Here is a 115,084-nt window from a genome sequence, read left to right as displayed (position 1 = left end):
CGCGTAACGGGGGGACGTGCCGACCGCGGCTGGTCTGCAACAAAATTGACGGACATTTTCTTCGAAGCTCCAATTGGATCGATATGTGCCCGTCATGCCCGCCCGCCTGTAGGCAAAACGATGTTGCCGCATGCCTGTTCCGGCCCTGGCCGCCAGGCACTGACTTGTGATTGCAAGCACTGTCACGGAGCCGGCGGATGCGAGCGCCGGCGGCGGCCGGTTGCTGAAGGCACGCCGTTTACCTTCCGCTCAGCAGCGCTTTGCCCGGCAAGCGCCAGCGCGACGGCGGGGTTCATGCTGTCGACCATCGCGGACGGCATGAGGATGGTGACGCCGCGCTCCTTTGTCGTCTCGTAGATGATATTCATGGCCCGCAGTTGCAGGGCGGCAGGGTGATCGGCGTAGGTCTCGGCAGCCGCCACGAATTTGCCGGCAACCGCCGCCTCGGCCGAACCGAGGATCACCCGCGCCTGCTTCTCGCGCTCGGCTTGCGCCTGCCGCGACATGGCGTCCTGCAACGCCACGGGAATGGCGACATCGCGGATCTCGACCGACTTCACCGATATTCCCCAGTCCACGATCTTGCGGCTGATCTCGTTGCGCAACGTCTCGTCGGCCATCTTGCGTTCGGACAAAAGCGCCGACAGCATTGACGAGCCGATCATCTCGCGCAGCGAGGTCTGGGCCACGCGGTCGATCGCCTCGCGGAAATTGGTGATGTTGAGCGCTGCCTTTTGCGCGTCATGCACGAACCAGAAGATGATGGCGTCCACATTGACGGGCACCGTATCTCTGGTCAGCGCCTGTTCGGCGCTGAAGGCCGTGGTCTGGATGCGCTGGTCGATCACGGCGGCGACATTGTCGACAACGGGAATGATGAGAAACAGGCCCGGCCCTTTCACCGCCCACAGTTTGCCGGCGCGCAGCACCACGAAACGTTGCCAGACATTGGCCATCTTCAGTGAACTTGCAATGATTGCCGCCAGCACCACAAAGAAGATGCCCCAGTAAAGGTGGTTTGCTGTGCCGAAGGCGACACCAATGCCTATGCACACGATCGCCAGGAACAGAGTGATCGGATTCATGGTTCTTACTCCCGACCCGAAAAGAATTTCCGATGCGCGAATATTGGGCGCGGGGCGATGCGCTGACTGAGCAATATTGCTCACTTTTGCGCTCCGTTCGGCCGACCTGTCATGGGCGCGTCGACGGAAGGTCTACACGCGGCCGCACGCAATCGTGTTGAGCGCGTGAACCCCGCGGCAACATTGCCCACGCCGGCAAGGCAAAAAAATACTATATTAATAAGAGCTTCGCTGAGACCGCTGGATCGAGGCACCGCATCATGGCGAGCAAACGCCGAATAATGTTCGACCCGCGCTCCTTCCTGGCCAGGGTTGCCGAGGGGCGCATGGTGGTGCGCTACCACAAGGGACAGGCCATCTTTTCCCAGGGCGACCCCGCCGACTCCATTTTTTACATCGAGGAGGGACAAGCCAAGGTCGCGGTCGTGTCCGAACAGGGCAAGGAAGCCGTGGTCGCGATCCTCGGCGCCGGCGAATTCTTCGGCGAAGCGTGCCTTGCCGGGCAGCACCAGCGCATGGAAACGGTGACTGCCCTGCAGGACACCGCCGTGCTGCGGCTTGAGCGTTCCGCCATTATCCGCCTGATCCACAATGATCCGGCCTTCTCCGAAATGTTCATCGCCCACCTGGTGGAGCGCACCATTCGCGTGGAGGCCGACCTGATCGACCACATCTTCAATTCGAGTGAAAAGCGGCTTGCCCGGCTGCTCCTGCTGCTGGCGCATTTCGGCAAGGATGACAGCGCCGAACCGATCATCGCCCGGATCAGTCAGGAGACACTGGCCGAAATGGTGGGTACAACACGCTCACGCGTCAGCTTCTTCATGAACAAGTTCCGCAGGCTCGGTTTCATCGAATACAATGGCAGCATCAGGGTGCACAGCTCGCTGCTCAACGTCGTCCTGCATGAAGGCGACAAGACCGGAAGATAACATGACTGGAACGGGCAGATTTTTTTGCCACTGTTCAATTTTGCACAGTTCCCGTTTTGGCCCGGATGTAGCATCACCGTCGTGGAATTGCGCAATCAGCAGCGAAAATCGCATGGAGTTGCAACATTCTCGCCGGCAGCGCTTCCACGCAGGTTTGGAGGCATGAACATGACAATGACAGTGCAAAGTCTCATCACCATAGTGGTCCTCGGCCTCATCCTCGGATGGGTGGCCGATCAGATCGTGCAAGGCGCCAGGTTCGGCCTGGTCGGTGACCTCATCATCGGTATTGTCGGCGCTTTCCTGGGCTTCTGGCTGCTCCCGATGGCCGGCGTTCATATCGGCATGGGTCTCGTGACCGTTGCCATCAACGCAATCATCGGCGCGATCGTGCTGCTTGTGATCGGCAGGATCGTCCATGATGCCGGCGCCTGGCAGCGTGAACATTGGGGCAAGCATTCATAACCCGCCCTGTTGCGGCGCCGCCACGTTCACAGGTGGCGGCACCGCCTGCGGCCCCGCGGGCAGGCCACCGGAGAACGGCCCGAAAGCGTGGGCCTCGCGTGGGAAGGCCGGAAAGACCGGTGTGCCTGCCCGGCCAGCATACAGAGCATACAAGGCGCGCGTCCGAAGGATCGGGCGCGCCTTTTCATGTCATGCATCCGCGGCAGCCTTTCCAGGCTCTTCGAACGATCCCGCGATGCGCCGGTTTCGGGGAGAATGATTTTCCATCTTTTCGCAAAATGAGATTCCAATTCTCGTCGGCATGGTCGATGTTGCGCTATATGCTCTGACAAACTTGAAGCAATTCTGGAATCGGGAGCTCTTGGAATGACCGGCACGAACGCCCCGGCGGGCACTTTTGTAAGGAAAAGCAGCCCTCGCGGGCTGCGCGCTTTTGCAACCACGGCGGCATTCGCGACCGCCATTTCGCTCAGCTTCGCGGCCCATGCCGCCGACAGCTACGATCCGGACGCCATCATCAATGTCGGCTCGCTCTACGAGCCGCAGAACCTCGACAATATCGCCGGTGCCGGACAGGGCATCAACGAAGCCTTCAACAGCAATGTCTATGAAGGGCTGTTCCGGCTGACGGATGCCGGCAACGTCGAGCAGGTCCTGGCCACCGACTATAAGGTCAGCGATGACGGCCTGACCTACACCTTTACCCTGAAGCCCGACGTAAAATTCCATTCGGGCGACCCGCTCACCGCGCAGGACGTGAAATACTCCATCGAGCGCGTCACCGGCCCCGACTCCAAGAGCTCGCGCAAGAGCAGCCTCGCGCCGATCAGCGCCATCGAGGCGCCGGACGACCACACCGTCGTGGTCAGGCTTTCGTCGCGCTCCATCTCCCTGCCCTACAACCTCACCTATGTCTGGATCGTCAACGACGCCGCCCAGAACCTGACGGCGGGCGAGGACGGCACCGGTCCCTATAAGCTGGAAAACTGGCGGCGCGGCTCCACGCTGTCGCTCAAGCGCTTCGACGGCTACTGGGGAGAAAAGCCGACCAATGGCGAGGTGATCTTCAATTACTTCACCGATGCGACCGCGCTCGACAACGCGCTGCTGACCGGCGCGGTCGACGTCATCACCGGCATCCAGAGCCCGGATGCGCTGGCCCAGTTCAAGGACAATCCCGAATTTACCGTGAGCGAGGGCAAGTCCACCACCAAGGAGCTTCTGGCCTTCAACGATCGGGTCGAACCCTTCACCAACGTCAAGGTTCGCAAGGCCATCAGCCGCGCCATCGACAAGAAGAAGCTGCTGAACTCGATCTGGGGTGAATATGGCACGCTGATCGGCTCCTTCGTGCCGCCGACGGATCCGTGGTATGTCGACCTCAACGCCGTCGATCCTTATAATCCCGACAGCGCCAGGGCGCTGCTGGCCGAGGCAGGCTTCGCAGACGGCTTCAGCTTCACGCTCGACACGCCGAACTACGACCCCCATCCCATCGTGGCGCAGTTCATCAAGAGCGAACTGGCCAAGGTCGGCATCACGGTCAACATCAATGTGATCACCGCCAACGAGTGGTACAACAAGATCTACAAGGCGCATGATTTCCAGGCGACGCTTCAGGAACACGTCAACCACCGCGACATCGTGTTCTACGGCAATCCGGACTTCTACTGGGGCTACGACAACCCCAAGGTGATCGATCTCATCAAGTCGTCCGAGACGGCGAAAACGGAGGAGGAGCAGGTCGCCAAGCTGACCGAAGCCAACCGCATCATCGCCGACGACGCCGCCAGCGTCTGGCTTTATCTCTATCCGCAAATCGTGATATCGAAGGCCAATGTCAGCGGCTATCCGGTCAACGGACTGAACTCGCAGTTCTTCGCCTACGGCATCAAGAAGAGCGACTGATCCGGCACGGTAGCCACGCCGTTATCCGCGCAAACAATGGTCCCGCGCCCGGAACCGGCCGCGGGATCGGGCTTTTGAAGGGACACGGCCCACGGAAAACGCCGCGGGCCAGGGGATGAAAGGAAACCGCTCATTCTCGCCTATGTGCTTCGCCGACTGGCCATTCTGGTGCTGTCGCTGTTCATCGCATCGCTGGTTCTTTTCGTGTTGCTGAGGCTTCTGCCGGGCGACCCGGCGAACGCGTTGCTGTCGGTTGGTGCGGATCCACAGCAGATCGAGGCGGCGCGCGAGCAAGTCGGCTCCAACCTGCCGCTCAGCGAGCAGTTTCTGCGCTTCCTCGGCAATCTCCTCCGGTTCGATCTCGGCACGTCCTTCATCAGTGGCGCGCCGGTCGGGGCCGAGATCGCCGCGCGGCTGGCTGTCACGCTGCCGCTCACCTTCCTGGCATTCGCGCTGGCGCTCATCATCGCCGTGCCGCTCGGCATCGTCTCCGCGGTGAAAGCCGACCGCTGGTATGGCGCGCTGATCTCCACGGTTTCACAGTTCGGCATCGCCATTCCCGTGTTCTGGGTCGGCATTCTGCTGGTGCTGGTCTTCGCCATCAACATCCGGCTGTTCCCGTCCGGCGGCTTTCCTTCGCGCGGCTGGCATGCGCCGCTGGAAGCCTTGCGGGCACTGGCGCTGCCGGTGCTGACCATTGCGATCGTCATGTCGGCCTCGCTGCTGCGCTATGTGCGCGCATCGACGCTCGACGTTCTGGGCAGCGACTATCTGCGCACCGCCCGCGCGCTCGGCGCCGGTTTCACCGAAGCATTTGTCCGGCACGGCATCCGCAACGGCGCGGTGCCGGTGATTTCCATTCTCGGCATCGAGCTTGCCTCCGCCTTTCTCGGCGCGGTGGTGGTGGAGCGCGTCTTCACCCTGCCAGGCCTCGGTTCAATGCTGCTGCTCGGCATTCAGCAGCGCGATTATCCCAATGTGCAGGGCGTGCTTTTCGTCTCGACGCTGCTGGTGCTGCTGGTCGGTTTCGCGGCAGATCTCACCCAGAGGCTGATCGATCCGCGCCTGCGTGACAAAGCGAGAGTGGCGTCATGAGCGCACTCGACGAAACGCCCCCCGTCGCTCCGGCAGCCACGCGCAAATCGCGCTGGTCGCTGACGCTCACCATCGGCCTGATCCTCGTCGGCATTCATGTCGCCGTGGCGCTGCTGACGCTGTTCTGGACCCCCTACGATCCATCTGCCACGGCCGGCGGCAGGCTGGAGCCGCCATCGCTCTCGCATTGGGTCGGCACCGACAGGCTTGGGCGCGACTTCTTCACGCTGATCATGATCGGTTCGCGCATCGCGCTCGTGGTCGGCATCGGCGCCGTTGCCATCGGCGCTGCCATCGGCGTCACCATCGGCCTGTTGTCGGCCTTCGCCACGCGCTTCCTCGATGATGCGCTGGCTGCCACGCTGGACATACTGATCGCCTTCCCGGTGCTGTTGCTTGCCATGCTGGTGGTGGCCGCAAGCGATGGCGCAAGCCTGTGGTCGGCCATCCTGGCGCTGGGCATCGCCATGTCGGCCATCGTGGCGCGGCTGACGCGCATCCTCGCCAAGCGCGTGCTGCAAAACGACTATATCATCGCGTCGCGCACCTCCGGCACCTCATGGCCGGGGGTGGTGGTGCGGCATGTTCTGCCTAATATCTGGCCGACTCTGACGGTGAATTTCGCGCTGCAATTCGGCATCGCGGTGATTGCGGAGGCCTCGCTTTCCTATCTCGGGCTCGGCGCGCCGCCACCCAACGCCTCATGGGGCCGTTTGCTGCAGGAAGCACAGGGCACGGTCTATACCGCGCCGATCGGTGCGATCGCGCCAGGCATTGCGCTGGTGACACTGGTGATCGGCGTGAACATGCTGGCCGACGGCCTGCGCGACATCGGCGACCCGACGCGGAGGGTTTCGCGATGACGGCGTTGCTTACCGTGGACGGCCTCACATTGAGGACAGGCGACCAGGCACTGGTTTCCGACCTCTCGTTTTCGCTGGGAGCCGGCGAACGCATGGGGCTGATAGGCGAATCCGGCTCGGGCAAGTCGCTCACAGCCATGGCCGTCACCGGGCTGCTGCCAAAATCCATCCGGCCGGGCGGCTCGGTGGTGCTCGACGGTCAACAGGTCATCGACACATCCGACCGCGCGCTGAACCGGTTGCGCGGCTCATCGGTAGCGGTGGTGTTCCAGGAGCCGCTTACTGCGCTCGACCCGCTGATGAAGATCGGCAGACAGGTTGCCGGGCCGCTCGCCCGGCGGCTGGCGCGGGAAGGCAAATCCCCCGCGGGCCGCGACGTCGAACGAGAAGTGCTGCAATTCCTCGACCATGTCGCGCTCCCGCAGCCGGAACGCATCGCCAACTCCTATCCGCACGAGATTTCCGGCGGCCAGCGCCAGCGCGTGGCCATTGCCATGGCGCTCGCCTGCCGGCCGAAGCTGCTGATCGCCGACGAGCCGACCACCGCGCTCGACGTGACCACGCAGGCGGAAATCCTGAAGTTGCTCGACAGCCTGGTGCGCGAACTCGACATGGCTCTGCTGTTCATCAGCCACGACCTGCCTGTCGTCGCCACGGTGGTGGACCGCGTGCTGGTGCTGCGCAACGGCCGCGCGGTGGAGGAAGGTCCGGTAAAAACCGTTTTCAACCAGCCGCGCCACGATTACACGAAGACGCTCGTCACTGCGGCACGGACCTTCGACAACGCGCTCGAGGGAACGGCATGACCCTGATCGACATGCGCGATGTGAGCTTCGGCTACAGCCGCCAGCGCAAGGTGCTGCATGGCGTCTCGCTCTCGGTGAGGCAAGGCGTGAGCGTCGGGCTGGTGGGTGAATCCGGCTCGGGCAAGACGACGATCCTGCGGCTGCTGCTCGGCCTCGCACGGCCGACCGGCGGCAGCATCACCTTCGACGGCTCCAGTCTCGACCCGTCCAGCCGAACCTTCATGCGCGACTATCGCCGCTCCGTGCAAGCAGTGTTCCAGGACCCGTATTCCTCGCTCGACCCACGCCAGAAGGTGCACGACATCATTTCCGAGCCGCTGCAATCGCTGCGCATCCCCGGTTCGCATCCCGATGCGGTTGCGGCCGCGCTCGACGCGGTCGGCCTGCCGGCCGATGCCATCAACCGCTATCCGCACGAATTCTCGGGCGGCCAGCGCCAGCGCATCGCGATTGCCCGCGCCATCGTCGCCCGGCCGCAACTTGTGCTCGCCGACGAGGCGGTCAGCGCGCTCGACCTGTCGACGCGCATCCGCATCGTCGATCTCTTCAAGCGGCTTGCCCAAAGCATGACGCTGGTGTTCGTCTCGCACGACCTTGGCGTCGTCGCCTCGCTCTGCGAGGAAATCATCATTCTGGAGCGCGGCCATATCGTGGAAAGCGGCAGGACCCGCGCCATCCTGGACAATCCGCAACACCCCTACACGCAAAAGCTCCTGCAGAGCGTTCCGCGCATGCCCGGACAGGGCAGAACCAGAGGCAAGCAATGACCATCGATCCCGACTACATCAGCAGCATCGAAAGCTGGCGCGCGAAGCGGCTGGCCAACCTCAAGGCGGAGGATGGCTGGCTCAACATCATCGGCCGCTGGTGGCTGGAGGACGGCTCGGTAACTCTCGGCTCTGCCGAGGACAACGATGTGGTGCTGTCGGCCGGCCCGGCGCATGTGGGAACCTTGACACAGAGCGAAGACGGCGGCGTCACGTTCATGCCTGCGGATGGCTCGGACCCCATCGCGCTGAAGCTCGACAAGAAGAACCCGCCGCGCTTCAGGGTCGGCCAGTTGCTGCTGGAAGTGACAACGCTGAACGGCGAGAACGCGCTGCGCATTCGCGATACGCAGTCGCCCGAGCCCGCGCGGTTTGCCGGTATCCGGAATTTTCCAATCGACCCGGGCTGGCGCATCGTCGCCGATTGGATGCCGCTGGAGGAACCGGTCACGATGACCGTCGACACGGTGATCGGCATCCCCACGGAGGTGACGATCACCCACAAGGCGATCTTCACCCGCGATGGCGTAAGCTATGATTTGCTGCCCACGCATGGCACCCCGCAGATGCCGCAATTCGTGCTCCGCGATCTCACCTCGCGCGACGAGACCTACCCGGCCTCGCGCTTCCTCTATGGCGAGGACATCACGGACAAGACCATCGTTCTGGACTTCAACAAGGCGATCAATCCGCCCTGTGCGTTCACCGACCATGCCGTCTGCCCGCTGCCGCCGGCCGAAAACATCATGCCGATCCGCGTCGAGGCCGGCGAATTGAAAATGCACGGCTAAAATACCGGCACGTCAACCGAACGATGGTGCGATCCTTCAGCGGAGTGCGCCATCTTGCGGTTTCTTCAGAGTTTTTTGTTTTTAAATCGCTTCATCCGTTGCTTTAATCTGACGGGGCCTTCCTGATCGCCATCAGGCTCATCTATCTGTTCGAGCATGGTCTTTTCCGAAAGCCGGTTTCCGCTTTTGGAATCATGCTCTGACAAGCCGGTTGCGGATCGCGTCGCGGTCGAAAGCCAGACTGCGCGGCGCAATCACCCTTTCGTCCAGCCAGTGCAGCGCAGCGTCGATATTCGAAAACGTGCCGGCCGGAATGCCGAACAGCTTTTCGGCGTCCATGCGGCTCATCTGTTCATAAGCGGTCTGCGGCACGATCGTGACCATGCCCAGCACCTGCTCGCGGATACGCCCGGCATTCTGCTGGAACCACGCCTTGGTCTCGCGCGCGCCACCTTCAGGATGTTCCAATGCCTCATTGTCCACGAAGCGGCGGATGGACACGAAAGGCTCCCCACGATCCAACCATCCGTTCCAGGCAGCGAAGAACGCCCTTAGTTCATCGAGCGACGCCCGGCCGCTGCAGGTGGTGACGCGACAAAAGGCCACTGATCGAGATTGTGCTGCATCGCACTTCCTTCCTGTGCAATTCCGCATGTCGCCACAGCCATGACTGACTGCCGGTCATTTCAAAGGGATGTTTTGCACGGAAACATGATAGTTTCAATCATATTTTTGCTGCGCAGCGGCCGCGCATGCCACCGCCGACTTTCGCAACAGTCAAGCAGGGGCCGGGCTGTGCCAGGCAATCAGACAAGCGCGCAGACAGAAGAAGACCGGCAAAGGCCAGCAGCCGCAAGACATTCCTGCTCAGGATCGAAGCGGATATTGCGGGGCAAACCTTGAAAACAAACGGAACGGTGTCGAGTTTCGACACCGCTCCGGCCTTCTTCCCCTCTTATTCCGGGCGGGTGGAAACGGCCCGCATCACTTGGCTGCCGCTTCGGCCTCCTTGACCCAGCCGTCGACTTCGGCCTTGTGCTTCTCCAGCCATTCGGCTGCCTGCTGTTCGAGATCGGCCGGCTTGTCCTTGCCCTGATACATGAGCGCGTTCTGGGCGAAGATATCCTCCAGCGGAATGCTCATCACCTCGAACAGCTTCCTGGCCGCCGGGTTGTCTTCCAGGAACTTGTCATTGGCCACGACCTGAATGTCGTTGGCCGGCCAGCCGAGCTTGCACGGGTCGTCCGCGCAGCCCTTCACGCCCGGTATGGAGGTCTGGTCCTCCATCTCCTTCTGGTCGTCCGGCAGCTCAGCCTTGTTCACCTGAAGCCATACGACATCCTCGCCCGGCTTCAGCATGCCGACCGTCCAGTTCGGCGTCCAGGTGTAGAAGAAGATCGGCTTGCCCTGCTCGTATTTGCTGATCGCATCGGCCATCGATGCCGCATAGGCCGCCTGCAGCGGCTCGACCGTATCGGCCAGGCCATAGGCCTTCATCTGGTGGTTGATGGTGAGCTCGCAGCCCCAGCCGGGCGGGCAGGCGACCATTTCCGCCTTGCCGTCGCCATTGCTGTCGAACAGCTTGGCGACCTCGGGCTTCTGGAAATCCTCGATGGTCTTGATGTTGTTGGCTTCGGCCGTCTTCTTGTCGATCAGATAGCCCTGCAACGCACCGCCCTTGGCGACATAGCCCACCGTACTGGCCTTGCCTTCCAGCTCCTTCATGTAGGTGCTGTGCAGCGGAAACCAGCCGCTCGCCCAGAAGTCCAGATCGCCCTGCCCGACTGCCTGGTAGAAGGGCGGATTGTCCAGCGTCGTCGGCGCCTCGACCGTGTAGCCCAGCTTTTCCAGAACCTTCCTGTAGATCTGCGCCTGGAACCATTCGGTGTCCCATGTCGGCTGGGCCATCTTCACCGTCTTGCCCTCGCCGGGCAGGCTTTGCGCCGCGGCAAGGCCCATGCTCATGGCCATCGTCGCGACCGCGACGCCTGCGCCCAAAAGAAGCTTGTAGTTCATCCCGTTTTCTCCCTTCCCCTGTTTTCGCCCACCCCTGCGGGCGCGTTCGTTAAACGGATTTGAGTGTTGTCTCGGCCTTCCCGGCATCCGCCGCGCCGCTCTTTCGCTTCTCGGCCGCAGCGGCGGGTTTCCTGCGACGGCTGCTGACAAATCCCTTTTCGCCGAGCGCCTGCGTGACGCGATCGAGGATGATGGCCATCAGCACGATGCCGAGGCCGCCGACGGCCGCGTAACCGACATTGAGGCGTCCAAGGCCCGTATAGACGGTCAGGCCCAGACCGCCGGCGCCGATCAGCGCGCCGATGACGGCCATGGACAGGGCGAGCATCAGCGTCTGGTTGACGCCTGCCATGATGGTGCGCATGGCCAGCGGAAGCTGGATTTCCCATAGAATCTGGCGCGGCGTGGAACCGAACGCCCTGCCCGCCTCGACCAGGTCGCCCTGCACCTGCCTGATGCCCAGATTGGTCAGGCGGATGAGCGGCGGCAGGGCGAAGATGATCGTGGCGATCACCGCCGGCACCATGCCCACGCCGAACAGCATGACGATCGGCACCAGATAGACGAAGGACGGAATGGTCTGCATGATGTCGAGGACGGGCCGCAGCACGGCGGCGGTCCTCTCACTGCGCGCGGCGGCGATGCCGAGCGGTATGCCCAGCACAATGCAGAACACCACGGAGGTGACGATCATAGCCAGCGTCACCATGGTCTCGTTCCACACGCCGATCCAGTCGAGCAGGAACAGCGAGACGATGGTGAACAGCGCGACCCCACGCCCGGCGGCGCGCCATGCCCCCAGACCGGCCAGCACCAGGACGACGATGAACGGCACGCTCAGAAACAGCGCCTGCAAGCCGCTCAGCACCTGTTCGATCGGCCATTGCAGCGTGCGGAAGAACGGGCGGAACAGCGGCACCAGCCAGCCCTTGACCGCACTTTCGATCCAGGCGTCCAGCGGCAGGTAGCCGAAATGCGAAGGTCGCAGGTAATCCGCGATCTGCATTATGCGTGATACGTCTTCCGAAGCCATCTCAAGCCCTCCCCTCGGAAGCGGAACTTCCGCCGATCGCCGACATGACGGAAAGCGCGTCGATCAGCCCGATGGCGCGGCCGGACTTGTCCAGCACGACCGCCGGCAGCGGCTCCTTCATGCGCTGGCAGAGCGAAAACAGGCTGCTTGCGGCCTCGACCGCCACGAAGTCGCGCCGCATGTGGTTTTCAACCGGCATGTCGCCGGGGCTGTCCTGAATATCCCCGCGCGTTGCAAGGCCAAGCGGCCGGCCATCGGCATCCACCACGACGATGGCCTGCCCTTCCGTTGCCTTGAGCGTCTGGTGCGCGAATGCCACGCTCGTTCCCGCTTTCGCGGTCGCTGCGGCGGTGACGGATGCGCTGCTGACCGGCAGCACGCGCCCCCTGTCGATGTCGCGGATGAAGTTCGCGACATAGTCGTCGGCCGGCGCCGAGACGATCTGCGCCGGACGTCCCACCTGCACGAAGCGCCCGTCCTTCATGACGGCGACGCGGTCGCCCAGCGTCAGCGCCTCGTTGAGATCGTGTGTGATGAAGATAATCGTGGTGCGATAGCGCCGCTGCAGTTCCAGGAGCTCCTGCTGCATGTCGCGGCGGATCAACGGATCGAGCGCGCTGAACGGCTCGTCCATCAGCAGAATTTCCGGATCGAGCGCCAGCGCCCGCGCCAGCCCCACGCGTTGCTGCATACCGCCGCTGAGCGCCGAGGGCAGTTGATCCGCCCAGGCCGCGAGGCCGACGCTCTTGAGGACGTCCAGCGCCTTGCGGCGGCGCTCCGTCTTGTCCAGACCCCGCATCTTCAAGCCGTATTCGACGTTTTCCGCGACGGTGCGATGCGGCAGCAGCGCGAAATGCTGGAACACCATGGCGACCTTGTTCAGCCGCAGCGCACGCAGGCTTTCCTCGTCGGCGCCGACAATGTCTTCGCCATCGATTTCGATGCTGCCGGCAGACGGCTCGTGCAGTCGGTTGAGACAGCGCACCAGCGTCGATTTTCCGGAACCGGACAGCCCCACCACCACGAAAATCTCGCCCTGCTCCACCGAGAAGGAGACATCGTGAACGGCGACGACGACATTTGCCTTGTCCAGGATTTCCGCCCGGCTCGCGCCCTGGCTGGCAAGCGCCAATGCCTCTTCGGCACCGCTGCCGAATATCTTGGTGAGGCCGCGCACCTCGATGCGTTTCGGCGACCCTTTTGCGGGCCCGGCAGCCGGAACCGAAAGCTGCGTCATTCCAATCGCCCCTCCTCCCTTGCGTCCCGGAACCGACCCTCCCTCGGTTGCCGGGACTAGCTGGTATAACAGCACGGAATGAACGTCGTCGCCAACCCCTGCCTTGTTCGCGGTCGCTCCGGCGTCCTCGACGAGCATCTCGACCTTTGCGAATGATCAGTCCCGACAAGGCGATGCTGTCCAGCCTGCTCACACCGTTCCACGCATGATTTCAGCCCGGAAGCATGGCTGTAAACTGCACTGTGAAACATGTGATGCATAATGAGAGGTAATGTCAGACGACGCTCTCCAATTCTTTTGGAGCGTCCATCCTTTCAGGAATATGCCTCGACAGTTTTCGCCGAGCGCTTCATTATCCCTACAACTTTAAGGAGGGATTCTATCAATGGGCGTTGAAAGTCTTATCGTGTTCCTGATCGTGGGCGCGATTGCCGGCTGGCTGGCCGGCCTGATCGTCAAGGGCTACGGTTTCGGCCTCCTCGGCAACATCGTCGTCGGCATTATCGGCGCCTTGATCGCCGGTTGGCTGTTGCCGCAACTGGGCTTCAGCCTGGGAACGGGAATCATGTCCGCCATCGTCAATTCGGTGATCGGCGCGGTTATATTGCTGGTCGTCATCAAGCTGGTGAAACAGGCCTGAACCTTCCACAAGGCAAGTGCACCGCCATCATCCGGCCGCACTGCCCATGCAGACGGGCAACAAGGGGCTATCCAAGGAGAGGATTGAAATCATGAAAAGATTCGGAGTCGCCGCTGTTGTGGCAACGCTGGCAGCATCGCTGCTTGCTGGTTGTGCGTCGAGCGAACAGCAGCAGCGTGCGGGCACTGGTGCCCTGCTGGGCGCCGGTGCCGGCGCACTGGTTGGCCAGGCTGCGGGACGCAACACCAAGAGCACTGTTGTCGGCGCCGCCGCCGGCGCGCTGCTGGGCGCAGCCGTCGGCACCGCCACCACGCCGCAGCGTCGCGGCGAGGAAATGTGCCGTTACCGCGCACCCGACGGGCGCATCTACACCGCACCCTGCGACGAGCGCTATTACAACGGCAACTATTGATCACCGCCCGGCCCGGCGGGTTCACTCGCCGGGCCTTACCTGCCATATCGGCCGGCAGGTCAGCACCGGATATTTTCCCACGCTGAACCGTTTCGCGACGGGAACGTTTCGAAAGAATCTGCATTGAATAGAAGCAGCTTTCGAGGAAACGGTTTTTCATGTCCGCCACCCGAGCATTCCAGTTCTGCGGCACTGCGGTGGCACTGATGCTGTCGGTGCAAACCGCCTATGCGCGGCCGGACACCCGCGCCATGAGCTGCCAGCAGACCAGGAACCTCATAGAACGCAGCGGCGCCATCGTGCTGTCCACCGGCACCTACACTTATGACAGATATGTCTCGCCGCGTGGCTATTTCTGCGCCTCGAACGAGGTGCCGAACCTTGTGGCGGTGCCGACCCGCGACACGCCGGACTGCACGGTCTATCGCTGTGAGCCGTTCGAGCCGCTTTTCAACTTCGAAGATAGGTGAACCGGCGCCGAAGCGCCGGTCCACGGGCGCGCGCGCCTACGCGGTCAACGAACGCACGCGCATCTTGATGTGTTTGGATTCACGGAATGCCCCCAAACCTTCCGGCCCAAGCTCGCGGCCCATGCCGCTCATCTTCCAGCCGCCAAACGGCGCCTGAAGTTCGGTCGTGTCATTGACGTTCACGCCAATGGCTCCGGCCTCGATCCTGTCGGCAAGCGCCCAGGCGCGTTCCAGGTCGCGCGAATAGACATAAGCCGCGAGACCGAAAGGCAGCGCATTGGCGACCCGCAGCGCCTCGGCGTCGTCGGCGACCTGGCGGATGGCGGCGAGCGGGCCGAAGGTTTCCTCCGTCAGCGCGAGCGCATTGTCGGGCGCGTTGTCGATCAGCGCCGGCTCATAAAAGAAGCCCTTGGCATATTCCTCGCCGGCCGGGATCTTTCCGCCAACGAGCAGCTTGCCGCCCTTGGCGACCGCGTCCTCGATGTGGCTTGTCACGCGCTGGCGAACGCCCTCATGCAGCATCGGGCCATAGAGCACGCCGGGCAGGCTGCCATTGCCGAGCTTGATCTTCTGCGTTTCGGCCACCAGCGCCTCGACGAACTCCTTGTGGATGCCCTTCGAGACGAGGATGCGGTTCACCGCGATGCAGATCTGCCCCATATTGGAGAAGGAGCGGCGCGCGGCGGCAGCCGCCGCCTCGACCGGGTCGGCATCGTCCAGAACCACGAACGGGCTCTGGCCGCCAAGCTCCAGCGACAGCCGCTTCAGATTGCCGGCGGCGGCGCGCATGATCGACTGCCCGGCCGGAACCGAGGCGGTCGCCGTGATCATGCGGATATCGGGATGCTCGGCCAATGCCGCGCCCACTTCCGGACCGGTGCCGGGAATGTCGTTGACCACGCCTTCCGGCACGCCGGCCTCGATGAAGCACTGCACCACCATTGCAATCGCCATCGGCGTCTCGTGCGGCGGCTTGGCCACCAGCGTGCAGCCGGCCGCCAGCACCGGCGCGATCTTCCAGCAATAGAGATCGACCGGATAGTTCCACGGCACGATGGCGCCGACGACGCCGACCGGCGCGGTCGTCACCATGCTCTTGATGTCGGAGCGCGACGAGGGGCGCAGCGAGCCGCCGAGGCGGCGGCCCTCCTCGGCGTAGTAGCGGATCACCTCGATGCCGAAGGCGATTTCCTTGCGCGAATCCGGCACAGGCTTGCCCTGCTCGCGCGTCAACATCGCGGCGATCGCGTCGATGCGTTCGCTGATCAGGTCGGCCGCGCGGTGCAGGATTCTTGCCCGCTGGTCGGCATGGGTGCCTGCCCAGCCCGGCAGGGCGCGGGTTGCGGCGGCAACCGCCAGATCGACATCCGCACGCGTCGCCAGAGCGCTGGAGCCGACCAGCTCGCCGGTCGCCGGATCGCGGATTTCGAGGCGGTCGCCATTGCTGGCTTCGCGCCACGTGCCGCCGATGAAAAGACCTCTCTCCATCATGCTCACCGCGACTTCAGCCTGCGCCACAGTTCCTCATAGTTGAGGTCGTTCTGCTTGTTGGCTTCTTCCTTGCTGGTCGTGTTTGGATTGACCATCACGAAGGGCTTGACACCCTGCTGCACCAGCTTCTCGGCCGTCGTCGCAACGATTGCGTGCGCGATGGCGATGGTGACGCTGGTCGAATTAGCGCCGACCGGATGCTCCAGCCCGTCGATCTTCAGCGCGGCGTCGGCCTTCGGGATGCCGGTGTCGATGACCACGTCGGCCACCTCGAACAGGCGCTTGCCCGACGAGTGGCGCGAGGGCGTGACGCTGGAATGCGGCAGCGAGGTCACGCCGATCACCTTCAGGCCGCGCTCCTTGCATTCGAGCGCGATGTCCAGGATCACGGCGTTGATGCCGGAGTGCGAGAACAGCACCATCGTGTCCTGCGGGTCGATCTGGTGCGAGTTGAGGATCGCCTTGCCGTAGCCTTCAACGGCGTGGATGAAGCGGTACTGTCGCGCGCCCATGTCGCCCAGCACGCGGTGGAAGGAGATCATCGTGCTTTCCACGATCGGGCGGAAGCCGGCGATGGTGCCGGTGCGCGGGAAACTTTCCAGCGCGGGCAGCGCGCCGTGGCCGGTACCGAAGGTGAAGGCCAGCTTGTCGGCGGCGATGCTCCTGGCGCACAGCTCGGCGGCCTGATCGATTGCGGCGGCCTGCGTGGCGCGGACCTTTTCGAGCCGTTCGGCCAGATTGTTGAAATAACGGTCGACCATCGACGTCATTGCGTCACCTCATTCTTCTTCGTTGCAAATTCAGCGATCGAATCCAGCGCGACGTCGAACAGTTCGCGCTCGGCCACTGCCATCGCGGCGTCATCGATCTTGGTCTGGGTAAAGGCATCGACGGTGGCGATGCAGAGCGTGGAGGCGCTGGCGCCCAGCACGCGCGCAGCCACCAGCAGCGCCGAGGTTTCCATATCCGTGCCGATCAGGCCCATGCGCTGGATGTCCTGCTTGAGCGTGTCGATCATCGCCCGGCGCTCGCCGGAAAGACCGAACATCTCGGTGTAGAAGCCGTCATAGGTGCCGTAGACGCCGGCGTGCCACTTGCGCGCGGAAGCGGCGAGCCGCTGGCGCAGGACCGCGTTGAGGTCGAAATCGGCCATTGCCGGGAAGCCGAGCGGCGCATAGGTGCCGGAGGTGCCTTCGGCGCGCAGCGCGCCATCGGCGAGCACGAAATCGCCGAGCTTTGCCGGCGGCACCGCCATGGCCGTGCCGATGCGCAGGAAGCTGCGAACGCCAAGTGCGAACAACTCATGCATGACGATCGTGGCGATCGGCGCGCCCATGCCGAAGGCGCTGACGGTGATGCGCTGGCCGTTGCGCGTGCCGGTGACAGTGCGCAGGCCGCGGTTTTCCGGCAGGAATTCGACGTCCGTCATATGTTCCGCGATACGGTCGATGCGGGCCGGATCCCCGACGAGAATGGCGCCGCTGCCAACCTGATCGCGTTTTGCGCCGATATACCAGGCGGTGTTGGTCTTTTCGTCTTGCTTGGTCATTCTCTCAATGCACTTTCATTTTCGGAAATCTGGCGCGCCAGAAGCAGGCGCCGTGCCGCGGCATGGCCGCTGCGCACGATGGCCTCGGGACCGGTCTCGCCCATGGCGAGCGCGGCCAGCACGCCGCCGGCAAAGCTGTCGCCCGCACCGGTGGGATCGGTGACGGAAATCGGTTCGGCGGAAATCTCGGTGGATTGCCCGTCGCGCGTGATGGCCGCGCCCTGACGGCCACGCGTTTCGATGAGGATGCGGCCCGGCCGCGCCTGTCCGGCCTCGGCGAGTGCCGCCTGAACGAAGGCGCTTTCGGCGTGGCTGAAGCAGATGAGGTCGGCGCGCGCGGCAAAGCGTGCGGCCTGCGCCGCCGACATGGCGCGCGGATCATGCTTTGCCACCCAGGCAAGGCGCGTGGCCTCGCCGATGGTGTCGAGTACCGCGTCATTGACCGCCGAGGGCCCGATGGTGACACAGACCCAGTCTGCCTTTGCGAGCAAATCCCTTTGCGCGGGCGACAATGTCAGACCCGCCGGCATACCGGGGTCGTAAAGGCAGATGCAACCGCCATCGGGCTCATAGGCCAGAACCGAGACGGGCGTGCGCGCGCCGGCGATCGCCTCCAGCCCCTCGCCCGAAACGTTTTTGGCCGTGAGCTGGTCGCGATAGGTCTGGCCGGCCGCATCGTCGCCGATCCAGCTCACCGGAACGGCACTTTCGATACCCGCCGCCGTCAACGCCATGGCGACGAAGGCGGGCCCGCCGCCAAGGCGCGGCCAGCCGTCCTGCGGACGTTGCAGGATGGTCGTCGTCCGCCCGGCCTGCGGCGTCCCGTCAAGGACCGCCACATGGTCGAGGCTGGCGTAGCCGGTGATCGCAATGGTCGTCATGCCAGCATTCCGAGCGCGTCCCCGAGCGGCACGACGCGGCCCATATAGCGGTCGATGTCCTCAAGGGATGCTTCGGCCAGATGCGGCCGGTTCGAGTTCGTCGCCTCGCGCGGCACCACGGGCTCGAAGCCGCTGGCGAAGGCATCCTGCGCGGTGGCGCGGATGCAGACATTGGTCTTGACGCCCGCAATCACCACGCGCGTCACCTTCTGCTCATGCAGGAACAATGCGAGGTCGGTGGCGAAAAAAGCACTGAAACGGCGCTTGAAAATGATCGTTTCGCGCGGTCCTTCGGGCCGAAAATCATCAAAAAAGGCGGCGTCATGCGCATTTTCCAGGTGGTGAATCGGCAGTTTTCGCCATTCGAAATCGTGGAATTCGGGCCGGTGCTTTTCCACCGCATGCACGACGATGGTTCCCGACTCGCGGGCGGTCTTGAGCAGCGCGCGCATCGGCTCCAGCACGTTTTCGACGCCGGCATAGTAGTTGGGCTGGCCGGGCTCGAAGAACGAGTTGATGACATCCACGAGGATGAGCGCGGTCTTTTCTTTTTCGACCATGTCAGGCTCCTTTGTTCCGCGCGCGTTTGACTGTGATGGCGACCAGCGTGAGGATCACGATGACCATGACGTAGGGCAGGGTCTGCACCAGTTCCGCCGGCAGGCCCCTGCCCTGCAGCCGGATCTGGACCGCGTCGAAGAGGCCGAAGAGCAGCGCGCCGAGCGCGGTCGCCCACGGCCGGTTGCGGCCGAAATAGAAGGCGGCGAGCGCGAGGAAGCCGCGTCCGGCGGTGATGCCTTCATTGAAGATGCCGACCACGCCGATGCACAGATAAGCGCCCGCCAGTCCCGCCATCATGCCGGCAAAGACGGTGGAGGCATCGCGCAGGTTGAGCGGGTTGAGGCCGAGCGCCCGCGCGGCTTGCGGGGCCGCACCTGCCGCGCGCAGGCGCAAGCCCAGCCGCGTGCGCGCCAGGAACCACGCCGTCACCGGCACTAGCAGCCACGCCGCCCAGGTAAGCGGGTCGTGACCCGACAGGATCGCGCCCAGCACCGGAATGTCGGCCACCACCGGAATGTGGATGCGTGGCAGCATCGCCACCTCCGGCAGGCTAAGCGTGCCCGAAGTGCCGTACCAGCTCTTCAGGAAGAAGCGCACCAGCCCGGCAACCGCGATGTTGAAGCCAAGGCCGACGATGATTTCATTGGCCTCCAGCCGGGTGACGGTGAGCGACATCAAGAGGCCAAGGAAGCCGCCGACGAAAGCGGCAGCGATCAGCGCCGCCGGCCAGCTTCCGGTCTGGGAGGCGACGATCAGCCCGAGGAGCGCCCCCGCCAGCATCATGGAATCGAGACCGATATTGACCAGCCCCGCGATGCGGTTGACCAGCCCGCCAAGTGCCGCGAGCAGGATCGGCGTCGTCATGACGAACGCCGCATGGATGACGTTGTCGATCATTTGCCGCTCCGCCGGTTTTTCAGGAGCCAGCCGAAACGGGCGACCGCGAAGATCATCACCGTGCCCTGCAGGATGTTGACGATCTCGATCGGTACGTCGCTGAAGAGCTGGATGGTCGCGCCAGACGTCGCCAGGGCGCCGAACAGCAGGGCAGCCAGCAGGATGCCGATGGCCGAGCCGCGCCCCAGCAGCGCCACCGCGATGCCGGTGAAACCGTAGCCCGGCGAGAAGCCCACGACGAAGCGGTTGACCGTGCCCAGCGCCTGGATGCCGCCGGCAAGACCGCCAATGGCGCCCGAAAGCAGCATCATCTTCACGATCAGCATCGGCACATTGATGCCCGAGGCGATGGCAAAGCGCGGGTTGAGGCCGGCGAGCCGGGTTTCGAGGCCGAGCGCGGTGCCACGCCCCCACAGCCAGTAGAGCACCAGCAGCGCCATTGCGATGAGGAAGCCGGCATTGAGCGTGGAAGGCGGCATGAGCCTCGGCAGGCGCGCGGCCTCGACCACCATGGGCGTGGCCGAATTGGCCGAGCCGGGCGCCAGCAGCGGGCCGTTGACCAGCCAGGCTGTGAGGCCGATGGCGATGAAATTGAGCATCAGTGTCGTCACCACCTCGTCCACGTCGAGACGGGCCTTAAGCACTGCCGGCACCAGCATCCACAGCGTGCCGGCAACAACGGCAGCGCCCAGCGCCAGCGGCAGCAACAGGGCGGCGGGCAGGTCGACATAGGTGAAACCGACAAAGGCAGCGGCCAGCCCGCCGACGAGCACGCAGCCCTCGACGCCGACATTGAACACGCCTGTGCGGAAGGCCACCGCCGTCGCAAGACCGGTGAGGATCAGCGGCGTGGAGGCGGCGACGGTCGCGGCGATGCGCTTCACGCCGCCAAAGGATTCCTGCAGCAGCAGCCAATAGACTTCGAGCGGATTGTGCCCGGCGCTTCCGAGCACGACAGCGGCGACGATCAGCGCAAGAACCAGCGGCGCGACAGCCAGCGCGACATCGCGCCAGCCGATGCCGGACACCGGGCGAGCGGAAGAAGCAACGGTGCTCATGCGGCGACCTCCTCACGGGTTTCGCCCAGCATCATGCGGCCCAGTTCCTCGATCTCTGCCGAGCCGCGCGCGACCTCGCCGGTGACGCGGCCGTCATAGAGAACGACGATGCGGTCCGAGAGCGCGATGAGTTCTTCCAGCTCTTCCGAAATCACAAGCACCGCCCCGCCTGCCTCGCGATAGTCGAGCAGGCACTGATGGATGAAGGCGATGCCGCGAATATCGACGCCGCGCGTCGGCTGGCAGGCGAGCAGCAGCTTCGGGCCGCCATCGAGTTCACGCGCCATGGCGACCCGCTGCTGGTTGCCGCCCGACAGGCTGCCGATCGGCAGGGAAGCCGAGGCGCGCTTGACGGAGAAGCGGTCGAGCAGCGTCTCGACATGGCTCTTGATGGTGCCCTGCTGCAGCAGGCCGCATTTGCACAGCCCAGGCGAGCGATGCCGGCCGGCAACGAGATTTTCCGAGATCGGCGCAGTCAGGCACAGCCCTTCCGCCGCGCGGTCGGGGCTGAGATAGCTCAGGCCGCGTTCACGCCGGGCGCGCAGGTCGAGCCTGGTGACATCCTTGCCATCGAGCCTGATCTGACCCCGCTCGATGCGACCAAGACCGGTCACGGCGGCGATCAACTCGTCCTGTCCGTTGCCCGCCACGCCGGCAATGCCGACGATCTCGCCAGCTCGAATATCGAGGTTGAGTTCCTTCAGGCGCAGGGTGCGTCGTGCATCGCGCGCTGCAAGGCCACGGATTTCCAGCACCGGCTGGCCCACGGCGGTCGGGCGGGCGTCCGGCTTGCTGAGGATTTCGCCGATCATCATTTCGGCAAGGTCGGCCTTGGTCGTGTCGGCGGTCGTGATGGTCGCGATGACCTGCCCGGCGCGGATCACGGTGATCTCGTCGGCCAGCGCCATCACCTCGTCCAGCTTGTGACTGATGAAGAGGATCGTACGGCCCTCGGCGCGAAGCTTGCGCAGGAGAACGATGAGTTCCTGCACCTGCGCCGGCGCCAGCACGGCCGTCGGCTCGTCCAGAATAAGCACGTCCGCGCCGCGATAGAGCAGCCGCAGGATTTCGACGATCTGGCGCACATGCACCGGCGCGTCGTCCACCGGCATGTCCCAGTCGAGCGTGACCCCGGCTTCCCGCTCCAGCTTGCGCGCGGCTTCCAGGGCCGCCTTGCGGTCGATGCGGCCGAGCCCCTCGGTGGGCTCGTGCGCCAGCACGAGATTTTCCAGAAGCGTCAGCCCCGGCACCAGCATGAACTCCTGATGCACCATGCCGATGCCCCGCGAGAACGCATCGGCCGGCCCGAGGAACACGGTGGGCACGCCATCGACAACGACGACGCCGTCGTCGGGGCGGTCCATGCCCTGCAGGATGCGCATGAGCGTGGACTTGCCCGCACCGTTGCCGCCGACAATGGCATGGATGGTTCCACGCGTTGCCCGGAAGGTGATGCGGTCGTTGGCGACGAGCGAGCCGAACCTCCGGGTAACGCCCTGCGCGCCCAGACGGATCGACACGTCCGGCAAAGTTTCAGCCGTAGACATGGACTGCTCTTGAAAAGTTGCGGGTGCTTATTTCATGAAGTCCGGGTAGCCCTGGTCGACCACATTCCAGACCTTGACCTTGCCCGACAGGATATCCTGCTTCGCGGCCTCGACCTTTTCGAGGGTCGCGGCCGGGATCAGGTCCCTGGTGTATTTCATCTCGGACAGCCCGACGCCGTTTTCCCTGAGCCCGAGCGACAGGGTCTGTCCACCGGGGAATTTGTCAGCGGCATAGTCCTTCATCACCGTTTCCACGGCGACGTCGGTGTATTTGACCATGCTGGTCAGCACATTGCCGGGCGCGATGCCGTCCTGATCGGTATCGACGCCGATGGCATAGACGCCGGCTTCCCTGGCCGCCTGGATGACGCCCATGCCGGTGCCGCCGGCAACGTGATAGATGATATCGGCACCTTCCTCGATCATGGCTTTGGCCATTTGCAGGCCGACCGCCGGATCACCGAAATTGTTCGAATAGGCGACCTTTACCACGATATCGGGATTGGATGCCCTGGCGCCCTGGATGTAGCCGGCGATGAACTTGTCGATGCCTGCTGACTTGGTGCCGCCGATAACGCCGATGACCGGCTTGTCGTTGATGCCCTTGATGGAAGTGTCGGTCGTGACCAGAGCGGCGAGCGTACCGGCAAGGTATGAGCCTTCCTGCTCCTGGAACAGAACGGAGGCAATGTTGGCCCCCTCCCGCACCTGGTTCAGGATCACATATTTCGTGTCGGGATAGTCCCTGGCGACTTCCAGCATCGGCTCGCCATGAGCGTATTCGAGATCGACGATCAGGCCGAAATCGGCATCCGAGGCACGGCGCAGGATTTCGGTCGCCTGCGACACCACTTCCTTGGATTCGACCGGCTTGCCGGCCAGCCCGGTCTCCTTCAGCGCGCGCTGGAAGCCGGCATGGCCAAGGTCGTTATAGGACTGGTCGCCAAGGCCGCCCTGCGAAACGATGAGGGCAACCGGCTTGTCTTCGGCGCGGGCGCTAGCCGTGCCAAGGACCGAGGCGAGGACCATCGTGGCCGCGAGCGCCATCGAACTGGTTTTCATTGTGTGTCTCCGTGTTGGATCCGTTGTTTCGCGGCTGCCTGACGAGCGTGGCCTCATAGGAGTAGCGGCGCGCGTCATAGATGGCATCGACGGCATCGAGCAGCGTGCCGTCGGCGGCGAAGGAATGGCGGGTGACGGCGACGACGACAGCGTCGCCTCCGAGATTGAGCAGCTTGCGATCTTCCGGCGCGGCCGCACGCGCCACCAGCCGCTCGGTTGCACTGCGAACCGAAAAGCTGTGCTCCTCGAAAAAGCGATAGAGCGAGAAGGACGGCAGTGACGCGACTTCGCGCGTCAGGCCGGTCAGCCGGGCAAGCTCGGCCGAGATCACTGAACGATGACGGGCCACGGCCTTGCCATCGACGAGGCGCAGGCGGTCGAGATGGATGAGCGCGGCGTTTTCGGGATATGGCAGGTCGGGCTGCCACGAAGCCTCCTCGAATGCCAGAAGTTGATGAGTTGCCGTGTGGCCGGCAGCTTCCACGGCTTCGGTGAAGCTCAGCAGATAGCCAGGCTGGCGCCGCAACGGTGCTGCCGCCACGAAGGAACCGCTGCCTTGCCGGCGCGTGATGAGCCCCTCGTCGACGAGTTGCTCAACGGCCTTGGCCACCGTGAAGCGGCTGACCCCCCAATCGCGCGCGAGCTGCGGCTCGCTTGGGATACGGGCGCCCTCACCGAGTGCGGCGATGTCCTCGCGCAACCGGTCCGCGATCTGCAGATAGAGCGGTCCTTCTCGATCGCGCGCACCGGCGGCCATCGGTCATCTCCAAACTTGTCCAGTCAACTGTACAGCCTGAATCCCGGAAAACAAGACGGAGTCGATCGTTTGCCGCAGAAAAATTTCCGGGCTTACGACATGCAAATAAAATCAAAGTCTTGATTGATTTTTCTCAGCGAGAAAAGCAGGCTGACGTGACGTCAGAAGCACCAGCCTCCGGAGGGAATCCGGCGAGGCTATGACCAGCCGGGCGGTGTCGTGGGCGCGCGTGGGGCGTTTGACTCGCGCCAGGCCGCGAGCAGGGAATACCAGTGCCGAGAGCGCGCTGCCGGCGGCGCGAAGGGACGCCGCCGGCAGCGCAATCATCAGGCGATGATGACGTCCGTCCTGGCGAATTTCGTCACGTCGATCAGGCCCATGTCGGAAATGCGCAGTTCAGGGATGACCACCAGCGCCAGCAGCGAGTGCTGCATATAGGCGTTGTTGAGTTCGCAGCCGCATTCGCGCATGGCTTCAACCAGCCGGCCCGCCTTGACCGCCACAACTTCCGCGCGCTCGTCCGACATCAGTCCCGCGACCGGCAGTTCGACCAGCGCCAGCTCCCTGCCCCCGGAGATCATGACGATGCCGCCGCCGACCTCCTGCAGGCGGTTGGCGGCCTGCGCCATGTCGGCCTTGTTGGTGCCCACCACGATCATGTGGTGGCTGTCATGGGCCACGGTGGAGGCCATGGCGCAGTCCTTCGTGTGGCCGAAGCCGGAGACGAAGGCGTTGACCACCTCGCCGGTGGCGCGATGGCGCTCGACCAGCGCGATCTGGCAGACGTCATTGGCGCGGTCCATCTGCACCAGCCCGTTCGCGACCTGCAGCTTGCGCTCCAGCGCCCTGGTCGGCGCCTGGTTCTCGACCACACCGATCACGCGCACATTCACCTCGGATGCGCCCGGAGCGGCAATGTCGAAATCGGTGGCGGTCAGCTTCTTGCCGAGCTTCACCGTGTTCTTGGCGCTATCCGGATAGTCATAGGCCGGAATGTCGGCGGCAAGCTTGCCGCCCTCGGCGAGCAGTTCACCGCGCGCGAACACCATTTCGACCGGCAGTTCTGCGAGGTCCGACGTGATGATGAGATCGGCGCGGCGGCCCGGCGCGATCGAACCCAGCTCGCGTTCGAGCCCGAAATGCTGAGCGGTGTTCAGCGTTGCCATCTGGATCGCGGTGATCGGCTTCAGCCCCTGCGCGATGGCATGGCGCACCACGCGGTTCATATGACCGTCATTGACCAGCGTGCCGGAATGGCTGTCGTCGGTGCAAAGCACGAAATTGCGGGAGTCGACGCCGCGTTCGGTGATCGCTTTCACCTGCGCGGCGACGTCATACCAGGCCGAGCCGAGGCGCAGCATGGCGCGCATGCCCTGCCGCACGCGGGCGATGGCGTCGTCGACCGTGGTGCCCTCGTGGTCGTCGGCAGGACCACCGGCAGCATAGGCATGGAAGGCGCGGCCGAGGTCCGGCGAGGCATAGTGCCCGCCCACCGTCAGGCGCGCGGATTGCGTGGCCGCAATCTCGGCCACCATCTTGGCATCGTTGGCGGCGACGCCGGGAAAATTCATCATCTCGCCGAGGCCGATGACGTTGGGCCAGCCCAGCGCCTGCCGCACGTCATCAGCGCTGAGTTCGGCGCCCGCGCGCTCCAGCCCCGGCGCGCTCGGCACGCAGCTCGGCACCTGTACGAGAATGTTGATGGGCAGGCTCTGTGCCTCGTCGTTCATCAGCTTCACGCCGGCAAGGCCGAGCACGTTGGCGATTTCGTGCGGGTCGATGAACATGGTGGTGGTGCCGTGCGGAATGACGGCGCGGGCGAACTCCGTCACCGTCACCAGGCCGCTTTCGACATGCATGTGGGCGTCGCACAGACCCGGCACGAGATAGCGCCCGGCCGCATCGACCACCTTGGTGCCCTCGCCGATCGTGTGGCTGGCATCAGGCCCGACATAGGCGAAGCGGCCGGCGCAAACGGCAATGTCCGTGTTGGGCACGATCTCGCCGGAATAGACGTTGACCCAGCGGCCATTGCGGATCACCAGATCGGCCGGCGTGCGCCCCATCGCCACGTCGACCAGTCGCGGGGCGGTTTCAAACCATGGCTGCAGCATGTCCTGCATGTCCTTTCAAGTCGCGGATGGAATAAGGGCGGGCTTCGCAACGCGAGCCCGCCCTTCGTGTTCAGTATTGGACCTGCATCACCAGGATGGCGGCAAGCACGGCCACGAACCACATGACCGGCCTCACCTCGCGCGCCTTGCCGGCCACCAGCTTCAGCACGACGAAGCCGATGATGGCGAGCGACAGGCCGAGCGTGATGGAGAAGGTGAGCGGGATCAGCACGATCGCCAGGAAGGCGGGGATGGCGTCCTCGATGCTCGACCAGTTGATGCGGCCCATGGGCTCGGACATGAACAGGCCGGTCAGGATCAGCACCGGCGCGGTGGCGATCGCCGGCACCAGCGAGAGCAGCGGCGACAGGAACAGGAAGGGCAGGAACAGAAGGCCGGAGACGAGAGCCACGAGACCCGTGCGTCCACCCTGCTGGATGCCCGCGCCCGATTCCAGATAGACAGTTGCCGGACTGGTGCCGAGAGGAGCGGAAATAAGTGCTGCAACGGCATCGACATGCATCGATTCCTTCACGTTACGCGGCATGCCGTCCTCATCCTTCAGGTTCGCGGCTTCCGCAAGCCCGAGGAAGGTCGACAGCGCCTCGACGAAATTCGTGAACAGGAACACGAAGATGAACGGTGCATAGGCAACCTGCAACGCGCCCATCACGTCGATCTTGCCGACGAAGCTGAAGTCCGGCGCGGCGAAGAGCCCGTCCCAGTTGACCAGCGTGTGCAGGTCGGGCGTATCCGGCCAGAAGGCGCTGCCGTCGCCCCACCAGCGGCCGATGGGAATGGCAAGGAGCGTGGTGATGATCATGCCCGCCATCATCGCGCCGGGCACGCGGCGCACCACCAGCGCAACGGTGACGATGAAGCCGGCGATGAAGGTCAGCGTGACGGGGTTGAAACTCGTCAGGCCCACGATGGTGTCGGGGTTGGCGACGATGAACTTCGCGTTCTCCAGCCCGATCAGCGCGATGAAAAGACCGATGCCGCAGGCTATGCCATAGCGCAAATCGGCTGGGATTGCCTCGATAACCGCCGTGCGCAGGTTGAGGACGGCGAGGATGGTGAACAGGACGCCGGCCCAGAGCACGCAACCCAGCGCGATCTCCAGCGGCACCTTGGCGCCGATCACCATCGTGTAGGCGAACAGCGCGTTGATGCCCATGCCGGGCGCAACGAGGATCGGGCTTCGCGCATAGAGGCCCATGGCGCAACTGCCGATGAAGCTCACCAGCACGGTCGCGGTGACGCCCGCCGAAAACGGAATTCCGGCGTGCTGCAGGATCGAGGGATTGACGACGATGACATAGGACGCCGCCAGAAATGTCGTCAGGCCGGCGATGATCTCGGTACGGACCGTCGATCCGTAGCGGCTGATCTCAAAAAAACGGTCGAGAAAACCATGAAGCCAGGATTTTTCCTGGCTTCCGGCGCTCGCCGCGACGTTCGATTGATAGTTCATTTCTCCTCCCCTTTATTGAACTTCATCGAGCCGCACAATGATCCCCTTACTCCGCCGCGATCGGCCTGGCCGATGCGCCGGCTTCCGGCAGAAGCGGCGAGATGACCTCGAGATTGACGCAATCGACCACGCCGAGATCGGTGATCGCATAATCCGGGATCGCGGTGATCTGCAGCACGAACATGTACATGAACGGCCATGGCAGATCGCAGCCCAGCGCACGCGCCGCGTCGTCCAGCCGGGTTTCGAGCGCGGCCATTTCCTGCGGGTCGATGTCGGAGACGATGCCGCCGATGGGCAGATGCAGGAACTCGATGACCTTGCCGTCCTTCACCACCACCTGGCCGCCATTGTTGGCGATGAGGTGGTTGATGGCGACGGCCATGTCCTCGGGATTGGCGCCGATGCAGATGATGTTGTTGTCGTCCGGCGCGGTTGAACTGGCGATAGCGCCCGTCTTCAGGTTGAAGCCGCTCGTGAAGGCGACCGGGCGGTTCTGCGTCTTGCCATAGCGTTCAACGACCGTGACGTACTGGACGTTCTGGTCGAGATCGGCCAGCACCTTGCCATCCCTGACCGGCAGCTTCACGTCGCGGCGCGTTCGCACAAAGATCTTCTCCGGCGTCACGGCGATGGCCAGCACGTCGGCGGCGTCGCCGCTGCCCGCGTAAGGCAGGGCGATTTCGTCGGCGGTGACCGGCTTGACCTTCACCGACTTCAGCAGCGCCTCGCTACGCACCGGCGGAGTCAGTTCAACTGCCATCCTGCCGTTGCGCGCAGCTACCGCACCATTGGCGATGACGGCTTCGACGCCGAAATTGCGCAGGTCGTCGACGATCAGGATGTCGGCGATGCGGCCGGGCGAGATCGAACCCACCTTGTGGTCGATGCGCAGCGCCTCGGCGCCGTTGATGGTCGCCATCTGGATCGCCGCCATCGGCGAAATGCCCATGGCGATCGCCATACGCACCATGTTGTCGAGATGGCCACGCGAAAGGATGTCGCTTGCCACCACGTCGTCGGTGCAGAAGCTGATGCGGCGCAGGGCCTTCACGCCCATCTCGGTGACGATGCGCAGATTGTCGTTGAGGAAGTGCGAGATGGAGGATTCGCGCACCACGACATGCATGCCGGCGCGCAGCTTCTCCAGCATTTCCTCCGGCGTGTAGCTTTCATGGTCGGCGCGCACGCCCGACTGCATGTAGCCGTTGAGGCGCGCGCCACGCGTCATCGGGCAGCAGCCCAGCACCGGCAGGCGGCTCGTCTCGGCAATCTCCAGCGCCTTGAGCACGTCCGCGTCTTCTTCCTGAATGAATTCGCGCACCGTCTCCCAGATGCCGACGCATTCGGGCCAGTGATGCGTGGCGAGATGGTCTTCCGGGCCGAAGTAATGGCCGACGGTCGAGCGCGGCATGGTGTAGGGCGTCTTGCACGGCGCGCCCCAGAACACTTTCAGCGGCGTCTGCTTGGCTTCATCGAGGAATTCGCGCGCGGCATCCGGGCCGCCCACGACGATGATCTGGTCGAGGCCCGAAACGATGGAGGTGGTGCCGAGCGGCACGACGGCCTTGGCGAAGCTGGTCAGCGACAGCTTCGAGCACTCGACATGAAGATGACCGTCGATCATGCCGGGCGCGAGATATTTGCCGGTGGCGTCGACGATTTTCGTGTCGGGTCCGATGTGGTCGGAAATGTCGCCCACCGCAATGATGCGCTCGCCATAAATCGCGATGTCGGCCTGATAGATTTCTTCCGATACGACATTCACCAGCCGTCCGCCGCGAACCGCCAGCGTTGCCTTGGCCTCCTTGCCCGATGCCGCACGAATGAATTCCCGAATATCCGTCACTTGAGAGTCTCCCTAGTTTGGCCGGGAGTATTTCGACAGCGGATCGTTTGCACAACTGGCCGAAACTGGATATTTGTGGGACAGATCGTCCAATTTCTTGAACGAAAAGTGAGCCGCGCATGGACCTTTCCGTCATCGATTGCTTCGTGAAAGTGGCCGACGCCCGCTCCATTTCGGCGGCGGCGCGACTGCACCGGCTGCCGAAATCCACGATCAGCCACCGGATCAGACAGTTGGAGGACGAGTTCGGCGTGGAATTGTTCGTGCGCGAGGGCCATCATCTGCATGTCACCGACGCGGGCTCGGAACTGTTGCGCCATGCGCGGCGCATCCAGGCAAGCTGCGACGACGCCGCGACCGCCATGGCGGAGATGCGCCAGGAGGTGGCGGGTACGCTGCGTGTCGGCTCCACCGGTGAGTTCGGCACCACCATCACCTCGGAACTGCTCTACGCCTTCCGCCAGCAATATCCGCAGGTCGCGCTCGACGTGGTGTTCCTGACCACGCACCAGCCTTTCACCGATGTCACGGAAATGGCGCTGGACGGCATCTTCCATTGGGGCGAGCCATCGGATGTCGATTATATCAGCCGGCGGCTGGCGACGGCCTCATACGGCCTCTATGCAAGCCCCGCCTATCTGGCCCGACACGGCACGCCGCAGATGCCCGATGATCTGTCCACGCATCGGGGGCTGATCTTCCGCCAGCCGACGCGGCCGCAATCCTGGTATCTGGCGAGAGGCGAGCGCTCGGATATGAATATCCTGCCGCCCGCCACCTGCATGGCCAACGACTACTGGACGCTGAAATATTTCGCCGTGGCCGGCGAAGGCATCGCCTATCTTCCCGGCTTCTTCGTCGAGACGGAGTGCCAGAACGATCTTTTGATGCCGGTGCTTCCCGACTGGCGTTCGCCCGAAACCGCAATCAACCTGATCTATTCGCGCAGGCGCCACGTCTCGCGCCGCTTCAAGGCTTTCGTGGAATTCTGCATCGAATTCTATCGCGACCGCGAGCGCCGTTCGATCCCACGTTACTATGTCGAAAAGGTCGGATAGCGACCTTCCCGGCTTCACGCCGGCAACGGAGGGGCAGCGGAAAAGCCGATCGCTTCTTCGATTTTCGCAGCACAGTCGAGCAGGAAACGGTCTTCGTGCCAGCGCCCGACCAGTTGCAGGCCGATGGGCAAGCCGGTGGACGACAGCCCGCAAGGGATGGACAGCGCCGGATGACCGGTCAGGTTGAACGGGAACGTATAAGGATACCACGCGCCGCGAATGGTACCTGCATCGCGGCCCGCAATCTCGACGCGACCGAGCGGATCGAGCCCGACCGGCAGCGCCGGGGCCGATAGCGTCGGCGAGGCGATGACGTCGCAGCGCTCCAGCACCTGCTGCACCTTGCCGAAACAGGCGGTGCGGGCGAACTGAGCCTCGCAGAGATCGGCCGCCGTATAGCCCATGCCCGCCCTGATGGTCTCGATCAGCGTCGGATCGAGCTTTTCGGGCGTCTGTTCCAGCGCCTTGCCGACGCGCGCCCAGAGCAGCGAGCGCAGCACGACCAGGAATGGCTCTTCCATCGAGACGAAATCGAGCTCGATGGGCTCCACCTGCATGCCCAGCGCCTCGGCCTTGCGCATGGCCGCGACGGTTGCGGCCTCGACCTCCGGGTCGAGGACATTGCCGCATTTCAACAGGAAACCGACGCGCACCGGCTTTCCCGCATCGCGTTCAATCGGCGCGGCTGCCGCCTGCCCAAACGGGTCGCGGCGGTCGGGTCCGGCCAGCACGTCGAACATCATCGCCGTGTCGGCGACGTTGCGCGCCATCGGCCCGACATAGGAATTCGCGCCGAACAGATCGGGCGCCTGCAGATTGGGGATGACGCCGAGCGTCGCCTTCAGGCCCACAACACCGCAACAGGCAGCGGGGATGCGGATCGAGCCGCCGCCATCTGTACCGAGCGCCAGCGGCCCCATGCCGGCCGACACCGCCACGGCCGCGCCGCCGCTGGAGCCGCCGCAGGTGTAGTCCGCGTTCCACGGATTGAGCGTGCGACCGAAGAACGGACCTTCGGTAAACGGCTTGTGGCCGAATTCCGGCGTCGTGGTCTTGCCGATGACGATAGCACCCGCCGCCCGCGCGCGGGCCACACCGACCGCATCCGCCGCTGGCACCTGATTTGCATAGAGCGCCGAGCCCTGCGTGGTGGCGATGCCCTCGGTGGTAGTCAGGTCCTTCACCGAGAACGGCAACCCGTGCAGCGCGCTAAGCTCGTCGCCGCGCATGACGGCAGCCTCGGCAGCTTCGGCTTCCTCGCGGGCGCGCTCATGCGCCAGCGCCATGAAGGCGTTGAGGTCGGCGCGTTCCTCGATGCGTGCGAAGGCGGCATCCACCGCCTCGACCGGCGAAATCTGCTTTTCGCGGATCGCGGCAGCGAGCGCGACGGCGGAAAGTTCGGCAATCTCGGTCATGGCGGCCTCCGGCGGAAAAAATTCGGTCAGATCATCCAGCGGCCGCCGTCGATCAGCAGCGTCTGGCCGGTGATGAAGCGCGCGTCCTGGCTGGCGAGGAAGCAGACCACGCCGGCGACGTCCTCTGGCTCACCGACGAAGCCGGTGGGGGTCGCGGCCTTGATGCGGTCCAGCACCTGCACTGGCATCTTGTCATGCGCGCGGGTGCGGATGGCGCCGGGCGCGACCGCGTTCACGGTGACGCCATGCGGCGCCAGCTCGCGCGCCAGCGAGCGCGTGAAGCCGACAATACCCATCTTGGCCGTCGCATAGTCCACCAGCCCGGCATCGCCGACGAAAGCTGCGTCGCTCGACATATTGACGATGCGCCCGCCGCGCTCGCGCATGGCAGGCGTCACCAGCCGCGACAAGCGCATGGTGCTGAACAGCGAAACCTCGAAGACAAAACGCCAGACATCTTCCTGCGATGCATGGAAGGGGGCGGAGCGCTCGCGGCCGCTCTGGCCGACATTGTTAAAGAGGATATCGACCGGTCCGAACTTTTGCGTCGCCGCCGCATGGAAGGCTTCCAGCAAAGTGACGTCGGTGCAGTCGCCGGCCATGGTCAGCACGCGGCCCTGCGGCAGGTCGCCCAGGCCCTCAGCCAAGCCGGCGGCGTCGAGGTCGATCGCGGCCACGAAAGCGCCTTCCTCGACGAAACGCCGGGCCGTCGCCGCGCCGATGCCATTGCCGGCACCGGTGATCATGGCCAGCTTGCCTTCGAAACGACCCGTCCCTGCGCTCATGGCTCGGTTCCCCAGATCAATGGAATGTGCGGCCGCCGTCGACGGCCATGGCCGTGCCGGTGACGTAGGACGACTCCGGCCCCGACAGCCAGAAGATCGCCGCCGCGATCTCGTCCGGCGAGGCGATGCGGCCGAGCGCGTAGCGGTCGCGGATCGCGGCAAGGGCAGCCTCGGCATCCTCGGTGATGCTGGAATGCAGCAGCGCCGTTTCCACGGCACCGGGGCAGACCGTGTTGACGCGGATGCCGAATTCGGCAGCTTCCATGGAAAGCGATTTGGAGAACATCTGCAATGCCGCCTTCGACGCCGAATAAGCACTGCGATGGCGCAGCGGCTGCAGCCCCGCGCCTGACGAGACATTGACGATGGTGCCGCCACCTGCCGCGCGCAGATGCGGGAAGGCGGCGCGGCAGACATGCATCGGACCGTTGAGATTGACGGCAAAAATGCGCGCCCAGTCGTCGTCGCTGATCGCCTCGAGCGGGCTCACCAGATCGACGCCCGCCGAATTGACCACGCCGTCCAGCCCGCCAAGCATTGCCGCGCAGGCGTCAACGGCCCGCGTCACCTCGGCCGAAACGGCCACGTCGCAAACAACCGTGTGGATGGATTCGGCGTCGAAACGTTCGGCAAGCGCGGCCAGAGCCTGCGCATCGCGGTCGAGGCAGCCGACCTTCGCACCGACCGTCACGAAACGTTCCACGGTCGCGAGGCCGATGCCTTGCGCCGCCCCCGTCACGACGATACGGCGGCCTGCAAACCCCTGGTTCACAGCCCGGCTGCCTTCAGCTTCGGGCGCATGTCGTCAACGATCTCGTCGCAGCGGCCGATCCAGACGTTCGGGTGGCTCAGCGCGTGCTCGATCAGCGCTTCCAGCGCCTTCAGCCGCGAGGGCTGGCCGATGAGCTGCGGATGCATGCCCACCATCATCATCCGGCCTTCGGCATGGAGCGTGTCGAATTCCGACTTCCACACCTCGGCCACCGCCGAGGGCGCCTGCATGGTGCGGCCGGGCAGTACGATGGAGTACTGGAAGAACGGCGCGTCATCGAGCACCCAGCGGAAGGGCAACTCGACGATATCGGTCTTCCTGCCTTCCACCGTGTGCAGGTAGGGCGAGTCGTCGTCGAAGAAATTGGAGGAATAGTCGAAACCGTATTCCACGAGCATCGGCATGGTGACGGCGCTGATCTCGGCCGCGGGCGAGCGCCAGCCGCGCGGCTTGCGGCCGGTAACGCGCTGGATCGCCTCGATGCCCTTCTCCATCTCCTCACGCTCCTGCTCGGGCGTCAGGCTGAGAATCCAGGCGTGGCTGTAGCTGTGGTGGGCAATCTCGTGGCCGGCCTTCAGGATCTGCTCCATCAGTTCGGGCCGCTGGTCGATGACGAGACCCGGCACGAAGAAGGTGGAGGTGACGCCGTAGCGCGCCAGCAGTTCCAGCACGCGGCCGGTGCCGACCTTCCAGCCATAGGCGCCCTGCGACATCAGGATCGGCCGCGAGGCATAGGACGGGTCGCGCGCCGTCCACATGGTCTCGGCGTCGAGATCGAATGTGAGGAACAGCGGAAAGCCCTTGCTCGTCAAGCTCATGTCGGTACTCGCTTTACTATCAGATGAAGCGGTGGAAGCCGGTCCAGCGCTCGGCCAGCCACAGCACGAAAACCGTGGCCACGATGAGCAGCGTCGAGACCGCGGCGATGCTTGGGTCAACGCCCATTTCCACCGAGGAGAAGATGAGGATCGGCAGCGTCGTCTGCTTGGCGCTGGCGATAAAGATGGTGACAGGTACGTTCTCCATCGACGTCACGAAAGCAAACAGCGCGCCCGCGACGAGGCCGGGCTTGATCAGTGGCAGCGTGACCAGCCGGAAGGCGGTGAAGCCGTTGGCGCCCAGCACGCGCGCCGCCTCCTCCACCGACATGTCGATGCCGGAAAGGCTCGCAAGCGCGGAGCGCACGATATAGGGCACGGTGATGACGACATGCGCCAGCAGCAGAGAAGCGAAGCTGCCGCGCCAGCCGATCAGGCTGAAATATTGCAGCAGCGCCACGCCAATGACCACCGAAGGAAAGATCAGCGGCGCCATCAGGAACGAGGTCAGCGCCTCGGTGCCCGGCAGCATGCGCTTGAACAGCGCGTAAGCCGCCGCCACGCCCAACACCAGCGAGATGACCGTGGAACCCATCGCAAGGATGATGCTGATGCGGATCGCGTCGAGATAGACGGGGTCGCTCAACACCTTGGCGAACCATTTCAGGGTCAGCCCCTGCGGCGGAATGGTCAGGTAGGAGGTGGTGCTGAAGGCCGCCAGCACCACGACAATGACCGGCACCTGCAGGAACAATATGACCAGCAGCGCGATCGAGGTGATGGTGAAGCCCGGTTTGCTCTCGTTCATGCCATGCCCGCCCAGCGTTTGGTGATACGGCTGGAAGCCCAGATGATGGCAATGGCGATAACCGTCAGCGAGAACGATAGCGCCGAGCCGCTCGGCCAGTCGAGAAGCTGCATGTATTCGTCATAGATCAGCGTCGCCATGACCTTGTAGGTCGGCCCGCCCAGCATGCGCGGCGTGACCAGCGCGCTGATGGTCAGCACGAAGACCAGGATCGAGCCGGAGATGATGCCGGGCGCCGTCAGCGGCAGCGTTACCGAGGTAAAGACATGCCTGCGGCTGGAGCCGAGCGTGGCGGCAGCGGCTTCCACATCGCGCGGCACGTTCTGCAGGGCGGCCACCAGCATCAGCACCATGAAAGGCAGGTAGATGTGGGTCATGCCGATCATCAGGCCGGTGAGGTTGAACATCAGCTTCAGCGGCGCGCCGATGACGCCGAGCTGCATGAGGAAATTGTTGACCAGCCCGCGATTGGACAGAAGCGCGATCCAGCCGAAGGAACGCACGACGAGATTGAGCATCAGCGGGAAGATGACCAGCAGCGTCAGCGGCAGGCGCAGCCGCGCTGGTCCGCGCACGATGAGATAGGCCACCGGATAGCCCAGCAGCAGACAGGAGACGGTGACGCCGAGCCCGAGATAGAGCGTGCGCCACACGACCTCGCGATAATAGTCGTCGGCAACGATGCGGATGTAGTTCTCGAACGTCCAGGAGTCCGCGACGATGCCCATGCCGGGCGAATATTCGTGAAAGCTGGTCGGCGCCAGGAGCAGCACCGGAATCAGGAAAACGCCGACGAGCAAGAGCGCCAGCGGCCCGAACAGCAGGATGCCTGCCTTCCAGTTGCTCACGGCCGCGCCCCCTTTGCGGCCAGCGCAAAGACATTGGCAGGCGCGACCGCGAGGAAGACAGAGGAATTCTGTTCCAGATTGCTCGCAGCACCGCTCGACGGCGCCTCGACCACGATTTCGGTGTCGGCGCCGATGCGCACGACATATTGCACATGAGCGCCCGAGAAGGAGCGCAGTTGCACCATGCCGGGAATGGAGTTGGTCGGAGCCTCTGCGGGTGTCGTGCGCAGCTCGATCGCCTCCTGCCGCAGGAACAGCTCGACCGCGTCGCCGGCGGCTGCGTCGAGCCGGTCGGCATTCAGCGTCAACCCGCCGCCGATCTCCACAGTGCCGCCTGCCCCATTTCGGTTCGCGACCTTGCCGGTGAGACGATTGGGCTTGCCGATGAAGCTCGCCACGAAAGCGGTCGCCGGGCGGTGATAAATGTCCTCGGGCGAGGCGAACTGCTCGATATTGCCATGCGCCATGACGCAGACGCGGTCCGACAGCGACAGCGCCTCGGCCTGGTCGTGGGTCACGAAAAGCGTGGTGATGCCAAGCTCGCGCTGAAGCCGCTTCAGCTCGATCTGCATCTCGTCGCGCAGCTTGGCGTCGAGATTGGACAGCGGCTCGTCGAACAGCAGCACGTCGGGGCGCGGCGCGATGGCACGCGCCATGGCCACGCGCTGCTGCTGGCCGCCCGACATCTGGCGCGGATAGCGATCGCCGAAGGCGTCGAGCCGCACCAGCGCCAGCGCATCCTTCACCCGCTTTTCCAGCTCTGCGCCCTTCACGCCCTGCCTACGCAGGCCGAAGGCGACATTCTCGAACACGGTGAGGTGCGGAAACAGTGCGTAGGACTGGAACACAAGCCCGATGCGGCGCTTGTTCGGCGGCAGCGTGGTCACGTCGCGGTCGCCGATGGTGATCTTGCCGCCGGTCGGTGCGATCAGCCCGGCAACCATGCGCAGCACCGTCGTCTTGCCGCACCCGGACGGACCGAGCAGCGAGACGAACTCGCCATTGCCGATCGCCAGCGACAGGTCGCGCACGATCACGGCCTCGCCATAGTGCTTCGAGAGATGGTCGAGTTTCAGGCTGCTCACGATCTACCTCGGAGGTTCCATGGCGGGGGCTGCCCGCCACCGGTCAAAGCTTGTCAGCGCGCGACTTCGCGCTGCCAGCGGCGCGTCCAGTCGGGCAGCTTCTGCGACATGGTGCTGGGGTCGAGGAACAGAAGCTTGCTGACCACATCCCCGGTCGGGACGACCTTGGACACTTCGTCGGAGAGCTTTACGTTCTTGTTGACCGAGCCGATGAAGGCGGCTTCGGAGAAGCACTTCTGGCTTTCGGCCGACAGCACCTGATCGATGAACTTCAGCGCGAGATCGCCCTTCTGCGTGCCCTTGGGCATGACCACGCTCGGCTTGATGGCGACAGCGCCTTCCTGCGGATAGGCGACCGCCACCGGCAGGCCCTTCTGCGCGGCAACACCGGCGCGATCCGGATACCACACGGCGATGTCCACCTCGCCACGCTCAAACAGCGAGATCACCTGGTCAGCCTGCGTGTAGAGCACCACCGAATTCTGGGCCAGCGGCTTGATGGCCTTCAGGCCGGGCGTGATGTCGTCAATCGTGCCGCCTTCCATCTTGTTGACAGCCATCAGGAACTGCCAGCCGGTGGTTCCGGAAATGTCGCCGATGGTGACACGGCCGGCATATTTCGGGCCGAACAGGTCCTTCCACGAGGTCGGCGGCGTGGCCACGGTCTGCGGATTGTAGACGATGGTGGTCGCGCTCAGCATCGCCACAACGTAGGAATCGTCCACGCCCCAGGCGTCGGAAACGATCTCGTCGGCATGGGTCAGCCTGGCGCGGTCGAGCTTCTCGGTCAGACCCTCGTTCTTGAGTTGCGCGGCGAAGGCGTCGTCCATGAAGACGACGTCCATGTCGGACTGGCCGGCGGTCGCGCGAACCGAGGCGGCATGCTGCGAGGAATTCGCCAGCTTGAGCGTGACGGTTGCGCCGGTCGCCTTCTCGAAGGGCTCGACATAGCAGGCCTTGGCGTTATCGGCGAAAGAACCGCCAAAGGCGCCGACGACCAGTTCCTCGGCCAGTGCGGCCGACGGCAGCAGCACCACGGCGGCAAGCGCGGCGGCTTTGGCAATGCGGTTGGTGATCTTCATTTTCGCTCCCATTCGATGTGAGGATGCCGGTACGCGACTTTTATCGTCCATCGGCTCGCGCGGCCTTCGGGCCTTGCGCTGGTCCAGCGACGTAACATGGAAGAAAATATCTTTCAAGAAAGAAAAATGAAAGATAGATTGCGCGAATGGCCTTCAAAGGGTAACCATGTTGTATCGTCTTCAGTCCGCGCTAGGGTGCATGCCGGTGCTGAAGATGCTTCCGGAGAAACAATGAAAGCTGACCACGCCGAAATCTGGGCAAACGATCTTATCGCGCGCGGCATGAGTCGGTGGCAGCGCGAGCGCCCGGACATCGACTGTTCCGGCAAGGCCATTGTCGGCCGCATTCTGCATCTGCACGATGTCATCCTGCGCGCGGTGGACCGCACGCTGGCACGGCATGGGTTGAAATATCCAACCTATGCAGTGCTCGCCACGCTACGCGTTGCCGGCAGTCCCTATCGCATGTCTCCGGGCGAACTTCTGGAAACGCTTCTCCTGTCTTCCGGCGGCCTGTCGAACCTGCTGAGGCGCATGGAAAAGGACGGGCTTATCCGCCGCATGGCCGACGAACGCGACGGACGCGGCGTCATCGTCGAACTCACCGAGGAAGGCCTGAGAATAGCCGACGTGGCCATGAAGGATCATGCCGAGACGGAGCGGAAACTGGTCGCGGTGCTGTCCGCCGACGCGCACAAGCAAACGGCCGATGCGCTCGCCATGATGATCGCTGCGTCGGGTCTTTAAAGTAACACAACCTGAGAAACAGCCTCGCCTTTACCGGGCCGTCAGCAAGGGTTCGGCGCGCAGCAAGGCTGCGGAGATTTCGGCAAACAACGATGCCAGCGGTTCGGTACTTTGCGCCGACCACTTCATCATGCTTTCAGCCGTCCGGCGCGGATCGCCATCGAGGCTGCGCAGGGTTTCCAGCGCCTCCCAGATGTTTTGCCGGGTTGTCCGGTCCGTCATCGGGTCGGCCGCGATGTCCTGCATGGCGGCCACAGCATGGCCCAGATTGAGCGCGCCGAGCAGGCCGGAGGGCGCGCTGTCGCCCAGCTTTCCGGCCCGCGCCAGATGCAACATCAGCCTCAGCGTTCGCCGACTCGTCCGTGCATGCCACTGCGCAGCAGCCACATCGCCGGGTCCAGCCGCCATGCGCTCCAGATCGCGGCGGATGGCCGCTGAAATGCGTGCAGCGTCGCGGTCTGCCCGGCGCGGCAAAAGCATGTACACCAGCGAGACGAGGGTGGCAGCGCCCAGCAATGACAGCGACGTGGCGAAGACGGCGGCGACGGGTGCGGCCCCCGTACCCGCCTGGCTCGCCATCAGGAACGACATATTGGCTTCCACGCCCTGAAAGCCGGTTCGACGGCTGGCCCGCACGAAACCGCCGACGACAAGAAAAGGCGCAATGCTTGCCACCAGCAGGAAGGGCGTGGTCGCATGCGGCGCGATTGTCAGCCGATAGACCGTCGCCACCGCGACACCGATGGCTGCGCCACCGATCAGCTTGGGCGCGATCTGCTGCGGCACCGGCATGGACGACAGCAGCATGGCATAGATGCACATGCCGAGCATGCCGAATGTCAGCATGGGTTCATCGAGCATGATGCCGATTGCCAGGACAACCAGTGTCAGCGCACCGGTGGCGGCTCCCGCCCGGATCGCCAGCGGCCAATCCCGGTCCGGGCGGATCGACACCGACGGCCGCGCAATGTCGGCGCCGCCATTGTCCATCAATCCGGCAAGGGCGAGCCGCGCACTGTCGAGGTCCGCGAGCGCCCGCTCCAGCCGGCGACCCGGCCCCGGAATGGTGCCGATGGATTCTTCGTCGAACAGATGATGGGTATGTTCTTCCGCCCGCAACGTCGCCGAAAAGCGCTGCATGCGTTCCGCCAGCCGGGCAACCTCCGGATTTTCAACTCCGGAGCGGACACGCAAGGCTTGCGCCGCCGCCATGACGCCCAGCGAGGCCGTTATCAACGTATCGATATGGCGCAGGCGTCTGTACCCTTCCAGCGAGCCTGCCAGGACCGGGCGCGCGGCCTGGTCGATCTCGCTCATTTCAGTCAGGATCCGGCGCTCCTGCGCCTCGCTGCCGGCACCCCCGCGCACCATGTGCTCGGCATAGCTGACCGCATCGGCGCACAGCAGGCGCACGCGCCGATAGAAGGCTTCGCGCGGGGCCACCGGCGTTGACAGGCCCGACACCAACGCCACCACGATCACGCCGATCAACGTGCACTCGACGCGTGCGAACGCGATATGCAGCGGCTCATCCAGCGCCATGGCCGAGGGCACCAGCACTATGGGCGCCGTCATGCCCGCCATCAGCGCCCAATAGGAATGCATGCCGCGCAGAATCTGCACCAGACTGGCGCAAAAGGCGATCCATAGCGCCAGCAGCGCGCACTGGACCAGCGGATCGACCGGCAGCAGGATGAGGCCGAAGCCGACCGCCGCGCCAAGCATCGTTCCGAATATGCGGAACACGCCGCGCTCGATGAACTGTCCGCGCGTCGCCTGCAACAGCACCCAGGTCGGCATGGCCGCCCAATAGGCATTCTCGATATGCAGCATGGCGGCGATGGAGAGTGAAACGATTGCCGCAAGCGCCAGGCGCAGGGCCGTTCCCACGGACTGCCGGTCCAGCCCAAGCCACTCGCCAAGCCCGCGCTCCCGAATGTCGCTCAGCATCCGCACCACCTCCATGCGGCGGCCGGATGCGTCAGCCACCTGATGGCGGTGCAGTCATGATGTCGGGATTTCGGGATAGTCAAAGCCTCAGCCTTTCGATCCATCGCGTAATGAATCGCAAGGCGGGAACACGTCAAGTCTAATCGGACGGCGACCCGCCCTCACCGCTCGTCGGCGATCACCTTGCCATCATTCGGCAGCGAACCGGGCGACACGATCTCGACCGCGCCTTTCAGCTTCGTGACTTCGGCAAGCTTGGCCGCAAGCCTGTCGCGCAAACCCTCGACTCCCGCGCCATGTTCGGCGCGCAGCGTCATGACGTCCTGCTCGTCGCTGCGCGTCACCACCAGCCGCAGACGGCCAAGCTCCGGCATGGCGTGGGCGATGGCCGCCATCTGCTCGGGCCGCACGAACATGCCCTTCACCTTGGTCGCCTGGTCGGCGCGGCCCATCCAGCCCTTGATGCGGTGGTTCGTGCGCCCGTCGGTGGCCGGTTCGGTCATGATGCAGGAAAGATCGCCGGTGGCGAAGCGGAACAGCGGATAGTCGCGGTTGAGCCTTGTGACCACCACCTCGCCGACCTCGCCATTTGGCATCGCCTCGCCGGTGCCGGGGCGTACGATCTCGAGGATGACGCCCTCGTTGACCACCATGCCCGGCCCGTCGCCCTCATAGGCAACGATACCGAGGTCGGCCGTGCCGTAGCACTGGCGCGCGGCCACGCCGCGCGCGGAAAACTCCTGCTGCAGCGATGGCGGAAAGGCGGCGCCCGAAACCAGCGCGCGGCGCAGGCTGTCGGCCGGCTGGCCGGTCTCCTCGGCCTTGTCGAACAATATCTTCAAAAAGTCCGGCGTGCCGATATAGGCGTTCGGGCGATAATGCGCGATCGCCGCGAGTTGCTCGGACGTATTGCCCGGCCCGGCGGGGATGACCGCGCAGCCCAGCGCATGCGCCCCGCTCTCAAACATCGCGCCGGCCGGAGTGAGATGATAGGAGAAGGTGTTGAGCACCACGTCGCCACGCCTGATGCCCGCCGCATGGAGCGCGCGCGCCGCCCCCCACCAGTCCCTGCCGTGGCCTTCGGGATCGAAGATCGATCCGGGCGAGATGAACAGCCGCGCCAGATCGCCCACCGGGGTCGCATTGAGCCCGCCGAAGGGCGGGTTGGCGCGCTGCATGCCCGCAAGGTCCGACTTGCGCAGCACCGGCAGGGATTGCAGGGCGGCGCGCGAGGTGATGGCGGCGGGGTCTATGCCCACCAGTCGCCCGGCCCAGGCGGGCTGGTCCGCCTTGGCCCGCGCCAGCGCCTGCACCAGCGCGGCGAACAGGCTGGCCTCGCGCGCCTGGGGGTCGGCGCCTTCCTGCACATCGTAGAACTCGGCCATGGCGGGTGTCTCCTTAAGAGCATTTCCGGCGAAGTGCGAAGCGGTTTTGCTCGCCGCGAAATACGTAAAACAAATAGATGGAGCGGTTCCGACGCCTCCGGAACAGGAAACGCTCCAGGCTCAGGCGCTGCGGCTCACGCCAGCCAGCGCTTGCGCCTGCGATAGTGCTTGACCTCGTGATAGTTCACCTTGCCGGTGCCGCCGAGGTAGAATTCCTGCACGTCGGGGTTCTGTTTCAGAACCTCTGCCGTGCCGTTCATGACGATGTGGCCGTTCTCGATCAGATAGGCCGAGTGCACGATCTCCAGCGCGGCCGAAGCGTTCTGCTCGACCAGCAGCACACTGACGCCTTCCTGGCTGTTGATCTCGCGGATGATCGCAAAGATTTCCTGCACCAGAAGCGGCGACAGGCCGAGGCTGGGCTCATCGAGCATGATGAGCTTCGGCTCGGTCATCAGCGCGCGGCCGATGGCCAGCATCTGCTGCTCGCCGCCGGACAGATAGCCGGCCTTGGAGCGCATGCGCTCCTTCAGCCTTGGGAAATAGGCATAGACGCGCTCGCGCAATTCGTTGAGACGCGCCGCCGAACCACCTGCGCGAAAAGCGGCGACAAGGTTCTCGTCCGGCGTAAGATGGCCGAAGATGCGCCGCCCTTCCAGTACATGCACCAGCCCCGACGCCACGCGATCGGGCGCACCGAGCGGCAAGAGGTCGGCCTCACCGAAAGACACCTCGCCGCGCGTGACGGCGCCGCGCTCGGGCCCGAGCAGGCCGCTGATGGTCTTCAGCGTCGTGCTCTTGCCGGCACCGTTGGCTCCGAGAAGGGCGACCATGTCGCCCTCCCCGACTTCCAGCGACACGCCCTTGATCGCGAGGAAAACCTTGTCGTAGACGACTTCCACATTCGAAAGGGCGAGCCGGGGCATGGTTACTTGCCTTCCTTGAAGGAGGCCGCGCCGTGGGCGATTTCCTTCTGGACGATGTCCTGATAGGCCGCGCCCCAATCGGAGACCGGCTCCCAGGCCTCGCCGTTCCACTGCGACACGCGGCCCGCGCCGCCACCCTGATGGTCCTTGGCGGTGATGGTCACGGCCGGCATCAGGCCCTCGGCGTTGAAGTCCTTGATCTTCTCGAAGCCGGCCTTCAGCTTCTCGCCGGTGAGCGGCGCGCCCTCCGACTGCAGCGCCTGCCGCGCGGCTTCCACCGCCACCGCCATCGTGGCGACGCCGATATTGTAATAGCTGGTGCCGACATTGGCGGCTTCGCCCGCGCCAAGCCCGGCGTCGATCACCTTCTCCTGGATGCGCTTGAGGATCGGATTGTCCTTGCCGGTGGCGACCGCCTCGAAGCGCTTGACGCCCTTCATGGTATCGGCGCCGACATTCTTGGCGTCGGTTTCGGCAAGCCACACCACAGACAGCACGTTCTCGGGCGGAATGCCGTTGCGGATGGCCTCGCGCACGGAAACCGGCTGGCCGCCGCCTGCACCCCAGATCAGCACGTTGTCGGGACGGAAGCGACGCACCTCGCTCCATGTCGCCGACTGCTCGTTGCCGGGGCTCGGATAGGCGAAGGCCTTGAACTCGAACTTCTTGTCCTTGGCCAGGTCCTCCAGCACCGGGATCGGCTCGCGGCCGAAGGGCGAATCGATATGCACCAGCGCGATCTTCTTGCCTTCCAGCCCGCCATGGTCCTCCAGATATTTCGCCAGAACGGTGGCCTGCGACCAATAGGTCGCCATCATCGGGAAGATGTAGGGGAAGGTCTCGCCGTCAGAGGCATCGCCACGGCCGTGGACGGGGGTGATCATCACCACCTTGTCCTTCAGAACGCTGTCGACCAGCGCGCGAGAGACGGGCGTGGAAAGGAAGTCGAACAGGATCGCGCCTTCCTCCCTGGCGCGGTTATAGGCCTCGATGCCGCGCTGGGGCTGGTTGCCGGTGTCGCGCACGATGGCCTCGAACTTCTGCCCGTCGATGCCGCCTTCCTGGTTGACCAGCGTGAGATAGTCTCGCTGGCCCTGATTGTATTCACCCGACACGAAGGTGTAGACGGCCGTGAAATCCTGCAGCAGGCCGAACTTGATGGTGCCGTCCTCGGCATGGGCCGCGCCTGCGGCGGCCATGCCCGCCATGAGCGCCGATGCGAATAGGTGCTTCCTGAACCACTTCATGAATTTCCTCCACTGATTGCCCTGTCCCAAATTCCCGGCGCGCTGCTGCGCGCGCCGCTTTCCGGCGTGTCCCGTCGTCAGCTCCTTGCATGCCTGAACGGCCAGACCAGGAAATATTTGCGAATGTTGTCGTAGATCTTGGCGAGCCCCAGCGGCTCGAACAGCAGGAAGCCGATGATCAGCGCGCCGTAGATCATCAGCGGCAGATGCGACAAGAGGTTGGACGACACCGCCAGCCAGCCGGACGCGGCCAGCCCGGCCACGAAATTGGTGAGCATGATGGGGATGAGCAGCACGAAGCCAGCCCCCAGGAAGCCGCCGACCACGCTGCCGAGGCCGCCCACCAGCACCATCGCCACGAGCTGGATGGAGACGTTGAAGGAGAACTGCTCCGGCGTCACCGCGCGATAGTAGCAGAAGGCGAGGATCGCCCCCGTCACGCCGCCCATGAAGGACGAGGTGAAGAAGGCCATCAGCTTGTAGCGGAACGGGTCGACGCCGATGACGGCTGCGGCGAAATCCTTGTCGCGGATGGCCACCAGCGCGCGGCCGAAGCTGGTGCGCTTCACGTTCAGGAAGAACACCGCCGACAGCGCCACCCAGGCAAGCGCCAGATAATAGCGCGCGGTGAGGCTTTCGAGCGGCACGAACAGGAACGACACGGCAGGCGTGCGCAAGGTCGCCTGCGCGCCGCCGGAAATGGCCGGCACGTTGATGATGACCCAGTCCACCAGATACTGCATGGCGAGCGTCGCCATGACGAGATAGAGCCCCTTCACCCGCAGTGCCGCAGCGCCGAACAGCGAGCCGATGACGGCCGAAACGAGCCCCGCCCCCACCAGCGTCAGTTCGAAAGGGATGCCCAGCCGCGCCAGATGGATGGAGCTGTAGGCGCCGATCGCCATGACCGCCGCGAAGCCGAAATGGAGCTGGCCGGCCATGCCCATCAAAAGCGTCAGCGCCAGCGCGCCGGCGCTCCAGATCAGCCAAGGCAGCATGTAGCTGCCGAGATAGAGGTCGGACAGGTAGAAGGGGGCGGCCAGCGCCAGCAACGCGATGACAAGGACCTGCCAGCGGTCGGCCGGGACCGGCCAGAGCGCGCGGGCCTGTTCGTAGCGCGTGTGATGGACACCGGCGAGGCGATAGAACATGTCAGATCCTCTCGATGTCTTCGCGGCCGAAAATGCCGTAGGGGCGGATCATGATGGTGACGAGGATGATGAGCGAGGTGACCACGTCGCGCGTGCCGCCGCCGACGACGGCGTCGACATAGCCGGGGATGACGCTGCCGAGGATGCCCACCAGAAGGCCGCCCACCAGCACGCCCCAGATGGAATCGATGCCGCCGAGAATGACCACTGCGATCGCCGGGAACAGCAGCGTGGAGAGCGTCCAGTCTACGCCCTGCACCGAACCCCACAGCGTGCCGGCCGCCACCGCCGTGATGCCGGCCAGGCCCCAGGAGATGCCGATGGCGCGCTCCACCGAAATGCCCACCGCCCAGCTCGAAATATGATCGTCGGAGACGGCGCGCAGCTTGGTGCCGAGGCGGGTTCGGAAGAAGAGCAGCGAAGCCCCGATGAGCAGGATGGCGACGATGCCGCCGACGAGATAGGCGCGGTTGATGAAGACGTCGCCCACCACGATGGGCGCAAGACCGATGCCGATGTCGAGCGACTTGGGCGCCGCCCCGAGCAGGCCGGGACCGAATCCGCGCAGGAATATCTCAAGGCCGAGCGTGAGCATGACGATCATGATGATCGGCTGGCCGACCATGCGCCTGAGCAGGAAGCGCTCGGTGAGCAGGCCGAGCCCGAACATGACCGCCGCCGCGACGACCACCGCCACCACCAGCGGCAGGCCCGACGCATAGAGCAGCCAGACGGCATAGCCGGCGATCATGACGATGGCGCCCTGCGCAAGATTGGGCACGCCGGCGGACTTGTAGATGAGCACGAAGCCGAGCGCGACGAGGCTGTACATCAGGCCGGTAAGCGCGCCGTTGACCACGAGTTCGATAAAATATTCCATCGGCTCAGGCTCCCTCGCCCAGCGTGCGAATGGTCAGCTTTCGGGTGATGACGCCTGTCTGACCGGTCTCGTAGGCGATCTGCGCCTCGAACTCGATCTCCCGGTCGCCGGTATAGGTCGCCTCGATGATGCGTCGATAGCGCTCGTCGATGACGTCGCGGCGCAGCTTGCGCGTGCGCGTCACCTCGCCGTCGTCGGGGTCGAACTCCTTGTGCAGATTGACAAAGCGGCTGATGGCGAGCCCCGAAGGCAGGGCTGCGTTGAGGCGCGCGATGATGCCCTGCACCAGATCGTAGATCGCCGGGCTCTGCGACAGCTCGGCATAGGAAGTGTAGGCGACGCCGTTTTCCTGCGCCCACTGTCCCGTCGCCTGCAGGTCGATGCAGACGATTGCCGAGAGGAAATCGCGGCCGGAGCCGACCACGCAGACATCCTTGACGAACTGGCTGAACTTCAGTCGGTTTTCCAGATAGGTCGGGATGTAGCGCGTGCCGGAGGCCGTGTGCATCACTTCCGAAACGCGGCCCAGCACCACGAGCTGGCCATCATCGTCGAACTGCCCGGCATCGCCGGTATGCAGCCACCCGCCGCGCAGCGCCTTGGCGGTGGCTTCCGGGTCCTTGTAGTAGCCGTCGAAGATATTGTCGCCGCGCAGCAGGATTTCGCCGCTGTCATCGATCTTCACCTCCACGCCGGGGAACGGACGCCCCACAGAGGTGAGGCTGATGTCATCCGGGGACTGGGCGACAGCCAGCGCGCAGTTTTCCGTCTGGCCGTAGAACTGGCGCAAATTGAGCCCCAGCGCGCGGAAGAATAGGAACACGTCCTCGCCAATGGCCTCCCCGGCCGTATAGGCGCGCTCGACCCGCGACAGGCCGAGATGATCCTTGATCGGCCCATAGATGAGGAAGCTGCCGAGCGCATAGCGCAGCTTCTGCAGGGCACCGGGCTGCCGTCCGTCGAGGCGCGCGCGCTCCATCTCCACCGCGAACGGCATGAAGCGGTCATAGAGCCAGCGCTTGAAGCGGGTGGTTTCGGCAATACCCACCTGAATGCGCGTGAGCATGGCCGACCAGGCGCGCGGCGAGCAGAAATAGAGCGTGGGCGCGATCTCGCGCATGTCGTGCAGCGCGGTTTCCTGCGCCTCGGGAATGTTGACGACGAAGCGCAGCTCCAGCGCCGCCGCGACCGAGAAGGTGAAATCACCGACCCATGCGATGGGCAGATAGGCCATATGCACCTCGCCCTGCCGGAAATAGCCGGCAGCCGCCGCGTTGCGCACACCCGAAATGAGATGGCCGTGCTTCAGCGGCACGCCCTTGGGCACGCCGGTGGTGCCGGAAGAGTGCAGCAGGATCGCCACGTCGTGCACGCTCGGCCGCGACAGCAGGTCGTCTTTCAGGCCCGGCTCCCGCTTCAGCCGCGCACGCCCGCGCTCCAGCAGCGTCTCGAACGACACGGTGCCTTCCGGCTGGTCCTTGCCGCTCAGGCCGCGCGGATCGTCGTAGACGATGAGCTGCAGGTCGGGATGGCTGCGGCGCGCCAGCAAGAGCTTGTCAACCTGCTCCTGATCCTCGGCCACAGCCACGCGGATGCCCTCGCGCCGCAACTGGCCGGCAAGCTCTTCCGGCGGCACGTCCGGGTAGGCCGGAGACGGCACCGCGCGCAGGCAGATCGCGCCCAGCATGGCGAAATAGAGGTTCGGACGGTTGTCGCCGATCACGGCCACGAGATCATGCGCGGTCACACCCGCTTCCTCCAGCCCGGCGGCGAAGGAAACGACGATGTCGAGATAGTCGGCCCAGCTATATTCCTGCCAGATGCCGTGGTCGCGCTCGCGCATGGCGACCTCGTTGGGACGTTCCCCGGCGTTCTTCGCCAGAAGCGCCAGCAGATGGTCGCCTTCCCTCCAGTTCGGGTGCAGGGCAGCGGATTCGGCGGCGGTCCTGATGTCCTCAAGCTGCATGGCGCGCCTTTCCGATATAGGCCTCGACCACCTGCGGATCGGAAATCGCCTCGCGCGCCGGACCTTCGGCGATGCGCGAGCCGTTGTTGAGCACCAGCACCCGCTCGCAGATGGCTGTCACCACGTCCATGTGATGCTCGATGATGAGGACCGTCAGCCCCAGCGCCTCCTGCGCGTCGAGGATGAAGCGGACCATATACTCCTTTTCTTCCTGGTTCATGCCGGCCATCGGCTCGTCCAGCACCAGCATGCGCGGCTCGGCGCACAGCGCGCGCGCCAGTTCTACGCGTTTCTGAAGGCCCAGCGGAATGACATCGACATGCTCGTCGCGCACGCTTTCAAGCTGCAGGAGGTCGATCACCTCCTCCACCTTGCGGCGGTGCGCGATCTCCTCGCGCTGCGCCCACCACCAGTAGAACAGCGAGGCGAGCGGGTTGGGCCGCATGAAGATGTGCCGGCCCATGAGAATGTTGTCGAGCACGCTCATGCCGCGAAACAGCGCGACGTTCTGGAAGGTGCGGGCAATGCCGCTTTCGGCGATGCGGTAGGGCTTCAGGCCGCTGATCTGCCGGCCTTCGAAAAGGATGCGGCCTTCCTGCGGCGGGTAGAAGCCGGTGATGGCATTGACCAGCGTGGTCTTGCCCGACCCGTTGGGGCCGACGAGGCCGAAAATCTCGCCCTTGCCGATGGAAACGGACACATGCTTGAGCGCATGCACGCCCTGGAACCAGCGGCTGACATTCTCGCAGACAAGAACCGGCTCACGGGCGGCGGCCATGCGCTCCTGCTTCATGCGGCAGGACCCGGACGCGAGCAAACCGTGCCGGAAACGCGACGGATGGCACCGCCGCTCACCCCCGCCCTGCTGTGCTCCTTCCTCATGTTCGCTCCTCCCAAAGCTTACAACAAGGCTATGGTCGCTTGACCCGATCGTGACGCTAGCAGCCTAAGAGCTTTCTGGTAATATGGAAAGTATCGGAAACTTTGTTCGAAAAACCTGAATGCACCCGAACCTTGTCGATCACCTCACCGCCTTCATCTCGGTCGCCGACCGGGGCAGTTTTTCAGGGGCTGCGCGCGAACTTGGCCGCGCCGTCTCTTCCATCAGCTATTCGCTGGCCCAGCTCGAAGCCTATTGCGGCTTTCCGCTGCTGGAGCGCGGGCCGAAGCACTCCGAACTGACCGAGCGTGGCCGCGCGCTTTACGCCGAGGCCCGCGCGGTGATGGAGCATGCGCGCCGCTTCACCTTCCATGCCGCTTCGCTGGAGAAGGGCGAGGAAACACGCATCCGCATCGCCGTGGACGTGCTGTTTCCGCAATCGCCGCTGCATAAGGCGCTCAAGCTCTTTGCCGCGCAGCACGAGCGCGTGCGCCTGCAATTCTTCACCAGCTCGCTCAACACGCTGTGGGACGATTTGCGCGAAGGCCATGTCGATTTCGCGCTGGCGCTGGTGGCGGCGCTGCCGCTCGGCATGGAGGGCCGCTCCTTCCAGCAGATCGCCATGAGCCCCGCCGCTGCCTCCAGCCACCCTCTGGCGCAGAAGGAGGGGCCGCTGACCATGGCGGATTTCCAGGCCGCGCGGCAGATCTATTATATCGGCTCCTATGGCGTGGACATGGAGCGCAGCGGGCGCACCTTCAGTTCCGATGTGTGGACCGCAAACGACCTGGAGCAGATACGCCTGATGATCCGCAACGGGCTGGGCTGGTCCTTCGCCACCAGCTATTTCTTCGAGGAGGAGATCAGGAACGGCACGGTCAGGATCCTGCGCAGCGTCGATGCCCAGCTCCATCCCACACGCACGGTCGGCGTGGTGTGGCCCATCGAGCGTCCGCCAGGCCCGCTGGCGCAGATACTGATCGAGATGGTGGGCGAGGCGATGGCATAGGCTTGTCGCAAGGCGCTCCTGCCCGTCTTACCGGCAAAGTTCCGGGATAATATTGCCGGAGTGCTTTACACTTGCCGCATGTGGTGGATCATACCCGTAGCGGGCTCCGTCGCGACCACTGCCTGGCGGCGCGTGCCAAACGAAAATCCGGGAAGAATGCGATGACCAAGACGCCGACTGCCGCCGCCTATCTGGCCGATCTCACCGCCCGCATGGGACGCCTGCTGGTAGAGAATGCGGATGCGATCGCGGATGCGGCCGATGCGGTGGAGCGCACGGCCAGGGCCGACGGTCTGGTCTATATTTTCGGCACCGGGCACAGCCACACGATGGCCGAGGAAGCGCATTACCGCGCCGGCGGGCTGGCGCTCACCGTCCCGGTCCTGTCCACCCCGCTCATGGTTCATGAAGGCGCGGTCGCCAGCACGACGTTCGAGCGCATGCCCGGCGTGATCGTGCCGGTCTTCGAGCACTATCCGATGAGCCCCGACGATGTGCTGATCATCGTTTCCAACAGCGGCGTCAACACCGCCACCGTCGAGGCCGCGCAGCTCGGCAAGGCGCGCGGCGCGACCGTGATCGCCATCACCTCGGAAGAATACTCGAAACAGGCCGCGCGCGGCCGCACCCGCGTAGCCGACGTGGCAGACATCGTGCTCGATAACGGCGCCCCTCCCGGCGACGCCACGATGAGCGTGCCCGGCAGCGAGTTGCGCGTCGGGCCGATCTCGACCTCCATAGGTGCGGCGCTGATGAATGCCGTGTTTGCCGAGGTCGCCGTGCGCCTGCAATCGTCGGGAGCGGATGCGCCGATCTATCTGAGCGCCAACATGCCCGGCGCAAAGGAAGTCAACGAGAAGCTCGTCGCCCGCTATCGCCCGCGCAACCGTCATCTTTGAGCGGCATTCAGGGGAAACATCGCAGCTTCCGGCCGCCCGTCCGAAGCATAGACCGGCCGGAAGATCGCGTCCCCCACTCTTGCCGAAACCGGCTGCCGCGAAATATTCCCCTCCAAATCCGGCTTTGAAGGCGCTCAAAGCCGCTTCCACCGAGGGAAATCAGCATGGCCGCACGTCTTCCACGCCCATGCCGGCATTTTGCCGTCGCATCCGCCTGCATGGCGCTGAGCATGTTTGTTGCCGGACCGGCAGCGCATGCCCAGAACCAGCCCGCACCGCAGAACATTTCGGTCGAGCTGAACAAGCTGGAGGACAACGGCGCGGGTTGCCGCGCCTACATCGTGGCCAACAACCCGACCGCGACGGCCTATTCCGTGCTGAAACTCGACCTCGTTCTGTTTCGCCCCGACAGCGTGATCGACCGGCGTATCGCGCTCGATCTCGGCCCGCTTCCGGCAAGCCGGAAATACGTCAAGAGCTTCGACCTCGAAGACCTGCGTTGCGATGGCATCGGCAGCGTGCTGGTCAATGGCGTGCTCGACTGCAAGGCTGACGGCAAAACCGTGCAGGATTGCCTCGACAGGATAACGGTGTCGTCGCGCGCCGCCGCGCAATTGTCGAAGTAACGCCCCATTGCCTTGCGGCATGTCGGATCATGACGATCTCGGGTCGGGTTCCGGATCGGTCGGCTCGACGCCCTCGATATGCCCGCCGAAGCCAAAACGCATGGCCGACAGTATCTTTTCGCCAAAAGTATGCTCGCGGCGCGAGCGGAACCGCGCGAAAAGCGCCGCCGAAAGCACATCGGCCGACACGGCTTCTTCCAGCGCGGCCTCGACCGTCCAGCGACCTTCGCCGGAATCCTGAACGTAGCCTGAGAAGTCGCCCAGGCCCGCATCCTTCGCCAGCGCGATGGCCGCCAGATCGAGCAGCCATGACGAGATGACGCTGCCGCGTCGCCAGACCTCGGCAATATCCGGCAGATCGAGCGAAAAACGCTCGTCTTCCGGCAGGTCGGCCGAATCGCGATTGCGCAATATGTCGAAGCCCTCGGCATAGGCCTGCATGAGCCCGTATTCGATGCCGTTATGCACCATCTTGACGAAATGGCCCGCCCCCGCCGGCCCGGCATGGATGTAGCCGCGCTCGGCGCGCGGATCGCGCTTTCCGCGTCCCTGCGTGCGGGGAATATCTCCCATTCCCGGCGCCAAGGCGGCGAAGACCGGGTCGAGATGATCCACGGCTTCCTTCGGACCGCCGATCATCATGCAATAGCCGCGTTGCAGCCCCCAGACGCCGCCCGACGTGCCGCAATCGATGTAGCGGATACCCTTGCCGGCAAGCGTCCTCGCACGCCTGATGTCGTCCTTGTAGAAGGTGTTGCCGCCATCGATGACGATGTCGCCCGTGTCCAGCAGCCTGCCCAGTTCGGCAACCGCATCCTCGGTGATCTGACCGGCAGGCAACATCAGCCACACCGCGCGCGGTTTCTCGCCGAGCGCCTCAACCAGGGCGGCGAGTGACGTGGTGGCGATCGCCCCCTCTTTCGCCAGAGCCTCGCGCGGCATGCTGATGGTGTCGAACACCACGCAATTCTGCCCCGCCCGCATCAGCCGGCGCGCGATATTGCCTCCCATGCGACCAAGTCCGACCACGCCAAGCTGCATCGGAATATCCCTCCATGACCACCCGGCCAGCCTGCCGCACTTGTCCCGGCGGCTGCGGCTGCGGTTGCAGTTGCTGTAACCGCAGATAAGTTAGTGGCCATGGGATTCTCGGAAAGGCCATGCGATCATCTTTGCCTGGCCCGCTGGCCGAGTTGCAACGAAACCTCGCGGCAAAGATGACCGAACGCGCTTTCCACCTCACCTTCTTCGCCATTGCGGTAGTGGGCCTGGCACTTGGCCTGTTCGCTCCGTTTGGGGGATGGCGGGTCGATGCCCATCTGATCTGGAGCGTGGCGACGGTTCCGGTCATCCTGGCTCTTGCCTATTCGATCGTGCGCGACTTCCTCATAGGCCGCATGGGCGTGGACGCCATTGCCCTGGTGTCCATGACGGCCGCCATTGTGATGGGCCAGCCGCTCGCGGGCGTGGTCGTCGCCATCATGTATACCGGCGGCAACATTCTGGAGGACTATGCGCGTGGAAAGGCCGAGCGCGACCTCAAATCCCTGCGCGACCGGACGCCGCGCGTGGCGCACAAATGGCTGGGAGACGTGCTGACCGACATTTCGGTGGACGAGGTGCAGGCTGGCGACCAGTTGCTGGTGCGGGCCGGCGAACTGCTGCCCGTGGACGGCTACCTTGCCGATCCCCACGCCTCGATCGACGAATCGGCTGTGACCGGCGAGCCCCTGCCGGTGACGCGCGCGCAGGGCGAGCTTCTGCGCAGCGGCACCGTCAATGCCGGCGAAGCCTTCCGGCTGCATGCCTCCGCATCCGCAAGCGAAAGCACCTATGCCGGCATCATCAGGATGGTCGAGGCCGCGCAGACCGCGAAAGCGCCCTTCATCCGCGTCGCCGATCGCTTCGCGCTGTTCCTGTTGCCGACCACGCTGATCGTGGCGGGCCTTGCCTGGTGGCTGTCGGGCGAGAGCATAAGGGCTCTGGCCGTGCTGGTGGTGGCCACGCCCTGCCCGTTGATCCTGGCCGCCCCGGTTGCCTTCATCGGCGGCGTGTCGCGCGCGGCACGCGAAGGCATCCTCATGAAGGGCAGTGCCGCGCTCGAAGCGCTTTCGCAAATTCGCACCGCCATCTTCGACAAGACCGGAACGCTGACCGAGGGCGGCGCGCGACTGACGGCTTTCGCGACCGCGCCGGGGGTTTCGGCCGACGAGGCTTTACGCCTGCTTGCCTCGCTGGAACAAGCTTCGCACCATGTGCTGGCCCAGACCCTGATCGACCTCGTGCGCGGCAGAGGAAAGACACTTTCACACCCCCGCGAGGTGCGCGAGTTTCGCGGCTCCGGCATCGAGGGTTTTGTCGAAGGCAGGCGCCTGAAAGCCGGGACGCGCTCACTTGTGCTGGGCGGCGCGCCTCTGCCGGACTGGGCGAAAGAGGCTGCGGCGGCCGCGGAGGATCGCTCGGCCCTGTCGGTTTACCTGTCGATCGACGGCCGGTTCTCGGCAATCGTCATCATGGCCGATGCCGTCCGCGAGGATACCCCGACGGCACTGGCGCGACTGCGCGAGGCGGGCGTCTCGCGCATCATCATGGTGACTGGCGACGATTCGGAAGCCGCTTACACGGTGGCGCGCTCGCTCGGTCTCGACGAAGCCTTTGCCGACAAGAGCCCGGCCGAAAAAGTCGCGGCGGTCGAGGTCGAAAGCGCGCGCCAGCCGACCATGATGGTCGGCGACGGCATCAACGATGCACCCGCGCTGGCAGCCGCCAATGTCGGCATCGCCATGGGTGCGCGCGGCGCGACCGCCTCCTCCGAGGCGGCGGACATCGTCATCCTCGTGGACCGGCTCGACCGCGTGGCGGAAGCCTATTCGATCTCTCTGCGCACGCGCGCCATCGCCATGCAGAGCATCGTCGTCGGCCTCGGGCTCTCCGGCATCGCCATGATAGCAGCCGCCTTCGGCTACATAACCCCGGTTGCCGGCGCGCTCTTGCAGGAGGTCATCGACATTGCCGTGATCCTCAACGCGCTGCGCGCCCTGATCGGGCCGTCCGGCTCCACGCCCGGCGGCAAGGCGGCCGCTGTCGCAAACCCGCCGCGGCAGACCGGCGAACAGGCGGCCGGCTGATCGCTCAGACCATGATGCCGAACCGAAGGACCGCATCAGCGAAAAGCGTGCAGCGGTTTCGGACGACGTCATGGTCTGTCTAATTGATTTTGCCGCATGTGTGCGACGCCAGGCGACCCCGCCTGGCCGCAACATGATCTATGCAGCCGGCACCAGCCGCACCCGATGGTCGTCCTCTATCGCGACAAGCTGGGAGGCCGGTGGCAGGCTGTAGACATCGTGCTTGCCGAATTCCTTCGGATAGAAATCGAAACCCGCCGGCGGCGGCGGCGCGATCGCCTCGTCCACGAGGCTCGTGCCGGAAAGTTCGGCAAACGGATCCGGGATCGCGCCGATCAGGCGGCGCGTATAGGGGTGCGTGGGGCTCGCGAAAATCCTGTCCCACGCTCCCGTTTCGACGATCTGGCCGAAATACATCACCGCCACGCGGTCGCTCATATGCTCGACCACGCTGAGGTCGTGGCTGATCATGATGTAGGAGAGTTCCAGCCGCTCCTTCAGTTCCAGCAGCAGGTTGATGATCTGCGCGCGGATCGACACGTCGAGCGCCGAGACCGGCTCGTCCAGCACCACCACCTTCGGGTTGAGCACCAAAGCGCGGGCAATGCCGATGCGCTGGCGCTGGCCGCCGGAAAACTCGTGCGGGAAACGCCGCGCCTGATCAGGCTTGAGGCCGACCAGGCGCATGATTTCCGCCACGCGATCTTCCGCCTCGCTTCCACCGATGCCGTGCAGCCGCAGCGGTGCGGCAAGCGAGGTGAACACCGTCTGGCGCGGATTGAGCGAGGCGTAGGGGTCCTGGAAAACGATCTGCGCCATGCGCGCGCGTTCGATGCGTGATGGCGGCGTGGCGCCGGTAATCGGCTTGCCCTCGAAATAGATCGAGCCGGAGGTCGGCGCCTGCAGCCCGACGATGGACAGCGCCAGCGTGGACTTGCCGCATCCGGATTCACCCACCACCGACAGGCACTCGCCCTTGTTCAGGCTGAGGCTGACATTGTTGACCGCCCTGAGCAGCCTGCGCGAGCGGCTGAACACGCCCCCCTGCACCGGAAAATGAACGCTGAGGTCCTCGACCCGCAGCAGCGGTTCGGCCTGATCATTCATGGTGGAAGCACCTCACGAAACCGTCATTGCCGAGATCGACCTCCGCCGGCTTCTGCTTCACGCAAATTCCGGTCGCGCGGCCGCAGCGGGGCTCGAAACGGCAACCGGCCGGAAAATCGGCGATGGATGGCACCACCCCTTCGATCTCCTGCAGGCGCTTGCGGCCATGGCTTCCGCGCGAACCGAGCCGCGGCAGCGAATCGAGTAGCCCCTTCGTGTAAGGGTGCGCGGGCGCGCGGAACACATCCGCCACCGGCCGCTCCTCGGCCATATGGCCGGCATACATGACGCCGACGCGCCTGCACATCTTGGCGATGACACCAAGGTCGTGGCTGATCATCAGCACCGCCGTGCCGCGCGCGTCGCACAGTTCCTGCATGAGCTTGAGGATTTCCGCCTGCACGGTCACATCGAGCGCAGTGGTCGGCTCGTCGGCGATCAGCAGGTCCGGATCGCAGGCCAGCGCAATGGCGATCATCACACGCTGGCGCATGCCGCCCGACATCTGGTGCGGATAGTTCTTCACCCGCTGGTCGGGCGCCGGCACCTGCACGCTGGCCAGCGCCTCGATGGCTTTCTTCTCCGCCTCGTGCCAGGTCGCGCCCTGATGCAGCACGAACATTTCCGCGATCTGCCGCCCCACCGGCGAGAGCGGGTTGAGCGCGGTCATCGGTTCCTGGAAGATCATGGCGATACGGTTGCCGCGCAGCTTGCGCATCTCGCGCGCCGAGAGGCCGAGCAGATCCTGTCCCTTGAACAGGATCGACCCGCCCGAAATGGTCAGCGGTGGCTTGAGCAGGCCGATCATGGCAAGTGCCGTGATGCTCTTGCCGCAGCCGGACTCGCCGACCAGCCCGAAGGTTTCGCCGCGGCCGATTGTGAAGGAGACGTTCTCCACCGCATTGTGCGCGACGCTGCCGGCGACGATGTCGATGCGCAGATCCTTGACGTCGAGGAGTGCTTCGCTCATGCCCGGCGCGTCCTCATATGCGGGTCCAGCCAGTCGCGCAGGCCGTCGCCGAACAGGTTGAGCCCGAGCACGGTGAGGAAGATGGCGATGCCGGGGAAGATTGCCGCCCAGGGTGCGATCACGATCAACTCGCGCGCGTCGGTCAGCATGTTGCCCCAGCTCGGCTGCGGCGGCCGTATGCCGAGCCCGAGATAGGAGAGCGCTGCTTCCGCGAGAATGGCGTCGCCCATGCCGAGCGTGGCGATGACCAGCACGGGGCCGATCATGTTGGGCAGGATCTGTGTGGCCATGATGCGGGCATCACCATAGCCCAGCGTCCTGGCCGCCTGCACATAGCCCTGGCTCTTCAGCGACAGCGTGGAGCTGCGCGCGATGCGGCAGGTCCACGACCAGTTGGTGAGGCCGAGCGCGATCAACAGGCTGGGCAGGCCGGGGCCGAGCACCGCCATGATCGCCAGCGCGAAAATGAGCGAGGGGATGGACAGCATCAGGTTGGTCAGGCCGCTGACGAAATCGTCCCACCAGCCGCCGAAATAGCCTGCCGAAATGCCGAGGATCAGGCCGATGGTGGTGTTGATGAGCTGCGAGCCGATGCCGACGGTGAGCGACACCTGCGCGCCATAAAGGATGCGCGTGAAGACATCGCGCCCCTGCGCATCCGTGCCGAACCAGAATTCGCCATCCGGCGGCAGCTCCGCGTTCATCAGGTCGGCGTCCAGGATCGGGTTGTAGTTCGCCAGCCAGGGCGCGAGCACCGCCGCGGAGATGATGAGGGCGCACAGCACGCCGCCAATCACCAGATTGAGTCTCAGGCCCATCGCACCTACCCGTGGCTGATGCGCGGATCGATGACCGCATAGAGAACATCGACCAGCGTGTTGACGAGAAGGAAGCACAGCACCAGCACGAGAATGCTGCCTTGCACCACCGGTATGTCGCGCAGGCTTACGCTGTCGATCAGCAGCGAGCCGAGGCCGGGCCAGGAGAACAGCTTCTCCACCACCACGGCCTGGCCCATCATCGAGCCGAACTGCAGGCCGAGCGTGGTGATGACCAGCACCAGCGCGTTGCGCACCACATGCCACTTCACCAGCCGGAAGCTGTTCATGCCCTTGGAACGGGCAGTGCGGATGAAATCGGCGTTCATCACCTCAAGCACGGCCGCGCGCGTGGTGCGCGCCAGCAGCGCCAGCGGCGCGACCCCGAGCGTCAGCGCCGGCAATATGATGTTGCGCAAGCCACCGTCGCCATAGCCGAAACTCGGCAGCCAGCCGAGCGTGAGCGCAAACAGATACATCGCAAGCAGGCCCAGCCAGAACTGCGGCAGCGACAGGCCCGAGATCGCGCCCACCATGGTGAGGCTGTCGAGAAGGGAGCCGGGCTTGAGCGCGGCGATGAAACCGAGTGGCAGGCCGATGAAAATCGCCACGCACATGGCCGCGAAAGCCAGCTTCAATGTCGGCCACAATCGCTCGCCGATCATCGCCGAGACCGGCTGGCGGGTGCGGAAGGAGGTCCCGAGATCGAATTTGGCGAGGCTCACCAGATAATCGCCGAACCGCACATAGACGGGCCGGTCGAGGCCGAATTCCTGATTGATCCGTTCGACGAGTTTGGGGTCGTTTCTTCCGCGTCCGTCCGCGATCATGCTGGAGGCAATGCTGCCGGGCACAATGCTGAAAATGACGAATATCAGCAGCGACACCGCGACGATGGTCGGGATCATCTGCAGAAGGCGGCGCAAGACGAAGCGTAGCACCGGTATTGTTCTCCTCCACCTGCGATGCGGCGGCGGATTCCGCGCGAATCCGTGTCGTCACATCGGGGTTTTATGAGCGCCGGGGATGGCGCTCCTGACCGGCCGCACCCGCGAAGGGCACGGCGGCGCGAGGCGGCGGAAGCCGGCGGCCTGATCGCCGGCTTCCCCGTTTCAGCCGTGCTTACCGGTTCGGCACGGTGTCATCGACCCAGAGCTTTTCATAGGACTGGATCGCCATTTCCATGGAGTTGGGCTGAACGCCATGCAGCCAGGGCTGATAGGCCATGACCGCCTTGTTGTAGTTGAAGAACCACACCGGTGCTTCTTCCTGCAGCAGGTTGTTGGCCTTGCGCAGCAACTCGTTCTTTTCGTCTTCCGTCGCGGCCTGACGCGCCTCATCGATCAGCTTGTCGAAGTCCGCATTGTTGAACTTCTCATAGTTGCAGGAAGCCTGCGGGGTCTTGGAGTAGAAGCAGCGCAACGCGGTCAGAGAATCCGGCCCGCTTTCCGACGACCACATGAAGGCCTGGAAATCGCCGCCCGGCACCGCTTCGGACAAGACCGAGCTTTCTACCGGCTTGGCCTTCACCTTGATGCCGACCTTGTCGAGCATCGGGATGATGGCCTCCACGATCGTGAGCCCCCAGCTTTCGTTCTGGGTAGCCGTCAACTCGAACTCGAAGCCGTCCGGATAGCCGGCCTCGGCCAGCAGCGCCTTGGCCTTTTCGGGATCGTACGGATAGGGCTTGGCGTCCTTGTCATACGCGGGCGACGACACAGGCAGCCAGCCGGCGGCGCGATAGGCCTTCTCCTTGGCCAGCCTCTTGATGATCAGGTCGGAATCGATCGCATAGTTAATCGCCTGACGAACCCGCTTGTCCTGGAACGGTTTGAAGTCGGGGTTGAAACCGACATAGCGGGTATAGACTTCCGCCACTTCGAGGATGTTCTTGGCCAGTTCCGGGTCGGCCTTGTAGGCGACATATTGCGCCGGCCCTAGAACCGAAACGTCAACTTCCTTGTTGCGGAACGCCACGTCGCGCGCCGACGCGTCGCCCATGATCATGATGTTGATCTTGTCGGCGTAGGGCTTGCCCTTGTCATAATATTTGTCGTTTTTCTCGACGGTGAGCCGCGATCCCGGCACGTATTCGGCAAATTTATAAGGGCCAAGACCAACGGGGTGGGTGAAGAAGCCTTCCTTCTCCGCCGCGCCGGCCGGATAGATCGCCGTGTAGTTGGGCATGAACTGGAAGGCCGGATCGATCGGATCGGTCAGCGTGATTGCCAGCGTGAAATCGTCGATCTTCTTGAGACCGGAGATTTCCTTGGCCTTGCCTTCGTTGTATTCGGTCGCGCCCTTGATATTGCTGATGTACTGCGCGGCCGGATAGGCCTTCGCGGGATCCATGATGCGGGTGTAGCTGTAGATGATGTCGTCGGCGGTCATCTGCTTGCCGTCGTGGAAATAGGCGTCCTGCCGCAGCTTGTAGGTGTAGGTCAGCTTGTCGTCCGAGATTGAAACGTCGGTCGCCAGCCCCAGCACCGGCTTGTTGTCATTGGCGTCCCAATCGTAAAGCGAACGGTGGATGGCCTTGGCCCAGAACTCGTCCTGGACCTGCGCGGACGCATGAATATCCAGCGACGAGAAGCTGGAGCCGTAGGGCGCGACGAAGTTGATGACACCGCCCGCGCGCGGCTCTTCGGCAGACGCGAAGGACGCGGCACCCGCAAGCAGCGATGCCGCAATCGTCGAGATGATTGCAAGTTTCCTGATCATGTTCCCTCCACTGATTTTTGCGCATCCGACTGCAGGCCGGGGCGCTCCTCTCTTCCATGCGGCGCATCGTTCTCCCTTTGATGCACCGCAATCGATACGGCTTTGAGCCGTGTTTCTATTGTCTTTCGAAAACCACCTCGCCGCCGCGCAGCGTCAGCACGCACTGCGTATCGTTCAGAATCTCTTCGGGCTTTGCCGTCAGCATATTGTGCGAGAAAACAGCAATATCGGCGACCTGTCCGGGCACCAGCCTGCCCTTCACATGCTCCAGCTTTTGCGAGAAGGCGCCATATTCGGTGTAGACCTGCAGGGCCTCCTCGATCGAGACGCGCTCGCGCCCATCCATCACCGTGCCCTTCCAGGTTTCGCGCGTCACCATGCTGTAGATGTTCGGAAACGGATTGGGGTGGCAAACGGGCGAATCGCTGCCCGTGGCAGGCTTGAAGCCGAGGTCCTTCCACGTCTTGAGCGGATAGCTCGACAACGCCCTGTCCTCGCCCAGAACCGAAACATAGGCATCGCCGAAATCGTAGATGAACACCTGCTGCGGACAGGGATAGATGCCCGCCTTCTTCATGCGCTGGTGCTGTTCTTCGGTGGAAAAGCCGCAATGCTCGATGCGGTGACGGCGGTCGGAATCGGGAACAACGGCCAGCGCTTTCTCGTAGGCCGCGATGAGCTGGCCGATCGCGGCGTCGCCGATCGCGTGGCAGGCAAGCTGATAGCCCTTGGCATGCGCATCCATGACCAGCGCTTCGAGCTGCTCGTCGGAAAGTATCCGCACACCCGTGGTGCCGTCGTCGCCGAGATAGGGCTTGCTCATCCAGGCCGTGCGGCCGCCGGCCGACCCGTCGAGGAAGATCTTCACGGCGCCGATCCTGAGCATGTCGTCACCGACGCCGGACACCAGCCCCGCTTCATAGCATTGCGGCACGATCGAGGTTTCCGGGTCGCCCAGCAGCACCAGCCAGGTGCGCACCGGCAACCGGCCGTTCAGCTTGGCGATGTTATAGGCCCGGATCTCGTCGAAGCCGCCGATATGCCCCACCGCCGCGTCCATGACGCTGGTAATGCCGTAGGACAGCAGCATGTTGCCGGCCGCGTCGATGGCGTCGATCATCTGCTCGGTGGTGGCCTGAGGGATCGCCTTGCGGATGAGCCCTTGCGCGTTTTCGGCGACCATGCCGGTCAGCACACCGTTCTTCTGTTCGATCAGCCCGCCATCGGGCACGGCCGTGCTTTCATCCACACCGGCAAGCTCGAAGGCTCGCGAATTGAAGATGGAGACATGGCCGCAGGTGCGCACCAGCATGACCGGATGGTCGGGCGCGGCGGCATCCAGTTCCGACTTGTGCGGGTGACGTCCGACGTCGAGCTTTGTCTGGTCGTAGCCGCGCGCGAGGATCCAGGTGCCGGGCGGAGCGGAAGCGGCCTGCGCCCTGATCTGTTGCAGCAGGCTTTCCAGCGTGGGTGCCTTCTGCGGCGTGGCGTCGAGCCAGCCAAGCGTCAACCCGATCGAGATCAGGTGCAGATGCGCGTCGTTGAGGCCGGGCGTCGCGAACCTGCCGCCAAGATCGATCAGCCGCGTCTTTTCGCCCTTGAGCCTGAGGATTTCATCTTTCGACCCGGTTGCCAGAACCTTGCCCTGCCAGATCGCCAGAGCCTCGGCCACCCCCTCGTGGTAACCGCACCAGATCGTACCGTTATGCAGTATCGTATCGGCCTGCAAACCCTGCCCTGCTGATGACATTCAGCAGTCCCCTCCCTGAGTCATGCCTTGTCGCGAGAAGGTAGCCTCCCATCATAGCAATATGCAATCAAGTCGTTGAACTGCTTAAACCGCACTAAATTTTTCGCGAAACCGCCGACGCGGTTTGACGCTTCGCCGAACACGAGCCAGCGTCTCCGTCGCGAATCCCGGCTCGTCTCGCCGCCCCGAGCGGTTCCAGCAGCCCTGAAACGCCCAGAGCATGTTGCAGCCAAGTGGAATCACTTGGCGCGTCGCATACATACGGCAGAATCGATTAGATGGACCATGATGTCGTCCGAAAACCGCTTCACACTTTTCGGACGACATCATGGTCTATGCGGCGTTGCTCAGATATTTGGCGGTCGGAAGCACGGTGAGCGGTGCGGGCTCGCCCTTGGCGGGCCGCTGGAACAGCATGCGCTGCTCGAAGGCCGTCGAGCGGAAGAACGGAAAACGCCGGATCGTGTCTTCCATATTGTCCGAGCAGCGCGATTGATAGAGATGCACCGGCATGGTCAGGCCCGGATACATGCGCGGCTTGGCCGCTTCCACCGAACGGAAAATGCGGTGGTAGAACGCGGCATGCTCCTCCTTGATCGCCGTCAGGCAATAGGTGGGATTGAAATGCTTGCAGGCCACCACCGCCAGCCGCAGCGTTATGTAGGGCAGCACGCGCAGTTGTGTGGACCACTGCAGGTCCGCGGCAAAGCGGCTGGGGTCGATGAAGCTTTCCCCCGCCGCCACGCGCGGTGCCAGTTCGTCGGCGAAAACCTCCGTGCTGGGCGACACCGGAAATTCCGGACCGGCGTAGTGCAGCCTGATCGTGCTGACGAGATGGCCGTCATAGAAGACGCCGAAGCGATATGAATTCGGCATCTCGTCATATTTGTCGTTGACCATGCGCGAGGCGTCGGGCTTCACCATGCCCACGTCCAGATAGGAATTGTAGCGTAGCCGGTAGATCGCCTCGAGATCCTCGCCGCCGTCGCAAACGCGATATTCCACCTTCTCCAGCACCGAGAAGATGTTCCGTGCAAATGGCGCGTGGACCTCGGTCTCATGCCCGCGCGCGCCAGCGCCCGCCGTCGTCGGTTTGATGTCCCGCATCAAATGTCCCCCATTCCGCGCTGCGGACGGTAGCCGATGCGTCCGGGCCATCAAACATAAAATTTGATGCACCCCCGTTTACCTATCGTTAACCTTAATGCCCGAACGGGGCGCAGAGCCTGTCATTGCCGGGCGAGCCTATCGCCGCGTGGTCCTGCCGCTGGACTTGCCCTCGCCCGCGAAGGGCCAGACGGAATTCGACATCGTCTCGATGCCCGACGCGCTCAAAGCGGCGCCGAACAGGAAGCCCTGAAGCAGGTCGGGCTTGATCGTGAGCGCAAGGATTTTCAGCTGCTCGAAGGTTTCCACGCCCTCCACCGTGACCGTCAGGCCAAGCGAGCGCGACAGGCTGACCACACCCTTGAGCAGTTCGAGCGAACGCTTGTTGCGGGTCACGTCGTGCAGGAAGCTGCGGTCGATCTTGACCTTGTCCAGCGGCAGCTTGTGCAGATAGCTGAGGCTTGAATAGCCGGTGCCGAAATCGTCGAGCGCAATCCGCACGCCGAGATTCTTGATTTCCTCGATGTAGAGGCGTGTCAGCGACTTGTCGTCGAGGAGCACGGTCTCGGTCACCTCGACCTCAAGCCGGCCTGGCGCGAGGCCGGAGGCGGCCAAGGCCTCGCGGACCTTCTCCACGATTTCGCAGGAACGGAAATCCTTGGCCGACAGGTTGACCGATACGCCGATCTGCTCCGGCCATTTGGTGCATTCCTGGCAGGCGGCGTGCAGCACGAAAGTGGTGATGTCGGAGATGATGCCCATCTCCTCGGCGAGGGGGATGAACACCGCCGGCGAAACCGGGCCGAGTTCGGGATGGTCCCACCGGCACAACGCCTCGCAACTGGCGATCCGCATCGTCTCCATCGACACGATTGGCTGGAAGACGACCCGCAGTCCCCTGGCTTCCACGGTCGAGCGCAGATCCGCCTTCAGGAGCTGCTTGTCGCGGAAGGCCGCATCCATCGCCGATTCGAACAGGCGCCAGCCGTTCTTGCCGAGTTCCTTGGCCTTGTACATGGCAAGGTCGGCCTTCACGATCATGGCGTCGACGTCGCTCTCTTCTACGCGCGAAATGACGGCGCCGCCGCTGGCCTGGATGCGCAGCACATGGCCCGCGACATCGACATCCCCCTGGAACGCGGCGAAAATCCCGTCCAGCGTCATCGCGAACTGGTCGATATCCTCGACGCGGTTGAAGAAGATCATGAATTCGTCGCCGCCGAAGCGGCTGACCTTGATGTCATCGGTCACAATGGTCGCAAGCCGCTCGGCGGCTGCATAGATCAGCCCGTCGCCGACCGGATGGCCGAGCGTGTCGTTGACGCTCTTGAAATCGTCGAGGTCGAGCACGGCAAGCGCGCAGAGCCGCTCCCGATCGCCCGTGGCCATGAGTTCGTCCACGATCTCGTGGAAATAGGCGCGGTTCGGCAGATCCGTCAGGTTGTCATAGCGCGCCATGGTCCGGATCTTCTCTTCCGCCTCGATGCGCTGGGTAACATCCTCGAAGGTGATGACGCCGAGATCATCACCGCCTCCGCGCGCGGAAAACTCATAGTGCTGGCCGTTTGAAAACGAAACGAGGACCTTGCGGTCCCGTCCCTCGCGCAGCGCCCGCGTCAATTGCGCTTCGACATAGCGGCAATCCTCCACCGCAAGCATGCCGCCCGCCACGCCGCGCTTCAACAGCGAATGGATCGAACGCCCGAGCAGCGCGTCCGGCGACCGCACCGACATGAGATGCGCGGCCTCGGCATTGGCCACCACCACCTTGCCGTTGGGGCCCAGCATGACCAGCCCGTGCGACATGGTGTTCAGGGCGCGGTTGAAGCGCTGGGCAAGCTGGCCTGCCTGCTTGTGGCCGACCACCGCCGAAAACAGCACGCTGCGGACATTGGCCGCGCTGGCCCTGATGATGAAGAAGAACGGGACGATGAGGAGCCCGAGGATGATATGCGGCGTATCGAACCGCAGGATCAATCCCAGCGCGATCGGCCCCACGAAGGTCGTGGCGAAGATCGCCACCATGGGCGGCGAACCATAGTTGCGGCCGACGACGGAGACGATGGAGCCGAGCGTTACCGATACCGCCGCCAGTTCGGCATAGGGGTCCCGGTAGACATAGATCGAAACGAAGCAGAAGGCGCCGAGCAGAAAGCCCTGTATTGCGCCCTTGATGATGTAGTCCCGTTCCCAGCGGTGCGCCGTTTGCGCATCGTCGATGACCCCGACGCGGTGGAACCTGAGCAGGCTGAGATAGCGCCATACACCCACGGCCAGCAGGGCGGCGGCCATGACCGCAAAGAAAAGCTCGCCGCCTTTCCAGTAAACCATATAGGCGATGAGGGCGTGACACATCGCGCCCACGAGCACCATGTGCACGTTGTCGAATAGCGAACGGATGAATTGAACGTAGACGTCGACAGGAACTTCGTCGGTTCGCTTCTTGACCATCACCTGCGACCCAAATGAGCCTTGCTTATGGCATTGTCATGTTAAGAAAGCCTTATAAGGATTGGGATTTTCGCCGGTTCTGCCGCATCTCATCCTCCCCTGACCAGCATCTTCCATCGAACCCCTCACGCAAAAAGCCACCGTCGCTATTCGGCCGCCTGCAAAGCCGGTGCGGCGTCGCCGCCGGCCAGCCGATCAAGCAGGCGTTCCCGCTCCCCCGTCGCCTTCACGGCGCTTGCCTGCCTGACATGGCCATAGCCGCGGATGAGCGCCGGAACCGACGCAAGCGCCGTCGCCGCCTCGATCCTGTCCGCTGAAAGCGAACTGCCGATCATGTCGAGATCGCCCTCATATTGCGCCAGCAATTCGCGCTCCATGCGGCGCTCGGCCGTGTAGCCGAACAGGTCGAACACGGTGCCGCGCAGGCCCTTGAGCGCGGCAAGCAGCCCGAAACCCTTCATCATCCACGGCCCGAAGCTTGACTTGCGCGGCTTGCCTTCGGCGTCGCGCCTGCCGAGGATCGGCGGCGCCAGATGGAACTCCAGCCGGTCATAGCTCTGGAACTGCGTCGCAAGCTGGCGCGCGAAGGAGCCGTCCGTATAGAGCCGCGCGACCTCGTATTCGTCCTTGATCGCCATCAGCTTGAACAGGTTTTTCGCCGCCGCCGTCGTAACCACGACAGAGCCGGGCGAAGCCTTGGCCTCCGCCGCACGCAGCGCCTCAATGCGCCGGCGGTAGTGCTCGGCATAGGCCGCGTTCTGATAACGGGTCAGGAACGCAACGCGGCGGGCAATGATTTCGTCCAGCGTCTGCGAGGGCGCCGCCTCGGCGGTCGAACGGCCCGGCTGGGCAATCAGCCCTCGCACGAATTCGGGTTCGTGCGCCGCGCGCCGCCCCCAGCGGAAGGCGGCGACATTCATCGCCACCGCCTGGCCGTTGAGTTCGATGGCCTTCTCGATCGCCTCCGCCGAAAGCGGCAGCCCGCCATGCTGATAGGCAAAGCCGAGCATGAGCATGTTGGCGCCGAGCGAATTGCCGAACAGCGCGGTGGCCGTGCGCGTGGCATCGAAGAAATGCGAACGCTCATCGCCCGCCGCCGCGCGGATCGCCTTCTTCAGCCGCTCGGTGGGCAGCGAGAAATCGGCCGAGCGGGCGAATTCGCCGGGCATGACCTCAGCCGTATTGGCGACGAAGATGGTATGGCCCTCGCGCACGGCCGCCAGCACCTTCCTGGCGCCTGAAACGACGAGGTCGCAGCCCAGGATGAGATCGGCCTTGCCGGCCGAGACACGGATGGCGTGGATGTCCTCGGGCGTTGCCGCGATCCGCACATGGGTGAAGACCGAGCCGCCCTTCTGGGCGAGCCCCGCCATGTCGATCAGCCCGCAGCCCTTGCCTTCCAGATGCGCCGCCATGCCGAGGATCGCCCCGACAGTCACCACGCCGGTGCCCCCGACGCCGTCGATGATCGACGACCAGCCCGAACCGAGCGGACGGGGCTGCGGGTCCGGCACGCCGGCCAGCGGGTCGGACTGCCCGGCAATGCCCTCGCCCTTGCGCAGCTTGGCGCCATGCACCGTGACGAAGGACGGACAGAAGCCGTTGACGCAGGAAAAGTCCTTGTTGCAGCTCGACTGGTCGATGCGCCGCTTGCGGCCGAACTCGGTTTCAACCGGCTGGATCGACACGCAATTCGACTGCACGCCGCAATCGCCGCAGCCCTCGCAGACCAGTTCGTTGATCAGCACGCGCTTGTCCGGATCGGGGAAGGTGCCGCGCTTGCGCCGGCGGCGCTTCTCGGCCGCGCAGGTCTGGTCGTAGAGCAGGATCGACACGCCCTTGACCTCGCGCAGATCGCGCTGCACGCGATCCAGCTCGTCGCGGTGATGGATGGTGATGCCGGGCGGGAAGTCGGCGCTGCCGGCATATTTTCCCGGCTCATCGGTCACGACGGCAATGCGCTCGACGCCTTCGGCGCGTACCTGCCGGGCGATCATGTCTACCGTCAGCCCGCCCTCATGCGGCTGGCCGCCGGTCATGGCGACGGCGTCGTTGTAGAGGATCTTGTAGGTGATGTTGGTGCCCGCCGCGAGCGCGAAGCGGATCGCCAGCGTGCCGGAATGGTTGTAGGTGCCGTCGCCGAGATTCTGGAACAGATGCTCGCGCCTGGAAAAGGGCGCCTGGCCGATCCATTGCGCGCCCTCGCCGCCCATGGCGGTGAATCCGATGGTCGAGCGGTCCATCCACAGCGCCATGAAATGACAGCCGATGCCGGCGCCGGCAATCGAGCCTTCCGGCACCTTGGTGGAGGAATTGTGCGGGCAGCCCGAGCAGAAGAACGGCGTGCGCGCGCCCACGTCCTTCGTGTCGGCCAGCATCGCCTGGAACTGGCGCAGCCGGCTGACATGGGCCGCGATTTCTTCCGAAGGGCCGATCACCTTCAGCACGCGTTCGCCGAGTGCTATGGCGATATCGTTGGGGTCGAGCGCGCCCTTGGCCGGGAACAGCCAGCCCCCGCGCTCGTCCTTCTTGCCGACGATGACCGGCTGGTTGGCGGTGTTGTAGAGGTTTTCGCGCAGTTGCACCTCGATCAGCGAGCGCTTTTCTTCCACCACCACGACCGTTTCCAGCCCGCGCACGAATTCGGCGATGTGGTCGAGGTCGAGCGGCCAGGGCGCGCCGACCTTGAACAGGCGGATACCGAGCTGGTTGGCGCGGGCCTCGTCGATGCCAAGGTCGTCCAGCGCCTGGCGCACGTCGAGATAGCTCTTGCCCACCGTGACGATGCCGAGTTTGGCCCGGGAGCCCCCCGAATAGACGATCCGGTTGAGCTTGTTGGCGAAGATGAAGGCGCTGACTGCCGCGCGCTTGTATTCGTGCAGGCGCGCTTCCTGGCCGAGCTGGTCGAGTTCGTTGCGAATGTTGAGGCCGCCGGGCGGCATGTCGAATTCCGGCAGCACGATGTTCAGACGGTCGAGCGAGGCGTCCACCGAAGCCGTCGATTCGATATTGTCCTTCACGCATTTGATGGCCGTCCACGTGCCGGAAAAGCGCGACATGGCATAGCCGTAGAGGCCGTAATCGATCAGCTCCTGCACCCCCGCCGGGTTCAGGATCGGCATCATCGTGTCGACGAACAGGAATTCGGTGGCATGCGCGTTGGTCGAGGATTCGGCCATGTGGTCGTCGCCCATCAGGGCGAGCGCGCCGCCATGTTTCGACGAGCCGGCAAGGTTGGCGTGACGGAACACGTCGCCCGAGCGGTCGACGCCCGGCCCCTTGCCGTACCAGAGCGTGAAGACGCCGTCATACCTGCCCTCGCCGAGAACCTCGGCCTGCTGCGAGCCCCAACAGGCGGTCGCGGCCAATTCCTCGTTGAGACCCGGCTCGAAGACGATGTCGGATTGCCTGAGCTGCGCCCTGGCCTTCCACAGCTGCAGATCGAGCCCGCCCAGCGGCGAGCCGCGATAGCCCGAAACGAAACCCGCCGTGTTGAGCCCGGCGCGCCGGTCACGCTCGCGCTGCATCAGAAGCATGCGCACGACCGCCTGCGCACCCGACAGGAAGACGCGCTCCTTGCCGAGATCGAATTTGTCGTCGAGGGCAACGTCGTGCAGCGTCATCGGGCATTCCTTTGCGACCGGGCGATTCGCGAGCAACGGCCGAAACAGTATGGTTTACTGTTCCTTGCCTTGACGGTCAGGTCAAACGAAAAGCACCCCTGCCCCAAAAGCACAAGTCCCACCGGCAATTGCGACTTTCGTACAGCGCGCGAATGCGGCGAACATCCGCAGTCACCCAGCTGCTTTTCCCCAGTTTTGCGCAGGTCCGGCTCAGGCGGCAGGGCAGGTTACGCCGCGCCCGCCGGGCAAGCGGCCATCGGCATGACCCGCAAGCTCGGGATTGGGCTGATAACCTGGCCCGACGACCAGCGGCCGGTCCGGCAGCATGTTTTGGTCCTGCGACGAAATCATGGTCGTGTCGATGGCCTGCAACAAGGTGCCGTCCTGCCGCTCGATCCTGATTCCCACCTTGTAGCTGCGGTCCCTGACCACGCATTCCAGCGGCGGGCTCTCGATCGTCACCTTCTTGTGCCCGGGAAACAGCTTTTGCCGGATCACCAGCGGCGCACCACCGGCCGGATTCTCGAATGTCGTAACCGCCACCTGCCCCTCGCCGATTGGCTCGATGGGGTCGAGCGTCATCACATAGGTGATCTTGGCCTCGCGATAATTGAACACCATCAGCCGGCCCGAAAGCTCGAACAGCTTGCCGCTGTCGCGGCAGGCGCCCAGCGCCAGCGGCAAGATCAGCAGCACTGCGAGCCAGGATTTGCGCATATGTTCATGCATGGGGAACCTCCTGCGCCTTGCGGCGCCGATAATGGCGTTTCGCCTTCTGGCGATTGCCGCAGACCGCCATGTCGCACCACAGGCGGCTGGCATTGCGGCTGCGATCCACGAACAGCCAGTTGCAATTGGGGCATATCCTGAGCCTCCGCACACTGTCCGGCGACAGCAGTGACAGCGCCGAAACGGCAAGCGCTGCCTCCAGTTGCAGCGGCGTAGCCGGATCGCCGAAGGGCTGGTCGGGCAGGCGCAAATGCTCGTCATGACCAGCCAGCGCGCCGGCGCAGGCGCCGAGGAGTTCCGGCATGTCGGCCGTCGCGACGGCCCCGCGCCGCACGGCATTGCGAAACAGCCTGTCGGTCGCCTCGCGGATCGCAAGCACCTTCGGCAGCGCGCTTCGGATGTCAGCGACGGAAAGCTTGCGCGCACCCAGCTCGGCGGCTCGATACCCGGTTGCGGCGGCGGCAAAGCGCGGGAGTTCCTCCGCCCGCTCGAAACGGTCGAACGAGCGCGCCGGATCCCCGCGATGCACCACTGTATTGGCCGCATCGAGCGCCAGCGCGCCGCCGGAAAAGCGATGTCTCGTCCATGAAATGGCCATTCCTGAAAATCTAACCTGTATTATGCCTTTGACAAGTTAGATTTTTGGCCGCACGCTGGCGACCGTTATGGTGCGCGGCATGCGGTCGGTCCATGCTCTATTTCCTGCAACAGGTGCTGAACGGCGCTCACATGGGCGCGCTCTATGCGTTGCTGGCCTCCGGCTATGTGCTGGTCAACGGCGTGCTCCACCGCACCAATCTCGCGCATGGCGCGATCTTCGCCTTCAGCGGCCAGACCATGATCCTCATCGCCGTCTTCGGATGGCAGGTATTGTGGATGACGCTGCCGATGACGATCGGCTTCGCCATCGTCTCCACCTTCGCCTATGCGACGCTGATCGGCTGGGTGCTGGCGCGCGGCGTGTTCGAGCCCCTTGTGAAAGCCGCCCCCAACGCCATCGTGGTGGCCACGCTCGGCACGCTGATCTTCCTGAGCGAGCTTGCCCGTATCGCCGCCGACACGCATGATTTCTGGCTGCCGCCGCTGCTGGCCACGCCCGTGACCTTCGCCGAAGCCGGCGGCTATCGTGCCACGCTCACCGTCATCCAGTTGCTGAACTGCGCAATCATCGTCGCCCTGCTCGTCCTGTCCGGCATCCTTCTGGGCCGCACCCGCTTCGGGCGCAACTGGCGGGCCGTGTGCGACGACCCGGCGGCAGCGGAAATGTGCGGGGTGGATACGCGCCGCGTCTTTCGCGCCACCGTTCTCCATGGCGCGCTGACAGCGGCACTCGCCGGCATGATGGCAGCCCTTTACTTCGGCAATATCGGCTTCGGCAGCGGCCTCATCTTCGGCCTGAAAATCCTGTTCGTCACCGCCGTGGGCGGATATCGCTCGCCAACCCATGCGGCGATGGGCGCGGCCACCTTCGGCATCGCCGAGTCGCTCTGGGCCGGCTATTTCCCCATCGAATGGCGCGATGCCTGGATGCTGGCGCTGCTGGCCGCAATGCTGGTTCTGCGTTTCTCGGGGCAGGAGGCAGTGCGTCCATTTCGCCACAATTTCTAAGACTTTCGTTTTAGCACTTCCCGAAAACCGCGCATTTCCGGCGACCGCTGGCACAATCAGGCAAGCGAACTGTACCATCCGTTATTGACGCCAGCCCGCCCGGCATTTTACCGATTTAGAAAAAGCGCGCCGGGAGGAACCGCAACGGCGCCATAAACCGTCCGGGGAGGAACCTCATGACAGGGCTGCTCGCTCTTTCGAGAGCCATCGACCGCATCAATGAAATCATCGGCAAACGGGTGGCATGGCTGATCCTGCTGGCCGTTCTGGTCAGCGCCGGCAACGCCGTCATCCGCAAGACGTTCAACATGTCGTCGAACGCCTGGCTGGAACTGCAATGGTATCTGTTCGGCGCAGCCTTCATGCTCGCCGCCGCCTATACCCTCAAGCAGAACGAACACATCCGCATCGACATCATCTACGGCATGTTCTCGCGCCGGGTGCAGCACTGGATCGACCTCGTCGGCCACATCCTGTTCCTGATGCCCTTCAGCATACTGATGATCTGCTATTTCGTGCCCTATGTGAGCCTGTCCTTCCGCTCGGGCGAGTTGTCCAACAATGCCGGCGGCCTCATCCTGTGGCCGGCCAAGGCGCTTCTGCTGATCGGTTTCATCCAGCTCGGCGCGCAGGGCGTATCGGAGATCATCAAGAAGATCGCCGTCATCCGCGGCGACATGGAAGACCCCAACCCGTTCGTTTCGGCGCATGAACAGGCCGAGATCGAAGGCAAGGCTTTCGCAGGTGAGAGCCGCTCATGATCCATTTCATCGCGGAGAACATGGCGCCGATCATGTTCTTCTTCCTCATCGTGTTCCTGCTCATCGGCTACCCGGTCGCCTTTTCGCTGGCGGCCAACGGCCTTTTGTTCTTCTTCATCGGCGTTGAACTGGCGCCCTATTCCGGCGGCTCGATCAATCTGTCCTGGCCGCTGCTCTATGCCATGCCGGAACGGCTCTGGGGCGTCATGTCGAACGAGACGCTGCTGGCCATTCCATTCTTCACATTCATGGGCATCGTGCTGGAGCGTTCCGGCATGGCCGAGGACCTCCTTGACACGATCGGCCAGCTTTTCGGGCCGATCCGCGGCGGTCTCGCCTATGCGGTGATCTTCGTCGGCGCATTGCTGGCGGCCACCACCGGCGTGGTGGCCGCTTCGGTCATCGCCATGGGCCTGATCTCGTTGCCGATCATGCTGCGCTACGGCTATGACCGGCGGCTTGCCTCCGGCGTCATCGCCGCCTCCGGCACGCTGGCGCAGATCATACCGCCGTCGCTGGTGCTGATCGTGCTGGCCGACCAGCTTGGACGCTCGGTCGGCGACATGTACAAGGGCGCGCTCATTCCGGGCCTGGTGCTGACCGGCATCTACACCAGCTATGTGCTCCTGATGTCCATCGTGCGGCCCAAAGCGATGCCGGCGCTGCCGCTCGAGGCACGCACCCTCGGCCACGGCGTCACCTCCCTCGCCATCGCGCTGGTGGCCGCCGGCGCGGTGGCCTATGCCGCCCATGTCGCGCTGACGCCCAGTCTGGGCGTCGACGCCGACATCTGGGGAGCCGTGGTCGGCATCATCATCATCTATGTGGTGGCCATCCTCGACCGGTCGATGAACCTCAACATGATGTCGCGGCTTGCCCAGCAGGTCATCATCGTGCTGATCCCGCCGCTGGCGCTCATCTTCCTGGTGCTCGGCACCATCTTCCTCGGCATCGCCACTCCGACGGAAGGCGGCGCCATGGGCGCGGTAGGCGCCCTGATCATGGCCGCGGCCAAGCAGCGCCTGACGCTGGACGTGGTCCGTCAGGCACTGGCCTCGACCACGCGGTTGTCGTCTTTCGTCATCTTCATCCTGATCGGCGCGCGCGTCTTCTCGCTCACCTTCTATGGCGTCAACGGCCATGTCTGGGTCGAGCATCTGCTGACCTCGCTGCCGGGCGGCGAAGTCGGCTTCCTGATCGCGGTCAACATACTGGTCTTCTTCCTGGCCTTCTTCCTCGATTTCTTCGAACTGGCCTTCATCATCGTGCCGCTGCTTGCGCCCGCGGCGGAGAAGCTGGGCATCGACCTGATCTGGTTCGGCGTGCTGCTGGGCGTGAACATGCAGACGAGCTTCATGCACCCGCCCTTCGGCTTCGCGCTGTTCTATCTGCGTTCGGTGGCCGCGCGCGTGCCTTATCTCGACAAGCTCACCGGCAAGCGCATCGAGCCGGTCACCACCGGCCAGATCTACTGGGGAGCGGTGCCTTTCGTCTGCATCCAGGTCCTGATGATCGGACTGACCATCCTGTTCCCGCAGATGGTCATGCACTACAAGGGTCCGACCGTGAATCCGGACGACGTGAAGATCGAGATGCCGGCGCTGCCGGGTCTCGGCGGCGGCGGTCTCGGCCTGCCGCCGCTCGGTGCGCCGCCAGCTCCCGGCAACAACACGTCGCCTGTCCCGCAGCTCACAACCCCGCCCGCACCCGGCAGCGATCTTTCAGGACCGCCAAGCTTCGACTGACCCTCGAAGCGCCGTCTCGGACAATGAAAAAACCCCCGGAGCCAGAAGCTCCGGGGTTTTTTTCTGCCCGTCCCTGACGCAGAAACCTGGAAGTCAGAGCTTGCCGTTGCGCTGCTGGATCATCAGGAAGGTGTCGTAATTGTACTCGGCGATCTGCGCCCAGAGATAGTGCTCCTTGCGGAAGTCCTTGATCGAACCCCAGATCTTCTTGAAGGGCTCGTTGCTCGCTTCCATCTCGTCATAAACCTTGTTGGAGGCGTCGAAACAGGCCGACAGGATTTCCGGGCTGAACGGCCGCAACTGCGCGCCGCCAGCCACCAGCCGCTTCACCGCCGCCGGGTTCACATAATCGTATTTCTGCAGCATGTCGGCGTCGGCCGCCTGACAGGCAGTGCGCAGGAGCGACTTGTAGGCCGGCGACAGCTCCTCATACTTGCCCTTGTTGAACATGAAGTGGACCGTCGGGCCGCCTTCCCACCAGCCGGGATAGTAGTAGTAGGGCGCGACCTTCTGGAAGCCGAGCTTCTCGTCGTCATAGGGACCGACCCATTCGGCCGCGTCGATGGTGCCCTTTTCCAGCGCAGGATAGATGTCGCCGCCGGCAAGCTGCTGCGGCACCACGCCGAGCGTTTCCAGAACCTTGCCGGCAAAGCCGCCGACGCGGAACTTAAGGCCCTTGAGGTCATCGACCGAATTGATCTCCTTGCGGAACCAGCCGCCCATCTGCACGCCGGTATTGCCGCCCGGCAGGCCGAACAGACCCTGCGTCTCAAGGAACTCGTTGAACAGGTCGATGCCGCCGCCGTGATAGTGCCAGGCGTTCATGCCGCGCGCATTGAGCGAAAACGGCACCGCCGCGCCCAGCGCCCAGACCGGGTCCTTGCCCCAATAGTAATAGCCCACGGTGTGGCATGCCTCGACCGTGCCTGCCGCGGCAGCGTCCGCCGCCTGAAGGCCCGGCACCAGTTCGCCCGCGGCAAATGGCTGGATGGTGAAATTGCTGTCCGTCGCCTCCGAAAGAAACTTCGACAGGGTTTCGGCGCCGCCATAGATGGTGTCGAGCGATTTCGGGAATGACGAGGCCAGACGCCAGGTGACTTTCGGATTGGACTGGGCGATGGCCGGTGCCGCCAGCGTCGTGGCCGCCACGGCCCCGGCACTGGCCAGACCGGCCTTGCTGATGAATGAACGGCGATCCATGAAGTTCCTCCCTTTGGACCAGACTGCGCCGGATATGCTTGAAATAGCAGGTTTTGCGGCACAAATACGCGCAAAACAATACACGGCGATTGGTCCAAGTCCAGCGCCGAACCGGCTGCGGGGTTTCTCGCGGCAGTAGAAAAGCCGGGGCTTTCCGGCCGTCTAAAACTATAGTCTTAGACGTTTCCCGCCCATTGCCGCCCCGTTCGGAAACTCTATTGGAAAGCCGCCGGAATATCGCCTATTTTAGCGGCAAAGTGCCGTCTCGCCCTCAATGAAAGCAGTTACGCCAAATGCTTAAGCCGCTCGTCGCCATATCCACCGATGTCCGCCAGTTCGAGAACTACACCTGGCATGCAGCGCCTTCGCAATATCTCGAGGCCGCGATCGCCGGGGCGGCGGTGACGCCCGTACTGGTTCCGAGCTTCGGCGACCGGCTCGACCTCGACCGCCTGCTGGATTCGGTCGATGGCGTGATGATGACCGGGTCCAAGTCGAATGTGCATCCCTCGCTCTATGGCGAGGAGGCAACCGAGGCGAACGGTCCCTACGACATGGACCGCGACGCCACCACCCTGCCGCTGATCCGCAAGGCCATCGAGCGCGGCGTGCCGCTGCTGGCCATCTGCCGCGGCATCCAGGAGATGAACGTGGCGCTGGGCGGCTCGCTCGCCGCCGAGATCCAGGAGCGCGAAGGCGCGCTCGACCACCGCGCGCCCATCAGCGACAAACAGGACGAGCGCTTCGCCATCCGCCAGAAGATCGCGATCAAGCCCGGAAGCTGCCTGGCCGGCGTGTTCGGCGCAGGCGAAGTCATGGTCAATTCGGTCCACCGGCAGGCTGTGGAGCGGCTGGGCAACCGACTCCAGGTCGAGGCGGTGGCCGAGGATGGCACGGTGGAAGCCGTTTCGGTGAAGGATTCTCCTGCCTTCGCCGTGGGCGTGCAGTGGCATCCCGAATACTGGGTGAAATCGGACAGCGCGTCGGCGCGCGTCTTCAAGGCCTTCGGCGATGCCGTGCGTCTGCACGCCGCCGCCCGCGATGGTCTGCGCACGGCGGCGGAATAGAGCATGATCCCGAAAAGTTGCAGACTTTTCGGACAAGGTCATGCGCCAGGAACAAAAGCCTAGAGTGAGATGGCCCAGGCTGCCGCCCACCTTCTGCCCTGGGCTCTCCGGCCGGAAGGCCCGGCAACAACTTAGCCGGAAATATCGATGACGCCGCAATCGCCGGCGTCCGAGCCGAAGGCGATGCGCCGCTCTTCGCTGTCCCAGGCCATGGCGGTGACCGCGCCCTTGCCGGGACGGCGCAGCAGCACCTCCTTCTGGTCGGCGAAGCGGGCGGCAAGGATCATGCCGTCATTGTAGCCGATGGCGACGATCTCCTCGCTGGGATGGCAGGCCACGCAGGTGACGGCGGCGTTGCCGCGGGTGCCGAGTTCCAGCGGCGCCTTGCCCATCGGTCCATCCTTGCCCACGAAGGGCCAGACGATGGCCGCCGGCGCACCGGAGCTTGCCAGCCACTTGCCCCTGGCGCTCCATGACAGGCTCTTCACCTTCATCGGGTAGCCGCTCATGCGCATGTGCTTGGCGTCGACGAGCTTCCAGCCGTGCAGGGCGTTCTCCTGCATGGTGGTGACGAGGAAATTGCCATCCGGCGAGAAGGTGATGCCGGTATGGGCGCCGGCCCATTCCAGTTCCACCGGCTTGCCCTCGGTGGCCGGGAAATGCAGCGTCGCGCCATTGTAGCGGGCAACGCCGATGCGCATGCCCTTCGGCGCGAAGGCCAGCCCCTCGACCGAACGCGGATGGACGAACTCCTTCACCTTGCCATCGGAAAAGCGAACGGTTGCCGTTTTCCCGGTGGCATAGGCGATCGCGCCCTGCGGGCCGGCGGCGACGCTGGTGATCCACTTGCGGCCGATCTCGGCCAGCGTCTCGACCGCCTCGCCCGCGCCCAGCGCGCAAACCTTGCCGTCCTCGCCGCCGGTGATCAGCCGCGCGCGGGCGGCATCATAGGCGGTGGACAAGAGACCATCATGCAACTCGGTCCATTTGTGGCCATGGTCGAGTCGATGCACCACACCGTCGGCCAGCGCGAAATGCGGCACATCGCCGAGGAATGCGACGGCGACGCAATGGCCTTCAAGGTCTAGCGGGGCAACGGTGGGCATGGGCTGGCTCGGCTCTGTAATCTTAAAGTGAAACGTATCATTTCTTCGCGCCCCCCTCTGCCCTACCGGGCATCTCCCCCACAAGGGGGGAGAACAGCTTTCGTCACGACTTTCGCCAGTCTTCGACGTCGCCGAAAGAGTGCGGACGCGGCAACTGCCAATCTCCCCCCCTTGTGGCGGAGATGCCCGGTCGCATAGGGCACCAAGAACGAAATCGGTACCAATCACCCCGCCTGGCAGGCTTCGAAGCTTTTGCGCAGGCGCTCGGCGTCGAGCTGGCGGCCGATGAAGACGAGACGGCTTTCATGCTTCTCGTCGTCCTTCCAGGCACGCTGGTGATCGCCCTCGACGATCATGTGGACGCCCTGGATGACATAACGGTCGGGATCGTCCCTGAAGGCGATGATGCCCTTGAGGCGCAGAATGTTCGGCCCTTCGAGTTGCGTGACCTTCTCGATCCAGGGGAAGAACTTCCTCTGGTCCATTTCACCGGCGCGCAGCGAGACCGACTGCACCGTCACGTCATGGATCGGCGAGGCGTGGTCGTGGTGATCATGGTCATGATCGTGGTGATGGTGATGGTGATGGTGATGGTCGTGATCGCAATCCGGGCCGCAATCATGATCGTGGTCATGGTCGTGCGCTTCCAGGAAATGCGGGTCGTTCTCAAGCGCGCGCTTGAGATCGAAGGCGCCACGGTCGAGCACCGCCTCCAGCGCCACGCCGGCGCGGGTGGTGTGGTGAATGGCGGCGGCGGGATTGATGGCGCGAATGGTGGCCTCCACGTCGCGCAGTTCCTCGGGCGTCACCAGGTCGGTCTTGTTGAGCAGCACGACATCGGCGAAGGCGATCTGGTCCTCGGCCTCGCGGCTGTCCTTCAGGCGCAGCGGCAGGTGCTTGGCGTCCACCAGCGCCACCACCGCGTCGAGCTTGGTCTTGGCGCGAACGTCGTCGTCCATGAAGAAGGTCTGCGCCACCGGCACCGGGTCGGCGAGGCCTGTGGTTTCCACCACGATGGCGTCGAAACGGCCGGGACGGCGCATCAGGCCTTCCACGACGCGGATAAGGTCGCCGCGCACGGTGCAGCACACGCAGCCATTGTTCATTTCGTAGATTTCCTCGTCGGATTCCACGATCAGGTCGTTGTCGATGCCGATTTCGCCGAACTCGTTGACGATCACGGCATAGCGCTTGCCGTGGTTTTCGGAGAGAATGCGGTTAAGCAGCGTGGTCTTGCCCGAGCCCAGATAGCCGGTGAGCACCGTTACGGGAATTTGCGTCTGTGCGTCGCTCATGATGGTCCTCGATAGGATGGGTTGGGCTCCATATAGGACGGCGTGGCGGCTTTTGCACGTGCCAATCGGACGCGACCGGGGCAGCCAGAACGGCCCCGGATCGGCGGCAGGTCGATTTTTTCGAATGGACAAGGGGCAATCGCGACGTCATGGAATTGCTTTGTCATCTAACTGTTATCTGTGTCTGGCAATAGCAGCGAGAAAGACGGCCCCGCGCCGGCAAAGGACCGTGGCAGGAATGCCGGTTGCCAACGGGGCCCGCGGTTATATTCTGTGCCGGGAAGGTCCGGCGCGCCCGATGAGGTGAACAATGTCAAAGGCAGACAGAAGCGCGACCATGCACCGGCTGCATTCGGCGGCGAGACTCGCGCGCACGGCACTTGCGGCGCGGCTGCTGGAGTACGGCTTCTATGCCGGGCAGGACCAGATCATGCTGGCGCTGGATGAGCAGGACGGGCAGACCCCCGGACAGCTCGCCTCGCATCTCGGCGTGCGGCCGCCCACCGTCACCAAGACCATCAACCGCCTGCAGGCGCAGGGCTTTCTCGAAAAGCGCGCCTCCGAAACAGACGCCAGGCAGGCTCATATCTTCCTGACCGAGATGGGACGCGAAACCATCCGTGCCATCGAGAAATCGGTGCGCAAGACCGAAAAGCAGGCATTCCGCGGCTTCGACAAGAAAGAGCAGAAGCTGCTGGCCAAGCTTCTGGCGCGGGTGGAGGCCAATCTCAGCGCCGTCGCCGATGTGGAAGCCGATACGGTGGACGAGCCGGAACTGGAAGATCACGCCGAAGCAGCCGAATAGCATCTGGCTCAGCGGTTTGGGGCTTGCTTGCGCCAGCAGGCTCGCCCACAAGCAGGTAAATAATGCCAGCGAGCGAACCGCGACCGTGACCACCTCCGCCCAGACCAGCGAGCAGGCAACGCCGACTTCGGCGATCCTGCTCGTCTTCAGCGCCGGTTTCCTGTTCTCCTGCCTCGATTCCAGTGCCAAGTTTCTGGTACTGTCGGGGCTGCCGGCGCCGTTCGTGTCATGGGTGCGCTTTGCGGTCCATGTCGTTCTGGTTCTGGTGCTTTTCCGGAGCTGGGCCAATCCGGGCATGTTCCGGGTCACCAACCTGCCCATGCAGGTGCTGCGCGGCATTTTCCTGTTCGGCTCGACCATCTTCAATTTCGCGGCGCTGAAGACGCTGCAGCTTGCCGAAACCACCTCGATCTACTTCTTTGCGCCGATGCTGATCACCGCGCTTGCCGGGCCGCTGCTCGGCGAATGGGCCGGTTGGCGGCGCTGGCTGGCGATCCTTGCGGGATTCGTCGGCGTGCTGATCATCGCCCGCCCCGGTATCGTCGCCTTCCAGATCGGCCACCTCTATGCGGTAGGCTCCACGATCAGCTATTGCCTCTATGTCATCATGACCCGGCACATGAGCGCGTCCGAAACGCCCGAAAGCCTGATCTTCTATTCGGCGCTGGCGCCCGCGTTGCTGATGCTGCCTGTCGGCGTCTACACGGCCGCCATGCCGGCCTCCGCGCTGCACTGGGTCATCTTGCTGATGCTTGGCTTCTTCGGCGGCTTCGGCCACTGGCTGCTGATCAAGGCCTACAAGCAGGCGACGACCACCGCGCTCGCGCCCTACCCCTACCTGCAGATGGTCTGGATGATCGGCTTCGGCTATTTCATCTTCGGCCAGTTCCCGGACGGCTGGACGCTCGCGGGCGCTGGCATCATCGTGGCCAGCGGCCTTTACATCGTGCATCGCGAACACCGCCTGCGGCTGAAAAGCCGCAGCGTTCCGATGGCAACCGACGGCGAACTGGCAAAAAGGCTTTGATTGCCGTCAACCGATGGCCTATAGGCATTTAAACTGTTTAAATGTCTCATGCCATGCGCCCTGTGGGCCGGGAGGACGTGCTGGCTCAGAAGATCAAGCTTTCGACCATCGCCGATGCGCTCGGCGTTTCCACGGCAACTGTTTCGCTGGCGTTGCGCGACAGTCCGCTGGTTGCCGACGCCACCCGCGAACGCATCAAGGAACATGCGCGCGCCATCGGCTATATCTACAACCGGCGCGCCGCCTCGCTGCGCACCTCACGCTCGGGCATCGTCGGGGTGGTCGTCCATGACATCATGAACCCGTTCTTCGCCGAGATCCTGAAGTCGATCGAAAGCGAGCTCGACCGCAGCCGCCAGACCTTCATCCTTTCCAACCATTACGACGACCTCGAAAAGCAGCGCACCTTCATCGACACGCTGCTGCAGCTCGGCGCCGACGGCGTGATCATGTCACCGGCCATCGGCACGCCGGCGGCCGACATCATCATGGCGGAAGAAAACGGCCTGCCCGCCGTGCTGATCGCGCGCACGGTGGAAGGCGCCAACGTCCCGGTGTTCCGCGGCGACGACGCCTACGGCACCGGGCTTGCCACCAATCACCTGATCTCGCTCGGCCACAAGCGCATCGCCATGATCGGCGGCACCGACCAGACCTCGACCGGCCGCGACCGCTATCAAGGCTATGTCAGGGCGATGGAAGCAGCCGGCCTGCCGATCAATCCCGGCTGGCGCATCTCCGGCCCGCGCACCAAGCAGGCAGGCTTCGAGGCGGCCAGCCAGTTCCTGGCGCTGAAGGACAAGCCAACCGCCGCCGTCTGCTGGAACGACCTGGCGGCAATCGGCCTGATGAACGGCATTGCCCGTGCCGGCCTCGTTCCCGGCGTCGACATTTCCGTGACCGGCTATGACGATCTGGAGGAAGCGGCCATCGCGACACCGGCGCTGACGACTGTGTGGAACGGCCAGCGCGAGGTGGGGCGTCGCGCCGCAAGCGCGCTGCTCGACAAGCTGAACGGCCAGACGGTGCGCCCCTCGCAGGAACTCATCAGGCCGGAGCTGCACGTCCGGCAATCGACCGGAAAACCCGTGGAGCGTACATGAACGACGAAAAATCCCCCGTGACGATCCTCGTGCCGGGGTGGATGCACGAGCGATCCGTCCAGCGCATAGATGCGGCATTCCGCATGGTGCGCACCGAGCGCGTCGATCCGGCATTGCTGACGTCGGAAATGAAACGCGACGTGCGCGGTATAGCAGCCATGGGCTTTCGCGAGCCGGTGGACGCCGCTCTCATCGATGCCCTGCCCAATCTGGAGATCATCGCGTCCTTCGGCGTCGGCTACGATGCGGTGGATGCCCGCCATGCCGGCGGCAAGGGCATCGTCGTCACCAACACGCCCGACGTGCTGACCGAAGAGGTCGCCGACACGGCGGTCGGCCTGCTCATCAATACGGTACGCGAACTGCCGCGCGCGGAAGCCTATCTGCGCGCCGGCCGATGGGAGCGGGACGGCAACTATCCGCTGACGCCGATGACGCTGCGCGGGCGGCATGTCGGCATATACGGAATGGGCCGTATCGGCATGGCGATCGCGAAGCGGCTGGAGGCGTTCGGCCTGGCCATCGCCTATCACAACCGTCGTCCGGTCGAGAGGCTGGGCTATGCCTATCATGCCAGCCTGGAGGATATGGCGCGCGCGGTCGATACGCTGATCTGCGTGGTGCCGGGCGGCGCGGCTACGGAAAAAACCGTCAACGCGGCGATCTTCCGGGCGCTCGGGCCCGACGGCGTGTTCATCAATATCGGGCGCGGCAGCACCGTGGACGAAGAGGCGCTGGCTTCGGCGCTGCGCGACGGCACGATCCGGGCGGCCGGCCTCGATGTCTTCGCCAACGAGCCGCGTGTACCGCAGGCGCTCATCGACCTGCCCAACGCGGTGCTCCTTCCGCATGTCGCCTCGGCTTCGGTGCACACGCGCAACGCCATGGCCGATCTGGTGGTCGACAATCTGATTTCATGGTTTTCGGCGCGAAAACCGATGACTCCGGTGGCTGAAACTGCACATATTCTGGCAAAAACCACCTGAATTTCGATCAAAATCCGGAGGGATTTGCCTGTTTTGGGACACCCTCGGCAAACGCGTCATGCTCAGCCCAGCCCCGCCATTGCCTGAATGCGGGCGCAAGGCTACAACTTCTGCTCCACGACAATGGGCAGGATGTAATTGCTGAAGACATACGGGAACATGGCCGCCACGGAGGGCGGCGTCAGTCTTGCGCGGATTGCGAGCATCCGTGACGCCGAGGCAACCCGCTTCCGCGAGGCTCGGCCGAAATCCGAGGCTGCGTTCGGCAACGGCGTCGAAGGCTTCCTCGACGGCGTGCCGATGCACTGGATGAACGACTGGCCGACCCCGTTCCCCATCGTCGTCGAGAAAGCCAGGGACGCCACCATCACCGACATCGACGGCAACAAGCTGGCCGATTTCTGCCTCGGCGACACCGGCTCCATGTTCGGCCACTCGCCCGCGCCGGTCGCAAAGGCGATCCGCCGGCAGGCCCGGCGCGGCCTGACCTATATGCTGCCGAGCGAGGACGTGCTGTCGCTGGGCGAACTTCTTGTCGCCCGTTTCGGCCTGCCCTACTGGCAGATCGCCACCACCGCCTCCGACGCCAACCGCTTCGCGCTGCGCGTTGCGCGCGCCGTCACCGACCGGCCGAAGATTCTCGTCTTCAATGGCTGCTACCATGGCGCCGTGGACGAGACGATGGTGCGCCTCAGCGACGGCAAGCCGATCAACCGGCCGGGACTGGCCGGCGAGTTCCGCGACCTGACCCAAAACACGAAAATCGTCGAGTTCAACGACCTGCCGGCACTTGAGGCCGCGCTGGCCGATGGCGACGTCGCCTGCGTCATCACCGAGCCGGTGCTGACCAATTGCTGCATGGTGCTGCCCGAGCCCGGTTTCCATGAGGGCCTGCGCGCCATCACCCGTCGCCACGGCACGCTGCTTTTGATCGACGAGACGCACACCATCTCCACCGGCCCCGGCGGCTACACGCGCAAATACGATCTGGAGCCCGACCTCTTCGTGCTCGGCAAGCCGGTCGCCGGCGGCGTGCCGGCCAGCGTCTGGGGCATGAGCGCGGAACTGAGCCGCCGCTACGACGCCTACAATCTCAGGCGCGAGCCCGGCCATTCCGGCATGGGCACCACGCTCTCGGCCAATCCGCTGCAGTTCGCCGCCATGCGCGCGGTGCTGGAAGAGGTGATGACCGAGGAAAACTACGCGCATATGGAAAAACTGGCCGGCCGGCTGGCCAAAGGGCTGGAAGACTCCATCGCACGCCATGAGCTGGCCTGGCACGTACAGCGCGTTGGCGCCCGTGTCGAATTCATCTGCGCGCCCGGCCCGCTGAAGAACGGTGGCGACGCGGAGGGCGCCCATGCTTCCGGGCTGGAAGCGGCCATTCATGTCGCGCTGGTCAATCGCGGCGTGCTGATAGCGCCCTTCCACAACATGATGCTGATTTCGCCGGTGACGACGAAAAAGCAGGTCGACAAACTGATTGCCGCCTTCGGCGACATAGCCAAAGCTCTCGTGGCCTGACGATCGGGCATCCCGCCGCCGGCGTGCGCGCGATGCCAACGGCCTTCATTGCATTCGACCTCAAGTTTCGCTTTAAGAGTACAGTCCCATGACCTCCCCTACCGGCTCGACCGTCGAAGAAGCCAAGGCCTTTCTCGATGCGCATCCCGAAATCGAAGCCTTCGACATCGTGCTCACCGACCCCAACGGGGTCGGGCGCGGCAAGATCATCCGTCGTCATGAATTGATGGGGCTTTATGAAGGCGGCCGCCATCTGCCGATTTCCATTCTCGGCCTCGACATCACCGGCGAGGACGTACACGAAACCGGCCTGATCTGGGATTCCGGCGACGGCGACCTGCGCGCCTGGCCCATTCCCGGCACACTGAAGCCGCTCTACGGCACCAGCCCCGCGCGCGGGCAGGTGCTGATGTCGATGTTCCATCTCGACGGCGCGCCGATGACCTCGGACCCGCGCCTTGCGCTGGTGCGGCAGGTCGAGGCGCTGGCCGCCAGGGGCCTGCATCCGGCCGGCGCATTCGAGCTGGAGTTTTTCCTGCTTGCCAATGAACGCGACGCCGAAGGCCGCGTGCAGCCTGCCAACGCCGTGCTCGACGGCCGCAGAAGCGGCAAGACCGAGGTCTATTCGGTCGACCATCTGCACGGCATGGAGCCATTGTTCTCCGACATCTACGCCGCCGCGAAAGCGCAAGACATCCCGGCCGAGACAGTCATCTCCGAATATGCGCCGGGCCAGTATGAACTGACGCTGCACTACCGCAAGGATGTGCTGCAGGCGGCCGATGATCTCGTGATGCTCAAGCGCATCGTGCGCGCGCAGGCGCGCCGCCACGGCGTCACCGCCTGCTTCATGGCCAAGCCCATCGAGAAATATGCCGGCTCCGGCATGCATCTCCACGTCTCGCTACAGGACGATGCCGGCAGGAACGTCTTTACCGAAGCGAGCGAAGGCCAGTGGACGCCGGCGCTGCTGCACGCGCTGGGCGGGCTCGCCGGGACCATGGCCGAATCCATGCTGGTGTTTGCCCCGCACGCCAATTCCTGGCGGCGCTTCGTGTCGCAGTCCTATGCGCCGGTCGCGCCGACATGGGGTGTCAACAACCGTTCGGTGGCGTTGCGCGTGCCGGCCGGTGACATGAAGAACCGCCGCATCGAGCATCGCCCGTCCGGCGTCGACGCCAATCCCTACCTAGTGGCCGCGACCGTGCTGGCCGGCATTGCCAAGGGCCTCGATGAAAAGCTCGATCCGGGCCCGGAGACTACCGGCAACGGCTACGAGTCGGGGTCGGATACGCGCGGAAAAATGCCGTCCGACTGGCGCGGCGCCATCGAGGCTGCCAGGGAATCGGCCTTTCTCAAGCAGGCATTGGGCGAGGACCTGCACCGCACCTTCACGGCCATCAAGGAGGCCGAATATCTGCGCGTCGCCCGCACCGTGAACGAACTCGACTACCACCTCTACCTGCACGAGGTGTAGCGGGCTTACCGGAACCTGCCGGGTCTCTCGCCCATTGTCCTGCAGGAGACCCGCAGGAGGCGACGATGCCCATGCACCCCGCATCCCATCACCCTGTCATCCACACCCGACGCAACACGAGCCGGGAGGTGGATGACGGCCCGGCGAATTTTCCGACGCTCGAAGCCGCGCGCGAGGCAGCGCGCACATGCCGGCGCTGCCCGCTCTGGCACGACGCCACCCAGACCGTCTTCGGCGAGGGACCGGACCATGCCGCCGTGGTTTTCATCGGCGAGCAGCCGGGCGATCAGGAAGACCTTGTCGGCAAGCCCTTTGTCGGTCCGGCGGGGCGCGTTTTCGATGAAGTGCTCGACGAGGCCGAAATCGACCGCGCCAAGGTCTATGTCACCAATGCGGTGAAGCACTTCAAATTCGAGCCGCGCGGCAAGCGACGACTTCACAAGAAGCCCAATGCCGGGGAAATCCGGGCCTGCCGCGGCTGGCTGGAGACGGAACTGTCGCTGACCGCGCCGAAACTCGCGGTGGCGCTGGGCGCGACGGCCGCTCAGGCCCTGCTCGGCAAAGCGGTTGCGGTAACGAAGCTGCGCGGTCGGACGGTGGAGCGGGAAGACGGACTGCGTGTCTTCGTGACGGTCCACCCCTCCTTCATTCTTCGAATACCGGACGAGGCCGACAAGCAGGCCGAGCGCGCGCGGTTCCTGGCTGATCTGCAAGCGGTCAAAAGGCTGCTGGCATAGGGTCCGTTGGCCGATGCCGTTAAACCGGCAGGACCAGCGTGGCGACAAAACCCTGCGGCGTGCGGTTCGCCAGCCGCAATTCACCGCCGGCCTGTTCCACGGCCGTCCGGGCTATCGCAAGGCCAAGGCCGCTGCCGGTCGTGGATTTGTTGCGCCCCCGGAAGAATTTTTCGGTGAGGCGCGGCAGTTCGGTTTCCGTCACGCCCGGACCTTCATCCTCGACGGAGACCAGCACCGTACCGCCGTTTTGATGGATCCGGCAGCGCACGCGCGCACCCTCCGGCGAATGGTTGACGGCGTTTTCCAGAAGGTTGCGCAGTGCCGGCGAAATTCTATGCGTTTCCACCTCAAGACGCGGCTGCCCGCCAACGTGCTCCACTTCGATGGCGACATTCCGCGCGGCCGCAAGCGGCTTCATCTCGGCGACTGCCGTGCCGATAGCGACGGAAATATCTTCCCGCGCCGACCGCGCGGGGCCGTCTCCCGTTTCCAGCGAGGCCAGATCCAGAAGCTGCCTTGCCAGCCGCGCGGTGCGGTCCACGCCCGTCGCGATCTGGCGCAGCGCATTGGCCTGCACCGCGCCATCGCCGCTGGCAAGCGCGATCTGGGCCTGCGTCTTGAGGCCCGCCAGCGGCGTTTTCAGCTCGTGTGCGGCAAAGGCGGTAAAGTTGCGTTCGCGCTCGCGTGCTTCGTCAACACGCCTGAACAAGCCATTGAGAGCATTGACCGCAGGGGCCACCTCCGCCGGCATGCCGGCGCTCGGCAGCGGCCGCAGGTCGTTGGCGTCGCGCGACGACAGCGTTCCGGCCATTTCGCTGAGCGGGGCAAGCCCGCGCCTGACGCTCAGCCAGATCATGCCCGCCAGCACCGGCAGGACGATCGTCGCCGGCAGCAGCAATCCCTTGATGACATCGCCCACCAGCCGGTCGCGCACGTGGAGGCTGTCGCCGACCATCACCCGAACGCCCAGACGCGGATTCTCGACGGTGTAAACGCGCCAGGTCTCGCCGGCGATGGTCGCTTCGGAAAAGCCCTGCGTCGCATCGGTCAGCCGCGTGTCCGGCGCACCGGAGGACCGTCCGACCAGCTGGCCGTCGAGCGACCAGATCTGGCATGAGAGCTGCCGCTCATATGGCTGGCCCATATCGAAAATGGGCGCTGCCGTCTCGCCGTTTTCCCCCTCGGCCATGGCGAGCTCGATGCGGTGGTCGGTGAGGAGCGAATTGACCATGCGCGCGGCCTCGGTCAGCCGCGCATCCAGAACATGCTCCACCTGCGCCTGCGTGCTGAGATAGATCCACGCCGCCGCCAGCAGCCAGACGAGGCCGGTCGTGCCGATCAATATGGCGATGAGGCGACCGCGAATGGAGTTCATGCGCCCTCCTCGGCCAGCCGGTAGCCCATGCCGCGCACCGTCTTGATGAAGTCCGCGCCGAGTTTGGAACGCAGATGGTGCACATGCACCTCCACCGCATTGCTCTCCACTTCCTCCTGCCAGCCATAAAGCGCTTCCTCCAGCGCCGTCCTGGAGACCGTCGCCGCCGGGCGCTCCATGAGCGTGCGCAGCACGGCGAACTCGCGCCGGGTGAGCTTCAGCGCAGCCCCGTGATGCGATGAGGTAAGCTGCGCCGGGTCGAGCACCACGCCGCGCCATTCCAGCCGTGCCGTCGGGCGTCCGGCTCCCCGGCGCACGAGCGCGCGCAGCCGTGCAGCCAGTTCGTCCAGATCGAAAGGCTTGCCGACGTAATCGTCGGCGCCCGCATCCAGCCCGCGAATGCGGTCCGGCACCTGATCGCGCGCGGTGAGCAGCAGAACCGGTGTTGCGTTCCGCGCGCCACGCAGGGTTTCCAGCACGTCGAGCCCCGAACCGTCCGGCAGCATGAGGTCGAGCACCACGGCGTCATAGCGCTGCGCCGACAGGGCCGCGTGCGCATCCTCGCATGTCGAGACGGGATCGACCGTGAAGCCGGCCAGCCCCAGGCCGACCGTCAGGCCGTCCAGCAGCATCTCGTCGTCTTCCACCACCAGTATTCGCATATCCGCTTTCGATATTCCCGATTTCGTCTGGATGCGGCCCCTGCCTTAAGGCTGCCTTAAGGCAGGGGCTTCAACTCGGCACAATGCCTATCCGGCGCCCATACATCAGGCAACAGGAACGATAATGAGACCATTTCTTGCCGCTTCGGCAATTTTCACGCGCACCATCGCAGCGAAAGCGGCAAGACCTTCCCGGAAGAGCCGTGGGCTCGCGGCCACGCTGCTGCGCGTGCTCCTGGTGTCGCTGCCACCGCTCGCCATGGCCGCCTGCACCACCGCCGGCCCTGCGACGCAGGCCAAGGGGGAGGCTGTCCCGGCGGTCAGTTCCGACTATGCCAGCATGTACAGCGCCATCGACGACAGGGGCACCGTCATTCCCGCCCTCGACGTGTCGAAGATGAACAAGCGCAATCTGCGCCAGGTGGTGGACTACAAGACCGACCAGCCGGTGGGCACCATCGTCGTGGACCCGCATGCGCGCTTCCTCTATCTGGTGATGGAAGGCGGCAAGGCCATGCGCTACGGCGTGGGCGTCGCCAAGGCCGGGCTCGAATACCAGGGCGATGCCGACATTGCCCGCAAGGCCTCCTGGCCCAACTGGACGCCGACCCCGAACATGATCAGGCGCGACCCACAACGCTACCAGAAATGGGCCGGCGGCATGGAAGGCGGCATCCGCAACCCGCTCGGCGCGCGGGCGCTCTACCTCTACAAGAACGGGCAGGACACGCTTTACCGCATCCACGGCACCAATGAGCCCTGGTCGATCGGCAAGTCTGTCTCGTCGGGCTGCATCCGCCTGCTCAACCACGACATCATCGACCTGCACCGCCGTGTGCCCAAGGGCTCGCGCGTGGTGGTTCTCGACGCCGCGCAGTCAGGAAAAGGAGAAAAGATATGACGATCGACCGCCGCCGCCTGCTTGCCGGCTCCATCGCCGGAGCCGCGACACTGGCCCTCAACGGCGCGCCCGCATGGGCGCAGTCCTTCCCGACGGTCGAGGAAGTGCTGTTCGACCCGCAGATTCCCGCACTCGGAAACCCGAAAGGCGACGTGACGATTGCCGAATTCTTCGACTATCAGTGCCCCTATTGCAAAAAGGGCCACGCCGACCTCAAGAAAGTACTCGAGAAGGACGGCAATGTGCGCCTCGTGATGAAGGACTGGCCGATCTTCGGAGAGGTCTCGTTCCACGCCGCCAACATGGTGCTCGCCGCGCAGGAAACCGACCAGTACGAGAAGGCCATGGACGCGCTGATGGCGACGCCCGGACGCCTGCAGAAGAAGCAGATCGACGAGCTTCTCGCCCAGGCAGGCATCGACCTGGCCGCGCTGCAGAAGGGCTACAAGAAGATTCGCGTGCGCATCGACGGCATCCTCAACCGCAATATGGATCAGGCCAATGCTTTCGGCTTTGGCGGCACACCTTCCTTCATCGTCGGCACACGGATATTTCATGGCGTGATGGACGAAAAGGCGTTAACTCAGGCGATAGCGGACGCTCGCGCCGGATAGTCAGAATACACAAGCCCGTCGCCTCAAGGCGGCGGGCTTTCATTCGCTTCATTCAAATATAACGATAGCAAGTTCAAGCACATAGCCCGAAGCTTCCGGGCATCGCCTGATCATTTTTCGTTGAACGCTGGCATAATGCGAGCGTATTGACGCCGTTCCTGCGCCGGACCTACCCTCCCCACAAGTCCTCGCGTGCATGACCTGCACGACACCCAGCATCCGCAGCTCTACGCTCGATACAAGGCAGGGAGGAATCTCATGGCAAATCCCGTTACCCTGAACGTCAACGGCCAGGACCATTCGGTCGAGGCCGACCCCGACAGCATGTTGCTTTATGCGCTGCGGGACGATCTGGGTCTGCACGGACCCAAGTTCGGCTGCGGACTGTCGCAATGCGGCGCCTGCACCGTGCTCATGGACGGCGCAGCCACGCGCTCCTGCGTCACGCCCGTCTCGGCCGCCGCCGGCACCAAAATCGTCACGCTGGAAGGTCTCGGCACAATCGACAAGCCGCACCCGCTGCAACAGGCGTTCATCGACGAGCAGGCGGTGCAGTGCGGTTACTGCATCAACGGCATGATCATGACCGCCAAGGTTTTCCTGGACGACAATCCGCATCCGAGCCGCGACGAGATCAAGCAGGCGCTCAACGACAATCTGTGTCGCTGCGGAACGCATATGCGCATCGTGCGCGCCATCGAACGTGCAGCCAAGGGAGGTCAGGGATGAACACGCGACCTGAAAATCTGCATGAAACCGAACGGCTCACGGTCAGCCGGCGCAATTTCCTGAAGGGCTCCGCCGGGCTGGTCGTCGCCTTCAGTATCGTCGATCCGACCACGCTTCTGGCCGCCGCCGGCGAGGCGGAGGGCAAATCCGCGGGCTCGCCGAGTTCGTCGAAGCTCTATGCCTGGCTTGCCATCGATCCCGACAACACGGCGACGCTCTTCACCGGCAAGGTGGAGACGGGAACGGGCGTGGAAACCGCGCTGGCACAGATCGCCGCCGAGGAACTGGAGTTCCCCGTCGACAGGCTCGACGTGGTGATGGGCACAACCTCCAGGACGGTCGATCAGGGGCCGACCTATGGCAGCATGACCGTGCGCTATGCCGGCCCGCAAATTCGCCACGCCGCCGCTGCCGCCCGCAAGGCGTTGCTCGACATGGCAGCCGGGCATTTCAAGCTGCCGGCGCAACAACTCATCGCCAGGGACGGCAAGGTGGCCGTGATCGGCGCTCCGGACCAGAGCGTCACCTTCGGCGAACTCGTGGACGGCAAGCGGCTGGACATCGACATCGAGGCCACCGGCAAGGGGTTTGGCCTGAAGGTCGCGCCCGATGCGCCGGTCAAGGACCCGTCCACCTATTCGGTGGTCGGCCAGTCCCTGCGCCGCAAGGACATTCCCGGCAAAGTGACCGGCCAGTTCACCTACATCCAGGACGTGAAGGTGGACGGCATGCTGCATGGCCGCGTGGTGCGGCCCTATGGCGTCGGCGCCAGGCTGGAAAGCGTGGACGAAACCGGCCTCAAGGACATCCCCGGCTTCGTGCAGGTGGTGCGGCGCGAAAACTTCCTCGGCGTGGTGGCCGAGACGGAATGGGCGGCCATCAAGGCGGCCGAGAAGCTGGGCTCAACGCTCGACCCGCAAGGACCGCAGGCCGCGCAGGCCAAATGGGGCGACTGGAGCGATCTGCCCGAGCAGAAGGAAATCTGGGAGACGCTGCGCAAGACCGCCGGTGGCAACACCTCGATTTCGTCCAAAGGCTCGGTGGACATGGCACTGCCCTTCGCGGCGAGAACCATCAAGGCAACTTACGAGACCCCGTTCCAGATGCATGGCAGCATCGGCCCCTCCTGCGCGATTGCCGATGTGCGCGCCGACAGCGCCACGATTTGGGGCGGCACGCAGATGCCGCACGAAATACGCGGTAACATGGCGCAAATGCTCGGCATCGACGAAGACAGGATCGACCTCGTCTGGCACGAGGCTTCGGGCGCCTATGGCCGCAACGGGCTGGAGCATGTCATTCCCGATGCCGCGCTGATGTCGCAGGCGGTCGGGCGCCCCGTGCGCGTGCAGTGGATGCGCTGGGACGAGCATGGCTGGGAGCCGAAGGGGCCGCCCATCGTACAGGACCTGACCGGCGCGCTGGACGCCGACGGCAACGTGGTGGCCTGGCGTCACCATATGTGGGTGCCTACCACGGGCGACACGCGGCTGGTGGCGGTCGAACTCGCCGGCCTGCCCGAGATCGGCAGCGAGGGCCAGGGCGATGCCGCCATCACCTATGCCTACACCTTCGACAATGCCGATGTCGCCTGCCATGGCATGGGCCGTGTCGGCCTGCTGACGGCGTGGCTGCGCTCGCCCGCGCAGTTCGAAACCACCTATGCAATGGAAGCCTTCATCGATGAGCTGGCGGCCGAAGCCAAGCAGGATCCGCTGTCGTTCCGCCTGAAATATCTGGGCGACCAGCGCGCCGTCGAGGTATTGCGCGCGGCGGCGGAAGCCTATGGCTGGGAGCCCCGCCCCTCGCCCGCTCCGCAACAGGACGGCAAGCTCGCCAAGGGACGCGGCATCGCCTGGGTCAACCGCGACGACGCGCGCGTGGCGACCATCGCCGACGTGACCGTCGATCGCGAGAGCGGCGAGATCAGGGTCAAGCGCGTGGTGGTGGCGCATGACTGCGGCCTGGTGGTGAACCCCGACGGGTTGCGCAACCAGATCGAGGGCAATGTCATCCAGTCGCTCAGCCGCACGTTGCACGAAGAGGTGATGTTCGACCGCTCGCGCGTGACCAGTCTCGACTGGCAGGGCTATCCGATCCTGCGTTTCGAGGAGATTCCCGACCAGATCGACATCGTCTTCGTCAACAACCGGCCCGAATACCCGTCCTTTGGCGGCGGCGAACCTTCCACCTGCCCGACCGCGGCGGTCATCAGCAATGCCGTGTTCGACGCCATTGGCGTGAGGCTGCGGCGCACACCGTTCCGGCCGGAGCGGGTGAAGGCGGCAATGAGCCGGACGGGGTAAGGCGGCTTGGGAGCAGCGGGGGAGCGCGGCCGCACTGCGAGACGCTGATAATGTGCATCTTCCAGTGGGCTTATACCCCCACCCCTAACCCCTCCCCACAAGGGGAGGGGAACCTTGCAATACGACCGCCCACCGCCAGCCTTCACCGCTCTGGTGGCGATGGCGACGAAATCACCCCCTCGCCCTTGTGGGGAGGGGTTAGGGGTGGGGGTATTGCAACGGCCCCCTTGGGAATCCGTTGAGCGCAGTTGAGATGGGGTGAGGACGAAACTGCCTGCCCGCCAATCAGGCCGCAGCGCGCCCGGCCGCAAGGAATGCCAGCTTGGCGGGAAGCGCCAGCAGCCGCGAACGCTCGACACGCTCAGGCGTGTAATGATGCTCGACATCGAGGCAGTTCACCGTGCCGAGCAGTTCGCCGCCCACCACCACGGGAATGTTGATGACCGAGCCGCAGCCCAGCGCCCAGATCGTCTCATGGTCGCCGAAAACGGTCGAGATATCGGCGATGGTGTTGGCCACGAACGACCGGTGCGCGCCATGGACCACGTCGAACCAGCGGTCGCGATGGATCGGCTTGGTGCCGGAGGTCGGATAGGCGACCGGATCGGACGTATAGGCGCGTCGGGCCAGCTCGTTCTTCATGTCCACGGTCATGATGGTGAAGAGTTTTGCGCCGATCGCCTTGCGCGCCAGCGTCTGCAGCGCCAGCCATGGCGTATCCGCGCCTCCGTCCCTGGCGATTGCCGCGTCGAATTCGGCAATCGCAGCCGCGATTTCGTCCTGGGTCATGAAAAAAAATCCTTCGTTTTGGGAGTGTCAGTCGGCGTGATCGGCGCTGAGCTCGATCAGTTCGCGCGAATAAGGGTCTTGCAACTCGCCCTTCTTGAGCGCGGCGACATCGGCGATTTCCACGATCCGGCCGTGCCGCATCACGGCAACCCGGTCGCAGAGGAAGGAGACCACCGGCAGATTGTGCGTCACCATCAGGAAGGTGAGGTTCTGCTCGCGCCGCAACCGCTTCAGAAGATTGAGGATTTCGGCCTGAACGGAGACATCGAGGGCCGAGGTCGGCTCGTCCAGAAGCAATATCTTCGGTTGCAGCACGAGTGCGCGGGCAATCGCCACGCGCTGGCGCTGGCCGCCCGAAAGCTGGTGCGGGAAGCGGAAACGGAACTTCCGGTCCAGTCCCACCGAGGTCATGGCCGTCTCGACGCGCGCATTGCGGTCGCCAACACCGTGGATGGCGAGCGGCTCGGTGAGCGTGGCGTCCACCGTCTTGCGCGGATGCAGCGAGCCGTAGGGGTCCTGGAACACCATCTGGCAAGCCCGCGCGAAATGGCCGTCTATGCCGTGGCTGCGCGGCTTGCCGAAAGCCGAGATCGAACCGGCCCATTGCGGCGCCAGGCCCGCGATCGCCTTAAGCACGGTCGACTTGCCCGAGCCGCTCTCGCCGACAAGGGCAAAGCTCTCGCCTTCGGCAATGTCGATGTTCACCCCATGGGTGATGCGCGTATCGCCATAGGAGATGCTGAGGTCTTTGAGGGAAAGCGCTGTCATTTGGCCGCCCATGCGCTGCGATCGAGCACGGGCAGCTCGTCGCGGTTTTCATCGAGGCGCGGAATGGAGGCGATCAGCCCGCGCGTATAGGGATGGGTGGCATTGTGCAACTCGCCGGCACGGCATTCCTCGACGATCTCGCCTGTGTTCATCACCAGAATGCGGTCGCAATAGCTGGAGACGAGGTTGAGGTCGTGGCTGATGAAGATCAGCCCCATGCCCTTGCGCCTGATCTGCTCGTCTATGATGTCGAGCACCTGCCCCTGCACGGACACATCGAGCGCGGAGGTCGGCTCGTCGGCAATCAGAAGGTCGGGTTCGGGGATGAGCATCATGGCGATCATGACACGCTGGCCCATGCCGCCCGACACTTCGTGTGGATAGAGCTTCGCCACGCGCTCGGGATCGGCGATGCGTACCGATTCCAGCATGGCCAGCACCCGCTGCGACACCTCGCGGCGCGGCAGGCGCTTGTGGGTCAGCAGCGCCTCTGCGATCTGCTCGCCTATGGTCATCACCGGATTGAGCGAGAATTTCGGGTCCTGCATGACCATCGAAATGCGGGCGCCGCGTATGGCGCGCATCCGGCGCTCGGAAAGTTCGCGCAGATCGATGCCGTCGAAGCTCAGCCTGTCTGCACTTACCCGGCCCGGCGCGCGGATGAGCTTCAGGATCGAGCGGCCGGTCATGGATTTGCCCGAGCCGCTTTCACCGACGATGCCCAGTCGCTCCCGGCCGAGCGCGAACGAGATGCCGCGCACCACGTCCAGATCGCCGCGCGGCGTCGGGAAGGTGACGCGCAGGTTTTCGATTTCGAGAAGCGGCTTGCTCACTGCTGACCCCCGCTCTTGGGATCGAGCACGTCGCGCAGGCCGTCGCCGAGGAAGCAGAAGCCGAGGCTTACGATCACGATGGCAAAGCCCGGCATGGTCGCCACCCACCACTGGTCGAGGATGAAGGTGCGGCCGCGCGCGATCATCGCGCCCCATTCGGGCAATGGCGGCTGCGCGCCGAGGCCGAGGAAGCCGAGCCCGGCCGCAGTCAGGATGATGCCGGCCATGTCGAGCGTCACGCGGATGATCATGGACGAGGTGCACAGCGGCAGCACATGGCCGAGGATGACCCGCGCTGCCGAAGCCCCTTGCAGTCTGATCGCCGCGATGAATTCCGAATTCTTGAAGGTCAGCGTCTCGGCCCGCGCGATGCGCGCATAGGCCGGCCATGTGGTGATGGCGATGGCGATGACGGCGTTCTCAATGCCCGGCCCGAGGGCGGCCACCAGCGCCAGCGCAAGAATGAGCTTGGGCAGCGACAGGAAGATGTCGGTGACGCCCATGATGATGCGGTCGGTCCAGCCGCCGAAATAGCCGGCGACGGCGCCGAGGACCAGGCCGGCCGGGGCCGCCAGCACGGCGACCATGACGACGATGACCAGCGTGATGCGCGCGCCATGGACGACGCGGGACCAGATGTCGCGGCCAAGCTCGTCGGTGCCCATCCAGTTCATCGCACCCGGCGGCAGCAGGCGCTGCGCCAGATCCTGCTTCAGCGGATCGTGCGTGGCGATGAGCGGGGCAAAGATCGCGGTCAGCACCAGCGTCAGAATGATGACTGCGCCGGCAACCGCCAGCGGGTTGCGCATCAGCGCGGCACAGATGCGCCATGCCCGGCCGAGGCGGGCCTGCAGGCGCGAGGACGGGCTGTCGTCGATCAGCCAGGCACGAACGGTCATGCTCATGGGGCCCTCCTATCGCGCACGCGGATCGAGGACGCGGTAGAGCACGTCCGAAAGCTTGTTGATGCCGATGAACACCGCGCCCACCACCAGCGTCGCGCCGAGCACGGCGTTCATGTCGGCATTGAACAACGCGGTGGTGAGGTAATTGCCGATGCCGGGCCAGGAGAAGATCGTTTCGATCATCACCGAGCCTTCCAGCAGGCCGGCATAGGAAAGCCCGATCACCGTAATCAGCGGCACGCGGATGGGCCGGAAGGCATGACGCCAGATCACCAGCCGCTCCGGCACCCCTTTCACCCGCGCCGTCGTCACATATTCCTGCGCGAGCTGGTCGAGCATGAAGGAGCGCGTCATGCGCGCGATATAGGCAAGGCTGAAGAAGCCGAGCACCGAGGACGGCAACGCCAGATGCCACAGCGCGTTGAAGAAGATGTCGGTTTCGCCCGCAATCAAGCTGTCGATCAGGATGAGGCCGCTCACCGGATCGACCAGCCCGTCATAGAAAATGTCGAGACGGCCGGGACCGCCCACCCATTTCAGCCGCGCATAAAACAGCGCCAGCCCGACGAGGCCGAGCCAGAAGGCCGGCACGGCATAGCCGAGCAGCCCGACCACGCGGATCGCCTGATCCATCAGGCTGCCCTGACGGCTGGCGGCATAGACGCCCATGGGCACTCCCACCACCACGCCGATGATGATGCCGATGGTCGCCATCTCCAGCGTTGCCGGAAACACGCGCTTCAAATCCTCGAACACCGGCTTGCCGGTCGAGACCGACATGCCGAAATCGCCGGAAAGCACCGAACCGATATAATGGAAGAACTGCACCAGCAGCGGCTGGTCGAGCCCCATTTCGATGCGCGCGGCCTCATAGACCGCCCGTGGCGCACGGTCGCCCACGACGGCCAGAACCGGATCGATGGGCACGACGCGACCAATGAAGAAGGTGATTGCGAGCAGGCCGAGGAAGGTGAGCGCAACGGTCAGCACGAAGCCGCCCAGACCGAGAAGAAAGCGCCCCGCCCGGTTTGGAGCCTGCGATTTCGTCTCTGCCGTCACGATGGCGCCCGCAGTGGTGTCGGGTTCGAATGCCACGTCTTTCAGTTCCCCTCCCCCATCCATCACGCGTCGAAAAGCGGATGGCTGGCTCCTGCGCTTACGTGCCCGGCTCTGTGAAACGGACACTCCTCACCTGGCCGTGCGGCCTCGAAAATTTCGCTTGGACTATAGCGGCAATTTTGCTTAGATCAAAAAAATTTTGATGGGGAGGGAAACAGTGTCATCCGCTGCCGGTAAATTCGCAGCCTCGGCACAGCCGAAGGTCGGCGCGCTCATTCGCGCGCGGCGCCGGCAATTGCAGATGACGCTGCAGGAACTGTGCGACGCCGCCGGCATTTCTGTCGGCTATCTCAGCCAGGTCGAGCGCGACCTTGCCACGCCCTCGCTCGGCACGCTGGCGCAGATCGCGCGCAGCCTGGATGTGGGTGTCGATTTTTTCATCGCGACGCCAAGCCTCGAAGACGGCCTGACGCGGGCCGGCGAGCGCAACCGCTTCTCGGTCGATGGGTCGTCCATCATCTATGAGCGCATCGCCGCCGACTTCACAGGCAATGTGCTGTCCTCGTTCATCCTTTATGTGCCGCCCGGCTACCGCTCGGAAACGGTGAGCCATGAGGGGGAGGAAATCCTTTATGTGCTCGACGGCTCGATCACCCAGCGGCTCGATGACCGCGAGATGGTACTGAAGCCCGGAGACAGCCTGCATTTTCGCGGCAACACCCCGCATTCCTGGTCGAACGACACTGACCGGGAAGCGCGGCTGCTGTGGACCGGGACGCTGCCGATGTTCCGCTCGAGGACGGAAAAGCCCGCTCTTCGCAGCTCGAAGGACGGCACAAAGATCATGAGAACGAGGAACAGGAAGGAGAGGACATGATAAAGCTTTTCAAGGCCGCGCTTCTGGCGGCCGCATTGTCGATGCCGCTGGCATCGGCGCCCGCGAGCGCCGCAACCCCGGCCAACGCGCTGGTGGTGGCCCAGAACATCGACGATATCGTCAGCATCGACCCCGCCGAGGCCTATGAGTTCTCGTCGGGCGAATATGTGACGCAGACCTATGACCGGCTCGTACAATACGACGCGCCGGACGTGAAGACGCTGGCGCCCGGCCTTGCCACCGAATGGGTGGCCGACGACGCGGCCAGGACCATCACCTTCACGCTGCGCGACGGGGTGAAGTTCACCTCTGGCAACCCGTTGCGCGCCGAAGACGTGGTCTATTCCTTCAAGCGGGTCGTGGCGCTCAACAAGGCGCCGGCCTTCATCCTCACCCAGCTCGGCTGGACGCCGGAAAACATCGACGAGATGGTCAAGACCGACGGCAACAAGGTTGTCGTGAAATATGATGGCGATTTCTCGTCCGCCTTCGTGCTCAACGTGCTGGCTGCGCGCCCGGCTTCCATCATCGATGCCGTCACCGTGCAGGCCAACGAGGCCAATGGCGACATGGGCAATGCCTGGCTGAAGGCGAATTCCGCCGGCACCGGTCCTTTCGTTCTGAAGACCTTCCGCCCGGCCGAGATCATCAATCTCGTGGCCAACCCCGATTATTTCGGCGGCGCGCCGGCCATGAAGACAGTCATCATCCGCCACGTAGCGGAAGCGGCGACCCAGCAGCTTCTGCTCGACACCGGCGACGTGGACATCGCCAAGAACCTGACGCCCGACCAGATCAAGAGCCTTGCCGGCAAGGACACGGTAAAGGTCGAGACCTATCCGCAGGCGGCGGTACATTTCCTGAGCTTCAACCAGAAGGACGAGGCGCTGCAGCCGGAGGCGATCTGGGACGCCGCGCGCTATCTGGTCGACTACAAGGGCATGACCGACAGCTTCCTGAAAGGCCAGATGCAGACCCATCAGGCGTTCTGGCCGTCGGGCTTCCCCGGCTCGCTGGACGACACGCCCTATAGCTATGATCCCGCCAAGGCCAAGCAGATCCTGGCCGACGCCGGCATCAAGACGCCGATCAAGGTGACGCTGGACGTCATCAACTCCACGCCCTTCACCGACATGGCGCAGTCATTGCAGGCGAGCTTCGCCGAGGCCGGCATCAATTTCGAGATCATCCCCGGCACCGGCTCGCAGGTCATCACCAAGTACCGCGCCCGCACGCATGAGGCGATGCTGCTCTATTGGGGACCGGACTTCATGGACCCGGATTCCAACGCCAAGGCCTTCGCCTTCAACGAAGACAATTCGGACGACAATTACCAGTCGACCACCACATGGCGTAACGGCTGGGCGGTGCCTGCCGAGATGAATGCGGCCACCAAGGCGGCCCGTGCCGAAGCTGATCCGGCCAAGCGCAACGAGATGTATGTTGACCTGCAAAAGAAGGTGCAGGAGAAGTCGCCCATCGTGGTGATGTTCCAGGCGGCCACGCAGGTGGCGCTCGCCACGAATGTCGAGGGCTACGTCAACGGCGCAACCTCGGATTTCGTCTTCTACCGGCTGGTCACCAAGAAATAATATAGACAGGGGCCGCCCAGAGCGGCCCCACCCATTTTCGAGAAAGGCTGGAAGCATGTTTGAAGAGCGGATGAAGCGCCTGCGCGAGCGCATGGCCGCAACCGGGACCGACCTCGTGGTCGTCGGCCCCTCCTCGCATCTGGTGTGGCTGGCCGGCATGTCGCCGCATGGCGACGAGCGTCCGGTGTTGCTGATCGTCAGCAAGGACCATGCGGGCTTCCTGATGCCGGCGCTGAATGCCGACAGCCAGCGGCCTTTCACCAGGCTGCCCTTCTACACATGGGCCGACGCCGATGGTCCGGATGCCGCGCTTGCCTCGCTGCTGGCCGACAGCGGCACAAGCAAGCCGGGCCTCGCAATCGCGCTGGACGAAACCATGCGCGCCGACTTCGCGCTGCTGGTCATCGACGCCCTGCCGGGCGCTAGGCGCGGCTTCCTGACCGACACGGTGGGCTATCTGCGCGCCCGCAAGGATGAAGCGGAATACGCGCTGCTCAAGATGAACGCCGTGCTGAATGACGGCGCGATGCGTGCCGGCTTCGCCGCGCTGAAACCCGGCGTCACCGAGCTGGAGGTCGCCCAGGCCATTCGCGACCACTATATCGCCAATGGCGCGAAGCCCGAATTCACCAGCGTCTGCTTCGGCGAGAACGGCGCCTTCCCGCATCACCACACCGGCGAGCGCAAGCTGAAGGCAAACGAGGCGGTGCTGATCGACATTGGCGGCCGCAAGGACGGCTATCCGAGCGACATGACGCGTGTCGGCATTTTCGGCGAGACGCCGGAGGGGTTCGACGAGGTTCACGCAGTGCTCGAACGCGCCGTGCAAGCGGCAATCGAGGCGGCCAAGCCGGGCGTGCCCGCCAAGGCGGTGGACAAGGCCGCGCGCGACGTGATCACGCAAGCCGGGTACGGAGACTATTTCCTGCATCGCACCGGCCACGGCCTCGGCATCGATATCCATGAGCCGCCCTACATCACCGGCTCGTCGGAAACGGTCCTCGAGGAAGGCAATGTCTTTTCCATCGAGCCGGGCATCTACCTGCCGGGCCGCTTCGGTGTGCGCCTGGAGGAAATCGTGATCCTGCGCGGCAACCGCGCCGAGGTGCTTTCCGAACTTCCGCGCGAAGCCTTCCGCGCCGGATAAAGACTAAAGCGGGCGGGCTTCTCCACCCGTTCCCTTGCCGGTCAATCGGCAAGGAAGCCGGTATCGAAGGGCAAGCTCTGTTCGCTTCCACTGCGATCGGCAAGGACAACAACGTCCTCGCCGAGCCGAATGTCAGCGATCTCGCTCCAGCCGGGAGGCACCGGAACGGCGCCGAATGCATAGCGCACGGCGGTGGTTCGAGCCGGCTCCAGATGCAGGGCGAAAGGCACGCCATTCGCCTTGCCGGGGCGCATCTCCTCCGGGGCGAGATGCAACGCGGTCGCGGCCTCCTCGATGCCGAGCACGGCAATATGCCGGCTGTTCCAGGGCGCGTAGCGGCGGCCGCCATTGCTCATCCACAAAACCGTTTGCGGCAGCGCGCGCGCATCCTTCAGGGCGAAGAATATGAAGCCCTGGGCGGGTGCAACCGCCGCCGACCAGCCGATCCGTGCCTCCGGCCGTTCGGTCAGCACAACGAGATCTTCGTGGCCGGTGTCGAATGGATAGGAGCGCAGATCGGCATGGCCGCCATCGGCCGTCCGCACCTTCGACAGGTCGGCGAAACGCTGCGGGTAGGCAAGCGTCGAACGCCCGCGCGCGGGGCCGCTTTCCAGCGCTTCGGGTGAGGTGCGCCCGTCCTGTTTCGGCGAAAAACTCAGTCGCACCCCGCCCGGCACATGCAGCATGGCATGGTGCGCGACCGGCAGGCTGCCCTGCCCGCCCTCGAAGACATGCGTCTGGTAGACCACGGGATGGCCGTGGCGCAGCGCGATCTTCTTGGTCAGCTTAGCGCCCGAAACGCTTTCGCGAAGTTCGTAGACGACCGATATCCCGCCAGCATCCTCCATGGTTTCGGCACGTTGCCATGTACCATTTGCCGGCCAGCCATGGATCGGCACGCCGGGCGCGGATTGCGCGAAGGGCGCGCAGAAAAAATCACCCGCCAGACGCCGCTCTACGGGCGCGATACTGTCGGGCAACGCCTCGCCGCTCGCCACCCAGGGGGCGCGATGAAGCGGCCGCAGCGTTTTTCCACCGACCTCGATCGCCAGATCATGGAGGATGCCTCGGTCGAACCCGATTGAAATGCCGGCACTCGAAATGATGTCCATTTCTGCGTCTCGTCCAAGGGGTGAATGATGCCGTCTTTCGTCATGCAGGCCGGGCTATTTGCTGCGACCCTCATTTTGAGGGGTCGATACATTGTCGAGCGCACCGACCAGGCGGTCGATCTTCTGAAACCTCTCCAGACTTTCGTCGCCCATCGCGGCGGCCACGCTCCAGGCCAGATAGTTGATGAGGGTCACTGCTGCGGCAAAGGAGTTGAATGGCGAAGGCGACTGGCATCGGCAGCGCAGAACATATTCTGATGCCTTGGCGCTGGCTGCGGCACTGAGGTCCGTGATCAGGACGGTCGTTGCGCCGGCTGCCCGCGCTTCCGACAAAATGGCGGGCAGCAAGCGGGGACGGCGCCGGAACGCGATCACCAGCAGGACATCGCCTTTGACCATCGAGGCAACCTCGTGGGAATAGCTCCCGCTTCCGCTCGGCAGGACCTGCACGTCATTCTTTATCAGCGTCAGATAATGGGCGGCATGGTGCGCCAGCCCGTAGCCGCTGCGCAGCCCCATGATCCAGACGCGACGCGCCGAAACAATTGCCTGCGTGATGGCCTGAAGCGTCTTTTCCGAAATGCTCTCGGCCGTGGTGCGAATGTTGTCGAGGTCGATCTGCACCACCGTGTCGAGCGAGACCACACCGAAAGGCGCCTCGTTCGAATTGATCAGACCGGCGCTGGGCGAGCCCCAGGTCTGATCGGCGCGGATCTGCCTCTTGGCATCCGGATAGGTTGCATAGCCGAGCAGGCGAATGAGACGCGCGGCAGTCGCCTTCGAGACCTCCGCCTTATAGGCAAGCTCTCCGGCCGTATAGCTCGGAAGGTCCCGCTGATATTGGAGCATCACGTCCGCAAGCCGTTTTTCGGCCGGAGAAAGGCTTGAATATACCGCATAGATACGCGCTTCGAGCGAACGCGGCCTCTTTTCGGGCGTGGCATTGGAAACAGCGCGCAATTCCGCATTCCTCGGGATTGACTGGACGGACCTTCTCACATGCCGGGAAGCCTACAGGCAACATAGCGCGCCAGCCAGCATCAATACGGTTTGGAATATTTTTTTCAGATTTTTTCCTGCTGAATCTGGTTGTGAATGCGTCTTTTGCGCGGCTTCCAATGCCGGAGCTGGCGCATTTTCCACGCGCGCGGCACTATGTTTTTCATCCGATGACTTTAAAATATTACCTTAATATAATGATATTGTTGGATTAAAAGAACAAATATCGATATTGGGTCTGAAAATCTCACCCACCCTGCTCTTTTAAAATCGCACATTTGCCTAAAAAATAGGCACGTCGCGGCCGATTCAATTTATGGATGTATTGCAAAATAAATTTCAAAAGTTACGCTCATCGTATCAACGCATGGATGGGTTCACCAATGACAATTGAACGACGCCACACTCCCGAAGCCCTCCTCGACGGCTTTGAGCCGACCTTCGCGTTCGAACACGTCGATCCGCTGCCGGAATCCGAATTTGCGGACAGATTGCGCCGCATCCGCCGCGAAGCGACGGTCGCAGGCCACGACGTCATCCTTGTTCATGCCGACGGCATCGGCTGGTATCACGTTTCCAATTCCTATCTTCGCTACATCTGCGACTGGGCGCGTGAAGGCGTGCTCGTCATTCCAACGGACGACGACAAGCCACTGACGCTGTTCTCCTTCTTCAGCAGCTCGGTTCTGCTCCCACCGGCCGGTGAACCCGTTCTGGTGGAAGATATCTGGCAGGTCGGCACATGGGGCCGGGAGAGCTACAACCGCCCCGGAAAAGGAAGCGACAAGGTCGTCGAAGCGGTCAGCCAGTTCCTTGCCAGGCAGGGTTTTGCCGCCGCGCAGATCGGCCTCATCGGCGACGCCAGCTCCGCTCCCTACTGGACCGGGTTGAAGGCAGAGCTCAACAAATGTTCGTTTGTGCCGGCGAGCGCAATCGTCGACCGCATGCAGAAGCGCCGTTCCAAGCGCGAGCAGGCGCTGGTGCGCGCCGCCGCGCAACTGGCCGACATCGGCATCCAGGCAGCGCACCATGTGATCAAGCCGGGCGTGACCGATTATGAAATCTACGCCGCCTTCACATATGCCCAGATGTCGCGCGGCGGCGAAACGGGTGACGGCTATCAAATCGGCATCAATCGCTACGGCACGCATTGCGGCAAACCCTATGGGCACGTGGTTCGCGACGGGGATCTGATCAACCTCTATATCTCGAACACCACCTATCGGGGCTACAATGCCCAGATCGCCCGCATGATCGCGGTCGGCACGATGACCGACAAGCAGGAAGAGGTGCTTGAAATGTGCACCGAAGGGGTGCGGCGGGCAGCAGCCCTGGTGAAGCCCGGCACCCTCATATCGGACGTGGCCAATGCCTCCTTTGGACCGTATATCGAGAAGGGGTATCTGTCCTCGGCCGATAGCAGGACAATGCCCTACAACTGGCAAGCCAACGAAGACGGCAGCCCGCGGCTGATACCTTACAAGCATGTGGTGGACGAAGATTGGGAACGTCAGGGCCGCAAGCTGATGCATGTCTACCCGGCGACCCTGGGGCCGCACAATCCGAATGTCGGCCACTCCGTTTCGATGCCGAGGTTCGGCAACTACAATATCGCTTCAAACAATCACGATACACTCGAAGAGGGGATGATCTTCGTCCTGCATTCGCAATGGTTGCAGCCGGAGGTCGCCGGATGCAACGTCGGCGACTGCTATCTGGTTACGGATACCGGCGCTGAAAACCTCAGTTGCCACACACCGCTCGAGGTCCATCGGGTTCCCGGTTGACCCAGCCGCCCGCCGGCAAAAAAACCACACATTGTCTATGTCAATCTCAGGGAGGAGATCACGATGATGTTCACGCGCGCAAGACGCAGCTTCTTGACCGGCGCCGCAGCCCTTATTGCGACTGCCGCAACCGCTATGACCCTCAATGCAAGTCATGCACAGGAGCCCGTTACCCTCGTCATAGCCAATTCACAGTGGGTTGACGCCTTGCGTGGCAAGAACCTCTGGAACGCCGTCCAGCAATACCAGAAGGTTGCGCCGAACGTGACGCTCGTGCAGGAGGCCATCCCCTCCGCCGAATTCGCCGACAAGATCACCACCGAGATGGCGGCGGGTCAGGGCCCCGACATTGCGATGATGCAGGACGGGCTTTTCTACACGGCCGCCGATGCGGGTTTTCTGGTGGACATCAGCAAGGCTGTCGAGGGCGTTGAAAATCTGAACGCCACGAACGACCATGGCGTCGTCAATGGGAAACGGCTGGGCATCGCCTGGCAACGCGCCGTCTATGCGCTGATCTACAACAAGCCGCTTGTCGACAAGGCCGGTGCGAAAGTCCCGACCAATGTGGACGAACTGATCGCATCCTCCCAGGCGGTCCATCAGGCTACCGGTGCGATAGGCTTCATCTCCCGCCACCAGGTCTCGGACCTCACCGGCTTTTTCATGGATTTCCAGAACTGGGCCTATGGCTACGGTGTCAACTGGGTCGATAGCGACGGCAAATTGACGATCGACACACCCGAAGCGGTGGCGGCGGTAACCGCTTTCAAGAAGATGTACGACGCCAGGATCATCCCTGTCGGCGACGACTTCCCAACCCAGCGCACCCGTTTCAAGGAAGCGCAGGTCAGCTTCGGCATCGACAACAGCGGCGGCACGCTCAACATCGCATCGGGGGCCGCGCTTGCACCGGGCGATCTTGCGGCAGCCCCCCTGCCCTTCCAGCACCCCGGCGCGCACCAGCAGATTTTCCTTGGCGTAAGCACTCACAGCAAGCATCAGGAGGCCGCCATCGATTTCCTGGCCTGGCTGGTGGGGCCGGAGGGGCAGGCCGCTTTGCGCGAGGCATCGGGTCCTGACGCGCTGGCAACCGATGTCCCCGTTACGGAAGCATTCCAGGCGGCAAACCCCTGGGCCGAAACATTTGCCGAACTTGCGAAGGATTCGCGCAGCACCCTCATTCCCGGTTATGAGGTCCAGACCACACAGATCATGCGGGTCGTCATGGAAGCTGTCGAACGCGTGCTCGTGGCGGATGACGATCCCCAGGCTGCCTTGACCCGGGCCCAGCGAAAAATAGACGCCAAGAGATTCTGAGCCGCACGCAAGGATGAGGGGAGAGCGCGCCTTGACACCCGGTTCATCGAAATGGCTCAGCGGCAAGGGGAAGGCGATAGCGCCCTATGTCTTTATCCTCCCTCCCCTTGCCTATCTGGCGGTGTTCATGTTCTGGCCGCTGGCCCGACAAATGTGGTTGAGCCTGACTGACACCAGGCTCACCAATCCCAATGGCGGCAGCTTCGTAGGGCTGGAGAACTACCAGTGGCTGTTCGATGATCCCGAATTCTACACCACGCTGAACGTCACGGTGCTCTATGCCGCCGTGACGGTGGTTCTGGGTGTAGCGCTGGGGACGATCTCGGCGCTGGCAATCAACCGCCCGTTTCCCGGCAGGCCGCTGGCGCGCGCCATCATGCTGTTTGGCTGGGCGGTGCCCAATGTGGCGGCCTCGCTCATCTGGCTCTGGATGTACAATGAGCGTTCCGGGGTCTTCAACGACATGCTCGCAAGCCTGGGACTTGATCGGGTTTCATGGCTCACCAGCACCCACATGGCATTTTCCTCCATCGTCGCCGTCACCGTCTGGCAGGTGGCGCCATTCGTGATGCTGGTCGTTCTGGCTGCCTTGCAGTCGGTGCCCGACGAGGTGCGTGAAGCCGCGCGGGTCGATGGCGCCGACGCCCTCAGCGTATTTCGCGCCGTCACGCTGCCGCACATCCTTCCGTCTCTTCAGCTTGTCTCGCTGCTTGTCGCGGTCTGGTCCATCCGGCGCTTCGACATCATCTACCTGCTGACGGGTGGCGGGCCTATCGGCAGCACCAGCACGCTCGTCGTCAAGATCCGCCAGACCGCGTTCGAGAGCCACGAACTCGGCGTGGCGAGCGCCTATGGCGCCATCGGCCTCATACTCGCGCTACTCGTTGCCTTCGTGCATTTCGTGACCGACCGGCGTCGCCAGAAATGGATGGCTCAGTGATGACCTCGACTATTGCTCTCAGCATATTCCGCTATGTCCTGATCGTGGCCCTGGTGGCATTCGCAGGCTTTCCGATCTACTGGATGGCCAGCACCGCCCTGTCCGCCAACTCCGAACTCTATTCCACGGGGCAGGTTCCCTGGCCCCAGCTTCAGAAGCTGCCGGAACTCATCTCGGCAATGGCAGGCGTGCCGATCGGTCGCTGGCTCTTCAATACCTTCCTGATCGCCTGCGGCACGACGGTGCTCAGCCTTTTGCTGGGCTCCCTTGCCGGCTATGCGCTCAGCAGGTTCCGTTTCCGGGGCCGCGGGCTGGTCGGCTTCCTGCTGTTCATGACGCAGGTGGTTCCCGAGGCGCTCATTCTCGTTCCCCTCTACGCCATGTTCATCACGCTGGGATTGCTCAACAATCTCATGGGCTTGGTGCTTGCCAATGTCGGGTTCTCGCTGCCTGTCGCGGCCTTCATTCTGAAGAGCGCCATGGATTCCATTCCCTACGAGATCGAGGAATCTGCAATCATCGACAATTGCCCGCGCTTCGGCATCCTCTCCATGATCGTGCTGCCGCTGATCATGCCGAGCGTGGCGGCGGCCGCGGTCATCGCGTTTTTCGCGGGATGGAACGAGTTCCTGTTTGCATCGACCTTCCTGATGGACAGGTCGCTGTGGCCGACCAGCGTGGGGCTCGCCTCCTTCATCGGCCAGTATGAAACGCCGCTGTCGGCGGTCATGGGCGCGGCGCTGCTGTTCAGCGTGCCGGCCATTGTCTTCTTCCTGCTCATCCAACGCCAGATTGTCGCCGGGCTTACCGCCGGTGCAGTGAAGGGCTAAGCCAATGCCTGAGTTGACCTTCAAGAACCTGTCCAAATCCTTCGGCAGCCACGTCGTCATCGACGCCTTCAACGCAACCATCGAGGACGGCGAATTCCTGGTGCTGCTTGGGCCGTCCGGCTGCGGCAAGTCCACATTGCTGCGCATGATTGCGGGCTTGAGCGAGATCACCTCGGGAGAACTGCTGTTCGACGGCGACCGCGCCAATGACTGGCACCCGCGCCAGCGTGGCGTGGCGTTCGTGTTCCAATCCTACGCGCTTTATCCGCATATGACGGTGCGTGCGAACATCGCCTTTCCGCTGGTGATGGACGCTTTCAAGAAGTGGTATCACCTGCCGATCGTCAATGCCGTTGCACGGCGGCGCCTGATGAAAAGCCCTGACATCGCTGCCCGCACCGAAAACATCGCGCGGCAGCTGGAGCTGGATTCACTGCTCGACCGCCGCCCTGCCAGCCTTTCGGGCGGACAACGGCAGCGCGTTGCCCTGGCAAGGGCGCTGGTGCGCAATCCGTCGCTCTATCTGCTCGATGAACCGCTCTCGAATCTGGATGCCAAGCTGCGCACCCAGATGCGATCGGAAATCTCGGCACTGCATCACAAGGTGGGGAAAACCTTCGTCTATGTCACCCACGACCAGGTCGAGGCGATGACGATGGCCACCCGCATCATCGTCATGAACAAGGGCGAGGTGCAGCAAATCGATACGCCCGAGGGCATCTACAACAATCCCGCGAACACGTTCGTTGCCCGCTTCGTCGGCGCACCTCCCATGAACCTTGTCCCCGTCACCAGAAAGGGGCGGCGGCTCGCCACCTCCAATGCCCAGGCATGGAACCATGACGGGGAACTCCCGGACGGTGAACGGCTCATCTTCGGGGTACGACCGGAGAAGTTGCAGTTCCTTGCCTGGGGACAGGGAAGAATGCCGGCACAGGTCGCCGTTGTCGAACGCCTGGGGGCGGAAACCGTCATCGGCTGCCGGCTGGTGTCGGATGAGCACGGCGGCACCACCAATCTGGTGGAGAATGACCTCGTCTTCGTGCGCATATCGGGCAACCCCCGGACAAAGATCAACGAGCAATGCTCCCTGGATTATCACGCCGAGGACGTTGTGTGGTTCGACGCCCATACGCAAACGCGCATTCCCGTGAGGGCTGCGGCCCCGGCTCTGGTTTGACCGATCTCCTTTTTCGAAAGCAACGCCATGCAGAAATTTCATGTCTCGGCCACGGGCCATAGCGTCAACTACCTGCCCGAATATGTTGCCAACTGGCAGGGCTTCTTTGCCGATCAGGGCCTGACCGTGTCCGTCACGGTGCCCAAACCCTGGGACCTCGTGCTCGATGAACTGGGCTCGGGGCAGGCCGATGCGGTATTGGGCGGTATCTGGGTCCCCTCGATGCATCTGGGCCGTAGCGTCCGCTACACGCCGTTCGCGCAGGTGGCCGCCCGCGCGCCGCTTGCGATCGTCGGGCGCGAAACTGCCGATGACTTCGAGTGGGCGAAGCTTCCGGGCAAGGTAATTTCGATGAAGGGCAGCAACGGCGCCAGCGTCGGGCTGTTCATCAAGCTGCTGCTGAGGGAAAACGGCATCGATCCGGCCAGCGTCGGCTTCGTGCAGGATCTCGACGGGCTGATGCTGTCGCGGTTGTTCGTCGGGGGCATGGGTGATTACCTGGTGATCGACTACCCGTCCGCGCTGGCGCTGGAAGCTTCGGGCGGTGGCCATGTCGTCGCGCCGCTCCCCATCACGGGTGGGAACGTCCCATGGAGCGTCTATTACTCCGAGGGAGAAAGCGATGCAGGACGGCTCGACGTCCAGAAGCGGTTCGTGCTGGCGCTGGAGCACGGCATGAACTGGATCCTCGAACGCGAAGCCGAACACTATCGCGACTTCCTCGCAGCCACCTTTCCCCATGCCGATCCCGATCTGCTTGTCGGCGTGGTCGACACCTATCGCGCGAATGGCATGTGGACGACGCCGCGCATCGATGAAACAGCCTATGATCGCTGGCAGCGAGGCATAGCCGACGGGCATCTGATCGAGGCCCCTATCGGTTATCGTGACATCATCGATCCGCGCCCCACGAGCACTCTGGCCCCCGCATAGACAACCGACGGACTATCTATTTGGTCGAGCATGATCTTTTCTGAAAGATCATGCTCGAAAGACCTCTTCAAGCGTCGGACCGAAAATGGAACTCAGATTCGGCCCGACGCTCCAATGTGCGTCCGGGAGGATGCACGGCAATCCGGGGCGTGCATCAGCGATGGCCGCAAGCTGTGGGTCGCAAGCCCGTGTGAGGCGCGGCCCGGCGGCCGCGCCTCACAGCGTAGCGGTGGATCAGTCGGCAAACCACCAGCGTTCGGCGGCCCGCGCTGCGTCGAGTTGCGCGACGCCCGACAATTCGCCGTGCTGGACCTTGCTGGATGTGGCATCCACGAAATTGCCGAACGCCCAGATCAGCGCGCCGCCCTCGTCGTGCAGGATGCGCTGGATTTCGCCGTACATCTCCTTCCGCCTGGCGTCGTCGAACTCCCCACGCGCTTCCACGAGAAGCTTTTCGATGCGCGGATCGTTGATGCGCGTTTCGTTGTACTGGCTCTTGATCGCGTCGGCGGAATAGGCCTGCGTAAGCATCACGTCGGCGTTGAGATTGCCGCTCCAGCGGCTGGCGTTGAAGACATGCTGCTCCCACACCGCGCCCCAGTAGCCATCCTCCGGCAGTTTCGTCACCTCGATGTCGATGCCGGCCTTCGCGGCGTGTTCCTTGTAGAGAACCGCAGCGTCGGTGGCCCCCGCGTAAGGCGTTTCGGATACGGCCAACGGGACCTTCAGCTGCGTCAGTCCGGCCTTGCCGAGATAGAACTTGACCTTGTCGGGATCGTAAGCCGTCTGCGGCAGGTCTGCGAACATCTCATAGGCCGGCGACAGCGGGTTGTCGTTTCCGACCGCGCCATAACCGTGAAGCACGCGCTTGACGAGGTCTTCCCTGTCGATGGCGTGTTTCAGCGCCAGCCGCACATTGTTGTCCGTGAACGGGGCGACATCCGTGGGCATGGCGAAGACGTAATGCGCCTTGCTCGCAACATTGTTGATCCTGATGCCGGCATTCCGCTTGAGCAAGGCGATGGTCTGCGGCGGCACCGCGTTGTAGGCGTCGATCTGGCCTGTGATCAGACTGTTTGCGCGCGCGGCCGGATCGCGCATGCAGATCATCTCGACGGAATCGAAATGCGCCCGACCCTGCTTCCAGTAGTTAGGATTGCGCCGCACAAGGGACCGGATGCCCGGCCGGAATTCCTCCAGTATGTAGCCGCCGGTGCCCACGCCCTTGTCGAAGTCGGTTTCGCCCTCCGGCACGATGTAGAAGGCGCCATAGGCAGTGATCGCCGGAAAGCCGACATTACCCTGCTTGAGGGTGAAGATCACGACATCGTCGCCGTCGGCCCTGACGTCTTCGACCGAAGCGATCAGCGACTTGCCAACGGAAGCCGATCCTTCGGCCGTATGGAGTTGATAGGAATAGACCACGTCCCGGGCGGTCAGCGTCTTGCCATTGTGGAATTCGACGCCTTTGCGAATCCGGAAGGCCCAGCTTTTGGCGTCCTTCGACGGCTCCCAGCTTTCCGCCAGTTCGGGAACCGGCTTTCCGCCCGGCCCCGGCTCGGCCAGATTGTTACGCAACTGCCATTCCAGGTTCGACTGGAATACGGTGTTGGTGGTCGTGGGGTCGATCGTGTCGGACGTTCCAAAATCGGCAATGCCGATGCGGAAATGTCCGCCGCGTTGCGGCGCGGCTGCACGTGCGATGCCGGGCAGCGCGCCAGCGGCGCCAAACGCGGCGGTCGCGGCCATGAAGGCACGTCGCGAAATCCTGAATTCCTGCATTTTTTCCTCCCGATTGGCCGTCAGGCGACGGCGATGCATTTCCAAGATTCCGTGCGCACAGGAATTGGACTGCCGACGCCGGCGTCCAATTCTCCGTTCGGCGGTCAGGCCGTATTGGTTTCGAAGCGCGTGGAAGTGGTCTCCGGCTTCGCGTTGACGATCTCGTCATAGGCCAGCGGGCGCTCGACCAGATCTGCCCGCGCCAGCATTTCCTGCCAGACGTCAAAGGCATCGGGGTCGACTTCGACAGTCCTGTTCCACATGCCCGAGGCGCGAAAATGCTCGAGCCAGCCGATGACTTCGTCGCTTGCGTGGTCCGGCCACAACCGGCCCACGGTGTCCGTCAGGTCGCTGAGTGGATTGGCATGGATCCAGTCGAGCCCGCGCTGCAAAGCCACCAGGAAGCGCGCATATAGCTCCGGCGTCTCGTCAAGCGCTTCGGCGGGTGCATAATAGACGCTCCAGGGGACCGGGCCGCCGCTTTGCGCCAGGTCGAGCGCGATATGCGCGCTCCCTTCGGTCACCAGACGGCGCGACGTGGGAAGGTCGACCAGCATGTAGTCGCCAAGGCCGCCGAGGAAGAGGTCGAGCAGCATGTCGTAGTCGAGGTCGCGGACGAAACGAATGCGAGCCCTGTTCAGCCCGGCCCGATGCGCCAGACCCGAAAGCAGCACGTAGGAGCCGGAGCCGCCCGTGCCCGTGACCAGCACCAGCCGGCCGTCGAGCTGATGCCAGTCGAACCCGGCCACTGGCTGCCGCGACATGAGAACCAGCGGACAACGCGCCGACATCTGGCAGAAGGCACGATAGTTGCGCACTTTTTCGTAAAACATCGTGGGAACCCAGATGCCGCCGAGCGCGGCCGCCGCACGTCCGCAATCGATATCCTTCAGCACCTGCATCCAGGGGTCAGGCACTTCGCTGGTCACGGTCAACCCGGCATCCGCGAAAAACCCGAGATCCTGCGCGACATATTGCGGAAGATAGTTGAGGGAATGTCCGGTTGCGGAAACATGGAAGCGCTGCATTGGCTATTTCCTCTCGTCCGGGTTCCCGTTTCGCGCCCCGCCGTTTCCCTTTTTTGGAGAACGCGGCGCCTTCGCCGAGCCGATGTCGTCCGTGACCATGAGCATGTGTTCCATTGCCTGCAGGCGCTCGATGCCTTTCTGGCCGACCGCCTCCAGCAAGGCCCATGAGAGATAGTTGATCACGGTTACTCCGGCGGTGAGCGAGGTGAACACGGCTGGTGAATTGCACCAGCAGCGCAGCACCACATCGACGTCGCGCGTATTCCTGGCGGCGCTGGTGTCGGCCACCATGATGATCTGCAACCCTATCTTCCTGGCCTCGGCAAGCAGGGCCGCAAGGCTTGTGGGGCGGCGGCGGAACGCAAATACCAGCAATGCATCGCCCGGTCGGAACGCGGCGAAATCGTCGCTCAGGCCCGAGCCCGAAGGGATCACCTGCACATCCGACAAAGCAAAGCTCAGATAGTGCTTCGCAAGGTGCGCGAGCCCGAAGCCGTGGCGCACGCCCCATACCCAGACGCGCCGGGAAGAGTGGAGAATCCCGACAGCGCGCGCGAGGTCCGCAGCGTTGAGGTTCTCGTCGGTCATCTTCAGATTCGCCGCGTCGGAATGGGTCATTTGCGTCATCGAGGCAGCGGCTGTATTCGGGTCCGGCGTTTCTTCAAGCCGCTCCAGCGGCGAGCCCCAATGCTGGGCGGTCCGCACCTGGCGCCGCGCGTCGTTGACCGATTTGTAACCCAGCTTGCGCACCAGGCGTGCGGCGGTGGCGTTCGAGACATTCGCCATGGCCGAGAGTTCCAGCGCCGTATAGCTCGCCATGTTCTGCTGATGCTCCAGCAGCACGTCGGCCAGTTGCCGTTCGCTCGGCGACAACGTTTCATAAATGTCAAAAATGCGCTGTTCGATTGATTTGGTCATGACACTGCCTTGTCGGAGACGGCTTGTTTCCTCGACGCGAGCAGCCGGTCGAGCCAGTCGGGGTCCATTTCAGGAACCGAAGACAAAAGCAATTTCGTGTAGGGCGGATAGGGTGGCGCCAACACCTCATCCTTCGGCCCTTCCTGCACCACCCGGCCTCGATGCATGACGACGATCCGATCGGCGATGGCGCGCACGGTTGCAATGTCGTGCGTGATGAAGAGATAAGAAATCTGCTGCTCCTGCTGAAGGCGGGTCAGGAGCTTGAGGATACCCTCCTGCACGAGTTGATCGAGCGCGGACGTGGCCTCGTCGCAGATCATGAGAGCCGGTTCGGCAGCCAGCGCGCGTCCGATGCAGACCCTTTGTTTCTGCCCACCCGACATCTCGCTCGGCAAACGATCCAGATGTTCGGCTCCCAGCTCCACCTGTTCCAGGATTTCCACGATGCGGCGTTCGCGTTGCGCGCCGGTCAGCCCGAAGAAGAACTCCAGCGGCCGGCCGATCACCTCCCGGACCTTGTGCAATGGATTGAGCGAGGCATCCGCGCTCTGGTGGATGATCTGGAGATGCTGCAATTGCAGCTTCGTGCGGCTCTTCGCCGAAGCGGCCAGCGTTTCGCCGGAAAAGCGGATCTCGCCGCCATTCGCCCGGAGAAGACCGGTTACCACGCGCGCCAGCGTGGATTTGCCCGAGCCGGACTCGCCCACCACCGCAACGGTGCGGCCCCGTTGGAGCGTAAGCGACACGTTGTCG

At 64.0% G+C, this 115,084-nt stretch carries 104 protein-coding genes (2 of these 104 cut by a window edge); 41 read left to right on the top strand and 63 right to left on the bottom strand.

Translation table 11 applies throughout. The annotated features are described in order from the left end of the window. Both petA and C7441_RS01535 read right to left on the bottom strand, forming a co-directional pair. Window positions 1–56: the start of a ubiquinol-cytochrome c reductase iron-sulfur subunit gene (gene petA / locus C7441_RS01540; protein WP_109611405.1), read on the bottom strand. The gene continues 592 nt to the left of window position 1, outside the view; only the first 56 of its 648 coding nucleotides appear in the window; its start codon is at window positions 54–56; its stop codon lies beyond the left edge, outside the window. A gap of 126 nt (window positions 57–182) precedes the next feature. Continuing rightward, window positions 183–1,085 carry a slipin family protein gene (locus tag C7441_RS01535; protein WP_019172465.1) on the bottom strand — a complete coding sequence of 301 codons (903 nt, stop codon included), beginning with the start codon at window positions 1,083–1,085 and terminating at the stop codon, window positions 183–185. A 260-nt stretch (window positions 1,086–1,345) separates the two neighbouring features. Here C7441_RS01535 and C7441_RS01530 point away from each other — a divergent pair, with 260 nt between their 5' ends. The 8 genes from C7441_RS01530 to C7441_RS01495 all read left to right on the top strand — a co-directional run bounded on the left by C7441_RS01530 (window position 1,346) and on the right by C7441_RS01495 (window position 8,712). Next, window positions 1,346–2,017, top strand: coding sequence for a Crp/Fnr family transcriptional regulator (locus C7441_RS01530; protein WP_026060454.1), 672 nt, complete (start codon window positions 1,346–1,348; stop codon window positions 2,015–2,017). 168 nt (window positions 2,018–2,185) lie between these two features. After that, window positions 2,186–2,482 (top strand): GlsB/YeaQ/YmgE family stress response membrane protein, encoded by a 297-nt coding sequence (locus tag C7441_RS01525; RefSeq protein WP_051131381.1) that lies wholly within the window; start codon window positions 2,186–2,188, stop codon window positions 2,480–2,482. Window positions 2,483–2,848: 366 nt separating this feature from the next. Further along, entirely contained in the window at window positions 2,849–4,390 is a 1,542-nt protein-coding gene (locus tag C7441_RS01520) for an ABC transporter substrate-binding protein (protein ID WP_109611404.1), read from the top strand. Window positions 4,391–4,534: 144 nt separating this feature from the next. Continuing rightward, complete coding sequence (locus C7441_RS01515; RefSeq protein ID WP_019172461.1) at window positions 4,535–5,485, top strand: ABC transporter permease; 951 nt, start codon at window positions 4,535–4,537, stop codon at window positions 5,483–5,485. Further along, window positions 5,482–6,348 (top strand): ABC transporter permease, encoded by an 867-nt coding sequence (locus tag C7441_RS01510; RefSeq protein WP_109611403.1) that lies wholly within the window; start codon window positions 5,482–5,484, stop codon window positions 6,346–6,348. Before C7441_RS01515 ends, C7441_RS01510 begins: the two co-directional genes overlap by 4 nt. Then, window positions 6,345–7,154: an ATP-binding cassette domain-containing protein gene (locus tag C7441_RS01505; protein WP_109611402.1), complete on the top strand. Its 810-nt coding sequence runs from the start codon at window positions 6,345–6,347 to the stop codon at window positions 7,152–7,154. The genes C7441_RS01510 and C7441_RS01505 overlap by 4 nt, the downstream gene beginning before the upstream one ends. Beyond that, on the top strand, window positions 7,151–7,921 hold the full coding sequence (locus C7441_RS01500; RefSeq protein WP_109611401.1) for an ABC transporter ATP-binding protein: 771 nt from the start codon (window positions 7,151–7,153) through the stop codon (window positions 7,919–7,921). Before C7441_RS01505 ends, C7441_RS01500 begins: the two co-directional genes overlap by 4 nt. Further along, the gene (locus C7441_RS01495) at window positions 7,918–8,712 is read left to right on the top strand and encodes a DUF1684 domain-containing protein (protein WP_109611400.1); all 795 of its coding nucleotides are present in this window, start codon (window positions 7,918–7,920) and stop codon (window positions 8,710–8,712) included. Before C7441_RS01500 ends, C7441_RS01495 begins: the two co-directional genes overlap by 4 nt. 192 nt (window positions 8,713–8,904) lie before the next feature. On the opposite strand, the gene C7441_RS01490 is transcribed toward C7441_RS01495, so the two are convergent. The 4 genes from C7441_RS01490 to C7441_RS01475 form a co-directional block, all read right to left on the bottom strand. Further along, a complete protein-coding gene (locus C7441_RS01490) occupies window positions 8,905–9,213 on the bottom strand; it encodes a hypothetical protein (protein WP_244916027.1) in 309 nt (102 codons plus the stop codon). 483 nt (window positions 9,214–9,696) lie between these two features. Further along, complete coding sequence (proX, locus tag C7441_RS01485) at window positions 9,697–10,728, bottom strand: glycine betaine/L-proline ABC transporter substrate-binding protein ProX (protein ID WP_109611399.1); 1,032 nt, start codon at window positions 10,726–10,728, stop codon at window positions 9,697–9,699. Window positions 10,729–10,777: 49 nt separating this feature from the next. Further along, window positions 10,778–11,761: an ABC transporter permease gene (locus tag C7441_RS01480; RefSeq protein WP_244916026.1), complete on the bottom strand. Its 984-nt coding sequence runs from the start codon at window positions 11,759–11,761 to the stop codon at window positions 10,778–10,780. Window position 11,762: 1 nt separating this feature from the next. Next, the gene (locus C7441_RS01475; protein WP_109611398.1) at window positions 11,763–12,998 is read right to left on the bottom strand and encodes a quaternary amine ABC transporter ATP-binding protein; all 1,236 of its coding nucleotides are present in this window, start codon (window positions 12,996–12,998) and stop codon (window positions 11,763–11,765) included. Between the two features lie 385 nt (window positions 12,999–13,383). Here C7441_RS01475 and C7441_RS01470 point away from each other — a divergent pair, with 385 nt between their 5' ends. The 3 genes from C7441_RS01470 to C7441_RS01460 all read left to right on the top strand — a co-directional run bounded on the left by C7441_RS01470 (window position 13,384) and on the right by C7441_RS01460 (window position 14,520). Continuing rightward, a complete protein-coding gene (locus C7441_RS01470; protein WP_109611397.1) occupies window positions 13,384–13,638 on the top strand; it encodes a GlsB/YeaQ/YmgE family stress response membrane protein in 255 nt (84 codons plus the stop codon). A 91-nt stretch (window positions 13,639–13,729) separates the two neighbouring features. Beyond that, window positions 13,730–14,050, top strand: coding sequence for a YMGG-like glycine zipper-containing protein (locus C7441_RS01465; protein WP_051131380.1), 321 nt, complete (start codon window positions 13,730–13,732; stop codon window positions 14,048–14,050). A 158-nt stretch (window positions 14,051–14,208) separates the two neighbouring features. Next, complete coding sequence (locus tag C7441_RS01460) at window positions 14,209–14,520, top strand: hypothetical protein (RefSeq protein WP_244916025.1); 312 nt, start codon at window positions 14,209–14,211, stop codon at window positions 14,518–14,520. A 36-nt stretch (window positions 14,521–14,556) separates the two neighbouring features. Here C7441_RS01460 and C7441_RS01455 read toward each other — a convergent pair whose 3' ends face one another. From C7441_RS01455 to C7441_RS01390, 13 genes are all read right to left on the bottom strand, one after another. Further along, window positions 14,557–16,038 (bottom strand): aldehyde dehydrogenase family protein, encoded by a 1,482-nt coding sequence (locus tag C7441_RS01455; RefSeq protein ID WP_210205593.1) that lies wholly within the window; start codon window positions 16,036–16,038, stop codon window positions 14,557–14,559. Then, on the bottom strand, window positions 16,014–16,781 hold the full coding sequence (locus C7441_RS01450) for a sugar isomerase domain-containing protein (RefSeq protein WP_019172448.1): 768 nt from the start codon (window positions 16,779–16,781) through the stop codon (window positions 16,014–16,016). Before C7441_RS01450 ends, C7441_RS01455 begins: the two co-directional genes overlap by 25 nt. Next, a complete protein-coding gene (locus C7441_RS01445; RefSeq protein WP_109611396.1) occupies window positions 16,778–17,560 on the bottom strand; it encodes a nucleoside phosphorylase in 783 nt (260 codons plus the stop codon). The genes C7441_RS01450 and C7441_RS01445 overlap by 4 nt, the downstream gene beginning before the upstream one ends. Continuing rightward, a complete protein-coding gene (locus tag C7441_RS01440; RefSeq protein ID WP_109611395.1) occupies window positions 17,557–18,441 on the bottom strand; it encodes a carbohydrate kinase family protein in 885 nt (294 codons plus the stop codon). Before C7441_RS01440 ends, C7441_RS01445 begins: the two co-directional genes overlap by 4 nt. Continuing rightward, entirely contained in the window at window positions 18,438–19,001 is a 564-nt protein-coding gene (locus tag C7441_RS01435) for a cysteine hydrolase family protein (RefSeq protein ID WP_109611394.1), read from the bottom strand. Before C7441_RS01435 ends, C7441_RS01440 begins: the two co-directional genes overlap by 4 nt. A gap of 1 nt (window position 19,002) precedes the next feature. Then, window positions 19,003–19,899 carry an ABC transporter permease gene (locus C7441_RS01430; RefSeq protein WP_109611393.1) on the bottom strand — a complete coding sequence of 299 codons (897 nt, stop codon included), beginning with the start codon at window positions 19,897–19,899 and terminating at the stop codon, window positions 19,003–19,005. After that, window positions 19,896–20,957 (bottom strand): ABC transporter permease, encoded by a 1,062-nt coding sequence (locus C7441_RS01425; RefSeq protein WP_109611392.1) that lies wholly within the window; start codon window positions 20,955–20,957, stop codon window positions 19,896–19,898. The genes C7441_RS01430 and C7441_RS01425 overlap by 4 nt, the downstream gene beginning before the upstream one ends. After that, window positions 20,954–22,504, bottom strand: a complete 1,551-nt coding sequence (locus C7441_RS01420) for an ABC transporter ATP-binding protein (protein WP_109611391.1) — start codon at window positions 22,502–22,504, stop codon at window positions 20,954–20,956. Before C7441_RS01420 ends, C7441_RS01425 begins: the two co-directional genes overlap by 4 nt. A gap of 27 nt (window positions 22,505–22,531) precedes the next feature. After that, window positions 22,532–23,566 (bottom strand): BMP family lipoprotein, encoded by a 1,035-nt coding sequence (locus tag C7441_RS01415; protein ID WP_210205592.1) that lies wholly within the window; start codon window positions 23,564–23,566, stop codon window positions 22,532–22,534. Next, window positions 23,502–24,323 carry a GntR family transcriptional regulator gene (locus tag C7441_RS01410; protein WP_109611389.1) on the bottom strand — a complete coding sequence of 274 codons (822 nt, stop codon included), beginning with the start codon at window positions 24,321–24,323 and terminating at the stop codon, window positions 23,502–23,504. Before C7441_RS01410 ends, C7441_RS01415 begins: the two co-directional genes overlap by 65 nt. 326 nt (window positions 24,324–24,649) lie before the next feature. Next, the gene (gene ade / locus C7441_RS01400) at window positions 24,650–26,437 is read right to left on the bottom strand and encodes an adenine deaminase (RefSeq protein WP_109611596.1); all 1,788 of its coding nucleotides are present in this window, start codon (window positions 26,435–26,437) and stop codon (window positions 24,650–24,652) included. 70 nt (window positions 26,438–26,507) lie between these two features. After that, a complete protein-coding gene (locus C7441_RS01395) occupies window positions 26,508–27,911 on the bottom strand; it encodes an NCS2 family permease (protein WP_109611387.1) in 1,404 nt (467 codons plus the stop codon). Window positions 27,912–27,957: 46 nt separating this feature from the next. Next, the gene (locus tag C7441_RS01390; protein WP_109611386.1) at window positions 27,958–29,760 is read right to left on the bottom strand and encodes an adenine deaminase; all 1,803 of its coding nucleotides are present in this window, start codon (window positions 29,758–29,760) and stop codon (window positions 27,958–27,960) included. 119 nt (window positions 29,761–29,879) lie between these two features. Between C7441_RS01390 and C7441_RS01385 the strand changes: the two genes are divergently transcribed. Further along, window positions 29,880–30,818: a LysR family transcriptional regulator gene (locus C7441_RS01385; RefSeq protein ID WP_019172434.1), complete on the top strand. Its 939-nt coding sequence runs from the start codon at window positions 29,880–29,882 to the stop codon at window positions 30,816–30,818. 14 nt (window positions 30,819–30,832) lie between these two features. On the opposite strand, the gene C7441_RS01380 is transcribed toward C7441_RS01385, so the two are convergent. From C7441_RS01380 to C7441_RS01345, 8 genes are read right to left on the bottom strand one after another with little or no spacing between them, the layout of a single operon-like run. After that, window positions 30,833–32,233 (bottom strand): amidase, encoded by a 1,401-nt coding sequence (locus C7441_RS01380; RefSeq protein WP_109611385.1) that lies wholly within the window; start codon window positions 32,231–32,233, stop codon window positions 30,833–30,835. Window positions 32,234–32,259: 26 nt separating this feature from the next. After that, on the bottom strand, window positions 32,260–33,018 hold the full coding sequence (locus tag C7441_RS01375; RefSeq protein ID WP_109611384.1) for an SDR family NAD(P)-dependent oxidoreductase: 759 nt from the start codon (window positions 33,016–33,018) through the stop codon (window positions 32,260–32,262). Between the two features lie 16 nt (window positions 33,019–33,034). Continuing rightward, complete coding sequence (locus C7441_RS01370) at window positions 33,035–33,790, bottom strand: SDR family NAD(P)-dependent oxidoreductase (RefSeq protein WP_109611383.1); 756 nt, start codon at window positions 33,788–33,790, stop codon at window positions 33,035–33,037. Continuing rightward, complete coding sequence (locus C7441_RS01365) at window positions 33,787–34,608, bottom strand: polysaccharide deacetylase family protein (protein ID WP_109611382.1); 822 nt, start codon at window positions 34,606–34,608, stop codon at window positions 33,787–33,789. Before C7441_RS01365 ends, C7441_RS01370 begins: the two co-directional genes overlap by 4 nt. 19 nt (window positions 34,609–34,627) lie before the next feature. Continuing rightward, window positions 34,628–35,416, bottom strand: coding sequence for an ABC transporter permease (locus tag C7441_RS01360; RefSeq protein WP_109611381.1), 789 nt, complete (start codon window positions 35,414–35,416; stop codon window positions 34,628–34,630). Next, entirely contained in the window at window positions 35,413–36,264 is an 852-nt protein-coding gene (locus C7441_RS01355; RefSeq protein ID WP_109611380.1) for an ABC transporter permease, read from the bottom strand. The genes C7441_RS01360 and C7441_RS01355 overlap by 4 nt, the downstream gene beginning before the upstream one ends. Beyond that, complete coding sequence (locus tag C7441_RS01350; RefSeq protein ID WP_109611379.1) at window positions 36,261–37,349, bottom strand: ABC transporter ATP-binding protein; 1,089 nt, start codon at window positions 37,347–37,349, stop codon at window positions 36,261–36,263. Before C7441_RS01350 ends, C7441_RS01355 begins: the two co-directional genes overlap by 4 nt. A 53-nt stretch (window positions 37,350–37,402) precedes the next feature. Beyond that, window positions 37,403–38,431, bottom strand: a complete 1,029-nt coding sequence (locus C7441_RS01345; RefSeq protein WP_109611378.1) for an ABC transporter substrate-binding protein — start codon at window positions 38,429–38,431, stop codon at window positions 37,403–37,405. 231 nt (window positions 38,432–38,662) lie between these two features. On the opposite strand from C7441_RS01345, the gene C7441_RS01340 reads away from it, so the two are divergent. Further along, window positions 38,663–39,178: a MarR family winged helix-turn-helix transcriptional regulator gene (locus C7441_RS01340; RefSeq protein ID WP_109611377.1), complete on the top strand. Its 516-nt coding sequence runs from the start codon at window positions 38,663–38,665 to the stop codon at window positions 39,176–39,178. Window positions 39,179–39,208: 30 nt separating this feature from the next. On the opposite strand, the gene C7441_RS01335 is transcribed toward C7441_RS01340, so the two are convergent. The 8 genes from C7441_RS01335 to C7441_RS01300 form a co-directional block, all read right to left on the bottom strand. Then, window positions 39,209–41,167: an FUSC family protein gene (locus C7441_RS01335; RefSeq protein ID WP_109611376.1), complete on the bottom strand. Its 1,959-nt coding sequence runs from the start codon at window positions 41,165–41,167 to the stop codon at window positions 39,209–39,211. A 122-nt stretch (window positions 41,168–41,289) separates the two neighbouring features. After that, window positions 41,290–42,513, bottom strand: a complete 1,224-nt coding sequence (locus C7441_RS01330; RefSeq protein ID WP_109611375.1) for a phenylacetate--CoA ligase family protein — start codon at window positions 42,511–42,513, stop codon at window positions 41,290–41,292. 134 nt (window positions 42,514–42,647) lie between these two features. Beyond that, window positions 42,648–43,439: an ABC transporter ATP-binding protein gene (locus tag C7441_RS01325; RefSeq protein ID WP_019172421.1), complete on the bottom strand. Its 792-nt coding sequence runs from the start codon at window positions 43,437–43,439 to the stop codon at window positions 42,648–42,650. Between the two features lie 2 nt (window positions 43,440–43,441). Beyond that, entirely contained in the window at window positions 43,442–44,686 is a 1,245-nt protein-coding gene (locus tag C7441_RS01320; protein ID WP_019172420.1) for an ABC transporter substrate-binding protein, read from the bottom strand. A 77-nt stretch (window positions 44,687–44,763) separates the two neighbouring features. After that, window positions 44,764–45,837, bottom strand: a complete 1,074-nt coding sequence (locus tag C7441_RS01315; protein WP_019172419.1) for a branched-chain amino acid ABC transporter permease — start codon at window positions 45,835–45,837, stop codon at window positions 44,764–44,766. A gap of 1 nt (window position 45,838) precedes the next feature. Next, a complete protein-coding gene (locus C7441_RS01310) occupies window positions 45,839–46,717 on the bottom strand; it encodes a branched-chain amino acid ABC transporter permease (protein ID WP_019172418.1) in 879 nt (292 codons plus the stop codon). A 4-nt stretch (window positions 46,718–46,721) separates the two neighbouring features. Beyond that, entirely contained in the window at window positions 46,722–48,683 is a 1,962-nt protein-coding gene (locus tag C7441_RS01305) for an AMP-dependent synthetase/ligase (RefSeq protein WP_109611374.1), read from the bottom strand. After that, window positions 48,673–49,476 carry an ABC transporter ATP-binding protein gene (locus C7441_RS01300; protein WP_244916024.1) on the bottom strand — a complete coding sequence of 268 codons (804 nt, stop codon included), beginning with the start codon at window positions 49,474–49,476 and terminating at the stop codon, window positions 48,673–48,675. Before C7441_RS01300 ends, C7441_RS01305 begins: the two co-directional genes overlap by 11 nt. A 208-nt stretch (window positions 49,477–49,684) precedes the next feature. On the opposite strand from C7441_RS01300, the gene C7441_RS01295 reads away from it, so the two are divergent. From C7441_RS01295 to C7441_RS01285, 3 genes are all read left to right on the top strand, one after another. Beyond that, the gene (locus C7441_RS01295) at window positions 49,685–50,572 is read left to right on the top strand and encodes a LysR family transcriptional regulator (RefSeq protein WP_019172416.1); all 888 of its coding nucleotides are present in this window, start codon (window positions 49,685–49,687) and stop codon (window positions 50,570–50,572) included. Between the two features lie 161 nt (window positions 50,573–50,733). Further along, on the top strand, window positions 50,734–51,471 hold the full coding sequence (locus C7441_RS01290) for an SIS domain-containing protein (RefSeq protein ID WP_109611373.1): 738 nt from the start codon (window positions 50,734–50,736) through the stop codon (window positions 51,469–51,471). Window positions 51,472–51,635: 164 nt separating this feature from the next. Then, a complete protein-coding gene (locus C7441_RS01285) occupies window positions 51,636–52,097 on the top strand; it encodes a hypothetical protein (protein ID WP_244916023.1) in 462 nt (153 codons plus the stop codon). Between the two features lie 27 nt (window positions 52,098–52,124). Here C7441_RS01285 and gnd read toward each other — a convergent pair whose 3' ends face one another. Continuing rightward, window positions 52,125–53,138, bottom strand: coding sequence for a phosphogluconate dehydrogenase (NAD(+)-dependent, decarboxylating) (gene gnd / locus C7441_RS01280; RefSeq protein ID WP_109611371.1), 1,014 nt, complete (start codon window positions 53,136–53,138; stop codon window positions 52,125–52,127). 119 nt (window positions 53,139–53,257) lie between these two features. Between gnd and C7441_RS01275 the strand changes: the two genes are divergently transcribed. Next, window positions 53,258–55,225, top strand: coding sequence for a heavy metal translocating P-type ATPase (locus C7441_RS01275; RefSeq protein WP_244916022.1), 1,968 nt, complete (start codon window positions 53,258–53,260; stop codon window positions 55,223–55,225). A 138-nt stretch (window positions 55,226–55,363) separates the two neighbouring features. Here the strand turns inward: C7441_RS01275 and C7441_RS01270 are convergent, their stop codons facing one another. The 11 genes from C7441_RS01270 to C7441_RS01220 form a co-directional block, all read right to left on the bottom strand. Then, window positions 55,364–56,332 carry an ATP-binding cassette domain-containing protein gene (locus C7441_RS01270; RefSeq protein ID WP_019173274.1) on the bottom strand — a complete coding sequence of 323 codons (969 nt, stop codon included), beginning with the start codon at window positions 56,330–56,332 and terminating at the stop codon, window positions 55,364–55,366. Continuing rightward, on the bottom strand, window positions 56,325–57,302 hold the full coding sequence (locus tag C7441_RS01265; RefSeq protein WP_109611369.1) for an ABC transporter ATP-binding protein: 978 nt from the start codon (window positions 57,300–57,302) through the stop codon (window positions 56,325–56,327). Before C7441_RS01265 ends, C7441_RS01270 begins: the two co-directional genes overlap by 8 nt. Next, window positions 57,299–58,120 carry an ABC transporter permease gene (locus C7441_RS01260; protein WP_109611368.1) on the bottom strand — a complete coding sequence of 274 codons (822 nt, stop codon included), beginning with the start codon at window positions 58,118–58,120 and terminating at the stop codon, window positions 57,299–57,301. The genes C7441_RS01265 and C7441_RS01260 overlap by 4 nt, the downstream gene beginning before the upstream one ends. A gap of 5 nt (window positions 58,121–58,125) precedes the next feature. Continuing rightward, window positions 58,126–59,061, bottom strand: a complete 936-nt coding sequence (locus C7441_RS01255) for an ABC transporter permease (protein ID WP_109611367.1) — start codon at window positions 59,059–59,061, stop codon at window positions 58,126–58,128. Window positions 59,062–59,242: 181 nt separating this feature from the next. Then, window positions 59,243–60,841: an ABC transporter substrate-binding protein gene (locus C7441_RS01250; protein ID WP_170124970.1), complete on the bottom strand. Its 1,599-nt coding sequence runs from the start codon at window positions 60,839–60,841 to the stop codon at window positions 59,243–59,245. Between the two features lie 115 nt (window positions 60,842–60,956). Beyond that, window positions 60,957–62,591 carry an amidohydrolase gene (locus C7441_RS01245; protein WP_109611366.1) on the bottom strand — a complete coding sequence of 545 codons (1,635 nt, stop codon included), beginning with the start codon at window positions 62,589–62,591 and terminating at the stop codon, window positions 60,957–60,959. A gap of 333 nt (window positions 62,592–62,924) precedes the next feature. After that, window positions 62,925–63,698 carry an N-acyl amino acid synthase FeeM domain-containing protein gene (locus C7441_RS01240; RefSeq protein ID WP_109611365.1) on the bottom strand — a complete coding sequence of 258 codons (774 nt, stop codon included), beginning with the start codon at window positions 63,696–63,698 and terminating at the stop codon, window positions 62,925–62,927. 138 nt (window positions 63,699–63,836) lie between these two features. Further along, window positions 63,837–66,149, bottom strand: coding sequence for a putative bifunctional diguanylate cyclase/phosphodiesterase (locus C7441_RS01235; RefSeq protein WP_109611364.1), 2,313 nt, complete (start codon window positions 66,147–66,149; stop codon window positions 63,837–63,839). Between the two features lie 146 nt (window positions 66,150–66,295). Then, window positions 66,296–69,808, bottom strand: a complete 3,513-nt coding sequence (locus C7441_RS01230; protein WP_280523550.1) for an indolepyruvate ferredoxin oxidoreductase family protein — start codon at window positions 69,806–69,808, stop codon at window positions 66,296–66,298. Between the two features lie 174 nt (window positions 69,809–69,982). Then, a complete protein-coding gene (locus C7441_RS01225; protein WP_109611362.1) occupies window positions 69,983–70,501 on the bottom strand; it encodes a hypothetical protein in 519 nt (172 codons plus the stop codon). Further along, entirely contained in the window at window positions 70,494–71,099 is a 606-nt protein-coding gene (locus tag C7441_RS01220) for a CGNR zinc finger domain-containing protein (RefSeq protein WP_109611361.1), read from the bottom strand. Before C7441_RS01220 ends, C7441_RS01225 begins: the two co-directional genes overlap by 8 nt. Before the next feature lie 92 nt (window positions 71,100–71,191). On the opposite strand from C7441_RS01220, the gene C7441_RS01215 reads away from it, so the two are divergent. The 3 genes from C7441_RS01215 to C7441_RS01205 all read left to right on the top strand — a co-directional run bounded on the left by C7441_RS01215 (window position 71,192) and on the right by C7441_RS01205 (window position 74,615). Then, on the top strand, window positions 71,192–72,109 hold the full coding sequence (locus C7441_RS01215) for a branched-chain amino acid ABC transporter permease (protein WP_109611360.1): 918 nt from the start codon (window positions 71,192–71,194) through the stop codon (window positions 72,107–72,109). Between the two features lie 176 nt (window positions 72,110–72,285). Continuing rightward, window positions 72,286–72,870 carry a TRAP transporter small permease subunit gene (locus tag C7441_RS01210; RefSeq protein ID WP_019173283.1) on the top strand — a complete coding sequence of 195 codons (585 nt, stop codon included), beginning with the start codon at window positions 72,286–72,288 and terminating at the stop codon, window positions 72,868–72,870. Further along, window positions 72,867–74,615, top strand: a complete 1,749-nt coding sequence (locus tag C7441_RS01205; RefSeq protein ID WP_109611359.1) for a TRAP transporter large permease — start codon at window positions 72,867–72,869, stop codon at window positions 74,613–74,615. Before C7441_RS01210 ends, C7441_RS01205 begins: the two co-directional genes overlap by 4 nt. Before the next feature lie 93 nt (window positions 74,616–74,708). On the opposite strand, the gene C7441_RS01200 is transcribed toward C7441_RS01205, so the two are convergent. Then, entirely contained in the window at window positions 74,709–75,815 is a 1,107-nt protein-coding gene (locus tag C7441_RS01200; protein WP_109611358.1) for a TRAP transporter substrate-binding protein, read from the bottom strand. Between the two features lie 293 nt (window positions 75,816–76,108). Here C7441_RS01200 and C7441_RS01195 point away from each other — a divergent pair, with 293 nt between their 5' ends. Next, window positions 76,109–76,882: a gamma-glutamyl-gamma-aminobutyrate hydrolase family protein gene (locus tag C7441_RS01195; protein WP_109611357.1), complete on the top strand. Its 774-nt coding sequence runs from the start codon at window positions 76,109–76,111 to the stop codon at window positions 76,880–76,882. 131 nt (window positions 76,883–77,013) lie between these two features. Here C7441_RS01195 and C7441_RS01190 read toward each other — a convergent pair whose 3' ends face one another. Together C7441_RS01190 and C7441_RS01185 are read right to left on the bottom strand one after the other, a co-directional pair. Further along, the gene (locus C7441_RS01190) at window positions 77,014–77,988 is read right to left on the bottom strand and encodes a WD40 repeat domain-containing protein (RefSeq protein WP_109611356.1); all 975 of its coding nucleotides are present in this window, start codon (window positions 77,986–77,988) and stop codon (window positions 77,014–77,016) included. A 224-nt stretch (window positions 77,989–78,212) separates the two neighbouring features. Next, window positions 78,213–79,283, bottom strand: coding sequence for a CobW family GTP-binding protein (locus tag C7441_RS01185; protein WP_109611355.1), 1,071 nt, complete (start codon window positions 79,281–79,283; stop codon window positions 78,213–78,215). Between the two features lie 310 nt (window positions 79,284–79,593). On the opposite strand from C7441_RS01185, the gene C7441_RS01180 reads away from it, so the two are divergent. From C7441_RS01180 to C7441_RS01150, 7 genes are all read left to right on the top strand, one after another. Then, window positions 79,594–80,088 carry a MarR family winged helix-turn-helix transcriptional regulator gene (locus C7441_RS01180; protein WP_109611354.1) on the top strand — a complete coding sequence of 165 codons (495 nt, stop codon included), beginning with the start codon at window positions 79,594–79,596 and terminating at the stop codon, window positions 80,086–80,088. A gap of 85 nt (window positions 80,089–80,173) precedes the next feature. After that, entirely contained in the window at window positions 80,174–81,115 is a 942-nt protein-coding gene (locus C7441_RS01175; RefSeq protein WP_109611353.1) for a DMT family transporter, read from the top strand. Window positions 81,116–81,195: 80 nt separating this feature from the next. Beyond that, window positions 81,196–82,218, top strand: coding sequence for a LacI family DNA-binding transcriptional regulator (locus C7441_RS01170; protein ID WP_026060628.1), 1,023 nt, complete (start codon window positions 81,196–81,198; stop codon window positions 82,216–82,218). Beyond that, a complete protein-coding gene (locus tag C7441_RS01165; RefSeq protein WP_109611352.1) occupies window positions 82,215–83,204 on the top strand; it encodes a 2-hydroxyacid dehydrogenase in 990 nt (329 codons plus the stop codon). Before C7441_RS01170 ends, C7441_RS01165 begins: the two co-directional genes overlap by 4 nt. 159 nt (window positions 83,205–83,363) lie before the next feature. Next, window positions 83,364–84,728: an aspartate aminotransferase family protein gene (locus tag C7441_RS01160; protein ID WP_109611351.1), complete on the top strand. Its 1,365-nt coding sequence runs from the start codon at window positions 83,364–83,366 to the stop codon at window positions 84,726–84,728. A gap of 88 nt (window positions 84,729–84,816) precedes the next feature. Then, window positions 84,817–86,205 (top strand): glutamine synthetase family protein, encoded by a 1,389-nt coding sequence (locus C7441_RS01155; protein ID WP_109611350.1) that lies wholly within the window; start codon window positions 84,817–84,819, stop codon window positions 86,203–86,205. A 71-nt stretch (window positions 86,206–86,276) separates the two neighbouring features. Next, the gene (locus C7441_RS01150) at window positions 86,277–86,942 is read left to right on the top strand and encodes a UdgX family uracil-DNA binding protein (protein ID WP_109611594.1); all 666 of its coding nucleotides are present in this window, start codon (window positions 86,277–86,279) and stop codon (window positions 86,940–86,942) included. Between the two features lie 19 nt (window positions 86,943–86,961). Here the strand turns inward: C7441_RS01150 and C7441_RS01145 are convergent, their stop codons facing one another. Continuing rightward, window positions 86,962–88,317 carry an ATP-binding protein gene (locus C7441_RS01145; protein WP_109611349.1) on the bottom strand — a complete coding sequence of 452 codons (1,356 nt, stop codon included), beginning with the start codon at window positions 88,315–88,317 and terminating at the stop codon, window positions 86,962–86,964. Beyond that, the gene (locus C7441_RS01140) at window positions 88,314–88,979 is read right to left on the bottom strand and encodes a response regulator (RefSeq protein ID WP_109611348.1); all 666 of its coding nucleotides are present in this window, start codon (window positions 88,977–88,979) and stop codon (window positions 88,314–88,316) included. The genes C7441_RS01145 and C7441_RS01140 overlap by 4 nt, the downstream gene beginning before the upstream one ends. Window positions 88,980–89,103: 124 nt before the next feature. Here C7441_RS01140 and C7441_RS01135 point away from each other — a divergent pair, with 124 nt between their 5' ends. From C7441_RS01135 to C7441_RS01120, 4 genes are all read left to right on the top strand, one after another. Then, the gene (locus C7441_RS01135; protein ID WP_109611347.1) at window positions 89,104–89,880 is read left to right on the top strand and encodes a L,D-transpeptidase; all 777 of its coding nucleotides are present in this window, start codon (window positions 89,104–89,106) and stop codon (window positions 89,878–89,880) included. After that, on the top strand, window positions 89,877–90,494 hold the full coding sequence (locus C7441_RS01130; protein WP_109611346.1) for a DsbA family protein: 618 nt from the start codon (window positions 89,877–89,879) through the stop codon (window positions 90,492–90,494). Before C7441_RS01135 ends, C7441_RS01130 begins: the two co-directional genes overlap by 4 nt. Window positions 90,495–90,752: 258 nt before the next feature. Beyond that, entirely contained in the window at window positions 90,753–91,223 is a 471-nt protein-coding gene (locus C7441_RS01125) for a (2Fe-2S)-binding protein (RefSeq protein ID WP_109611345.1), read from the top strand. Then, entirely contained in the window at window positions 91,220–93,529 is a 2,310-nt protein-coding gene (locus tag C7441_RS01120; RefSeq protein ID WP_109611344.1) for a xanthine dehydrogenase family protein molybdopterin-binding subunit, read from the top strand. The genes C7441_RS01125 and C7441_RS01120 overlap by 4 nt, the downstream gene beginning before the upstream one ends. A gap of 285 nt (window positions 93,530–93,814) precedes the next feature. Here the strand turns inward: C7441_RS01120 and C7441_RS01115 are convergent, their stop codons facing one another. The 5 genes from C7441_RS01115 to C7441_RS01095 are packed head-to-tail and all read right to left on the bottom strand — an operon-like array spanning window position 93,815 to window position 97,886. Further along, the gene (locus C7441_RS01115) at window positions 93,815–94,318 is read right to left on the bottom strand and encodes a GAF domain-containing protein (RefSeq protein WP_109611343.1); all 504 of its coding nucleotides are present in this window, start codon (window positions 94,316–94,318) and stop codon (window positions 93,815–93,817) included. 27 nt (window positions 94,319–94,345) lie between these two features. Then, complete coding sequence (locus tag C7441_RS01110; RefSeq protein WP_109611593.1) at window positions 94,346–95,086, bottom strand: ABC transporter ATP-binding protein; 741 nt, start codon at window positions 95,084–95,086, stop codon at window positions 94,346–94,348. Further along, window positions 95,083–95,919 carry an ABC transporter ATP-binding protein gene (locus tag C7441_RS01105; RefSeq protein ID WP_109611342.1) on the bottom strand — a complete coding sequence of 279 codons (837 nt, stop codon included), beginning with the start codon at window positions 95,917–95,919 and terminating at the stop codon, window positions 95,083–95,085. The genes C7441_RS01110 and C7441_RS01105 overlap by 4 nt, the downstream gene beginning before the upstream one ends. Next, a complete protein-coding gene (locus tag C7441_RS01100; RefSeq protein ID WP_244916021.1) occupies window positions 95,916–96,824 on the bottom strand; it encodes an ABC transporter permease in 909 nt (302 codons plus the stop codon). Before C7441_RS01100 ends, C7441_RS01105 begins: the two co-directional genes overlap by 4 nt. Before the next feature lie 9 nt (window positions 96,825–96,833). Then, a complete protein-coding gene (locus C7441_RS01095; RefSeq protein WP_026060661.1) occupies window positions 96,834–97,886 on the bottom strand; it encodes an ABC transporter permease in 1,053 nt (350 codons plus the stop codon). Window positions 97,887–98,100: 214 nt separating this feature from the next. Between C7441_RS01095 and C7441_RS01090 the strand changes: the two genes are divergently transcribed. From C7441_RS01090 to C7441_RS01080, 3 genes are read left to right on the top strand one after another with little or no spacing between them, the layout of a single operon-like run. Continuing rightward, window positions 98,101–98,760, top strand: a complete 660-nt coding sequence (locus tag C7441_RS01090; protein WP_244916020.1) for a helix-turn-helix domain-containing protein — start codon at window positions 98,101–98,103, stop codon at window positions 98,758–98,760. Next, window positions 98,757–100,352, top strand: coding sequence for an ABC transporter substrate-binding protein (locus C7441_RS01085; protein WP_109611340.1), 1,596 nt, complete (start codon window positions 98,757–98,759; stop codon window positions 100,350–100,352). Before C7441_RS01090 ends, C7441_RS01085 begins: the two co-directional genes overlap by 4 nt. Window positions 100,353–100,407: 55 nt before the next feature. Continuing rightward, on the top strand, window positions 100,408–101,499 hold the full coding sequence (locus C7441_RS01080) for a M24 family metallopeptidase (RefSeq protein ID WP_109611339.1): 1,092 nt from the start codon (window positions 100,408–100,410) through the stop codon (window positions 101,497–101,499). Between the two features lie 41 nt (window positions 101,500–101,540). On the opposite strand, the gene C7441_RS01075 is transcribed toward C7441_RS01080, so the two are convergent. Both C7441_RS01075 and C7441_RS01070 read right to left on the bottom strand, forming a co-directional pair. Continuing rightward, complete coding sequence (locus tag C7441_RS01075) at window positions 101,541–102,611, bottom strand: hypothetical protein (RefSeq protein ID WP_109611338.1); 1,071 nt, start codon at window positions 102,609–102,611, stop codon at window positions 101,541–101,543. A 54-nt stretch (window positions 102,612–102,665) separates the two neighbouring features. Further along, window positions 102,666–103,571 (bottom strand): MurR/RpiR family transcriptional regulator, encoded by a 906-nt coding sequence (locus tag C7441_RS01070; protein WP_109611337.1) that lies wholly within the window; start codon window positions 103,569–103,571, stop codon window positions 102,666–102,668. 422 nt (window positions 103,572–103,993) lie between these two features. Between C7441_RS01070 and C7441_RS01065 the strand changes: the two genes are divergently transcribed. The 6 genes from C7441_RS01065 (at window position 103,994) to C7441_RS01040 (ending at window position 110,600) form a co-directional block, all read left to right on the top strand. Beyond that, window positions 103,994–105,397 carry a M24 family metallopeptidase gene (locus C7441_RS01065; RefSeq protein ID WP_109611336.1) on the top strand — a complete coding sequence of 468 codons (1,404 nt, stop codon included), beginning with the start codon at window positions 103,994–103,996 and terminating at the stop codon, window positions 105,395–105,397. Between the two features lie 63 nt (window positions 105,398–105,460). Next, window positions 105,461–106,717, top strand: coding sequence for an ABC transporter substrate-binding protein (locus tag C7441_RS01060; RefSeq protein ID WP_109611335.1), 1,257 nt, complete (start codon window positions 105,461–105,463; stop codon window positions 106,715–106,717). Window positions 106,718–106,748: 31 nt separating this feature from the next. Then, window positions 106,749–107,657, top strand: a complete 909-nt coding sequence (locus tag C7441_RS01055; RefSeq protein ID WP_109611334.1) for a carbohydrate ABC transporter permease — start codon at window positions 106,749–106,751, stop codon at window positions 107,655–107,657. Next, window positions 107,657–108,487, top strand: a complete 831-nt coding sequence (locus C7441_RS01050; RefSeq protein WP_109611333.1) for a carbohydrate ABC transporter permease — start codon at window positions 107,657–107,659, stop codon at window positions 108,485–108,487. Before C7441_RS01055 ends, C7441_RS01050 begins: the two co-directional genes overlap by 1 nt. Before the next feature lie 4 nt (window positions 108,488–108,491). Continuing rightward, window positions 108,492–109,667, top strand: coding sequence for an ABC transporter ATP-binding protein (locus C7441_RS01045; protein WP_109611332.1), 1,176 nt, complete (start codon window positions 108,492–108,494; stop codon window positions 109,665–109,667). A 27-nt stretch (window positions 109,668–109,694) separates the two neighbouring features. Further along, window positions 109,695–110,600 (top strand): ABC transporter substrate-binding protein, encoded by a 906-nt coding sequence (locus C7441_RS01040; RefSeq protein WP_109611331.1) that lies wholly within the window; start codon window positions 109,695–109,697, stop codon window positions 110,598–110,600. Between the two features lie 234 nt (window positions 110,601–110,834). Here the strand turns inward: C7441_RS01040 and C7441_RS01035 are convergent, their stop codons facing one another. From C7441_RS01035 to C7441_RS01020, 4 genes are all read right to left on the bottom strand, one after another. Then, window positions 110,835–112,382, bottom strand: coding sequence for an ABC transporter substrate-binding protein (locus C7441_RS01035; protein ID WP_170124969.1), 1,548 nt, complete (start codon window positions 112,380–112,382; stop codon window positions 110,835–110,837). Between the two features lie 104 nt (window positions 112,383–112,486). Next, window positions 112,487–113,410, bottom strand: coding sequence for an ABC transporter substrate-binding protein (locus tag C7441_RS01030; RefSeq protein ID WP_109611329.1), 924 nt, complete (start codon window positions 113,408–113,410; stop codon window positions 112,487–112,489). Window positions 113,411–113,413: 3 nt separating this feature from the next. Further along, on the bottom strand, window positions 113,414–114,328 hold the full coding sequence (locus tag C7441_RS01025; RefSeq protein ID WP_109611328.1) for a MurR/RpiR family transcriptional regulator: 915 nt from the start codon (window positions 114,326–114,328) through the stop codon (window positions 113,414–113,416). After that, window positions 114,325–115,084, bottom strand: partial view of an ABC transporter ATP-binding protein gene (locus tag C7441_RS01020; RefSeq protein WP_109611327.1) — the final stretch only. It continues 890 nt past the right edge of the window; only the last 760 of its 1,650 coding nucleotides appear in the window; its start codon lies beyond the right edge, outside the window — the gene reads right to left on this strand; its stop codon occupies window positions 114,325–114,327. Before C7441_RS01020 ends, C7441_RS01025 begins: the two co-directional genes overlap by 4 nt.

The organism is Pseudaminobacter salicylatoxidans, assembly GCF_003148475.1.
GTDB lineage: Bacteria > Pseudomonadota > Alphaproteobacteria > Rhizobiales > Rhizobiaceae > Pseudaminobacter > Pseudaminobacter salicylatoxidans.
The sequence above is the reverse complement of the archived record's forward strand: the minus strand, read 5'-3'. Positions and strand labels throughout refer to the sequence as shown.

What these genes read in the sequence shown, in the direction of transcription:
- C7441_RS01535 (WP_019172465.1), bottom strand. Translation starts at nt 1,085, where the DNA reads ATGAATCCGATCACTCTGTTCCTGGCGATCGTGTGCATAGGCATTGGT.
- C7441_RS01530 (WP_026060454.1), top strand. Translation starts at nt 1,346, where the DNA reads ATGGCGAGCAAACGCCGAATAATGTTCGACCCGCGCTCCTTCCTGGCC.
- C7441_RS01525 (WP_051131381.1), top strand. Translation starts at nt 2,186, where the DNA reads ATGACAATGACAGTGCAAAGTCTCATCACCATAGTGGTCCTCGGCCTC.
- C7441_RS01520 (WP_109611404.1), top strand. Translation starts at nt 2,849, where the DNA reads ATGACCGGCACGAACGCCCCGGCGGGCACTTTTGTAAGGAAAAGCAGC.
- C7441_RS01510 (WP_109611403.1), top strand. Translation starts at nt 5,482, where the DNA reads ATGAGCGCACTCGACGAAACGCCCCCCGTCGCTCCGGCAGCCACGCGC.
- C7441_RS01505 (WP_109611402.1), top strand. Translation starts at nt 6,345, where the DNA reads ATGACGGCGTTGCTTACCGTGGACGGCCTCACATTGAGGACAGGCGAC.
- C7441_RS01500 (WP_109611401.1), top strand. Translation starts at nt 7,151, where the DNA reads ATGACCCTGATCGACATGCGCGATGTGAGCTTCGGCTACAGCCGCCAG.
- C7441_RS01495 (WP_109611400.1), top strand. Translation starts at nt 7,918, where the DNA reads ATGACCATCGATCCCGACTACATCAGCAGCATCGAAAGCTGGCGCGCG.
- proX (WP_109611399.1), bottom strand. Translation starts at nt 10,728, where the DNA reads ATGAACTACAAGCTTCTTTTGGGCGCAGGCGTCGCGGTCGCGACGATG.
- C7441_RS01480 (WP_244916026.1), bottom strand. Translation starts at nt 11,761, where the DNA reads ATGGCTTCGGAAGACGTATCACGCATAATGCAGATCGCGGATTACCTG.
- C7441_RS01475 (WP_109611398.1), bottom strand. Translation starts at nt 12,998, where the DNA reads ATGACGCAGCTTTCGGTTCCGGCTGCCGGGCCCGCAAAAGGGTCGCCG.
- C7441_RS01470 (WP_109611397.1), top strand. Translation starts at nt 13,384, where the DNA reads ATGGGCGTTGAAAGTCTTATCGTGTTCCTGATCGTGGGCGCGATTGCC.
- C7441_RS01465 (WP_051131380.1), top strand. Translation starts at nt 13,730, where the DNA reads ATGAAAAGATTCGGAGTCGCCGCTGTTGTGGCAACGCTGGCAGCATCG.
- C7441_RS01460 (WP_244916025.1), top strand. Translation starts at nt 14,209, where the DNA reads ATGTCCGCCACCCGAGCATTCCAGTTCTGCGGCACTGCGGTGGCACTG.
- C7441_RS01450 (WP_019172448.1), bottom strand. Translation starts at nt 16,781, where the DNA reads ATGACGTCGATGGTCGACCGTTATTTCAACAATCTGGCCGAACGGCTC.
- C7441_RS01445 (WP_109611396.1), bottom strand. Translation starts at nt 17,560, where the DNA reads ATGACCAAGCAAGACGAAAAGACCAACACCGCCTGGTATATCGGCGCA.
- C7441_RS01440 (WP_109611395.1), bottom strand. Translation starts at nt 18,441, where the DNA reads ATGACGACCATTGCGATCACCGGCTACGCCAGCCTCGACCATGTGGCG.
- C7441_RS01435 (WP_109611394.1), bottom strand. Translation starts at nt 19,001, where the DNA reads ATGGTCGAAAAAGAAAAGACCGCGCTCATCCTCGTGGATGTCATCAAC.
- C7441_RS01430 (WP_109611393.1), bottom strand. Translation starts at nt 19,899, where the DNA reads ATGATCGACAACGTCATCCATGCGGCGTTCGTCATGACGACGCCGATC.
- C7441_RS01425 (WP_109611392.1), bottom strand. Translation starts at nt 20,957, where the DNA reads ATGAGCACCGTTGCTTCTTCCGCTCGCCCGGTGTCCGGCATCGGCTGG.
- C7441_RS01420 (WP_109611391.1), bottom strand. Translation starts at nt 22,504, where the DNA reads ATGTCTACGGCTGAAACTTTGCCGGACGTGTCGATCCGTCTGGGCGCG.
- C7441_RS01415 (WP_210205592.1), bottom strand. Translation starts at nt 23,566, where the DNA reads ATGAAAACCAGTTCGATGGCGCTCGCGGCCACGATGGTCCTCGCCTCG.
- C7441_RS01410 (WP_109611389.1), bottom strand. Translation starts at nt 24,323, where the DNA reads ATGGCCGCCGGTGCGCGCGATCGAGAAGGACCGCTCTATCTGCAGATC.
- ade (WP_109611596.1), bottom strand. Translation starts at nt 26,437, where the DNA reads ATGCTGCAGCCATGGTTTGAAACCGCCCCGCGACTGGTCGACGTGGCG.
- C7441_RS01395 (WP_109611387.1), bottom strand. Translation starts at nt 27,911, where the DNA reads ATGAACTATCAATCGAACGTCGCGGCGAGCGCCGGAAGCCAGGAAAAA.
- C7441_RS01385 (WP_019172434.1), top strand. Translation starts at nt 29,880, where the DNA reads ATGGACCTTTCCGTCATCGATTGCTTCGTGAAAGTGGCCGACGCCCGC.
- C7441_RS01380 (WP_109611385.1), bottom strand. Translation starts at nt 32,233, where the DNA reads ATGACCGAGATTGCCGAACTTTCCGCCGTCGCGCTCGCTGCCGCGATC.
- C7441_RS01375 (WP_109611384.1), bottom strand. Translation starts at nt 33,018, where the DNA reads ATGAGCGCAGGGACGGGTCGTTTCGAAGGCAAGCTGGCCATGATCACC.
- C7441_RS01365 (WP_109611382.1), bottom strand. Translation starts at nt 34,608, where the DNA reads ATGAGCTTGACGAGCAAGGGCTTTCCGCTGTTCCTCACATTCGATCTC.
- C7441_RS01360 (WP_109611381.1), bottom strand. Translation starts at nt 35,416, where the DNA reads ATGAACGAGAGCAAACCGGGCTTCACCATCACCTCGATCGCGCTGCTG.
- C7441_RS01345 (WP_109611378.1), bottom strand. Translation starts at nt 38,431, where the DNA reads ATGAAGATCACCAACCGCATTGCCAAAGCCGCCGCGCTTGCCGCCGTG.
- C7441_RS01340 (WP_109611377.1), top strand. Translation starts at nt 38,663, where the DNA reads ATGAAAGCTGACCACGCCGAAATCTGGGCAAACGATCTTATCGCGCGC.
- C7441_RS01330 (WP_109611375.1), bottom strand. Translation starts at nt 42,513, where the DNA reads ATGGCCGAGTTCTACGATGTGCAGGAAGGCGCCGACCCCCAGGCGCGC.
- C7441_RS01325 (WP_019172421.1), bottom strand. Translation starts at nt 43,439, where the DNA reads ATGCCCCGGCTCGCCCTTTCGAATGTGGAAGTCGTCTACGACAAGGTT.
- C7441_RS01320 (WP_019172420.1), bottom strand. Translation starts at nt 44,686, where the DNA reads ATGAAGTGGTTCAGGAAGCACCTATTCGCATCGGCGCTCATGGCGGGC.
- C7441_RS01315 (WP_019172419.1), bottom strand. Translation starts at nt 45,837, where the DNA reads ATGTTCTATCGCCTCGCCGGTGTCCATCACACGCGCTACGAACAGGCC.
- C7441_RS01310 (WP_019172418.1), bottom strand. Translation starts at nt 46,717, where the DNA reads ATGGAATATTTTATCGAACTCGTGGTCAACGGCGCGCTTACCGGCCTG.
- C7441_RS01305 (WP_109611374.1), bottom strand. Translation starts at nt 48,683, where the DNA reads ATGCAGCTTGAGGACATCAGGACCGCCGCCGAATCCGCTGCCCTGCAC.
- C7441_RS01300 (WP_244916024.1), bottom strand. Translation starts at nt 49,476, where the DNA reads ATGAAGCAGGAGCGCATGGCCGCCGCCCGTGAGCCGGTTCTTGTCTGC.
- C7441_RS01295 (WP_019172416.1), top strand. Translation starts at nt 49,685, where the DNA reads ATGCACCCGAACCTTGTCGATCACCTCACCGCCTTCATCTCGGTCGCC.
- C7441_RS01290 (WP_109611373.1), top strand. Translation starts at nt 50,734, where the DNA reads ATGACCAAGACGCCGACTGCCGCCGCCTATCTGGCCGATCTCACCGCC.
- C7441_RS01285 (WP_244916023.1), top strand. Translation starts at nt 51,636, where the DNA reads ATGGCCGCACGTCTTCCACGCCCATGCCGGCATTTTGCCGTCGCATCC.
- gnd (WP_109611371.1), bottom strand. Translation starts at nt 53,138, where the DNA reads ATGCAGCTTGGCGTGGTCGGACTTGGTCGCATGGGAGGCAATATCGCG.
- C7441_RS01275 (WP_244916022.1), top strand. Translation starts at nt 53,258, where the DNA reads ATGCGATCATCTTTGCCTGGCCCGCTGGCCGAGTTGCAACGAAACCTC.
- C7441_RS01270 (WP_019173274.1), bottom strand. Translation starts at nt 56,332, where the DNA reads ATGAATGATCAGGCCGAACCGCTGCTGCGGGTCGAGGACCTCAGCGTT.
- C7441_RS01265 (WP_109611369.1), bottom strand. Translation starts at nt 57,302, where the DNA reads ATGAGCGAAGCACTCCTCGACGTCAAGGATCTGCGCATCGACATCGTC.
- C7441_RS01260 (WP_109611368.1), bottom strand. Translation starts at nt 58,120, where the DNA reads ATGGGCCTGAGACTCAATCTGGTGATTGGCGGCGTGCTGTGCGCCCTC.
- C7441_RS01250 (WP_170124970.1), bottom strand. Translation starts at nt 60,841, where the DNA reads ATGATCAGGAAACTTGCAATCATCTCGACGATTGCGGCATCGCTGCTT.
- C7441_RS01245 (WP_109611366.1), bottom strand. Translation starts at nt 62,591, where the DNA reads ATGTCATCAGCAGGGCAGGGTTTGCAGGCCGATACGATACTGCATAAC.
- C7441_RS01240 (WP_109611365.1), bottom strand. Translation starts at nt 63,698, where the DNA reads ATGCGGGACATCAAACCGACGACGGCGGGCGCTGGCGCGCGCGGGCAT.
- C7441_RS01235 (WP_109611364.1), bottom strand. Translation starts at nt 66,149, where the DNA reads ATGGTCAAGAAGCGAACCGACGAAGTTCCTGTCGACGTCTACGTTCAA.
- C7441_RS01225 (WP_109611362.1), bottom strand. Translation starts at nt 70,501, where the DNA reads ATGCATGAACATATGCGCAAATCCTGGCTCGCAGTGCTGCTGATCTTG.
- C7441_RS01220 (WP_109611361.1), bottom strand. Translation starts at nt 71,099, where the DNA reads ATGGCCATTTCATGGACGAGACATCGCTTTTCCGGCGGCGCGCTGGCG.
- C7441_RS01215 (WP_109611360.1), top strand. Translation starts at nt 71,192, where the DNA reads ATGCTCTATTTCCTGCAACAGGTGCTGAACGGCGCTCACATGGGCGCG.
- C7441_RS01210 (WP_019173283.1), top strand. Translation starts at nt 72,286, where the DNA reads ATGACAGGGCTGCTCGCTCTTTCGAGAGCCATCGACCGCATCAATGAA.
- C7441_RS01205 (WP_109611359.1), top strand. Translation starts at nt 72,867, where the DNA reads ATGATCCATTTCATCGCGGAGAACATGGCGCCGATCATGTTCTTCTTC.
- C7441_RS01200 (WP_109611358.1), bottom strand. Translation starts at nt 75,815, where the DNA reads ATGGATCGCCGTTCATTCATCAGCAAGGCCGGTCTGGCCAGTGCCGGG.
- C7441_RS01195 (WP_109611357.1), top strand. Translation starts at nt 76,109, where the DNA reads ATGCTTAAGCCGCTCGTCGCCATATCCACCGATGTCCGCCAGTTCGAG.
- C7441_RS01190 (WP_109611356.1), bottom strand. Translation starts at nt 77,988, where the DNA reads ATGCCCACCGTTGCCCCGCTAGACCTTGAAGGCCATTGCGTCGCCGTC.
- C7441_RS01185 (WP_109611355.1), bottom strand. Translation starts at nt 79,283, where the DNA reads ATGAGCGACGCACAGACGCAAATTCCCGTAACGGTGCTCACCGGCTAT.
- C7441_RS01180 (WP_109611354.1), top strand. Translation starts at nt 79,594, where the DNA reads ATGTCAAAGGCAGACAGAAGCGCGACCATGCACCGGCTGCATTCGGCG.
- C7441_RS01165 (WP_109611352.1), top strand. Translation starts at nt 82,215, where the DNA reads ATGAACGACGAAAAATCCCCCGTGACGATCCTCGTGCCGGGGTGGATG.
- C7441_RS01160 (WP_109611351.1), top strand. Translation starts at nt 83,364, where the DNA reads ATGGCCGCCACGGAGGGCGGCGTCAGTCTTGCGCGGATTGCGAGCATC.
- C7441_RS01155 (WP_109611350.1), top strand. Translation starts at nt 84,817, where the DNA reads ATGACCTCCCCTACCGGCTCGACCGTCGAAGAAGCCAAGGCCTTTCTC.
- C7441_RS01150 (WP_109611594.1), top strand. Translation starts at nt 86,277, where the DNA reads ATGCACCCCGCATCCCATCACCCTGTCATCCACACCCGACGCAACACG.
- C7441_RS01145 (WP_109611349.1), bottom strand. Translation starts at nt 88,317, where the DNA reads ATGAACTCCATTCGCGGTCGCCTCATCGCCATATTGATCGGCACGACC.
- C7441_RS01140 (WP_109611348.1), bottom strand. Translation starts at nt 88,979, where the DNA reads ATGCGAATACTGGTGGTGGAAGACGACGAGATGCTGCTGGACGGCCTG.
- C7441_RS01135 (WP_109611347.1), top strand. Translation starts at nt 89,104, where the DNA reads ATGAGACCATTTCTTGCCGCTTCGGCAATTTTCACGCGCACCATCGCA.
- C7441_RS01130 (WP_109611346.1), top strand. Translation starts at nt 89,877, where the DNA reads ATGACGATCGACCGCCGCCGCCTGCTTGCCGGCTCCATCGCCGGAGCC.
- C7441_RS01125 (WP_109611345.1), top strand. Translation starts at nt 90,753, where the DNA reads ATGGCAAATCCCGTTACCCTGAACGTCAACGGCCAGGACCATTCGGTC.
- C7441_RS01120 (WP_109611344.1), top strand. Translation starts at nt 91,220, where the DNA reads ATGAACACGCGACCTGAAAATCTGCATGAAACCGAACGGCTCACGGTC.
- C7441_RS01115 (WP_109611343.1), bottom strand. Translation starts at nt 94,318, where the DNA reads ATGACCCAGGACGAAATCGCGGCTGCGATTGCCGAATTCGACGCGGCA.
- C7441_RS01110 (WP_109611593.1), bottom strand. Translation starts at nt 95,086, where the DNA reads ATGACAGCGCTTTCCCTCAAAGACCTCAGCATCTCCTATGGCGATACG.
- C7441_RS01100 (WP_244916021.1), bottom strand. Translation starts at nt 96,824, where the DNA reads ATGAGCATGACCGTTCGTGCCTGGCTGATCGACGACAGCCCGTCCTCG.
- C7441_RS01085 (WP_109611340.1), top strand. Translation starts at nt 98,757, where the DNA reads ATGATAAAGCTTTTCAAGGCCGCGCTTCTGGCGGCCGCATTGTCGATG.
- C7441_RS01080 (WP_109611339.1), top strand. Translation starts at nt 100,408, where the DNA reads ATGTTTGAAGAGCGGATGAAGCGCCTGCGCGAGCGCATGGCCGCAACC.
- C7441_RS01075 (WP_109611338.1), bottom strand. Translation starts at nt 102,611, where the DNA reads ATGGACATCATTTCGAGTGCCGGCATTTCAATCGGGTTCGACCGAGGC.
- C7441_RS01065 (WP_109611336.1), top strand. Translation starts at nt 103,994, where the DNA reads ATGACAATTGAACGACGCCACACTCCCGAAGCCCTCCTCGACGGCTTT.
- C7441_RS01060 (WP_109611335.1), top strand. Translation starts at nt 105,461, where the DNA reads ATGATGTTCACGCGCGCAAGACGCAGCTTCTTGACCGGCGCCGCAGCC.
- C7441_RS01050 (WP_109611333.1), top strand. Translation starts at nt 107,657, where the DNA reads ATGACCTCGACTATTGCTCTCAGCATATTCCGCTATGTCCTGATCGTG.
- C7441_RS01045 (WP_109611332.1), top strand. Translation starts at nt 108,492, where the DNA reads ATGCCTGAGTTGACCTTCAAGAACCTGTCCAAATCCTTCGGCAGCCAC.
- C7441_RS01040 (WP_109611331.1), top strand. Translation starts at nt 109,695, where the DNA reads ATGCAGAAATTTCATGTCTCGGCCACGGGCCATAGCGTCAACTACCTG.
- C7441_RS01035 (WP_170124969.1), bottom strand. Translation starts at nt 112,382, where the DNA reads ATGCAGGAATTCAGGATTTCGCGACGTGCCTTCATGGCCGCGACCGCC.
- C7441_RS01030 (WP_109611329.1), bottom strand. Translation starts at nt 113,410, where the DNA reads ATGCAGCGCTTCCATGTTTCCGCAACCGGACATTCCCTCAACTATCTT.
- C7441_RS01025 (WP_109611328.1), bottom strand. Translation starts at nt 114,328, where the DNA reads ATGACCAAATCAATCGAACAGCGCATTTTTGACATTTATGAAACGTTG.